The sequence below is a fragment of the Leptolyngbya sp. Heron Island J genome, assembly GCF_000482245.1.
GTDB lineage: Bacteria > Cyanobacteriota > Cyanobacteriia > Phormidesmidales > Phormidesmidaceae > Leptothoe.
This window is the reverse complement of sequence record NZ_AWNH01000080.1, coordinates 1-101,962: the sequence shown is the minus strand read 5'-3', so window position 1 is coordinate 101,962 and position 101,962 is coordinate 1. Positions and strand designations below refer to the sequence as shown.

Sequence of the window (101,962 nt, the reverse complement as noted above, 5' to 3'; positions counted from 1 at the left end):
CCAACTCCAGCAGACCAGTCGCTCGTTTGAATTGCCGTGCCCCCAGTTGACCTTTGCTCAAAAGGGCTTCTAGGTCGCTGCGGTCAGTGGCGCTTAACTCAAGATGACGTTTGTTCATTTGCGAATTGATCGGGGGTGGAGACGTTAATTCAGCCTATCGAACCCATCTACGATATGGCAATAAATTTACTTTCCAGAGTACTAAATCAAATTCATCAATGTGACTTCCCATACCAGACGCGGTTGTACATATCTGAGCAGCTGTTTACGAGCTAATTCGAGTTTTTCCATCCCGTGGGCGTGACCCTGCTGCCAGCGGTTCTGTTGTAGATAGTCCAGCAGCCAGAGTTGAGATTCGGGTTCCAGAGTTTGGACGATTTGACGGGCAAGTTCCAGGGCCGTGCGAATGTTGCGAATGGGCTGGCTGACTTGCTGCAAGAGGTCTGGTGGAATGGTTTGTAGCTGTTGCCAGCTTGCGATCGCAGCTCCCGGACTCCCCTGAGCCAGGGAGAGCACCTCGGGATAGTCCAAAATTTCTATGTGGTCCGTAGTGGTGAGTACCTGAGCCATATCCGATGGACCTAAGCGTCGAAAAGGAATGGTCTGACACCGTGAGATTAAGGTCGGCAAGAGTGTTTGCTGGTCGGGGGCGATGAGTACCAGGGTGGCCTGTCCAGGCTCTTCTAAGGTTTTCAGAAGACCATTGGCAGCGGCTTCAGCAATCAATTCAGCCGATTCAATCACGACGACTGACCGTTCAGCTTCTAGCGGAGGACGACTCAAAAATCGGGCGATGTCTCGAATTTGTTCGAGACGTACCTGGGGTAACCCACGGCGTTTAAGTCCAGCTGTCTGAGCTTCGCTCACCGTCAGCAATTTGCCCTGATGTAGATAGGTCGGTTCAACCCACAATAGGTCAGGATGATTGCGAGCTTGAATCCTGCGTTTGAGATTGTCCGATGATCCATCAGGACTATGGAGCAGAATTGTGGTGAACGCCGTTGCCACTAAGCTACGGCCAATGCCTGCTGGCCCTATAAATAAATAGCCAGGAGCAATCCGCTGTCGAATAATTGCCTGCACCAGCAATTCAACGGCCTGGGACTGACCAACAATGTGGTTAAAGTGCTGGTTGAATGACTGTTGCACTGGGGCCGAAAACAACTTAGAGGGCATACCACTGCTGCAAATAAGCGGAGACAATGGTTTGGACATGCTGAGCTACAGTTTCCGGGGCAGGACTGGCATCCACGGCAATAAACTTTTCTCCGTGGACCTTGGCTTGGGCAGTAAATCCTTTGTGGACCCGACGATGGAATTCAATTCCGGCTTGTTCAATCCGGTCAGTGTCTCCCCGAGTAGTAATCCGCTCTAATCCTGCGGTCACGTCTAATTTTAGCCAAAGAGTTAGATCGCTACTCAAGCCGCCGGTAGCTATGGTGTTGAGGGTGTCAATTAGAGATAAATCTAGCTGTCGACCATAGCCTTGGTAGGCGACGGTGGAATCGGTGTAGCGATCGCAAAGTACCAAATGGCCCGTCTCAAGCGCAGGAATTAAAATTCGTTCTACATGCTGAGCCCGGTCAGCTGCATAGAGTAGCAGCTCTGATGTACTGGTTAAACTCTCCGGGCCCTGAGACGGCTTTAGCAGGACCTGTCTGATATGCTGTCCGATGCTGGTACCACCAGGTTGACGAGTCACGATTACCCCGGTTGGATAGTTGGGCAACTCGCCATTGCTAAGCTTGTGATCCAACCACTGACGCAGATGATGAATTTGCGTGGTTTTACCACTGCCCTCAATTCCTTCAAAAACAATAAGTTTACCGCGCATCGTTTCCTCAACAGCAATACACTATCAACACTTATCCGATCACATAGCTCAGGCACTTAACCTATATTTATCCTGAAATGATTACCGTTCTCTAGAAGGGTAGTAGCAGATGCAGATCGATAAATAGATATAGCGGCATAATATTCTCAGATAAAAAATTGCAAGTTTTTGACTTATTGTTTAGTCTGAACTTACCCTTTCTGGTTGTACAAACTTTAAAAAATTTGAAATTGTACAGTAGCTCTAGAATTTTCTATGGCCCGGTATACCAATCTTTTTGTAAGCGTTCTTCCTGCCAACAACTTGCGCGAATCACTGCCAGGCGTGCTGCAGTCCTGTGGCCTTCATTTGGTTTATCAGGATGGCGACTATATGATGGCGAAAGAGCGTCCTGGCATGGTCTCCTTCAGCAAATTAGCCACGGTTGAGGTCTTGATCGGCTCTACGGACGAGACTGAGTTTGTAACTCAGAACTCAGCTTCCACCGTTAACCTGGTGGTCAAAAATGAGGAGCTGCCCCTAAAGGACAATAATCATTGCCACAGAGTTTTTCAGCAGGTGAATCAGGCAATCGAAAGCAAGGCAAGCTAGCCGATCATAAGAAAAACTAATAGAGGAAAGCGCTGGGCCGTCATAACTTCTAAACGCCGAGCAGCTCGACAGAGTAGCGGGCTAGTTTTTTGCACCGTTAGTTATATCAAGTCCAATCTGAGCTAGCTTCCAAGCTTATTAGTAAGTTCGTTAGCTTTCTTCGTCTTCAACAATCATATTGGGACTGATCAACGTAATATCAAACTCGTCAGGTGGAACGGTTGATGTGGTATCCCGCTTAAGCTGATAGTAAATTGCCCTGGCCTGAGGACCAAAAACAATCTCATCTTCGTTTTTTAGATCGTGAGCCTGGAGCTTACGACCGTTAATCATCATGCCATTAGCACTAGGCTTGCCCTTGAGATTGCCATCTACGATGCGATAGTAATAGGTTTCATCGTCTCTAGGCAGCTGCACCAGAGTGGCATGGTGTCTGGAGACAAACTGCGAAGCCAAACGAATATCACATCTTGCGTCGCGACCGACAGAATAGACGGAGCTATCCAGGACGATTTCCCGTCGTCCTTGACTATCCTCGACGATAAGAATACTACTGAGATGGGAACCTGAAGCCATGCTAACTATGAAATGATAAATCTTCGAGAAAAAATCAGGCTGTCAATAACGTTTTCACTGTCAATATTCTGTCAGTATTGAGAGCCTTCAGGATTCTCCTTTGCTCTTTGGCTTGATACGATGGAGATACCATACTGTGTAGATGACTTTTCCCTTATCCTTATAGAGGGCTAAGCCGTCCTAGCAGCAATGCATAGCTACTAATCGTCTCTATAAAGGCATAGCAGATAATATAGCATTCCCAATCAACTACTGGGACATGACAATCGTCATCTTGAAATAATTAATCACCTAGGTTGGTGCCATTTTTCACCCTAAAAAGTGCCACCTTGCCATGACAGCAAAATGACACTAAACCAATAACGGGGCCTCTTCACTCTAAGTGCTGCAATTAAGCTACAACAGCTGTACCAGCACTAACACCTGCTAACGAATTCGTCAGACGTTCGTAGGTCGCACGCATTTTCAAACCTACCAGTACCTGGAACAGACCTGTGCCATTGTTAGACCCCGGATATTCACGGTGCTTTAGCAATAGCTCAGTCATCTCACCATAGCTACGGGTAGAGATGTTGCTGAGGTGCTCTTCAACATAAATAAGCTCCTCAAGCTTCTCAAACTGACCGTCAATTTCCAGGATTGATACCTCATTACCCATATAGGTATCAGGACCGTAGGCCATGCGAATACCTGGGTAAGAACAGGTTAGCTTACGACCACAGGGGACCCAATTAATGGTGGAGCCTTCATCAAACAGGTAGGCAGGCTCAAACCCTTCCACACCTTCCTTCTGAATCATTTGCACTCGCAAAATTTTGCGCTCCTTATCATCCTTAATCAGGTTGGTGGGCAGAACCTGCAGGACGACATCAGCGTATTGCTTCTGGACATCGATATAGGCTTCAAAGTCAGGTTTGCGAGCCTGAATAGAAGCCAGGACATCTTCATAGGTATGTCCCCGCTCTGCCATGTCGCGCTGAATTTTCCAGGCGATCTTAACTTCGTCGCTAATATCTAGGTAGACACTGAAGTCAAGCAGATCACGTACGCGCTCGTCATAGAGAGGATGGAGTCCCTCAATAACAACAACGTGATTTGGTTCAATACGCTCAGGTGGGTCGATTAAACCTGTTTCGTGGTTATAAATGGGCTTATCAATAGGATTTCCTGATTTCAGAGCTTTGATTTGCTCATACATCAGGTCAAAATTATTGGCCTTAGGGTTGAGAGCCGTCACCCCAGCTAGTTTACGTTGCTTACGATCTAGACTGTGATAGTCATCCAAGCAGATGACGGTCATAAACTCTTCGCCAAAAAGATCGCTGAGACGTTTCAAAAATGTAGACTTTCCACATCCTGAATCGCCAGCAACACCAATTAAAACCACGCGGTCGGGCTGACTGGTCATGGAATCCTCTTATGAAAACAGTTAACAAAGTTTATGTGAAACCAATCAACGAGTCTATGAACCCTGACTCAGTTGGGTATCAGCAATGGGTTTTGAACGTTGCAAAAGTTAAGGTTGATCCTATCAGAATCTGTAGTCTTTTGAAAGACTGGATTAGCGCCTGTTTTTAATGAGTGTTTGGAGTCAAGATATCTAGACTAAGGAGGTGTGTTCACTGGCAATACTTGATAGCCTGGTAGAACCTAAAGCACATAAAATAGCAGGTTCGATGAGGCCTTACCGTGATGCGCATAGGTCAGTCCGTTAACCTTGTTTTAATAATTTTTTCTAAACAATATGGCTGTTTCAAAAGCAACTGTTTCTGACACAACCGATCAAGACAGTGTCCTCTGCCGCAAGATATTGGGCTCTCGCCGTTGGAGTAACTACTGGTGGGCTGCGGTGACCGCTGTTGGGGGTACTGGTTTTTTGCTAGCTGGCATCTCTAGCTACACAGGGCTCAACCTACTGCCATTTGCCGATCCGACCCAGCTGATCTTTATTCCCCAAGGGATTGTGATGTGTTTTTATGGCACGGCAGCGCTACTGCTATCCCTCTACCTTTGGCTGATCTGTATCTGGAATGTTGGTGGTGGCTACAACCGATTTGATAAGGAAGCTCAGGAGGTGGAAATCTTTCGGTGGGGTTTCCCTGGCAAAAATCGTAGGATTGATTTCAAATATCCACTGTCGTCGGTGACGGCAATCCGGGTCGAAATTCGTGAGGGATTGAATCCTAAGCGAGCACTTTATCTCAAGATTAAGGGGAAAGGGGATATTCCTATGACTCGCGTAGGTCAGCCAATATCGCTGGCAGCAGTGGAAAATCAGGGGGCTGAACTGGCTCGATTTCTGCAAGTTCCCTTAGAGGGACTGTAGCCATTGATGCCGGGTTAACGTGAATTTCCCTATTGAAAAGGGTGTTTCCCTGTGACAAGATATGGTGCCCTTAGTCAACGAAGGAATTAATCATGGTTTTCGGTTTCCGAATGCAATGGGCCATCGGTTTAGTCGTGGCATTATTCATGGTGAGCTGTACGGCTGGGGCTACTGATCCAGATCCAGCCGCTGCGCCAGCAGAATCTGCTGAATCGACAGAGGTTGCTGCTGCGCCTGCTCCCGAAGGGCTGGTCAGGCTTGAGGGGACTGCTACGATCGAGTTTTTGATAAATGGAGAGCGAATTCTAGTTAACGTTGATGGTACGCAAGCACCGATCACGGCTGGTAATTTTGTTGATCTGGTCGAGCGTGGAGTCTACGACGGGACAGTGTTTCACCGGGTAGTGCGTGAACCTCAGCCGTTTGTGGTGCAGGGGGGAGACCCGCAGAGTAAAGATCCGTCAGTGCCAGTACAGCAGCTGGGTACAGGTGGTTTCGTCGATCCTGAAACGCAAGAAAAGCGTCTGATTCCATTGGAGATCACACCTGAAGGGTCTGATCAGCCGATCTATGGTCAAACCTTTGAATCTGCTGGGGAGAGTGCTCAGCCTGCTTTGCAGCATACCCACGGTGCTGTAGCAATGGCGCGTTCTCAGTTTCCTGACTCGGCGTCCGCTCAGTTTTATTTTGCGCTAGCCGATCTACCGTTTTTGGATGGTAGCTATGCAGTCTTTGGCTATGTGGCTGAAGGCTTAGAAGTGGTAGATGCTATTCAACAGGGTGATGTGATTGAGTCGGCACAGGTCATTGAGGGTTTGGATAATCTGGTGACTGAGTAGTGCTGGAGGTTGTTGTCACCGGCATTGGTTTGTGGACAGCTCTGGGACCAACGGTCCAATCTACTTGGTCAAATTTATTGGCTGGCAAAAGTGCGATCGCACTTCGCCAGCCTTTTCGTTTGCTCCCGGCTATGCCTTTAGCCATAGCAGGCAAATATCCAGCTGACCCCGAGCCTCTGCTGCTGGCCACGGTTCGGGCCGCTGTCCTGGATGCTGGTCTGCCCCCTCCTCTCAAAGACTGTGGCATCGTCGTCGGCTCTAGCCGCAGCTACTTAAACCGCTGGGAGGCTATGGCACGAGGTGAGCAGCCCTTAGATCGTTGGATAACAGCGTTGCCCTGTGGCCTATCTACCCAGGTAGCCCAGGCTTTGGGCAGTGAGGGACCTGTGTTGGCACCGATGGCGGCCTGTGCCACGGGTCTATGGGCATTGTTTCAGGGATATATGCTGCTACAGACAGGGCAGTGTCGGCGAGTGGTGGTCGCGGCTGTAGATGCACCAATTACACCTCTGACCCTGACGGGGTTTCGCCGCATGGGAGCGATGGCCAAGCAAGGCTGCTATCCCTTTGATCGCGATCGCACCGGGTTAGTTCTGGGCGAGGGCGCAGCCGCCGTAGTCTTAGAGGTACAAGACCGAGCCTCTGGCCAATGTTCCTATGGTCAACTGTTGGGATTTGGCCTGAGCAATGACGCATACCACATCAGTTCCTCGCGCCCAGATGGGACTCTGGCGGTGGCTAACCAATGCCTGCAGCGTAGTGGCTTACACCCAGACGACATTGACTATGTTCATACCCATGGCACCGGCACCCGTCTCAACGATGCCAATGAGGCTCATATGATTGAGCAGCTTTTTCCTAAGGCAGCCGTCAGTTCCACCAAGGGAGCAACAGGACATACCCTGGGCGCAGCTGGGTTAATCGGGACTGTTTTTAGTTTGCTCAGTCTGCAGCACCAGCGCTTCCCCCCCTGTGTCGGGCTGAGTAAGCCTGAGTTTGACCTCAACTTTGTTCGGGTTGGTTCAAGCGTTAATACGGCTGTAAAGCATGTATTATGCAGCAGCTTTGGTTTTGGTGGTCAAAATGCCATTGTTGCGATCGCTCGCTAGGGGACAGATCGATTGAGGAATATACATGATCCCTCCCCTGGTTAGTAGATTAGAACGCTAAACTGGGGGAGTTGAATTGGCAGTCTTGTCAAGCCCCTGACTCATTGCTGATTACCTGTAGCTTTAACTAGTAGTCCATTCTTTTATATGAATAAGTCCATCCCCCCCTCGTCCCATCAACCCTCATTTAGCCGCCGTGCCACTCGCACTCTGGCGATTGGATGGTTTGTCCTGCAAAGTCTGGTCGCGGCTCCCCTGGTTGGCGTACAGCCAGCATCAGCTCAAGTGGAGGGAACTGAAGAGACTAAAATCACCTACGGTCAGCTGTTGGAAAAACTCGATCAGGGTGTAGTCGAGCGGGTAGAGCTGGATAACCTGCGAGGGGTTGCCAATGTGCGGCTGATAGACGACGAAGAACAAGCACCCTTGCATTCAGTAGAACTATTCGCTAATGATGTGTACAACCAGCGTCTGTTGCAAAAGCTTCGTAGCAGCGATGTTGAGTATGAAGTATTAGAGCGTTCAGACAATAGTGCGCTGACGGGGCTCGCCGTGAATGCCCTGCTGGCAATGATTGTTGTCTTTGCATTGCTGATGATTTTAAGGCGGTCAGCCAATTCAGCCAGCGGTGCAATGAACTTTGGCCGTTCCCGTGCCCGGTTTCAGATGGAAGCCAAAACAGGGGTCATGTTTGATGATGTGGCTGGGATTGAGGAAGCAAAGGAAGAGCTACAGGAAGTAGTGACTTTTCTCAAAAATCCTGAAAAATTCACCGCCATTGGAGCCCGCATCCCTAAAGGAGTGCTGCTGGTGGGGCAGCCGGGAACTGGTAAAACCCTCTTAGCTAAAGCAATTGCTGGTGAAGCCGGGGTCCCTTTCTTTAGTATTTCAGGATCTGAATTTGTTGAAATGTTTGTCGGTGTCGGTGCCTCTCGTGTACGCGACCTGTTCAAGAAAGCCAAGGAAAACTCCCCCTGTATCGTCTTTATTGATGAAATTGATGCTGTGGGCCGTCAGCGCGGAGCCGGTATCGGCGGTGGTAACGATGAGCGAGAGCAGACCCTTAACCAGTTATTGACTGAAATGGATGGCTTTGAGGGCAATAGCGGCATTATTGTAATTGCCGCTACCAACCGTCCTGATGTACTGGATGCGGCGCTCCTACGCCCCGGTCGATTTGATCGACAAATCACGGTTGATCTGCCGGGCTACAACGGTCGTCTAGGCATTCTAGATGTACATGCCCGCGATAAAAAGATTGCGGAAGATGTGAACTTGGAAGCCATTGCTCGCCGCACCCCCGGTTTTTCGGGAGCCCAACTGGCTAATTTGCTCAATGAGGCTGCCATTCTGACGGCACGTCGTCGTAAAGATGCCGTCACCATGGAAGAAATTGATGATGCCATTGATCGCTTGACCATTGGCCTCACGCTCACACCTCTGCTAGACAGTAAAAAGAAGCGACTAATTGCGTATCACGAAGTTGGGCACGCTTTGGTGAGTACAATGCTGAAGCACTCTGACCCACTGGCCAAGGTGACCATTATTCCTCGTTCTGGTGGTGTGGGTGGATTTGCCAGTTACTTACCTAAAGAAGACCGGGTAGATGATGGCCTGATTTCCTATGCTGAACTGATTGACCGGATTACGATGGCGCTAGGTGGTCGTGCGGCTGAAGAGATTGTCTTTGGTCCAGATGAGGTGACTCAAGGCGCGGCCAATGATATCCAGCAAGTGACTAATATTGCCCGTCAGATGATCACTCGCTTTGGCATGTCAGAGCTAGGTTCGTTTGCGATGGAGTCTCCCAGTAGTGCTGTATTCCTAGGACGTAGTGACCTGATGCAGCGTTCGGAATATTCCGAGGAAATGGCCGCAAAAATTGACCAGCGTGTCCGAGAAATTGCGACGACGGCCTATGACAAGGCTCGTTCAATGCTGAAAGAAAACCGCATATTGTTAGACCGGCTGGTCGATCGACTTGTGGAAAAAGAAACCATTGATGGCGAAGAGTTCCGTGGCATTGTCAGCGAGTATGTAGACATACCTGCTGTCAACTCGTAGTGCGGCTACTGTCAGCCATTTCCAGTCAGCTAACTCAGTACCCTTGTTTTATCCAAGGGCACTGTGTATTGTAATCCCAACTATGAGCCTCAAGCTCAGGTCAGGTGTTATTCGAGGGGTTCACCATCCAGGAGTTCGATACGACCAGAGGAACGCAGACACTCTAAGCGCCAACGCTGCCCTGCGACTCGACCCGGTAGAAAACCTAAAATGGTTAGATGATTTTCACCACGGTCAGTTTTAACTTTGACCAGTAAGTCACTCTTACTTTGGCTGACGATGAGTGCCTCTATTTCAAACTCACCTTCACGGTTCCAGGGAAGTTCATACTGTAGTTCGGGCTCTTGAGAACGAAGAACAGCGCGAGTGTTTTCAGCTTCTGACATTGGAGCAGTCATAGTTAGTTGGGTGATGGTCGAACAGGGGTACAGCTGTAATGTACCCAGCCACTCGCAAAGATGGCTTTAGCTAGACGATAACATCTTGACTGGTTGATAGATTGTGCTGCAGATCATAAAGGTCAAGGAGTCACAACCATAAAGTTTTAACTACCCTTTTACCGCAATGCCTGCTGGTCGTCGTACATGGCTCGCAGCACCATGGCTGGATCGACCCAGCTGCTTTCAAACTTGAGGCCCCAGTGGAGATGGGGACCGGTGGTACGTCCGGTCATACCAACACGGCCAATGGGTTGGCCTGTGCTGATGGTGCCCCCTTCTCGAATACGGATATTGCCGCCTGGATCAACCATAACCCTGCTGCCGCCTTCATAGGTGACGTAGCCTTGCATATGACAATAAATATGTTGCCATTCTCCTGACTCAATCACAACGGATGTCCCACAGGCACTATCGTCGCTAACTTCGATGACTTCGCCTTCCCACCAGTTGCGGATGTAGCTACCCAATGGTGCGGCGATGTCTAGACCATAGTGAAACTGTTCACCACCGAAGGGAGACTGACGGTAGCCAAAGGGAGAGGTATAAGCCTGGAAATTTTCTACTGGAAACGAAGCGAAGCTCCAGGGATTGGCTGCTCTGGCCAATTCCACTTCAGCGGCAGCGGCCGATCTGCGCTGGGCAGGTAGAACCAAACCTGTCAGCATCCATAGGGACAGACAACCCAAAAGCAACAATCTGGCGTAAACATAGGAGCGCCTTCGACGAGATTGTATGAGCTGGCTGAAATGACCCATAAGAGCCTGGGTAAACCCCTTAATAGGAATGGCTTTAACAGAACTCGACTTCATATATTCCGAAAACGCACAACGATTGGCTTTTGTAAGTGTTTCCAGGTCGGCACAGCAACCAGGGATAAAGCGTAAGGACCTAGAGCAGTTCCAGTAGATGGAGCTTTGATAATGTGAGGCTACGACCACATGTAATTGATCAAGCTCACTAATTTTTTTGATTCTGATTGCAGCTTTGCCCGCTAATGTACATCAATTTCTTGAAATTGCATATATATGTTTTTTTAATCGGTGAAAAAGGATTATTTTTTGGATGGTTTTATGAAAACGGTATGGGTCACTAGCTGGGCTGTGATGATTAACTGATGAGGAGATGGGATGGATGAGTGAACAATGGCAAACCTCTGATCAGTGGTATCAGCAAGGCGTCTTGTTGGATGAACAGGGACAATCTCAACGTGCGATCGCATCCTACACCAAGGCAATCGATCTTCAGTCTGATTACTATGAGGCCTGGGTCCGGCGTGGTCTGGCCCTCATGCTATTGGAACAGTTTCAGCCTGCGATCGCAAACTTTAATCAGGCCGTGGCCCTCAAAATGGATCTAGATTTAGCCTGGTACCTCAAGGCTTACTGCCATGCCCAGATGCAGGCGGATGATTTTGCCCTGCTGGCTCTACAAAAAGCTTTTGCCCTCAACCCCAACCAGTGGATTGAAATGGCCCATAAAGATCCGGCTTTTGATGGTCTTAGACAAGATCCACGCTTTCAAGAATTAGTTGTTATCCGAAATCCTGACTGATAGCGTCCGATATCTAACGAAGGGCACTCACAAGGGAATGCCCCTACAGAAGAACAATCCATTTTTAATCGGGTTTGATGAATTCGGATTTGGTATGAGTAGGTCTTGAAAACTCCTCAGGGAAAACTCACGCGCCATCCAAATTTTTCTGCTATCTATAATGGTCGCGATAGCGCAACATAGTGGGCGCGGCGCGTGATGTTTATCGGTTCCCTGACAATTATGCAGGCAACAACTTCGATTCATACGGATTTATTTTTTGTGGGGGGCGGGCACACCCACACCATTGTGTTGCGCAAAATCGGTATGAACAGCCTGCCAGCCGGGGTACGGCTGACGCTGATCACCAACCTAGTGGATACGCCCTATTCAGGCATGTTGCCTTGCCATATTTCAGGGCTTTATGACTTTGACCAGTCCCATATTGATTTGAGACCGCTAACTCGGTTTGCTAATTGCCGGTTAGTTATGGATGAGGTGGTGGACATTGATGCGGATCAACAGATGATCTATTGTCGCCATCATCCGCCGATGAGATACGATGCCCTGTCCATTGATATTGGCAGTACGCCAGGAACCGTATCAGTGCCGGGAGCGAGGGAGTATGCGATCCCGGCTAAGCCGGTGCCCAATCTATTACGGGCCTGGCATCGCTATTTAGAGAGTCTGGATCAGGCACAGTCGGCCACCATTGGCATTGTCGGTGGTGGTGTGGGTGGGGTAGAGCTAGCTCTTAATATGCAGGTGCGGCTACAACAGAGCGTGGGCAGTGCTGTCAATGTCCATGTATTTCACCGAGGAGCGCGGCTGGCAACGGGGCGGAATCCCATGACCCAACGGCAGCTGGCTAGAATTTTTCGCGATCGCAGTATCCACACCCACCTGTCAGAATCCGTCTGTGCGGTAGAGCCTGTGGCAGACGGTGCTGTTCAGGTACGCTGTGAGTCGGGCTTGAAGGTAACATGCGATCGCGTTTTTTGGGTGACCAGTGCCAGCACAGCTCCCTGGCTGACACGGACCGGTTTATCGACGGATAAAGCCGGCTTTATTTTGGTCAAAGATACGCTCCAAACCCTATCTCACCCCAATGTATTTGCCGTGGGCGATGTGGCGACCATGGTCAATCACCCCCGACCCAAGGCTGGCGTATTTGCCGTTCGGCAAGCGCCTCCCCTTTATCACAATCTGCAGCGCTATTTCTATGGTAAGGCGCTCAAGCCCTTCAAGCCCCAGAGTCAGTTTCTCAACATTATTGACCTGGGAAGGGGGGGAGCGATTGCGTCCCGTGGCTGGTGGTCGGCTGAATCAGTTTGGTTTCGACACTGGAAACATCGGATTGATGCCAGGTTTATGTCCCTGTTTGATCAATTTCCGCCCATGGATAGCGGCAGCCAAACAGCACCGGGTAGCGACACAATGATGCCCCACTGTGCTGGCTGTGGTTCAAAAGTCAGTAGTTCAGTGCTGAGTCGTGCCCTCCATCGTGCCAGAAAAGATTTTCCAGAGATGGACCACTGGCCTAACCCGGTTAAGGTCGGTCTAGAATCGCCTGATGATGCTGCCGTGATTGCCATGCCCCCAGGCAAGTTAGCTGTACAAACGGTGGATCAGTTTCGCGCGCTGGTGGATGACCCTTACGTTTTTGCTCAAATTTGTGTCAACCACTGCCTGAGCGATCTATTTGCCATGGGGGCGACTCCCCAAACCGTACTGGCTCTGGCTACGTTGCCCTATGGTACGGATGCGATCCAAACGGAGACTCTCTATCAGCTGATGACAGGCACTTACCAGGCCCTAGCTCCCTCCCAGACCTGGCTAGTGGGGGGGCACACCAGCGAAGGTCCAGAGCTGTCCTTAGGATTTGCCTGTAATGGCTGGATCGCTGCCGATACTATTCTGACTAAGAAAAATCTGCGCCCCGGTCTGGGTCTGATTTTGACCAAACCTTTGGGGACGGGGGTACTCTTTGCCGCCGATATGCAGCGAGCCGCTAAAGGACGATGGATTGCAGCGGCTGTGGCCAGTATGATGCAGTCAAATCAACAGGCGGCTCAGTGTTTACAAAACCATGGTGCAGTGGCTTGCACCGATATAACGGGCTTTGGCCTTTTGGGGCACCTCCATGAGATGTTGCCGACTGGGATGAGCATTGATCTAAACCTGGATGCTCTGCCCGTGCTGCCTGGAGTATATGCCTGTTTTGAGACAGGCTACCTAAGCTCTCTGCACAAACGCAACCAGCAGGTCGAACGTCATGTGCAGACCCCTGCCCACCATCATGCTTATCCCCTATTGTTTGACCCTCAAACCTCTGGTGGGCTGCTGGCAGCGATTCCCCAGGACCGTATAAACGACTGTTTAGAGAACTTAAAAAAACAGGGGTATGTTCATAGTCGTCACATTGGCAATGTTGTGCCCGCTGTAGAGGGGCAAGCGCCTTTTACAATCAGAGGGTGAAATCCCCAGGGGTTTCCTATGTTCTCTAATTAGCCATGTGGTGACCCAATTTCTTCCAATTTCTGATTTTTGGCAGGCCCCCGGTCCAATTTTAGATGTCCGTAGCCCGAGTGAGTTTGCCCAAGGTCATCTCCCTGAGGCCGTCAGTTTTCCTTTGTTTTCGGATGAAGAGCGCGCTCAGGTGGGGACCTGTTATAAACAACAAGGGCAGGAGACAGCCATTGAATTAGGATTGGAGCTAGTGGCTCCCAAAATGGTGGGTTTAGTTAAACAGGCCAAGGCACTGGCTCCTGAGCGTCAGGTCAGAGTTCATTGCTGGCGGGGGGGGATGCGCAGCGGCTCTGTGGGCTGGCTGCTGGCAACCAGTGGTTTAGATGTCAAGCTACTACAAGGGGGCTATAAAGCCTTTCGCCACTGGGTTAGAGCTACATTAGCCACCGCTCGGCCCATCATCATCGTGGGGGGGATGACCGGCACGGGCAAGACCGATATTCTGCATGCCCTCCGTGATTTAGGAGAGCAGGTCTTAGACTTGGAAGGGTTAGCGAATCATCGCGGCAGCAGCTATGGCGCGCTAATGCTACCGTCTCAACCGAGTACCGAGCAGTATGAAAATTTAATTGCTGAACAGTGGTCCAAATTCGACCCTCAGCGGCCTGTTTGGATTGAGGCGGAAAGTCGCCGCGTGGGGACCTGTCGGATACCGAATGAACTCATGGGACAAATGGAAGCGGCCAACACGTTAGAGGTGGTGCGCTCCGAATCGGAACGGTTAGATATTTTAGTGGATGTCTATGGTCAAGCGAATCTAGAGGAGCTGATTGCAGCGACTGAGCGCTTACGGAAGCGTCTGGGCGGATTACGCACCCAGGAGGCTGTGCAGCATATTAAAAGAGGTGAACTGAGGGCTGCTGCTGCAATTATATTGACTTATTATGATCGTACTTACCGCCATGATCTGGTTCGTCGCGGTAAACGAATTCCTAAACTCGATGTGTCTGCTATGTCAGTTTTGCAGGCAGCCCAGCGTTTACGATGTCAGGTGGGGGACTGGGGCTGGTATAGCAGTTGACCTCTAACTATCTAATTAGGGGAATGTATTGGCTGAGCATTGTTGGTTTAATGCTTGTGGACCATCGAAGTTGTGTCTGTGCTTTTCGATTTTGATTAACTATGAGCTATCTGCACTACGTCCTGCCTGCGGCTATCACCTGTTTGATAGCGCTGTACGCATTTTTGAGGGATACTGATGCCTCAAAAAAAAGTGCTCTTAACTGGGCATTTGTGATCGTCGCTAGCCTACTCTGGCCGATTACCTTGCCGTTTATTGTTTGGAAAAGGCTGTTATCGCTTTTTACACCAGATAATGTTGACCTCAAACTCAGGCGGAGCTACATAGTTTAAGGTCGGGGGTAGAATTACAAAACCTTGGTTCATCCATATGGACCTCGGCTGATTCTAGATGTTTGAGCAGAGTGGATTTTGATAGCGGTCCTTCTAAGTGGTCCCAGGGCAAAGCTTGTTCCGTTGACCAGTCGGTGTAAACATAAAATTCTAGCGGGGGCAGTTGACCCTTGAGTTCTTTAAAGGCACGTCGATAGCTGCCCAGGGAGTCACCATAGTGGCGGGTTAATTCTAGTAGCTGTCCGATGCGTCGATCGCCTCTGGAAATCAGTGTTTGAATCACTGACCAGTTGTAGCTTTCGGGTCTAAAGTCAATACCTTGCGATCGCAACTTCTTTTGTAAAAACTTCAGACGTTTTTCGGCCTGAGGATTGACCCCATACCATTGAAACGGCGTGTGGGCTTTGGGGACAAAGGTGCTGCAACCCAGGGTAAGGCGGAGTCCTTTGGCCGCTTTTTTTAGTTCCAGCATCATAGTAGCCGTAGCTTCCAGGTCCGCTTCGGTTTCCCCTGGAATGCCAGCCATGCCATAGAGTTTGACGCTGCTGAGCCCCCCTGCTTTAGCATTGACTATGGCCCGCTCAATATCAGCGGTTGCCAGCTTTTTATTAATGATTTCACGCACCCGTTCTGACCCACTTTCCACGGCAATGGTGATGGACTTAGTGCCATGGTTGACCAGGGTGTTGGCTAATTTTTCGTTGACAGTATTGGTGCGCACCGAGGCAATGCTCAACCGCACATCGTCGTAGGTGGGTTGGTTAATGTAGTCCAATAGCTCTTCAAAGCCTGGGTGCTGGGTAACCGAGGCTCCTAACAGACCTAACCGTTGGGTGACGTTTAAGCCGCGCTCAATCGCTGGCACCAGGGAATCATCCAGGCTAGCGGTGCGAAATGGCAGTGTCAGATAGCTAGCTAGACAAAACCGACACATTTCTGGGCAGCTGCGCACCACTTCCACCATGAAAATGTTTTCCCAGGCGGCTTTTTCGGTGACCACCGTCGAAGCTAGGAGGACATTGCCCCGATAGGTTTGTTTTTTAACAATGGCCGGCACACCGCTGACGGGCTCTACATGACTAATGGGGCCTGTCGGCTCGGTGTATACGGGCTGATAGAGGCTAGGGATATAAATGCCAGGCACCTGGGCTAGGGCTTTGAGTTGCTCTAAACGACTGGCGGTGCGAACCAATTGGTAGGTGTCGATAAAGCTAGGAATCAGGTCTTCTCCATCCCCAAGCAGTACGATGTCAAAAAAGTCAGCAAAGGGTTCAGGATTGGCCGTGAGTACAGGACCGCCGCCAAAAATGAGGGGATGATCCTGGGTGCGATCGCAACTGCGAATAGGAATTTGCTGCTGTTCAAGTAAATTCAGAATATTGATATAGTCCAATTCCCAAGAAACCGAAAACCCCATCAGTTCGGGCTGGGCTGGCAGGTGATCGGCTACATCCGTAAACAAGCGTCCTACCGCCAGATCTTGACGCTGGGCCAGCATTGCCCAAATCACCTGGTACCCCAAGCTGGTAATACCAACAGAATATTCGTTGGGAAAAGCAAATACTAAAGGCACCGCATCGGAGTCAGGGACAGCGGGGTCAAAGAGTATGTGCTCGGCGGCAAAGATAGAAGACGCAGTCAAAACAAGTAGCCTACAGCAGAGTGGTTCTTATTACATGATAGGAATAACCGACAGCCCATACCAACCTAGGCCAGCCGATCAAACAAAATGACGGCAGGTGAGCTAGCTCATCATGGGGGTATGCAATACAAAATCCCCCCGAATGTATTATCCGGGGGGGATGGATGTTTAAGGACCAGTAGCTTTATGCTGGCCAGTTAGCCGCAACGACCTCAGCCAAGTCAACAACGCGCTGGCTATAGCCCCACTCGTTGTCATACCAGGCAACAACCTTCACCATGTCACCATCCATAACCAAAGTCAGACTGGAGTCAACGATAGAAGACTCATCGGTCTTACGATAGTCGATGGAAACCAGAGGCTCTTCCGTGTAGCCTAAGATGCCCTTCATATGCCCAGCCGCAGCTGCTTTCATGGCCTCGTTAACTTCTTCTTTGATTGTTTTCTTCTCAACCTGAACAACCAGGTCAACAACAGAAACGTTAGGTGTGGGTACGCGCATAGCAATACCGTTCAGTTTGCCCTTCATCTCAGGAATAACCAAGGCTACAGCCTTAGCCGCTCCAGTGGATGTAGGCACAATATTGATGGCTGCTGCCCGCGCCCGGCGCAAGTCACGGTGACTTGCATCTAGAATACGCTGGTCGCCAGTGTAGCTGTGAGTAGTGGTCATTGTGCCTTTAATGATGCCGAAAGCGTCATTAACGACCTTCACTACTGGAGCCAGGCAGTTAGTGGTGCAGCTGGCGTTGCTAACAATGGGGTTCTTACCATGAACATACTGGTCAGCATTAACGCCAACGACGTATGTATCAACGTTCCCACCCTTACCAGGTGCTGTGATTAGCACCTGCTTTGCACCTGCTTCCAGGTGACGGCGTGCGCCTTCTTCACTAACAAAGACACCTGTAGATTCAATTACAAGATCAATATCCCAAGCACCCCAAGGCAAATTGTTGGGGTTACGATCAGAACAGCACTTGATGGTCTTCTCGCCGACGGTAATGGTGTCATCGGTAAAGCTAACATCTGCATCTAAGCGTCCTAGCAAGGAGTCATACTTCAGCAGATGACAAGCTGTTTTAGGATCTGAAGTATTGTTGATTGCAACAATATCAAACCCTGAATTTTCTCTGGTCAACCAACAGCGTAGGAAGTTGCGCCCAATGCGCCCAAAACCGTTGATAGCTACTCTAATCACTGCGCTTACCCTCTGTCGTACAACTGCGTCAAATTAGCGTTTGCATTAGCAAAACCAATGATATCCCATTGTCTGAACGGCCCAGGATCATAGATGTTACAGTCAAGCCTGTTTAAGTCTGTAGGATCAATTGACTCCCGAGCCTGACCAATGGATTATCGTTCTGTGTTGGGATTAAGTATAATTGCTCACGGTATTGGCTTACAAGTCAGTCTCGCGAATCTACGTGAAGTTCTGACAAAGTCAGTAGCAATTCTGCCTGGGCAAGACTAGCTCTGGGTTTAAGAGGAGGTGCGCAATAAATTACGCAAAATCGCGAACGCTGGTAGGTGAGTGTGTAGCCATCCTATAGATTCCTGGTATCATACGCCTGAAATGTCCGTGTGTGGTGTGTGAGGTGAGTTTTATGCCAATGGCAGTCGATTTTGGTGGCAGGCCATTTCACTTTATTGGTGTGGGGGGGATTGGTATGTCTGCCCTGGCCCATGTGTTGGCGCAGCGACAGCTACCGGTATCGGGGTCTGACTCTCGTTTAACGCACATTACGCGTCGTCTGCAAAAGCAGGGGGTGCGTATTTTTTGGAGTCAGGAAGCCGAGAATATTGCCCAGGCGACTCAGCAGCTGACTACGGGTGAAGTCAAGCTGCCTCAAGTAGTGTGCTCTACGGCGATTGGCCCCAGCAATCCTGAATATAAGGCGGCGTTGGATGCTGGTTGTCCTATGTTTCATCGCTCTGATATTTTGGCGGCCTTGATGAATCAAACCCAGGGGATTGCGATCGCAGGCACCCATGGTAAAACCACCACCAGCAGTATGGTAGGCTATCTGCTCCTCAAGGCTGGTATTGATCCGTCTATTGTTATCGGTGGTGAAGTGGCGACTTGGCAGGGAAATGCCTACGTCGGTACCAGCGATTACATGGTGGCTGAGGCTGATGAGTCGGATGGCTCGCTGGTAAAGCTGTCAGCGGCGATGGGTATCATCACCAATATTGAGTTAGACCATCCGGACCATTACAGCACCCTGGATGAGGTTGTTGGTATTTTTAAGCACTTTGCTCAGCAGTGTGATGTGGTGATTGGCAGCGCTGATTGCGAGACGGTGCTGAGCCAAATTCAACCTACGATTACCTACAGTCTGCGACCGGAGTCAGGGGCGGATTACATTGCCACCGATATTTGTGAGACAGCTCAGGGGACAACGGCAGAGATTTGGGAACGGGGCCAGCGCATTGGAGAATTACATCTGGCCATTCTGGGACGTCATAATTTGAGTAATGCTCTAGCGGCGATTGCGGTGGCTCGACGGTTGGGGGTAGAGTTTGATGCGATCGCGTCAATTATGGCTACCTTCAAAGGCGCTAAGCGTCGGTTTGACCATCGGGGTTTTCATAACAACATTTTGTTTGTTGATGACTACGCCCACCACCCCAGCGAGATTAAAGTGACCCTGGCAGCAGCCAAGGTAAAAAGCACCGAGATTTTGGAAGGGGTTAATCAACGCCGTGTAGTAGCCGTGTTTCAACCCCATCGCTACAGTCGGATTACTACCCTACTACAGGAATTTTCAACGGCTTTTACCAATGCCGATCATGTCGTTGTCACCGATGTTTATAGTGCCGGCGAGAAAAATACATCGGGAATTACGGGAGAAGATGTCACCAGCGCCATTGGTGAACACCACACTCAGGTCAGCTATGCGGCCACACTGGACGACGTAAAAGCCCGACTAGCCACAGTGTTACAGCCGGGTGATCTGGTGATTTTTCTCACTGCTGGCAACTTAAACCAGGTGATTCCAGAGGTGATGACCTACCAAGCCGAACAAGCCGAACATGCTGCTCTGACAAGTGTTTAGGACAGTTAAGCGGCCATGTTATGCCAAGATAAAAATTTCGGCTAGCAACAATCCTTCCTAATCCGAATTTTTAGCCATGGCCATTGAAAAGCAATTAACGAGTACAGGTTGTGTCGCTCAGGCTCAGTATCCGCTAGCAACCCTGACCACCTTCAAGGTAGGTGGCCCGGCTGAATGGTTTGCGGCCCCCCGCAGCGTCAGTGAGCTGCAGGCTTGTGTCCAGTGGGCAAATGCTGAAGGGTTGCCGATTACCCGTCTGGGGGCAGGCTCTAATTTGTTAATTAGCGATCGCGGTTTGCCAGGTCTGGTGATCTGTACGCGTTATCTACGACAAACCGAGTTTGATCAAGCGGGGCAAGTCACTGCTGCCGCCGGTATGCCCATGGCCACACTGGCTTGGAAAGTAGCCAAGCGAGGATGGAGAGGATTGGTATGGACTGTCGGCATTCCAGGCACCGTTGGTGGGGCCGTCGTTATGAATGCTGGAGCCCATGGCAGCGATACCCAAGAAATTTTAGTCAGCACCGATGTCCTTAACCCTGACGGCACTCTAGAAACCCTCACCCCTGACCAGCTGCAGTTCCAGTATCGAACCTCTATCCTGCAGGCTGACCCTCGCATTGTCACCCAAGCCACCTTTCAGCTACAACCTGGTCACGACCCCCAGGTGGTACGGGCCGAGACCTCAGCGGATTTAGAACAGCGTCGTACTACCCAGCCCTATCACTTACCCAGCTGCGGCAGTGTATTTCGCAATCCCCAGCCCAAGAGCGCTGGCTGGCTGATTGAAAACTCAGGTTTGAAGGGCTTCAAGCTGGGGCAGGCCCAAGTAGCTGAACGCCACGCCAACTTTATTCTCAACTGTGGTGGCGCAACCGCTAGCGATATCTTTAATCTAATTCGCCATATTCAGGCCATTGTGGACGACAAATGGTCGTTACAGCTGAGGCCCGAGGTGCAGATTTTAGGAGATTTTCAGACAGTTTAACTCTAAGACTAGGATAGCCTGCTCCATAAATTATTTCTAGCCGATAGAAACTTTCACTCCAGACTCTGAATTTGTGGCCTAACTTAATCAATATCCTACTTCCCACTGTCCATTCCCCACTGCCTTTAGCTGCTCTAACTCCAGTCTGAACCCATCACTGTTCCCGCTAAAGATTGCAATTCCCGCCAAGGCGACGTATAGTTTGACAGTTAATTTAGTAAAATCACGCCGCCGATTATGAGCAAAGGGCAAGGTTTTGGCTTCGGTCTTGGAAAAATGAAAGAGCTGAGCGAAGCCTTTAAAAAGGCTCAGCAAGTTCAAGAAGGCGCTAAAAAGCTCCAGGAAGAACTGGAACTAATGGAAATTGAAGGCCAATCGGGCGGTGGCTTGGTTAAGGTTATCCTCAGTGGCAATCAAGAACCCAAACGGGTTTCTATTTCTCCTGAAGCCATGAACGAAGGAGCAGAGGTGCTTTCTGACCTGGTGTCAGCTGCCATGCGCGATGCCTATATTAAATCAACCGAAACCATGCGGGAACGGATGGAAGAACTGACCGGTGGTTTACAGCTGCCTGGCCTCTAAAACCGTCGCCATAGATAATTTCCTAGCGGCTAGCGTCTCCATCGCTAGTCGTTTTTACATGTCTAGTTTTATTTGTTCATTGAGCGTTTGTCATGACAACCCGACTGTTATTTGTGTGTCTGGGCAATATTTGCCGCTCCCCATCGGCGGAAAATATCATGAACTATCTATTGGAGCAGCGGCGTCTGCAATCGCAGATAACCTGCGACTCTGCCGGCACATCCAGCTATCACATCGGTAGCCCCCCCGACGGTCGCATGAGAGCTGCCGCCCAAAAGCGGGGAATTCGACTGATAGGTAGCGCTCGTCAGTTCACAGCGGCAGACTTTGATCAGTTTGATCTAGTGTTGGCCATGGACAACAGCAACTATCGCAATATTTTGGCACTTGATCCCGCTGGAAAATACGCACACAAGGTCAAGCGTATGTGTGACTACTGCCAGGAGTATCCCGATCGCGAAGTGCCAGATCCTTACTATGGTGGTGCCGACGGGTTTGACTATGTGATTGATTTATTGATGGATGCCTGTAGTGGTTTGCTACAGGAACTTGAGGTATAGGGGAATCAATGCGTTGTGAGTGGCGGTCGATCTGCTAACCCAACTCAAGTTTTATGAAAGAGTATGCTCAAAGCGTTAAGTCCCTATGGCTGAAAGACAAAGTCATAGCCCTTGTAAAGACCCTGCTCATACTTAACGACAAACCAGGTTTCTGGGTCGAATGCTAGAGGGTATGCTTCACGTTGATTGGCTTCATGGGCTTTGGAGAGGACGCAATAGGGTGGCGCAATGGTCTCATGCACGTTTGCCTGGGATGAATTTTGAGCAATCGATAAAAATTGGGTGAGCTGAGCGCGGGACAGCCGCTGGTCAGCATTGGCCATGGTCTGGCAGGTCTGATTTGTACTGGTACGGCTCAGCTGCCACGGTTGTGCAGACTGTGACTGAGTAGACCGAGTAGAAATCGGCATCGATAGTTGAGACCAGAGGTCTTGGGGAACTAGGGCTAAGGCCGCTAAAGCCAGGCTGCCAAGCAGCCAGGTCTGGGGCTGTGTGCGCTGCCGCCGTCTGGCACGGGGTTTAACATGATAGGTGGGCCTGGGAGCGGGACGCTTGGGTGATGCATAGGGACGAGACTGGTTCATAGGACAAACGTTCTAGAGGCTGTGAGTCAATAATAGTACACTTGAACTAAATCCACTTGAGTTTGCAGCTAGCAATCAAAAAAGTTTTTATCATTTAGTCAGCGAATTGTAGCGAGCCCCAGCAGTGCCTGGCTGTCAGTGGCTCGGGGGGAGGCAGCTGTGAATCGAACAGTGGTGTGGTTTCGCCGTGACCTACGCATATATGACCATGAGCCGCTTTATCGAGCTGCCCGACGTGGTGCAGTGGTGCCGGTGTTTGTGTTTGATCCCTCGCTATTGCAGCATCCAGAAACCGGAGCCGCTCGGGTGAGTTTTATGGTGGACTGTTTGCGACATCTTCAGCAGGATTTGCGGCGTTTAGGCGGATGTTTAATTCTGCGGAGCGGTGACCCGGTAGAGGTATTACCTCGCCTAGTTAAAGAAACTCAAGCAGAGGGGATTTACAGCTACACAGACTGTGAGCGCATTTATGGGCGAGTGCGCGATGCCCGACTCAATCAGGCGTTAGCTGCCCAACAGATAAAAATTCGCTGGTTTGAGCCTCCTGCCAGCCGTGCTGAGTTGATGGACTATCCTCAATATCGCCAGTGGTGGTATCAGGAGATGGCGACTCCTGTCGTGCCTGCTCCAGCTCAGGTAACTGTGCCATCTGAGGTGATCAGTGAGCCGTTACCGGGTTTAGAGCAGTTAGGTCATTGTTTAGATGGCAAACCGATTCCCCAAGGGAGTACTCGGTTTGCCCGACAGCTGCTACAGCAGTTTTTAGTAGAAAAAGCTGCTCGATACTATTGGCAGCTGTCCTATCCCAGTGCTGAAATTACGACGGGGCTCAGCCCCCACATTAAATTTGGGGCGATTTCTGTGCGTGAATGTGTACAGACGATTCAGCGAGCCGATGACCGGGGCGATCGCCGGATTCAACGTAGCTATCATCAGCTGATCTCCCGGCTACGGTGGGGGAATGGGTTTACTCAGCGGTTTCGTTATTTACCGCAGTTGGAGCTGCGATCGCTTTACAGCATTTTCGACAGCGACGGCTGGGCTTTTGATGAAAACCTGTATCAAGCCTGGCAACAGGGCCAGACCGGGTTCCCTATTGTGGACGCCGCTGCTCGCTGTCTGCAGGCCACTGGGGGCTATCTGTCCCTAAATTTTCGGACTCGAGCCATCTATGCCAGCTTTCTCAGCAACCTGTTGGGGATGGACTGGCGCTATGGAGCGCTGCATTTTATGCGCCACCTGATCGATGGGGACTGTCCCATTGATCACTATCAGTGGGCAATGCAGTCGGGTGTGACCCACTGTGTTGATAAGACCTGGACAAGGATTTATAACCCTCAGCAGGTCGCGGTCGATCGCTGTGATCCAGAGGGATTGTTTATTAAACGCTGGGTACCAGAATTGGCCCACCTGGCCCCGGAACAACTGGGAGCTCCACCGCCAACTCAAGGCTATCCGCCACCAATGTTGGATTATCGCCAGAGGCGATCGCAACGCGTACAACAATTAGAACAACAGCGGAATGCGTTCTTAAATACCGACAACATTGTGACTTATCTGAGCCCCATGCCTGAGAGCATCTTACCGTTTGGGGCCGAACGCTATGTCAGTGAGGTCAGCTGGGCCAAAATCAAGGCTCCCCAGCTATTCCCAACCGCCTTAGACTTAGATAGTTTGGATGCCCAACAATGTCGTGAGCTGCGTACATGGTTTGTGGCTCACGTTAATATTACTCCGCCCAAAATTCGACGACGAAATTCTAAGTTTTCATCGGATTTACAGCAATTGAGCCTGCTTTAGCAGCAGCTAGGAGATGCATGTAGCTGCGAGTGCCAGAAAAGTAGCGTATGCTGGATAACTTAACAACTCAATGGTTGCAACCAGTTGCAAACCTAAGCCGTGGTTAGTTCTCGTTCGATTGCAGTCGTAAAAAAGCGATTACAAATCTTTTTTATTGTCTGCCTGTTGTTGGGCATTGGTTTGCGCTGCACAAATGCTGCCCACAAAGTTTACTGGCATGATGAGGTATACACGACAATTCGTGTGTTAGGGCATTCTGGCAAAACTATTGAAACGCAACTTCTCAACGAGCCCATAGTCTCTGCTGCTGATTTGCAATCACTGCAGCAATTCCCAGAATCCAGACGCTGGGGCGATACCTGGTCGGCGCTTGTCAGTCATCCTGAACATCCACCGCTGTTTTATGTATTAGAGCGATTATGGGTCGGTATTTGGGGGCCTTCAATCACTTCATTTCGAGCATTGGCGATAGTGTTTGGGCTAGGGCTACTGCCGTTAACCTATTGGACCTGCCAACAACTCTGGCAAGATCATTGGTCAGGTCTGATTGGCACCTGTTTAATGGCACTATCTCCCATTCAGCTACTCTACGCCCAAGAAGCCCGAGAATATAGCCTATGGGCCTGTCTAATTTTGTTGGCCAATGGCTGTTTGCTCAAAGCGCTCCGATCGTCTAATCATCGATACTCCAGCAGTGCTGTCGTAGTACGTTCTCCTAAAACTGTGGCGTTACAACAGTGGGGACTTTACAGCATCAGCATGTCTCTGATGCTGTACACCACATTGCTGAGTGTTTTTGTGGTTGCCGCCCACAGTCTGTATGTCTTGATTAGTGGTTCGCGACAACATTGGCAGCGGTTTGCGATCGCCCTAGGGGGAGCATTTGTTACCTTTATACCCTGGCTGGTTATTATTCTAAACAACAGAGCTAAATTAGAGTCTGTAACAGAGTGGACCTCATTTCGGCAACCCCTGGGACAGCTGGTTAAATTTTGGGGGCTGCATTTGAGTTCAACGGTGGTTGATTTGGGCTTACCGTTGGAGCATCCATACACCTATGGGGTGCCGCTGATGGTGTTGATCCTGGTGTTGATCGCACTGTGGCAGTTACTGTTGGTGACACCACCAACGACCCTGGCCTTTTGTGTCACCATGCTAATGATACCTGCTTTAGGGCTTATCCTTCCCGATTTGATCAACGGTGGTCAGTTATCAGTGAGCACCCGTTATTTTATGCCGTCGTTGTTAACGGTGACCTTAATCTTAGCGGGGTGGTTGCGGCAGCTGATGCTGTCAGACCGTGGTTTCTACCGGCTCTGGGGCCAAGGTATTTGGGCCACTTTGTTGGTGGTAGGTTTAGTCTCTGGCACCCTGAGTGCGGCTTCATTTACCTGGTGGAACAAAAATATTGACTATCACAACAACACCATGGGGAGTTTGATTCGACAAACAAAAGAGCCGCTAGTTATTGCTGAACTGGGGGCGACGGGGCTGGGAAATATGATTTCGTTAAGCTATGCGGTCCCTACTGATACGACCTTTGTGTTGTTTAAGCCTGGACAATTACCTGAGATACCGACAGGCTATAGCGACTATTTTGTTCCCTATGCTAATGGAGAGTTATTAGCTGCGATCGCAGCCAAAACCGGCAGATCTCCTGTTTTGGCTGCAGGAGATTACCCCCTCTGGCGACTAGAATAATCATCTCTCTCAAAAAAACATAAACAACATAGATACCCCTGTTATAAAGCTCAAGGAAATTCTCCTCAAGTGTTTTGAACTCCTCGATTGAGGATTTGTGGGATCTAGAGTAGTGCAAAAAATAACCTCAAGCAATCCTGGTTCAAAACAACAATTTTTGATTTACATGCACTCAGCTTGATAAAGAGGGTGCGAACATTCTACTAACTTTTGGTAAAACGTTCTGTTTGTTGTAGTCAATCAGACTAATTTGAATAAAGACGCGGTCACAGCGGTTTTTTTGGGTGTTTTCAGTATTCAAAGCAGGTTGTTTTATGCCTCACTAGTGCAGATTACAACAAGGTTGCGTCTTAGATTATTCCGCTTAATCGTCCCATCGAGTTGGCAGACATACTGCTCTACACATCAACGATTATTCAACTATGATAAGTAGCTCTCATCGCCCCCAGACAGCAACAGTAAATCGATTAGTTGATGTTTGGGCTGCACGCTATCGTCCTGATTTTTCTATACTCGCCTCCAGTGCAAGATCTTTGATTATTGATGAGATATATCAGCTATTGCAAACGCCAGCTGCCAGGGGGATATCTGCGACATTAAACAGCCAGCAGATCGTTGAAGCTTGTAAGTTAGCAGCAATTAGGTCAAAAGATTTTTATGTTCATTTTGACGATTTTGATCTCCAGGAAATTACGAGCCTAGCCCAGGTAACCAGTCGTATTTACTTACAGCTTTTGGAGTTTTATCAGACACATACAACCGTTTTCGCCATTTCAGAATGGGAACTAGAGCATTTGCCTTTGGAGCGTTTGGGACAGCTCTATAAGGTGCCTAATATCAGTGAGTTGGCCAGTGTTTTAGCACCGTCTATAGATGAGTTACAAGCCAAAAGCGCTGGCTCAAACGATGAGAAATCCCTTGGGTTTATGACCACCCAAATCAACTTAACCAATGCGTTATTACTAAAAAGTTTAGACCCATTAGAGCGAGCGTTATTGGGCGCTTATTTCAAGTTCCTCGAAGATCATATGGCCATGCCATGGCAGAGAATGTGTGGGGCTGCGTTGCACCACAGAAACGGTACGCCAATATTTGGCATAGTCGAGCGGATGGTGCCCATGATGGCGGAAATTTCATTGGCAACCTATACCCAATGGAGTCATGATTTTCCTTACCACCATACCCGTCGTGGTCGACTCGAACATCCAGAGGTCAAGCATTCGTCTTTGCGAGACTTTGATATGTTCCAAGTCTATCTATGGCTCAGTTTTTTGCAGGGGCATACCAGGGTGATCAAAGAAGAACTCGTCGTTTTATGCCGTGTGGTTTACGCTCATATCGGTATTCCCTGGGAAATGACTCTCAGGGGGGCTCAGCTGCTGACCGATAAGGTACTGAGCTGTTTAGAGCCCCACGAGCTTAATTTGGTTGCCCCCTGTGTCGAGAATATGATGCTGGTGTTCAACCATAGCAACCAAGTTATGGAGAAATTATCCCTTGGCAACGGTCATGGCTTTAATCCGGACGTCCCCTGTCAAGACTCGGGGTCGGAAAAGGGTTTTGACTAAAATCCATAGGGACTGGAGTTCTCCAGGGGTATTCCAGCGTTTCCACTGTCCAGGGCGACAGTACAGCAGCTCCACTAATCTGCGGCTTTGTGACAAAGTAACATTCTGAAACTGTACAGTGACACAGGGAAATTCGCCGTCATTACCGATCCGGGTCAGTATGCCCTGCAGGCTGAATAGATCTTCGCTAATGGAAAGTTGGATGGGACGAGTTTCACCAGGAGCTAATTGAGGTAACCCCCGCTGGGTGAGAGTGATGGTCGCACCGATTTCTGAAATGGCCGTTGTTGTGCCCCACCAGATCCGACCGTCGGCATTATCACCAATTTGCAATCGCACTACCCGGCGTAGATCAAACCAATCATAGGGGTTGGGGCGGGGCACATCTAGCAGCACCAGCAATGCGGCTCCTAGCATCATCAGGTTGTACAGGCTCCAGATCCAACCAATGCCCAGACCGCGCAGGTGAGCGGCGGTTTCTGGGGTGACTTCTAATGCCCAGTTGCCTCTTGCTAAACATTCTCCCAAATTTAACCAGATGCTACAGGCGGTGAGCACAAACATCAACATCAACGGCCAGGCTAAACTCCAGTTAAACCGGAATCCCTGACTCGATGTGCCCTTGGGGGTGACCTTAAAACCAGTGCCAAAAGGCGATAGCATTGCCTGGACCACAGTGACTGCTAGGGGAAAGGCCAGCACCAGGGAGTAAACATCTGAGAGAATTGCGGATCGAGAATGGTGATTTAGCCAGGAAAAAACCGTAATTTGAACAAAGTAGTATGGCAAAAAGAAATAGATGATTTCCTCGGGGGTAGAGCGAATAGGAATCACCCCAAACGAGTAGAATAGCGGCGAAATCAAAAATATGATACGCGATATGCTGGTAAACCAGTGCAAAATGCCTTCTAAATGCCCCAAACGCTGAATCAACTTCAGTCCTGGAATTGTTAGCGGATTAGTTTCAATAAAAAAGGACTGTAGCGTGCCTCTCGCCCAGCGCAGTCGCTGGATGGCATGGGCTGTAATATTTTCAGCTGCCAAACCCGCACTTAATTTTTCGTCTAGATATATGATTTTGTGGCCCTTGGAAGCAAGCCGCACCGCTGTAAAGTAGTCTTCACTCAGAGAATCAGTGACAAATCCGCCGGCCCCTTCTAGGGCACTGCGACGGGCAACAAACGAGGTACCCGAGCAGACAACACTGCCGACGCCGTCTCGCATGGGCTGAATTTGTCGATAGAAGACTTCTTCTTCGGGGGTGAGAACATCTTCTAGACCCAGGTTACGGGCAATTGGGTCTGGATTGTAAAAACTCTGGGGGGTTTGTACCAGGGCAACGGTGGGGTCCTGGAAAAAACCGACGGTACGCAGGAGAAAGTTACGGGTGGGTACAAAGTCAGCGTCAAAGGAGACAATGAGTTCGCTGTTGGTGTTTGCGATCGCATTGTTCAAATTTCCCGCCTTAGCATGGTCATTAGTAGACCTCGTGACATACTCACAACCCAGAGTCTCCGCCAATTTTTTAATATCAGGCCGTCGGGTATCATCCAGCAAATACACCGTTTTACTGGGATAATCCATTGCCTGGCAGCCGATGATGGTACGCCGCAAAATAAACTCCGGCTCATCATAGGTGGGAATAAATACCGCCACCGAGGGCAAAAATGTCTGATCCATCACCGCCAACTGCATCTGATCGGCCTGGGCATGACGATCTCGCACCCGCAGTAGCAAGACCAGCTGAATAATACTCACCAGTAGCCCTAGCATCTCCATCACAAACAGCGAGGTACTAGCCAGGCCGTTGAGGGGATCATCAAAATTGAGAGTGGATAACGTACGCCAGGTCACATATCGGCCCACCAAAATGAGCAACACTGCCACCACCAGAGCCCGAGACCAGGGTTTTGGTTGAGGAGAGATGCGGGTAATGGCTACTGCAAACAGAAACAGAGCCACCGTTGGAAAAATCAAGTAGTGGCCTGCTACCATAGGCGCTTCTAGCCACATGGGTGGCGATTGCTGCAGCAGGTTGAGCTGGGCGAAAATTCTGCCGATTTGTCCTTCGCCGGTAAACCAGGCCAGGGCCAGGGCGAATGCGATCGCAACGATGGCTATCATCACCCCCGTAGCACTCGAAATAGAAAGCGGTCGCTGCAGTGGAGACTTACCGCTCCGAACCATCGATTCTTCCATGAGTTGACACGTATTGCTGTAATTAGGTCTATATAACGCTACGAATAAGGTACGAATATGGACTTATTCCAGATTCAATTTATACGTATCGGTCCTACACCGACTGTTTAATAGGTTGCATACCGAACTGAAAATTTGCTGAGATATCTGTGAATTGTCACCATTAAACTTTTCAGCTGATCATCAGCCAGTATTTTTATTTTCATCATGCAGCGATTTTATACTGCGTTTACAGTGGTCCTGTCGCAGATATTTACCCCAACGCGAGAAGAACGATGACCATCAACGATTGGCTTAGACTCATGCATCCGATACTGGCGGTAAGTGTGGTATTCCCGCTTATTGGTATGGTGACCTACTTTGCTAACCAAACTCGGCAGCGACGGTTAACGGTGCAAGCCAAAGAAAAATCAAAGATTCCACCGATTGTGGGTAAAGAGCATGTCAACTTAGGCAAGTGGCTAACGGGATCTGTAGTCGGATTGACCTTAGTAGGTGTTGGCCATCCAATTATCAAAAACATCGTCAAAAAAGCCGCCACCGATAGCCCGGTGCCCCAAGGTACGGTGATATTTATCGCCATCATGTTTTTGTTTACCATTGCCTCAGTAGTATGTTTGTATCGGGCAACGGCACCACAAAAGCTATGGCGGGGTGTGTTTGCCGCCCTTTCAACGGCGGGGCTATGGATTTTAGGGAGTCAGGATGGCGTCTTTCGTCGCACCTATGAATGGCAGGTATCGCACTATTACTACGGCATGGTAGCAGCAACGTTGATGATTATTTCACTGGCTATTTTGCCCGAGATTTATAAATCAAAGACCTGGCGCAAGGTGCACATTGCCTTGAACTGCATTGCACTCTTGTTGTTTATTGGCCAAGGAATTACAGGCACACGGGATCTGTTAGAAATTCCATTAAGCTGGCAAGAGCCCTTTGTGTTTGGCTGTGATTTTGTCAATAAAACCTGTGGTGGCTAGGGGATTCTGCTTGTGTTTCTGCTTGTGTGAAGCTATGTACCTGTCTTTTTAAAGTTATGGTTTGCTCAGCCTGTGACTTTAGAAATCCCTGGACAAAGCTCTGTTAAAACCCTTGTGCGCTCAAGTAAAAGCGAAAAACAGGGCAATCAATCTGTGCTTGGAAAGTTGGTAAAAAGACTAACGCTTGCCGTGGGTGTTAATACTAACCAACTGTTTTAGGCCTCTAGGTTGTTTGTCCTGTTATTTTCGCGCTTTAGTTGTCACCGATTACCCTGGTGCTAACTCTCGCATCGTCTGCCTAGCCAGCGTCGGTCGAATCTGTCTTTGCGGTTTCATAGGCTCAATCCATATCCTCTGCGATCGCTTGACGAGCATTGTCGAGCTCGCGTCGAGCTAAAATTGTCGCCCAGGGTTCTGTCGGCTCGATCACACGTCATCCCCCTGGGCGTTTTTTCAAACAGCTTTAGATTTATGGGATGGATCGATTAAGTTGGCCATAATGGCCCAAGGGATCATCGGCACCATGGGTAGCAAACAAATAAGCCACTGGTTCCAGGTGAGAGGAGCAGTCTCAAATAGCGTATTCATCACGGACCACTGACTAAATACAATTTGCAATACAACAGCACCTGCAATCCCTAACAGCAAGATAGGTGCATTGGTAATCGATGTACACCGGCGACGCGCAAAGCTGAGCAGACTAATTCCTAACTGGCTAATACTTAGTAAATAAACAATGCGAGCGGCGACTAGCGATTGGATTGCCATTGTACGGGCGATCGCAACATCGCCAGTGGTGAATTTTGCCCATTCAAACATACCGAAGATTAAGATCCAGTTAAACAGCGAAACCAGCAAAATACGGTGCAATAATTTTCGGGTAATGAGAGGCTCTTTCGGGTGACGCGGAGGCTGTTGCATACTCCCATTTGACTTGGGCTCAAACGCCAGAGGCACCGTCATGGTCAGAGAGTTGATCATGTTTAGCCAAAGCACCTGGAGTGAGAGAATCGGCAGATCCCTGGCCAATAGAGCACTGATCAAGATAGTCATGGATTCTCCGCCATTGACGGGCAAGAGAAAGGCAATAGCCTTGCGTAAATTTTGATAAACGGTGCGACCTTCTTCGACTGCGGCTTCAATGGAGGCAAAGTTGTCATCTGTTAGCAACATATCTGCGGCTTCTCTGGCTACCTCAGTGCCACCTTTGCCCATGGCAATACCAATGTCGGCTTGCTTGAGGGCTGGGGCATCATTGACCCCATCGCCGGTCATGGCAACAATTTCACCTTTGGTCTGGAGTGCTTCTACCAATCGTAGTTTCTGGGCTGGGGCAACCCTGGCAAATACATCTCCAGCGCTCACGGCTTGAGACAATTCAAAATCGTCCATGGTGGCTAGCTTCTGCCCTTCAAATGCCAGGACAGCGGCTGTCTTTTGAATACCCATGCGCTGGGCAATGGCCTGAGCTGTTGCAATATGGTCGCCGGTAATCATCTTGATTTGAATACCAGCCGTCTGACAGCTATGTACAGCGGCGATCGCTTCAGGACGAGGGGGATCGATCATACCCTGCAATCCTAAAAAGACTAGATCAGTTTCAATGTGATCATGGTCGATGGCATGCTGATGAGGCTCTACACGTTTCTGGGCAAAAGCTAGTACTCGTAATGCTTGGGCTGTCATCAAGTTCACTGCTTGATCAATCTCTTCTCGCTCTAGAGGAATGATCTGCCCAGAGAAATCTACCATATGGGTACACCGACTCAAAAGAGCCTCAACTGAGCCTTTAACATAAATGACGCGAGACTCAGCATCATGTAGGCTGGCCATATACTGATACTCGGATTCAAATGGGATTGAATCTAAACGAGGATTGGTGGCTGCCAGACCAGCCTGGCTCAAGTCGGCCTTAGCCGCTGAAGTAATCAAGGCTCCTTCTGTTGGATCTCCGATGACAACCCAATGTTCTCCGGTGTGTTTGAGCTGACTATCATTACATAAGACGCCGGCGGTTAAACAAGTCTCTATTGCCTGGGGTAATCCATCTTCAAAAGGCGTTTGCTTGTTGTTGTGACCAGCTTTAGTAATCTCACCTTTGGGGCTATATCCGCCACCACTGACTTGATAATGTTGTCTGCCTGCATAGATTGCCTGCACGGTCATTTGGTTTTCTGTTAGCGTGCCGGTCTTGTCGGAGCAAACGATCGTGGCGCTGCCTAGGGATTCAACGGCTGGCAGTTTACGGATGATGGCATGTCGCTGGGCCATGCGATTAACGCCAATGGCCAGGGTGATGGTGACAACGGCTGGTAATCCTTCGGGAATTGCACTGACTGCTAATGCAACAGCGGCTTCAAACATGTAGACCCAGGTTTCTCCCTGGGCTAAACCAATGGTGAAGGTGAGGGTAGCCAGGGTCAGAATGCCGTAGAGTAAAATGCGGCTGAATCGAGCAAACTTGCGGGTCAGTGGGGTGCTGAGGTTAGTTCGCTCCTCCATGGACTGGGATATTTTGCCAACTTCTGTAGCGTTTGCGATCGCAACAATCACCCCCCGGCCCTGCCCAAAGGTGACAAAACTACCCGCATAGGCCATATTAGTCCGTTCCGCTAATACCGTATCCGTTGCCAACGACTGAGTAGATTTTTCAACAGGTACAGATTCTCCAGTTAAGGCAGACTCATCAATCTGCAAATTACGCGTTTGCACCAGCCGGACGTCTGCAGGCACCTTATCCCCAGAAGTCAGTAATACGATATCTCCTGGCACCAAATCTCGTGAAGGCACTTGCAATAGCTGTCCATCGCGCAGAACCGTAGTTTCAGTAACCACAGCTTGGGCTAACGAGGCAATTGCCCCTTCCGCTTTAGCTTCTTGCACATAGCCAATGACAGCATTGAGAACAGTCACTCCCCAGATGACAGCGGCATTGGTCAATGAGCCGAGAGACGCCTTAACAGCACCTGCAATCAACAGAATATAGAGAAGTGGCTGGTGAAACTGCAATAAAAACTTAAGCCAGGCCGGTTGCCCAGGCTTTACAATCAGCTCGTTCCAACCATAGGTTTCGTAACGTGTGGCAATGTCTTCTGCCGTTAATCCCTTTTCTATATTGCTATGGAAAAAGTCAATTGTTTGTTGACTAGAGAGATGGTGAAATGCGTGCGATTGTGATTGGGTTGACATGTTTACTCCTGCAGCAGCAGCAGCAGAGAGTATTTCTACCGCTGCAAACTAATGCTAACAAACGTAAAATCTCATGATAATAAAAGAAATGCATCGTGATGATAGAAATGCCTATAGTTCTTCGGGAAAACGTAAGGTTGCAGCTCTTATTGGCGTTAGTTAAATTTAAGTAAACAATAGCCAGGGCTGGTTTAAAGGATAAAGCAATCGATTAGAAACGCTATACAGTCACATCCTTAAAAGAAAATTATATTTGGATCAGCAACGCTAAAAACATTTATGCGCTCACCCCGTTCATCCCTGTCTGATTCACATATTGAAGAAACGTATCAACGAACCCGACGGCATCTATTAGGTGGGGCGATCGCACTTGGTTGTGTAGTGATCACAGGCATTTTCTGGTACAGAGTGATTGAAGGATGGACCTGGTTAGATGCAGCCTACATGTCTGTCATCACCCTAGCAACAGTGGGGTTTGCCGAAGTTCAGCCCTTGGGTGCCAGAGGGCGATTATTTACCATTATCTTGATTTTAATGGGCGTTGTTGTCATCGCCTATATCTTAAATTGTTTTACAGAAGCTCTAATTCAAGGACACTTACAGTCCGGTATTCGCTTAAGACAGCGCCGTAAGCTTATGCAATCCTTAACAAGCCATTACATCATCTGTGGATTTGGCCGCACCGGACGGCAAGTTGCCACCGAGTTTTCAATTGAGACAATCCCATTTATTGTAGTGGACTCCCATGAGGCTTCGATTCAAGCTGCTCAGCAGATGGGATTTATCACCTTTCAAGGAGATGCCACCCTGGATCATGTTCTCTTGCAAGTAGGCATTGAACGAGCCTGTGGTTTAGTCGCGGCGCTGCCCTCTGATGCCGAGAATTTATATACAGTTCTCTCCGCCAAAACCCTTGCTCCGAATGTTCGAGCCATTGCTCGGGCCAGTACTGAAGAAGCTGTTCAAAAACTGCAGCGAGGTGGTGCAGACGTGGTTGTTTCTCCCTACATTACGGGGGGGAAGCGCATGGCTGCCGCCGCTTTACGTCCTCAAGTTGTCGACTTTTTAGATGGTATTCTCACGGGCGCAGATCGCACTGTCTATATAGAAGAATTTCTGATTTCTCCAGAACATTGTCCCCAAATTGGTAAAACTCTTGGAGAAACTAAGTTAAGAATGAAATCAGGGGCCTTAATTCTGGCCATTCGTCGAGCCGATAATTCCCTAATTGTCGGCCCGAATGCTGATACTGTCCTCTGTTCTGGGGATCTGGTGATCGCCCTCGGCTCGTCCGATGAGCTATATCGACTAAACCAAATTCTTGGCCCAATTCGTCGACAATACTAGCCGTTGCTGATTCAGAGGATAACCTGATCAAGCCGCGAACTCATCCATGCTCTTGAGACTTTATCTGAGATTTCCTACTTCGCGTTTGAGCATTGCCCCTGCCGTAAAAATGCCCACTATTGCCAACAAAGCCATGGGATAAAACACATAGAGATAGGTCCCTAACCAATCTCGAATTTGTCCAGTGGCCACTGTGCCAAGCAGTGCACCTACACCATAGGCTGTGAAGACAATGCCATAATTTTGAGCATACCGATTAGGGTCAAAAAACTGTAGCGTTATGGTCGGAGCCATAGCTAACCAGCCACCTAAACAAAACCAAAATATACAGAAGGCAATCAGGTAGGTGAGAACCTGGCCTTGTTGAGCCCCTAACATTAACAAACAGGCAATCATTGATAAGGTGTAGGAGCCAATGGCTACATAGTGGGGTTTAATGCGATCGCACAGCCAACCAAACAGAGGCCGACTGAATCCATTAAAGAGTGCAAATAGCGCCACACTGCTGGCCGCCAACTCTGGCTTAATCTTGATAATCTCCTCTCCGACCGGGCCAGAAATACCGATAGCACTTAAACCAATCAAAGTACCAATGCAATAGCAGATCCATAGACCATAAAACGATTGACTTTTAAGTAAACGAGACGGATAGCGGCGTCTGTCAATGGATCCTGAAGCTAGCTGATAGTGACGTGGTTGCCAGCCCTGAGGTGGCAACTTGAGCAAAGCGGCAATGCCTAGAATAATCACCATAAAGATAATACCCAGGAGCCGTAGCGTCGGTCTTACCGTGTAGGTATCAATGAAGTAATTCGCTAGAGGTGCTGTGATTAGAGGAGAGAGCCCAAAGCCCACAATCGTTGCGCCCACCGCTAATCCCTTTCTGTCTGGGAACCACTGAGCAGCCACCACCATGGGTACCCCATAGGTAATACCAACGCCAGTACCCGCAATCACGCCATAGGTAAATGTTAAAACTCCAACATGTGTGGCAAAGCTGGAAAGAATATAGCCACAGCCCACTATAATCCCCCCAATTATTGTTACTAATCGAACGCCAAACCGAGGGATATAGGCACCTGTAACTAGCACAAAAACAGCATAGAAAATAAGCACAAAGGTGTATGGTAACAAGCTGGCTGTTGCACTAATATTTAGCTCATTTTCTAGAGGTGTTCTAAAAATACTCCAGGAGTAAACACTACCGGAACACAGCAAAATCACCATGCCCAAAGGGATAAATAACCACCTTCCTTGCTCTGCGGGTAAGCCCAGCACGGTTAGCCTCGACGTATTATCAGCAATCTCCATGGCTATTTCTGTCGTCCTCACTGAATGCTTCTGAATTATGGACGTGTTCAACCTACAGAACTGTATTTTGACTAGCGTTCACCGAATCAATAGAATATCTTCCTATTTTGTTAAGGGTGCGATCGCAGAACTTTATGTAGCATCTACCATGACCCTGCACTGCCCGACCTGTGTTAACGAACTGTGGCTCTAATTGCCTCGGCATCAATGGCAGGGATTAAATATAGACGCAGCAGGTCTCCGACCGTACCAGCCACCAAAGAAACCTTGCGCAAGAACTTCCACACCTTAGGAGCTGCACTTTCGGCAATGGTTTTCATTTTTAGATTGCGGGCAGCGCAGCGATCGAGGCGCTTAAAGAATTCGGGATGATCAACATCGAGAATTACCGGGAAAGCACGAGCTGAAGTGTTATTCGTCTCGCGAATGACGTCGGTGTCAAACTGGGTGGCGTCGAGACCAAGCATTTCGTAAAATTTGGTGCGCTCGTGGACGGTGAGGCTATGGGTGGCAAAAACAGAGAGCAGGAAAAAGCGGCTCCAGAGGCGAGACTGCCAGGTTTTCCACATGTTGGGCTGCGATCGCAACAATGCTTTAAAAATATCTCCGTGGCGATTCTCGTCCTGACACCAGCTTTCAAAGTAGTTAAACAACGGATAAAAGCGATTTTCGGGATGCTGTTCCAAATGACGATGGATCAAAATATAGCGCCAGTAGCCAATTTTCTCTGATAGGTACACGGCATAGATAACCCACTCCACCGGGAAAAACGTATAATCTCGTTTTTTAGTAAGCTTACCAAGATCTAATGAGATATTAAAATCTGCCATGGCCTTATTGAGAAAACCGGCATGGCGAGCTTCATCGCGGGCCATCAACGAAAACATTTCTGCCAGTATTGGGCTGCGTCCCTTGAGCTTACGCGACAACTCCTTAAATAACAAAAAACCTGAGAATTCTGAAACACATGAGCGTTCTAGATAGTCGATAAACGCTTGTCGCTCTTCCCCCTGAATGTGGTCCCATGTCTGCTTAAAAGCATCATTACGAACAAAATGATGGCGATTGTAATCAGCCCTCATCTCGGACAACATTGCCTGTAAATCCACTTCCCCTTCAGAAAGATCTAAATTAGCCGCTTTTTCAAAGTCTGTCGTGTAAAAACGAGGCGTCAGTAAATTCTCTTCAACCTGCGATTTTTGACTGGCGGCAACCTTAGCTGAGGACGATGTGGTGCTGACCATAGCGTTTTGATGTCTCCAATGTCTGTTTATAGCTTTGTGGGCATTATAAAGAGAAAAGCAAACCAGATACTAGAGTATTGGTGCCCCAATGCTAAAACTTAATCTACTGCTATTGTTGCGGTCAGAGTAAACTTAATTAAGCATTGCTTGTAGCCATCAATGGTGAAATAGACGCACACCTTAAGCTGATATTTACTTGTTTTATGAGTTCGGATGGGTCAAATGGTTTTGCCAAAATGCTGTTGATTCCTAATCGTTCACTTTGTTGTCGATCACTGGTTCGCACGCGGGGAACAAGAAAAATCATCGGGGTTTGCCGTAGCACGGGAACTGATCTCAAAACAAACAACTGGTACTCTTGAATGACATCAGTATCTAATAACAACAGATCGGGCTGGTAAACTGTAGCAATACCAATTGCTTGGGTAATTGTAGAGACAGTTGAAATGTGGGCGTTGGCGATTAATTCAAGACTCAACCGTAGAATCACTTCCATATCTTCAACTGGAGTAATCACTAGAATATGTCTGGTGGTTTGAAATAGAGATTTAGCCATAGGGGGGCTCCTTTGAATAGAGGTATACACTGGCCCTGCTGATAAATGCAATAGAGCCAGTGTTTTTTTGTCATTGTGGAGCAGGCTGAATCTTTTTAGTTATGGCTTAGTTGCCAGCAACTTCAGTCTGTAGTTGAGGGGTGTGAGGACTGCTAAATTGCAGGTGAGCATCAGGCTGTTGACAGGCGACCATTGTTTTGACATGTTCCATCTCGTCATCACGAATGGCAACAAAAACATCATAGAGATTGTTGATCTCGGGTCGACGTTGGGCCGGTGGCTGAGCTGTTTGAAACTCATCAAACATGTAGAGATCGCCATCTCGGTAATAATCAATGGCAACTTGAGGGGCAGGTAGGGTTTTGAGATGAGTTTCTTCCTGGATCAAAAACTTGTCATAGCTTGCATAGGCATGCTGTTCAACTAGCTCCATAAAGTTATAAGCAGCATTAGGTGCTACTAAATAGAGCCCGATCACAATCCAGTAGTAAAGCAAGGCTGTATGACGAGCCAAAAATCGATCGATCCAGCGTCCATCACCTCCTAGCTCTTCCATGATTAACAGGTGATGCAACTCATTCCAAGATTCAGCAAAATGAACTTTCAGCCAATCTATTTTACGCCACCATCCAAGCGTTTCGTAGAGGTGTAAGACCGATAAATAGGAGAAGTAAGGAACACGAGCAACTGTTTCAAGAACATAAAATCGTGGATAAGGGCGGTTTCGATAGACAACATTAATGACAAAGACCAGTATGCCAACCAATAGTCTAATCATGCTAAAGCTCTCTTTCTTGGTGCTCCTTATATCCTCACTTGTCTCTCAAAAATGGCAAGACCGTTTCTTTAGGGTCTCTTAGGGGAGTAATAGGAAAAATTAGAGTTTCTTTCAGTAAAAAAATGATTACTAGGTGATTTGGGCTTTCACCTTAAAGAAAAATTAAACTTCAATCCATTTAAGAATGTCTTAATTTTTGTCGCAAACTGATCAGACAAAATAAGAGGTAAGTAGATACAGGTAGGCCTATTTTTTCGGACAATATGCTCGACACCCATAGTTGTTTTCAGTCCCAATGTCCGATTCAGTTCATCCTTGATATGTTAGGTGGCAAATGGTCATTATTGATCTTACGCCAGCTTTGGGATCAAGATTGTCGCACCCATGAGCTGTTAACTGCTTTACCTGGAATCAGTAGCAAAACCCTAACGGCCAAACTGCGAAGCTTAGAGGAGCATGGGATTATCGCTCGACGGGCTTACCCAGAAATCCCGCCTCGTGTGGAATATTCTGTCACTCCAAAAGGTAAAGAGCTGAAGCCTGTATTTATGGCCCTCTATCAGGTTGGTCAGCAGTGGTTGCATCGAGACGACTGTGTCTGTCCCATTACCGAAAATGCTGAACCTACGGTTGCCGCTACCACAGTACCGGTTAAGGAATTAAGTAATTGTCGACGCAGCAACGACATACTGTACAGTCCATCATCCATGGATGTTATCTAAAAAGACGACTAAAAAAAACTCGTGCTGGAGCAAATGCTCCAGCCGAGTATTGGCTTTAGAAGAGATAAGAGAACGTTAAGTAGGAATTATGTGGTTGAATCCTGGTTGGTTTTCCGGGTGTTGATACCCAGTAGACCATAGAGAGCGCAGGAACCAAATACTCCACTGAGTAAAGCCACACTGCCAACAATATCTAACACCATTCCTAAGGTTGAACCGGCATAAACCGTCAACCCAAAATAAAGGGACCCAATTGCTACAAGTAATCGCAGCAGGCGATCAACAGTACCAACATTATTAAACATGGAACGTAACCTCCAAAATCTAGTATTAACTACGGCTCATCTGTTCTGTCAGGCTTAAGCTACAACCGGCGTTGCAGCTGGCAAACGATCCATTACAGCCTGCATCTTCTGACTGGCTTCTAAGGCGATCTCTTTAGCTTGAGGACTGTGAATCATCAAAAACATAATTAATGGATCGACTGCTGAGACTTCTACTCGTCCATCGTCGTGCTCTTGAACGACAACGTTACAGGGATAAAGCGCTCCAGCTTTGTCGTCAGTTTGCAACATGCGATAGGCAATTAGCGGATGACAGGCTCCGAGAATCTTATAGTTGCGGAAATCGGTGTCTAGCTTTTTCTTAAAAGCGGTCTGCACATCGATTTCGGTCAAGATTCCCAGTCCTTCGGCTTGAAGCGCTTCAGTCACCTGAGCTATGGCTTCATCAAAGGAAGCCTGAATTGTCTTACTAAAGTGATACATAGCGAATGTGAGTTTGTCTAAATTGCTGAGAAATGTATCGGACTGGCGTGATGCCTTAATCTCTAAAATCATCATATAACTAAATAGTGATTTAATCAACCACTTTTTTTATCCTTTGATTAGAATCTCTCAGGGTCATTGACAGAATGCGATGGTTTTTAATATCTGAATAGCTAAAAGATAATAAAAATGATGTGCTAAGAAATCAGAATTTATTAATGTCTAGATTTTTGCCCACTCTGTGAGCAGCCCCTCAGGGGGTGAGGACTGGGGTAAGGGCTATCCGAACATCAGCAAAGTCAAAACTGTTGGCTCCCCATTCCTAAGCCCTCTTAGATCCAAAGATGGAAGGGTGAGACAGAGACATGAAGAGGATATCTGCACTGGTCAAGTTTTAAGCTGACCTAAATTGTTATAGCTAATTCTTCATCGGCTATATGCGGTAAGCTATGTTTAAGCGAAAACCAGAGGTTTTTACAGAAAAACTCAACTGCTCAACGTCAACAAAGATTAATTGATTGCTGACGGCTCAGATAGCCAGGTTAGTAAAAGGAGACATTAATTATGGCAAATGTTGTTGTCATTGGGGCTGGTTTAGCGGGGTTGCCAACAGCCTATGAGCTACGCCACTGGTTACCTAAGCGTCACACGGTAACGCTGATTTCTAATGAGTCTAAGTTCACGTTTATTCCAGGGCTTATTCAGGTGGCGCTAAACCTGAAATCGTTAGACCATATTCAGTTAGATCTGTCGCGACTGGCCCAGCGACATCAGCTCAATTGGGTGCATGGTCGGGTGACTAACTTGACCCCTGATAGGAAACAGCTTGTGATTGAGGAGAGTCTGGTTATCGAATATGACTACCTTGCGATCGCAACCGGTGCCGCTCTTGCCTTTGACCAAATTTCAGGCTCAGGCCCCAACGGCTACACCCAGTCTGTTTGTACTCCTCACCATGCCCTGGCGGCCCGACAGGCCTGGCTCGACTTTCTGAAAAATCCGGGACCTCTAGTTGTTGGTGCAGCTCCGGGTGTGGGGTGCTTTGGCCCTGCCTATGAGTTTGTTCTCATGGCCGAGCACGAACTCCGCCGCCTTGGTTTACGTCAGCAGGTACCCATTACCTACATCACGCCGGAACCCTATGTAGGACATTTAGGTGTTTCTAATATTCAGCATTCTCAAAAACTAACCACTGCTCTGATGCAGGAACGAGAGATTAAGGTGATTGAGAATGCTGAAATCACCGCTGTAAACCAACAAACGATTACTCTGGCCGATGGCCGCACCTTGCCCTTCGCGTATTCCATGATCCTACCCACCTTTCGCGGTGTTGACTTTGTGCGAGCAGTGCCCGGTTTAGCGGATGACCAGGGATTTATTCCTGTATTGCCAAACCAACGCCACCCTCAGTTTTCAACAATTTATGCAGCAGGTGTCAGCACTCAACTCGAACAGCCTGATCAAACTCCTATTCCCATCACATCACCCAAAAGTGGTCAAATGGCAGAAACCATGGCTGCTGCAGTAGCCCACAACATTGCTGTTGAACTAGGAGCAATGCGTGCCCCGTTGCAGGTGCCAACGCTGGATGCCCTTTGTTTTGCAGAATTTGGTCAGACGGGTATTGCCTACATTGCCGCCCCAGTTCTCCCCGACCCTGAAACCGGCAAACGTAAGCGTTCCTATGCAGTGCGAGGGCCATGGGTTGTCTGGGTTAAGACCGCATTCGAACACTATTTTATGCTCAAAATGCGATCGGGTCTGGGGATGCCATGGTTTGAAAAACTGGGTCTGCGTGCCCTATTTGGTCTCAAAATGTTAAAAGCAGACACGTCGTCTGTGGTGGGATCTAGGGCTACAGGCGTTGACGGTTGAATACTCGAAAGGTGAGTGAGCCAGCAATAAAAGCAGCCAGGAAGATAACAGGGTTCCATGCATTTAATGTCAGTGCAACAATGGCAGGTCCTGGACAGTAGCCTGCAATGCCCCAACCGATGCCAAAGATGGCGGTCCCTAGCACTAAAGATAGGTCAATGTCCCTGCGAGTTGGCAATCTAAATTGAGTGGCGACAAGTGGGTGGGGCCATCGCAAAACAAATCGAAATGTAATTACGGTGACGCTCACGGCTCCACCCAGGACAAATAAAAGTGTCGGGTCCCAATTACCGGCGATGTCTAAAAATCCTAACACCCGCTCTCGGTCAATCATTTGCGATAACCCTAACCCCAGGCCAAATAGCCAACCCGCTAAGATCGCAATCAAATTCTGTCTCAAAGCTAATGTTTGTTGTAGTGAGAGTCTGTTCATGTCTTTTATCCAGCAATGCCATGACGGGTAATCCAGACAGTCACCATCGCTGTAGTCAGAAAGGTAAGGACTGCCACTAGCGATCGCAATGACAATCGACCCAACCCACACACCCCATGACCACTGGTGCAGCCATTGCCTAAACGAGTGCCAAATCCCACCAAAAACCCACCCAATATCATCGAGCCAGGCGCTAGTATCGGTCGAGGCGTCACCTCGGCTGCAAGACCATGCTCATAGACGAGCCCACCCAGCAGCATGCCAGCGATAAACAACCATCGCCAAATCTCATCACCCTGGATCGCACCATTAACAATGCCGCTAATGCCTGCTATGCGACCGTTAAATGCCAGCAGCAACGTTGCACTCAGACCAATTAACAGACCTCCCAAAAACCCCGTTACCCAGGTTGATTCCATCATGGTAGCAGCAATATCTCAGAAAATTATATAATTAATTAGTAATATAATGCCATGACATTTCCCGAGTTGTGCAAACATTCACCATTGAAATTTCACCATTGTCACCATTGGTATATTGGCTACCTAAATGCTGAAAAGGCCTGATTCCAAGACGATCAGGGCGAAAGTGCTGCAAAAGCTTTATAATACTTTATGGTAATATAGTTAACGGTCCATCACCTGTTCTCATCCCTCACAGTTCCTGCCAAGCGAATTGCACCTATGCCTGCTACTAAGAAATCTAAGAAGAAAACGTTCAGAACTTCAACGGCTACCGTCGAGTCGTCTGACAGCGGTATCACGTCTCTTTCACCAGCGGCCCTGGGATTGATGGCTGAGTTTTTTAAGGTTTTATCTGAGGTGAGTCGCCTACAGATTGTCTGTGCCTTAAAATCAGGGGCAAAAAATGTCACAGAGATCATTGAGATTACTGGGTTGGGGCAGGCTAATGTTTCAAAACACTTAAAGATGCTGACCCAGGCTGGTGTGGTCAGCCGTCGTCAGGAGGGTGTATGCGTCTATTATCAAATTGCTAACCCATTTCTATTTGAACTTTGCGATCTGGTTTGTAATGCGTTATCGATTCAGATCGAACAGCAGTCGCAACAGTTTCAGCAGTTAGGGGTCATGCGTCAGCCCCGCTAGGTGCGATCTTGGTATCAACTGTTTCGATGGCAGGCTATTGCTAGCGGCTAAGGACAAAACACTTGTAAGGCCCTGCATTAGGCTGCGTTCTTCATAAGTTCCTCAGATTTTTGCCCTACCCTAAGAGCAATAGTGGGGCATCTCCTGTGGAGCAGCTGTGGAGGGACGCTCATGACAACTCGATTTTGCGATCGCACCGATGCCGGGCAACAACTGGCACAGCAGCTAAACGTCTATGCTAACCGTGCCGATGTTTTAGTGCTGGCCTTGCCACGTGGTGGGGTACCGGTTGCCTATGAGATTGCTTGCGCCCTGAATCTAGCTTTGGATATCTGTCTGGTTAGAAAGTTGGGAGAGCCTGGTAACCGGGAGAGTGCCGTCGGAGCTATTGCGGCCAACGGTGTGCGCGTACTCAATCACTATGCTCTGCGCTATTCAGGGATTACTCAACAGGAACTTCAAAAGATTACAGAAGGCGAGCGTCAGGAATTAAAACGACGCCAACAGGTCTATCGTGGTAATCGTCCTCCAGTGAATGTCTATGATCGGATTGTCATCTTAGTAGACGATGGACTGGCTACTGGGGCAACTATGCGAGCAGCGGTGATGTGGGTGCGATCGCAACAGCCAAGACAACTAATTATTGCTGTTCCTATTGCTGCTATGGGCGCTTATAAACAACTTAAAACCCAGGTTGATCGCATCGTGTGTCTATCCATTCCCCGTAACATGTATGCCATTGGTCTTTGGTATGAAAATTTTAACCAAGTCACCGATGAGCAAGTTTGTACGCTACTAGAGCAAGCAACAGGTGTCAGTCATTTAACTAGCCAATCCTAGAAGTACAGCGTCTCCTAGTTTATGTGAATGGCAGGTCTACAGCCGGTATGTGCCATCCATGGATCGTGTCTGATACCAATGTTTTTAGCAAGAGCGAACTGGGAGTCTGCCCCACTGCCAGACTCCTGATGTCATACTTCAAAAAGTGGTCGTTCTAAGTTTGTGACGTTGAAGTATCCGCACTATCTGTCGCATCTATAGTTTCTTCTGCGCGGCTGAGCATAGTTTCCTTTATGTGCCGGGCTTCTTGTCGTTGTTGTGTAACATGTTCACGCTCTTCAGCAGTGACTGAAGAGTCTTCGTGTAAACTGTCTGCAGCCCGATTAAGTACTTTCTCATCTAGCTGTTCTGTATGCTGACGAGCCTGGGTAGCAGCTGTTCTGGCATCTTGTTCAATAGTCATCTGGGTTCCTTATGTGCGACTAGCATTAATGCTAACGGTTAGCATACTCGAATACTTTGAGGATGTTATGAGGTTTGGTATCTTTTAAAGAAAAATAAACCTACACAACAGTGATTACTTAGCAGGTATTTGACGATGTAACAACCACTGTTCAAACAGCAGTATAGATGCCAACAAGGCTACTTTGAGCGCTAAGGGAGAGGCCCCTATGGCAATCATTAAACAGGCTGTGGCCACCAGACCCGCCGAGATCACCTCAGTTTGATTGTGGGCGGTTAAGAAAACTCGGAGTGCAATTAAAAATAGGGCTGTTACGATAATTAATGTTGTCCACATGCTGAGCTGTCTCCTAAGAAAGGTTTACTCAAGATCATCATGTTTAACGAAGAAACCAGGATCAAAACTAAGACCTTTAGATAGGCTGTAGGGAGTAGAGAAAGCTCCTTAGTTCTTCTCTATAAGTATAGACGAATATCTTGAAGAACTTATGGGAATGTTTTTTTGTCAGCGAATGTCGGTTGTTATGACGCTCCTCATAAAGTCTTCAATCTTTTTGTCTAAGATTTACAGCAAGGTAATGGTGACGCATTTTTAATGTTCGGTGCTGTGGGAGTGATGAGCTCAGGAAAATTCCGTGCTTACTGGCGGTTAGTATGATTTCGGACGTAACGTCAAGTTCAGCAGCAATGACATCGCCTGCGGTCTTTCACATAGAGCAGGTGAGTAAAGTCTATGTGATGGGTGAAGTAAAGGTTCACGCCTTGGGGTCAGTTGATTTAGACCTGTATGAGGGCGAGTTTGTGGTGCTACTGGGACCATCGGGTAGCGGTAAGTCCACACTGCTAAATATTTTAGGTGGGTTAGATGTGCCCTCTGGCGGCCAGGTCTATTTTCGTAATCAGGCAATGAACAAAGCCAATGAACAGGCGCTGACCCGGTTTCGCCGTCAGTCGGTGGGGTTTGTGTTTCAGTTTTACAACCTCATTCCAAGCTTAACGGCACGGGAGAATGTTGCCCTGGTGACTGATATTGCCCGTCAGCCGATGAAGCCGGAAGAGGCACTGGCACTGGTGGGTTTGGCAGCCCGGCTTGATCATTTTCCGGCGCAGCTGTCAGGGGGGGAACAACAACGAGTTGCGATCGCCCGCGCTATTGCCAAACGCCCCGAAGTTCTCCTCTGTGATGAACCCACTGGTGCCCTTGACTTTGAGACTGGTAAACGAGTGTTAGAGACCTTGGAACAGGTGAATCAAGAGTTTGGTACGACAACCGCTGTAATTACCCACAATGCTGGGATTGCGGCCATGGCCGATCGAGTCGTGCATATGCGTAGCGGGAACATTGCCCATATTCAACGCAATCAGCGAAAAGCATCCCCAGCAGAGTTGGAGTGGTAAAGGGTATGAGCTTGAAAGCCCTCGACCGTAAACTCTTACGCGATCTACTCCGCATGCGGGGGCAGGTGCTGGCAATTGTCCTGATTGTTGCCTGTGGCATCGCTACCCTGGTCACCATGATGAGTACCCACGGGTCGCTGCAGCTGACCCAAACTACCTATTATGACCAGTACCGGTTTGCAGATGTGTTTGTACAGCTGAAACGGGCACCAAAAAGCTTGGGTTCTCGATTTGAGCAGATTCCTGGTGTAGGTGCCGTTCAGACTCGAGTTGTGAAGGATGTCACCCTGTCAGTGGAAGGATTAGAGGAACCGGCTACTGGACGGCTGATTTCTATTCCGGAACGGCAACACCCTATGCTCAACGACCTATTTATTCGTCAGGGGCGCTATCCGGAACAAGGAGATGAGGTGCTAGCGAGCGAGGTCTTTGCCAAGGCGAATCACTTAGAGCTGAATGATACGGTGGGGGCAATTCTCAATGGCCGTTGGCAAACCCTGCGAATTGTGGGCCTTGCCCTATCGCCCGAGTATATCTATGAGATTCGTGGTACCGAAATTGTCCCCGACAACAAACGCTTTGGCATTCTTTGGATGCCACAACAAGCCCTGGCTACGGCGTTTGATATGGAAGGTGCATTTAATGACGTGAGTCTCCGGTTGATGCCAGGGGCCAGCGAGGCGGCGGTGATCTTTCAGCTTGATCAGTTGCTAGAAACCTATGGTGGATTAGGGGCTTTTGGTCGAGAGGATCAAATTTCCCACACGTTTATTTCTGATGAGATTCGTCAGCTGTCGGCCCATGCCATCTTTGTGCCCTCTATTTTCCTTGGAATTGCTGCTTTTTTACTCAATCTGTTGTTAAGTCGTTTGATCAGTACCCAGCGAGATCAGATTGCTGTGATGAAAGCCTTTGGGTACGACAATCTGACAGTGGGGCTACACTACTTAAAGTTAGTACTGGGCATTGTATTGCTAGGTATGGCATTGGGCAGCGGTCTGGGCTGGTGGATGGGACGAGGCATGACTCGTATATATGCAGATTTTTATCACTTCCCAGTGCTGCAGTATGAGGTGCCACCAGTGGTGTTGCTGACGGCGTTGTTGGTAAGTTTTGGGGCCGCTATTCTGGGAGCGGTGTTGTCGGTTCGACGAGCGGTGATCCTGCCCCCGGCTGAAGCTATGCGACCGGAACCGCCCTCCACCTATCGACCCACGGTGGTGGAAAAATTGGGGCTGCAGCGATGGTTTTCTGCCCCTAGTCGGATTATTCTGCGCAATCTGGAGCGCCGGCCGGTGCAAGGATTGTTGTCAGTGGTGGGAATTGGTGTTGCGATCGCAATCCTGATTCTGGGGCGTTTCTTTACCGATGCAATGGATGCCCTGGTTGACATTCAGTTTCGCACCATTCAACGAGAAGACATTACCCTGGTGTTTAACAATCCCCTATCAAGCCGGGCTCAGTTTGAGCTATATCATCTACCTGGAGTTTTACACGCTGAGCCATTTCGAACAGTACCGGCCCGACTGCGTTTTGGCCATTACCAAAAACTCAGCGGTATCAATGGAGTGGAACCGGGTGGCGAACTGCGTCGCCTGCTGGATCGTGAGCAGCGTCCCGTTACATTGCCACCCGAGGGCATTGTATTATCCACTAAACTAGCGGAGACCCTCCAGGCTCATCTAGGCGATCAGCTGACTGTAGAGGTGCTAGAAGGAGGACGACCCACACGTACTGTTCACGTCACGGGCATCTTTGATGAGTTGGTGGGTATTTCTGCTTATATGGACCTCCACGCCCTAAATCGGCTCATGCGAGAAGGGTTTACCCTCTCCGGTGCCTATCTGCAGGTGGACGAGCAAGCACAACAACAGCTCTATGCCCAGTTAAAAGAAACCCCTGCCGTGGCCAGCGTTGCCATGCGTCAAACTACCATTGACCAGTTCAACAAAATTTTAACCCAGAGTATGGCTGGGTTTACGGTGGTCTTAGTCGGGTTTGCCTCAGTGATTGCCTTTGGGGTGGTGTATAACGCGGCCCGGATTGCTCTATCAGAGCGAGAGCGAGAACTCGCTACCCTACGTATCATTGGCTTTACCAAAGGTGAAATCGCATTTATTCTTCTGGGAGAACAGGCTGTACTGTTAACCCTGGCGATTCCGGTCGGGTTTTCGCTAGGCTTTGGCTTGGCAGCACTGATGACGGAGATGTATGACTGGGAATTATTTCGTTTTCCTTTAGTGATTACTCCGACAACCTATGCTTTTGCTTTTGTGGTCATCATGGCGGCGGCACTGGCCTCAGGCCTGTTGATTCGGCGACAGCTAGGTCGGTTAGATTTAATTGCTGTTTTGAAGACGCGAGAGTGAGGGAAGAAAAGAAAAAGAGAAAGAGAGAAGAACGAGGAAGCAGCGGATCAGGGGACCAGGGACAGAGGAAGTGGGAGGCTATGGCATGACTCAGATTCAAAAACAGACGGTAAGAGACTTTTTTCGGCGGCCTCGGGAGACATTAGGGGCCGTGACTCAACGGCGTGTGCGTGTGCCTCGCTGGCTACCTTATGGTCTGGCGGGGACAAGTCTTGCAGTTTTGGTCGGTCTGGCTTTTCGGCCTGCGCCAATTCCGGTGGATATCGGGACAGTGACGACGGCACCGCTCCAGGTAACTATTGATGCTGAGGGAGAAACTCGGGTAGAGGATCGATATGTAGTCTCAGCTCCGGTGGATGGTCGGCTGCAGCGGATTGATCTGGAGGCGGGGGATATGGTGGAGGCTAATGGGATGGTCGCGCAGATTGATCCACTGCCCCTGGATTCTCGGGTACGGACAGCTCAAGCACGATTGCAGGAGCTACAGGCGGAGCTGGTGGGGGTAGATACTCAGCGTCCTAAAACGGAAGCGTTAGCTCAGGCAGCAGCTCGATTGCAGGTCGCTGAGGAAGACCAGCAGGCGAGAGCCGCTGAAGTGGAGGAGACTCGGGTGGCGCTAGCTCAGGCGCGTCGCGATCGCAACCGGGCGCAGGAACTCGAAGCCCAGGGTGCTATTTCTCGCCAGTCAAGAGAGGCGGCTGAACTAGAAGAAAATCGTCTGATTCAAGAGTTGGCAGCGGATGACAAACGGTTGGGTAGTGCGATCGCTAATGTCACAGCCGCCCAGGAAGCATTAGCCCTGTTACGTCAGGAACAGCGCGACCCCGACTATTTAGAAGACGCCTACCGAGCCCAAATTGCCGGTGTAGAAGCCGAGCTAGCTAATCTGGTGGATGAGGCCCGTCGCACCGCTATCTCAGCTCCGATTAATGGGACCGTACTGCGGATTCCCGATAAGAGTGCTCGGTTTGTCCAGGCAGGCGACCCGTTGATTGAATTAGGTAATCCAGGAGAATTAGAACTGGTAATTGATGTCCTCTCTACAGATGCTGTCAAGATTAGACCTGGTGACTCGATTATTGTTGACCAATGGGGGGGGGCAGAGCCGTTAATGGCGACAGTGAGCTACATCGAACCGGCAGCGTTTACCGAGGTTTCTGCCCTTGGCGTAGACGAACAGCGAGTGAATGTGATTGCTACCCTAGCAGAGCCTGCGACCAGTGCTTTAGGCGATCAGTATCGCATTGAAGCCCAGATTGTCATTTGGGCTGATGAGAATGTTCTACAGGTACCGGTCAGTGCCCTTTATCGCTGTGGTGAGAGCTGGTGTGTGTTTGTCGTAGAAGCCAATCGAGCACAGCCCCGTGAGATTAGTATTGACCATCGCAGTACGATGGCAGCTGAGGTAACAGAGGGACTAAGCGATGGTGAACAGGTGGTGCTACACCCTAGCGAAGAGCTAGAAGCTGACCGTCAGGTAAAGGTACGCTAGTGAGCCTGAATGTAAGATTTGATATTACATCCCTGTATGAAGATGTAGAATTTGCATTTGCTCCAGAAAAGTAGATTCTGTGTCAACTCGTTAATAAATCTCTTTGAGTTATTCAAGTCGTCGTCAGGCATGGTACTGATAATCGATTGGCTAGTGTCAAATTCCTCCAGCTCAATCTCTATGGCGGCACCTTCGGCCAGATTTTTTTTATATCACACCTCAGTTGAGCGAGTGATATGTCTATATCGCAGATCTCCATACAATCCTCATAACTTTTGTCTAGCCTGGTCATGTTGCGTCGGTTCGCTGTTATGACAACAACGGTTATTCATGCCATTGGTGGTCTCGGATTATTTCTACTGGGCATGATTGTCATGACAGATGGGCTGCGGGTTCTGGCTGGAAATGCCATGCGCCGGGCGCTGATGCGGTTTACTGGTAATGCTGGCTCGGGAGTCCTGACAGGAGCGATCGCAACCGCTATTTTACAATCATCCAGTGCCACCACTGTCGCAACAGTAGGGTTTGTCAGTGCCGGTTTAATTAGTTTTTCAGGGGCACTGGGGATTATTTTTGGCGCAAATATTGGCTCCACGTTTACGGGTTGGGTAGTGGCTATTTTAGGCTTTAAGCTAAAGCTGGGTACAGCGGTGCTGCCGCTCCTGTTTATTGGCGCTAGTTTAAAGCTGTTTACTAAGGGCCGCTGGGCTAGTTTTGGCTATGCGATCGCAGGGTTTGGTTTGATTTTTGTCGGCATCACCTCAATGCAGGATGCCATGGGCACTCTGGACGGGCTGATCACCCCTGAACAACTGCCCATGGATACGCTCATAGGTCGCCTACAGCTAGTGGCATTGGGCATACTTGCAACAATTATCACCCAAGCGTCTAGTGTCGGTGTAGCCGCTACCCTAACTGCGTTATATGCGGGTGCTATCAATTTTGAACAGGCCGCCGCCTTAGTGATTGGGATGGATGTGGGCACCACGATAACAGCCATCATCGCCACCCTGGGTGGTTCAGTCAATGCTCGTCGTACCGGTCTTTCCCACGTTGTCTACAATATATGGACCGCCGGTCTGGCCCTGACCTTAATTACCCCTTATACCACTGTCTGGCAGCGGCTAGCACCAGGGCAGCTGATTCAAAATGCAGAAATTGCGCTGGTGGCCTTTCACACCTGTTTTAACCTGGTTGGTGTGACTACAATCTTGCCCTTTACCCAACAGTTTGCTCGGTTAATTATGCGGTTGGTACCTGGCAAAGACCGCGCCTATACTGACACACTGAGCGATGGTCTATTGGAACAACCCGATCTGGCCTTAAACGCTGCCCAGTCCGCAATTCAAACTGAACTATTGCTGCTTTTACGGCATGTGTCTGCCATTTTAGGTGACCCCCATGGTCAGCGGGGAGATTTGATTGAACTGCAAACGGCGTTGGATGAAACCCATGCATATCTGGACCAGATTCATCTTAAAACTGGTGCAGGCCCCAATTGGGACCGGCTGGTGAGTATGATGCATGCTCTAGACCATCTGCAACGTATTCATGAACGCTGTGAAGAGGATGAAGATCGGGCTAAAACTGCCCAGGCAACTCTGGAACTAATGGCAGAAAAGAATCTTCTCATTGACAGTATTCAGAAGATTATGATGTTGGTACAAGCAGGCCGCTGGCAGGCTGCTGCTGACCAGGCACGAACAACCTCAAGCCAAATTCACCATAAGGTTGAGCCCTACCGTGCGACAACAATTACTCAAGCGGCAGTGGGGCAAATTGATGTACTCACCAGTACAGAACGTCTCGAAGCCATTCGCTGGCTCCGTCGAGTTAGTAAACATATCCGACGCATCACCGACCACATGAGTCAGGCTGTGCTGGCTGTGGGGCAGTGAGCAAACAGGTCCATCATAAGTTCCTCACGATTCGGCGATAGCCTAAATGTGGGGCTGCTTGTGCTGTTGTCTTATGTGAACCATCGGGAGTTTATTATGGAAGACTTTGACTATGTCATTTTAGGTGCAGGGCTGGGTGGATTGTCAGCAGCGGCTTGTCTGACTCGTCAGGGAAATCGTGTCGCTGTTTTAGAACAGCATTATTTGCCAGGCGGGTGCTGCCATACGTTTGCCTACGGAGACTATTCCTTCTGTGCCGATGTTCATTACATCTATCAGTGTGGTCAGGGTCAGACGGTTGATCAGTTTCTCAACTACATTGAGAGAGATGTGCCGTTTAACTCGTTAGATCCAGACTGTATTGATCGGGTAATTACCCCTGAAGTGGATTTTCGGATTCCCTCAGGCTGGGAGACATTTCGTGAACGTCTCCTGACTACATTTCCGGATGAAGCCACTGCTATTAATCGCTATTGTGACGAGATTAAACAGCTGCACCGAGAGATGGTAGACCTGGGGCAAGAGGTACATTGGTATGACATAAAATGGTCTGACTGGCTGAAATTGCCTAAATATTGGCATCTATTCTCAAAACGGTTATACACGCTGCAAGATCTTTATGATCAAATTGGCCTGTCTCCTAAGCTACAGGCATTGTTTGCTGGACAGAGTGGCGACTATGCACTCCCCCCTAAGGATATTGCTTTAATCACCCATGCCAGCTTGGTGTCAGACTATGCAGACGGGGCTTACTATCCTCAACACCATTTTAAGCATTTGGTAGACACCATCGTTGAAGCAATTACGGCAGGCGGTGGTTTGGTGCAGTTTTCCACGCCCGTCGATCATATTGAAGTTTGCGATCGCACCGTTCAGTTTATCAATGCCGGTGGCATCTCTTATCGTGCCAAAAAAGCCTATATCAGCGATCTAGACCCAAAAAAAACCGTTGCACTGATGCACGAGAAGACTGCTGTCAGCCCGCAAGAACGCCATCGTCTAACAGATTACGAATACTCGATGAGTGCGTTTAATATTTATCTCGGTCTCGATAGCCGCTTTGACCCTGCCCGCTATGGCATCGGCAGCTGGAACATTTGGTACTACCCAACCGGCAACCTGAATCAAGAATACCAACAACAGTATCAGGGGAACTTAGACCATCCCTGGATTTTCTTGTCTTGCCCCACGTTAAAATCCACGGCACCTGGCATGGCTCCAAACGGTCATCACGTACTTGAAATTGCTACCGTTTGTCCCTATGAGCCGTTTCACCAGCTTTATGAACAGGATCGGCAAGCGTACAAAGCAAAAAAACGAGCCGTGTATCAATCAGTAATGACCAGCGTTCGAGATCTGATTCCAGATATTGATGCCTACACTCGGATGAAACTGTATGGCACCCCAACCACCAGTGAGTACTACCTGGGGCAACCACAGGGCAATATCTACGGTGCTAATCTGATTCCTAGACAGGTTGGCCTGGGGCGGATTGGATATCGTACAGAGTTACCCAATCTGTTTTTGGTGGGGGCGAGTGCAGGCTATCCCAGCGTGCCTGGCGTCATTGGCAATGGGATGAATGTGGTGGAGCTCATCACTGGCCAATCGGTATATAGAAGACCAATGTCCGTATTGCAGACGGCGTTAAGTTCATAGGCGTCTGGGCTTAAATGGGCTGGAAGAAAATTCATGATCGGGCTTGTTTATCGCACACCTAGAGGCGTTGCTGCGATGCGATCTCACGCCCGATCAACTGATCCCTCACAAATCAGCTGATATGTAAGCAAAGCTAGTAGTCTGTCAGGACTTATTTTTGGGTAGAGAGCCGATGAAGAGCCAAGGGTAAAGAGTGGCTCCTCATCACTGTCCACTCTTCACTCTGTCAACACATCACCCAAATTTCTAAACTTGACGAGCTAATAGAATACATCTATCCTATTACTCCTTTACATCTTCAATCCAAAAGGGAGCACTAGCTCTGGAAAAGTAAAGTTGAATCACAAAATTCTCTAAAAATGTCGATACATTAAGTTTTTGGTACCCTCAGAGGGTACTACTCATTTGTAGTTAGTCCGATTTTTCATTGGCTAGACGTTGCTTTGTGAGAATATTTTTCATATGCTTCTTGACCGTATTCGGCATAATATTTAATTTCTCTGCAATTTGCTTATAGGTATAGTGGGATTTATGTAATAACCAGACGTCCGTTTCCCGTGGCGTTAATCCATAGCAACGGGCTTCTTTAAGAACAATTTCTTGAATGCGTTGATTAGCGTCTTCCATCACGAACAGCAAACAATCACTATCAGACGATCGTACGCGAATCCAGCGGGTCTGAATATCCAAGAAAGCATACGTGTTTGTTGAAATTTTCGTAGTTACAGACCAATTTTGATGGGGAAAATGATGGCAGATAGTAGACTGGAACTGAAATAAGTGATAAATCTCTCTGGGTAAACAAGGATAGTCTGCTTGAGCACCATTCATTTCTTCAAGTACAGTTTGACCTGGTTTATTAACATATACTATATCCCCTGTATCAGACAAAACCAGGACACCTTGCATGTAGTCATTAAATAAGTCAAATAAAAACTGAGCATCTCTCTCTACGAAGAAAAAACTATCTTTACTGGTAGTATGCTTTATCTGGACGATATTTTTTTCAGGTTTCATTGCATCTCTTAATGCCGCAGAACAAGGCAGTCCAGTCATTTCATATATCTCCCAAGGCCGAACTTAAAACTCTCAATTGCTGTTTTATTTGCTGATTTTGCTATAAACACAGACTGCGCGAGCCGTGTCAGCTTGTGTTTGCAGCAAATGAGGAAAGATAAACGTATATGCGTCACTTTTCTGGTGACGTCATCAGGATGGGCAAGTGCTGTATGCAACCAATCAAAATGTATGCTGCTAACCTTACCTGCTTATAACCATAATGGTTTAATTCCAAGATTCAAAGTCTGGAAAAAGCAGTTTTCAAATCAGAAACGAGAGGTATAATTACCTATTGCTTTTTGTAAAGGGTACCCTTTTAGGGGAATTTTCGAAGCTGGATAAGTTTGTCATGATTCAAGGTGTCAACAAGGTTAGAGACCCATATCGGTTTTCACTCAATGCCTGTTGAATCACCGTTTAGTCAGAGGAAATTCCTATGGCAAGCCTACCTGAAGTTGAAAAGACAGTATCAACGTTACCCTCTGAAAGTGAATTACCCGCACCTCCAGAGGCAGCGTCTGCTCCAAATGCCCTATATCCCCCCCAAGGCCCTCTTTATTCCGATACTGAAACATATACCAAGCAGATTCTAGGAAAGACTTCCTTTGAACTGTATTGTTTGCTTGTTTATGGCACTAGAGGATATCCCCCCTATCCCTGGCAAGTAGGTCCTAATCAATCTCCTTTCATTGTCGATGATGATGCAGAGAACATGGTTGTAGGGCTGTGCATGCAGTTTGACCACAGTCCCTTGACGCGACTGCTGTTGTGTCTAGGAGTCACTCTTTGTGCAAAATTCCATTTCGAAGGACTGGGTGGCTGTTCCGCTGAGAAAGATCTAAAAGTGTGCATTAAGTCCCGAGAAGGTCAGCATCGTTACTGGATTGGCGATGTGATCACACCCGAAGAGATTGGTCTAACACCTGGCTACTATCTGGTTGCAGCCACCGTTGAAGTAGGACCGCTAACCCATAAATGTGGTCAATATATCTTTGGCTATGGCTACATTGGTGAGCGGCGACTTCAAGTTGCAAAACAACCCAACTTCTAGCCACTACTATCACACTCTGAACATTGTATTAACGTTCAAATCGTTAATACAATCACTCAAACTCCCAGATATCATCGGGAGTTTGAGTCCCTATCGTGATGTGTGACGAGACTCCTGCCAAGGCAATAATACGTAAGTTACCCAAAACCTATAAGGGGGCATCAACATGAGTGGGCCACCAACTGATAATACAAAAGATCGCGACAGCCAATCCCACGATCAGCTAACAGATATTGCCGATATAGGTCGTGCTAGACAGCAGTGGCTAAACGATTTAGGAATTTATACCTTCTCAGAATTGGCTGAGTCGTCCGCCGAAGATCTGGCCACTCAGCTGCAGGCAGCAGAACATTCAATTAAGCTTGCGATGATTCAACAATGGATTGAGCAAGCCAGAAGGTTGGCACAGGACCAAGACAACAGCCGTCAGGAGCAGAACCGTGATCCATTTACCGATTTAGAGGGGATTAATACAGCTAGCCAACAGTGGCTTTACTCATTGGAGATATGCACCTTTGCAGATTTAGCTGAATCTTCTGCAGAAGAGGTTGAAGCTCGGCTACGGGAAGCAGGGCATACAGTCACAGTTAATGAAATCCAGGACTGGATTGATCAATCTAAAGAACTTGTACCTGAACCAGCTGAGGTACATGCTCCTGATATTGCTGAACAAGAGACTGAAGAGGAGACTGAAGAGGACAGCAACGCCCTTGATAGCGCATCTCCACTAACGGACAGTTTAGGCTCAACAAGTTCAACCGATGAGCCAGCGCTCCATTCCTCAGAAGTGTCGCCTCCAGAAATCTCTCAAGACACTGATTGGCATAGCCTGATCTCTTTTGTCGTCACTTACCAAACCCGACAAGTGGCTAGCCAACCTGAAGCACGTATTCAGGTGCAGCAGACTGAGACCGATATACAGCAGACTTGGCCGCTTGGGGATATCGAACGGCTACCTGCGTGGATATTGGCTCGTATTGACGATACCGCTCTTCCAGGATCTGCTCCAGAAACCACAGTAACGGAGCAAGAGGTTGAACAAGAGGTTGATATGCCAACCCCCGTTCAAATAGAACAGGTACGCTTCTTACAACCCCCTCACATTGAATATGGGGCTCAAGCTGGGCAACCAACTAAAATGATCGGCCCTATTCAAAGCAGTCGCCCCTTTTTATCAGAAGTTAGTTTAAGCTTCAATGTTGAGGCGTTGGAGGACCTGGAGGAGTCGCTGCATTTGCAGTTGCAAGCATTTATCGCCAATCGGATAACGGGTGATAACTTTTCCATAACCAGTTCCCACACTGTTTTATGCAAAGACGTACAGTCTACTGTCAAAGTTGACTTGCCAGAAACCGTGTTAGAAATGGGAATTTATCGGTTTCAGCTGATTGTTAATTTTGCTGATACTGTGGGCACCTCAGATTTATTTGAAATACCTGCTCTGCAAGTTATATAACCTATGGCAATTCCAGTCATCCAACTGGAAACAGTTTCACAGCTGGCGTATCCCCATTTCTAGATTTTCCATAATTGTCTAAGGCCATGAATACATTTGACTGGCACGAATTTCTAAGACGGTGGAGTCGAGAAATCTTAGCTTCTATGGAAGATCGAATTAATCAGTTACCCACAGAAGTTATTGAATCTGGATGGTTAGGTTATCCGGGTGCCACTGAAGAACTCATTGTGCAAACTGAAGTTCGATTACAAACCACACTGCCACCATCCTATCGAAACTTCTTAAAAGTCTCTAATGGTTGGAGACAGACTACACCTTTTATATATCGCATGTGGTCGATAGAAGAAGTTGAGTGGTTTTCAATTAGAAATCCTACCTGGCTTGAGCAATTTATTTTAGAAAACAATGAGATACAACAGGCACAGTCCCATAACAATAATGGACTGTCTTGCCCCCAGGAAATATCGGATCGTGACTATTTCGTTTATGGAGAACGCCAGGACTGCAGTAAATTACGAATCGAATATTTAAGAAACACCCTGGAAATCAGTGATAGGGGAGAATCATCTATATATCTCTTAAATCCTCAGGTCGTTACCGGAAATGGCGAATGGGAAGCTTGGTTTTTTGGAGATTGGCTGCCTGGAGCCGATCGTTATCGCTCCTTTCGGGAGATGATGCAAGCTGAATACAAAATTTTTCTTGAACTTACCAATACCTGATGTTTTATGGTCCGCCACATCACTAGGATGGAGCCCCCCTTTTTATAAAACCCTGTAAATTAATCTTCTGCGAAGCTTATTATGAAAAGGTTGATTAACACTGACACTTCTGTCAAGCCCCCGAATCACAAGAGTTGTGGAGCAGAAGATTCTTCAATAAAAGATTTAGACAAATCTTTTATTGAAGAAGACATTATTTCAGAATTAGTTAGCGGTATTCTTGTACTAACGGACCAAAAAAAGATAGTTTATTCAAATCTATATGGTAGACGCGTCTTGAAACAACTCAATTCAGTTGTGGATGAGTCTGTCCAGGTGCCCCAAGAGATTTGTCAGATTTGTCAGTCGTTAATGGAGGTTCGTAATCTGTTTCCCAATCAGTGTTGGCTAACTCAGTTCGATATTTTCATTGAGAACCTGGCGATCCTGCATATTCGTGCTAGGTGGCTAACAGTAGACAAACTAGATCAACCCTATCTGCTGTTGCTCATAGAAGATCGACAAACCACAATCAATAAAATTGTCTCTCAAGAGGCAGAACAATATGGTTTAACGCCTCGGGAACGAGAGGTTTGGTTACTGCATAGACGAGGTCGCACCTACAAACAAATTGCACTTGAGCTGGAGATTACCCCCAATACGGTGAAAAAACACATGAAAAGCATCCATTCAAAACGTAAAAAGGTAATGTTTTCAAGCAGTGTAGGCTAACCCCTGATAGTAACAACCGTGGACCTTGCGACTTAGATCTTACGGTGCTCATGCAGCCATAGCTCGCCCAGTTAAGCAACAGGTCCACGGCCATAAAAGGCTTTGTAACAGTATCAATAAAACACGTACTAATTTAGCCAGCTTTACTCAATGGCATAGCTCAACACTAAGGGTTCCAGATTGAGCATCTCTGGAGCGCAAAAATTTACTTCTAAAAAGGCGACAATATCTTTTGGCTGAGGATTACCTCGATTGCGACCGGTCACACCTGCCGCAATCATGATGCCGCAGCGGCCACGACTTTTAATTTGTTGTTGATGCCATTTTTCTAGAGCTTCGCGATGATAGCGATCGCTACTGTCATATTCATGGAATAGATGTAAACTGCGATCGCCAGCTTGCCAAATACCCAGTTGAAATGTGAGCTGGTTAAATGGATCGTGACCAGGATTAAAGCACATTGCTTGAATCCCACCTATGGATTCAATTTGCTCAAATAGCACCATGGCTTTAGGGCGCGATGTCTGAATAATAACCACAGGCCAGGAAGTGGTGTTTGCGTTGGCTGGCTCTGTGGCAGTCGCCTGATAGCGGGTCGTGGTTTTCCGTAGCTCTGTTAACCGCTCAGGAGAAAGCTTAGTCAGCAAAATCAGTGAACCATCAGGCACCAGGTCATCGTGTAGTATGGGCTCATTCTCTATATCGTTACCCATGTCCAAAATCTGTTCTGTCTCCGCCATCAGGCTGGCAGAAATCTCTGGCAACGACTTAATCTTGACCGTACATTGTTTAGGAGAGTCTCCTTCTATGGGGTTAGGGATTCGCAGAGTTTTTTGTAGGGGTTGTAGTACGTCAAGTGGATCAGGGGCTTTTTGAAAAAAGCGGTTTAGAGCCTCTAAGGTGATAATCAAAATAGCCGCTTCGGTTTCATCCAGTTCATGACGCATGCCTTCGAGGGGATGAATACTGCCAACTTCATAATTGTCAGGCTCTGTTTGCCGTGGTCGTTCGACAACATAGTTGAGAAAAAAGCAGTCCTGGGTTAAGAAGACTTGCTGCAGCATTTGGGGTGACATGCCAGTGGATAAATCGGTTGTTGTGCGATCGCAATTCAGCACCTGTTCACGAAAATGCAATAACGATTCCAGACTGCGATAAAACAGCAGACCATAATCCACATCGGCCATGCCCAAAATAGACACATAGAGCGTGTCCGTATCCCAACGATTGAGCTCAACCGCTAACAGCTCCTGCTCACTGAGACGATACCAGGGAGCTTGATGCCAGAGTGCCAGGGCTTTTTCGCGCAGACAATCATCGTAGGCTGCCGGTACCGACGATGACGGCACACTGATTTGAGAAAGCAAATGATCAAAAATCTCATCTACCCAGGGCAGCGTCGCGCCATACACCACATCAATATCCAGCTCCTGCAGCACACCCCTCAAAAAAAACTGCAGCTCACGATCATTGACTACCACACGCTGGGGGCGACTGGGTTCGGCAGGCCCCTGGGGATGCTCAATCGCCTGGAGCAAACTCCGCGCCACAGCTTCATACCCGCTATTAGCCGCAACCATATCAACACTGCGTACGTATCCCTGATGGCCATCCACCCACAAAATACAATCGCGGTCGTCATGTTCCACGTCAGGCATGGAACAACGCCCACCTTCCCAAACGCTATTTGTTTGAGGCAGTTTCTGAATACGACGGCGGGTAAATGGACTCAGAGGGGGCATAAAAGATGGGGATATGAACAGACTCTATTGTGGAAAAGAATCAAACCATTGGCTACGACCCGATAGATTTGTTCAACTATTGCCGATCATGGATTGCAGAATCGAGCCTCAACACCGGACTTAGTCAATACCAACCATTAAAGCTAAAAACATTCTCCAACAATGCCTGAGCTAAAATAGACTAAAGCATTGAATTCAAACGTCAGTAACGTAGTAAACCAGACGACCCATGACCCAAGCTACCCAATCGCAACAGGGCATCCTGATGACTGAATCAGCCCTGAATCATGTCCTTGCTCTTAAAGAGAAGCAAGGTGACGAGCTGTGTCTACGAGTAGGGGTACGCCAAGGTGGCTGCTCTGGCATGTCTTACATGATGGATTTTGATACCTTAAGCAACATTGGCGAACATGACGAGGTGTTCGACTATGAAGGTTTCAAAGTGATCTGTGACAAAAAGAGCATGCTCTACCTCTACGGACTTATGCTCGATTACAGTGATGCTCTAATTGGCGGAGGATTCCAGTTTACTAACCCCAACGCGGATCAAACCTGTGGCTGCGGCAAGTCTTTTAGTGCTTAAGACCGCTAAAGCCGCGTCCAGATGATTTATTAAACCCTGGGCTCTAGTTGAAAATCGCCTTCCTGGGTGTGGACACGGTTTAGAATGGGAAGGTTTTTGACAAAGACTTTCCCTATGAGCCAAACCATTGAAGAACAGTTTGAAGACGGTTTAAACCGTTACCAGGCTGGCGAAAGTGCAGAAGCTTTGATCCCCTTTTTCAAGGAGCTGAGTGCACAGGCACCTAAAAATAGTGCCATCTATACCTGTTTGTCATGGCTCTATCTATTGGTAGGGAAACCGAATGCTGCGTATAAGGCAGCTCAGAAAGCCATTAAGATTACACCGCAGGACCCACAGGCTCACATCAATATAGCGATCGCAATTCTTGAGAGTGGCCGTAAAGGAGTGCGCGAGCACATTGAGTTAGCGACTCAACTGGTGATGTCTGTAGAAGAAGTTCAGGAAGATATTCGCCAGAACTTTGAAGAAGGATTAACAAGAAAACCCGATTGGGACAGTCTCAAAAAAGTAGAAAACTGGATCTTTAACAGTTAAAACACTTGCACTGAAACGGTTTTGCATATCCCCATCACTCGAACAGATGAGATTAATAGCTTTACAAAAGTTGATTAACTTTTGTCTTTTGTCCTTACTTAGTCGTTAGTTAGGCCATCTTTTCGCATCAGGCATGAGCAGCCGTTCTTTAGCTTTATATAAGGATTGCGGGGCAATGATCCCCGCTTTTTTTTTGACTGTTTTTCTTGGTCAGATAACTTAACGCTCGGAATAAAAAGGAACTGATAAGCTTAAGAAAAGATTCCAATAAGTTTTTCTTTTTATTGGAACTCACCCCGTTGCAAGGAGCCTTTTAAAAATGGATAAGCATGCTGTAGAAGTTAAACCTGATACTAGAAACCACAAGGGATTTTTTGTTCAGGATGGCCCCTACGAATTAATGGGGATTGAAAAGTCTGGATGGGCTTTAATTTGTATCGATGAGTCAGTTTGTCACTACGTTGATCCTGATAATTTGAAAGCATCTCAAGGATTGGATGTGGATGCTGTGTAGGGGTTCAACCCTACACCCCTGTACTTAGCAGTCGGTAAAACTCAACTTCTACAGTATGGCTAGTCTGCCAAGGCTAGTCATATTTTTATTGATAATCTAGGTATGAACCAAGGTTTTGATTATCGTTCTAGAGCTTGATAATGTGTTGAGGGCTATCCTGAAACATCAAAAACTACTGACGTTCTATTGCTTGCATGAAAGACCGTTTAATTAACTGGTTAAACACTGCATTAACCCTAAATCTTTTCTTTGTTCTATTTAGTTTTGTTTGGTTTGCTTCGGCTTTAGTGGGGCGAGCAGCCAATATTAATCTGGGGTTTGATCTGTGGTACAGCCTTTGGGAGCCATTATTTATGCCCGCCATTGGCATCTTGATGGCAGGGGCGATTATTAGCGGCATTATTGGCTGGGTATCCAATCGTTTTTTTGCCAAGGGATAACCCTGTAGGGACGTTCCATGGAACGTCCCTACAAAATTATTAATACACCCTGGCGTGCCAGCGCATGAGCACTTTGGCTAACTTAGGTGAGTCATGGCGAATGGTGCCTTTTTCGGTTTCGTTCATCACATTGGCAATGACAATCCGGCGGCCAGAAGCAATGACGGCATCTCGGTCAAACACCACTCGTTCTGCGCCTTCTTTGCGATAGCGTTCTAGGGCTGCAGCTGAGGGTGAGCGTTTTTGTACCAGAACCGCATCAAAAAGCCGACGACCACAGGCGCGATCGATGGCACGGATATGTTCGGATACGCTGTAGCCGTCCGTTTCACCCGGCTCCGTCATAATATTGCAGACATAAATGCGAGGCACCGGGGTAGCGGCGATCGCATCGGCAATGTCGGGCACCAACAAATTCGGCACGATGCTGGTGTAAAGGCTGCCGGGACCAATGATGATGTAGTCGGCCTCTTTAATCGCATTAATAGCTTTTGGTAAAGCAGGCGGTGCCGCAGGTGTACAGCCAATATTGATAATCCGACCGCGAGCCTTAGTAATATTGGATTCGCCTTCAATCCGGCGACCATCGCTGAGTTCGGCCCACAGTTTGACATCGCTCAGGGTGGAGGGCAGCACCTCACCCCGCACGGCCAGCACTTGAGAACTGGCGGCAATGGCCTTTTCCCAGTCGCCGGTCACTTCGTTCATGGCGGCCAAAAATAAATTGCCAAAGCTGTGACCGCTCAGCCCACTACCGCTACTAAATCGATATTGAAATAATTCAGTGACTAGCTTTTCTTGATCGGCTAAAGCCGCCAGACAGTTACGAATATCCCCCGGCGGCAGTCCCCCCATTTCTCGACGCAACCGCCCCGATGAACCGCCATCATCTGCCACGGTAACAATGGCGGTAATGTTGGCACTGTAGCGTTTTAACCCCCGCAACATGGTCGAGAGGCCGGTGCCACCACCGACTACCACAATCCTAGGACCGCGATTGAGTTTGCGGTGGTTTGCGATCGCATCCCAAAGACTATTTTCAGGACTGCCTGGTAGCAATACCTCCGTAATTGAACCCAGGGTGCGACTCTGGCCCCAAATAATCAAAGATAGCCCAAATATGATGGCCAGGGGACCGCTAATGTAGCGAGGAATAATCTGGGTGATTGTCCGTAATACTGTAGATACAAATCGGACTGTCAGAAAGACCGGTGTCAGCCGCAGCCAAATCATGGCCCCCAGCCCCACCAGGAGCACGCCAACGGTACTCAAAAACAGCCAGCGCTTGACTAACAAGCCAGGTAGAAGCCAGCGTACCCAGCGATTATGCACTGGACTCAAGTCCCGAGTTTCACGCCAAACAAAGCGAATATTACGCTTTAGAAACTTCCTGATTGCACCGATCCATAAGAGCATAGTCTGTCTCTCACGCCCTTTTCATAGCCATGGGGTATGTGCCCTAGTTAATTTAGGACAGTTTTCAAGGTCTTAGGCTACCTTAAATACCTCACATCAAAAAAAAATATCTTCTCTGCAAAGTAAGGTGAAGGTAAATATTGGGAGATACCGGGGAGTCGATATGCGATCGCACCTGCCAGAGTATGTGAGTCGCAAATCAACAAGCAGTACAGATTAACTATAATTGGACTCATCACCCTGGATACTGTAGGCACATTAAGAATTTATTAGTTCAGTTAGCTGGGGAATCATGCCACGACGAAAACGAGATATTCCAGCAGACATCGCAGCGATGGTAACACCTGAGCACCTGGCGATACTTGAAGAAGCCCTCGAACATTTCGATGGCAGCTATCGCAGTTTGATGGATCATCTGAAGGCATGGAAGACCTGAGTGACCCTGGGCAGGTGGCCCATGATTCGTTTATCACAGCCCAAAAGCTAAATAGCTGGTTGCTGTGGGATTAGTGCGTATGAAATCTATTGCCAGTCATCATTCTGTCATTGCAGAGTTAAACCAGCTGGGTAATTACGATTACCTCGAAGCGGAGGGGTTGATATATCTGTGCTTGGAGCATGGTTTGCTTGAGTGGTCTAATCCGAAGTTTCTTAGGTTTTTGGATAAGATGATTACGGGGCTGATGTTTAGGGCTCAGCATGAGTGCCGGCAGCTGCGGGGGCTGATGTATGCTCGCTATGTGGTGGATCATATGCCGGTGGTGGGGGTTGATGATGGCGTATTGTTGAGATCGTAGCTGAGGAGCCTCAGGCTAAGTTGGTGCGTGGCTAGTGGCGGGGGGCTGCGTGTGTGATCGTCGCCAAGGGTATGGCCGATGTCTGGGTTCTGGCTTTATCAAGAGCGTATTGTTAATGGTCGTTTATCGATAGAGATGAGGAGACGGCAGCTTAAGCTGGAGCGCCAGCGTAGGGCTTCATAATCGCGTGGGTTGGGTGAGCGATCAGCGTCATCCAACATTTTGGAATTATTATTGGGTAATATCTATTCTACATAGGCTGGCAATGCCTTTAAATCAATGGGTAAAGAAAAATAGATGGGCAATTGTTGTTTCCGTTTCCATCGGAACTATGCTCTTCTTTTACTTGCTAATAATAGCCATCAGGGCAAATAACTGGGCTAGCTGGACAGGACTTGGGGGAAAGGAGTCGGTTTCCATAACCGTCAACAACAGAGACGCCAACGGAAACATTATCTCAACTGCAACAACGACCCGTGAACCTGGTAAAACACTCTGGGACTGGCTAGGTTTAATATTAGTTCCATTGACATTAGTGATTCTAGGTTACTGGCTACAGCAGAGGGATAAAAAGCGTGCTGAGATAGCGGCTAAAGCACAACAAAAGATTTCAGCTGACGAGACTAGAGAAGAAGTTCTACAAACTTATATTGACCGACTATCATCGCTTTTAGTTGACAAAAATCTTATCGCCTTAGCCGTTAAAGTCCATAGCCAGAATAGAGAATCTCAGCTATTTAGTCTCTCGACCTCACCGCCAACAACTGAGCAGCAGGAACTACTGAATGCATCTGTTGACATCATTCGAGCTAGAACATTATCTGTTTTGCGGAGGCTAAAGAATGATACAGAGCGCAAAAGTAGTGTCATCCGTTTCTTGATCGATACTGAAGCGATTAGTAAAGCAAAGCTTAACCTTCAGAGTTTTAATCTCAGTGGTATTAACCTTAAGGGAGTGGTCCTAAAAAACACAAATCTTCGCTTTGTTGACCTCAGTAACGCTAATCTTACTGGTACTACCCTTGACAGTGCAATCTTTAGCAAAGCTATTCTTAGCAATGCCAGTCTCCATCAATCCAGTCTTACTAATGCTTACCTTGACCTGGCTAAGCTCAATGGTACTCTCTTACGTGGTGCTATTCTTCCAAAAGCAGACCTTCTCCATGCCGATCTTAGCAATGCTGATCTTAGTGGTGCCAGCCTCCAAAAGGCATGTCTTATAGGTGCCAATTTCAGTAATGCTAATCTCTGCGAAGCGAATCTCAGGGGTGCCACATTCAGCAATGCAAACTTTAGTAGAGTCAATCTCATGGCTGCAAACTTTAGTGGTGCTAATCTCCGCGATGCTGATCTGAGAGATACTGATCTTTCAAGCGTTGATCTTAGCAGTGCTAAGCTTTGCCGTACAAAACTTCCAGATAATATAAGAGACTTGCAACGCAATAAGCTTCCGATTGTTTGGCTACTCCTTAGAGGATACAATTGCATGACTGGAATTCTATTTCTACGCCAGTCGCTGAATCTAGATCCCAATCGTGATTGTCAAGAGCTAGGTATTGATGCGTAGATTGACGATGCACTAACCATTCCTATAATTGTGTGGATCGGTTGCTAACGGTGCAAATAATCAATCAAATCACAGGAAATATCCTTGAATACCAAACGTCCTTTCGACTAATACACACGTATGTTGAACATGGGGCTGTTCCGACACTACGTGCTCTAAAAAACCTTGGAATTCAGACTTAATGAGGGAAAAGGGATCCACTTCAAAATATCTATTGATATCCTCTTGTAGCTTTTCCTCTGACATTCGAGAGCTCCCATCATCATGCCAGCGATTAGGAACAGTCTTGAAATGCACAGACTCATTTCTAATTGAGTTTTGCTTAAGGGCAATCTGGCACTGACGCTCAGTCAACTTAACATCCAAAAGTGGAAGAAGAGTATTAACTTTAGCGATGAAGCTAACACCTTTGATCGCTTCAGTAATCTTACGATGACTAAAGTTTCTCAGTCGCATACAAACCCGAGTTGTAACGTTGATTTGGCGTTCTACGAATGCACTGACAAGAATCATTGCAGAGAAGGAATCCCCGGAGTTCAAACAAGTTTCTATAGACGACAGATCTTCATTAAAGGTATGACCATAAAACTCCATAGGATCTTCTGGACTCGCTCCAAATTCAAGAAGAATTTGAGTTAGAGCTTCTAGACTTACATCTTGATATAGATCTAATTCATTAGCATTATGTTTACGTACTAGTGATAATACAAACGCAGAAAGTGTACGGGAAACAAGAAGATCTTTAAGATCTTTGTCTAGCTGATCTACTAACTGGCCTTCATTCATGGTGCTTATAAAAATCCAACAGTTTATTAGATCTACACTATCCATATATCCACCCCATATAAGCTGGATATATGAACAATTCTCAGCATACCCATAGGAGGAAAGTTTCCATATAACTTCCAAAACTCGCAGTAATAGATTAGTTGCTATGGCCGCAGCCAATCAACAACTGAGAGAACCCTGAAATCCGTTATTATAAAAGAGCCATAGCCTTAGCAACACAGTTTATCTTAGCTTCTCAGAGCCAACGCCAACATTAGGCTTTCAGGTAACTGTCACACTCTCAAACAGTGCATTTTTAGTCCAAAAATGAGACTAGCTGTCACAGCCGAGGGTATCAACTTAAGCCGCAAAAGTATTTGCGTATGAGGGATTCGGCTGCTGTGTTTTAGATGACCTCCGGGGCATCGGTAAATCACCGATATGTTCGAGAATCCACTCAAATACGTCCGGGAAAGGGTGACCAAACAGTCGCTGAGCGGCGGTGGTCCCATCCGGTCGTTTAAGATCAAAATTATGAATAATAGTGAGCCCCTTGAGAGATTGCTCAGAAAATCCCCGACTGGCATGGTGGAGCTTGGATAGATAGCCATTACGTCCCTCCACCGCTGAGGAGGTGCGCTGATATTTGGCACAGAAGTCTCGACACCAGAGCACCCAACACTCCAGTTCGTTGGCGTCCAGTTGCAAGGTTATCGATTGCTCTAAGAGCCTGTCAAAAGTGCTGCTAGCCGCTTGCTGATAGCGATGTTTGAGAGCGGGTTGTCGGGTTTTATCGGCTTGCTGTGTCCAATAGACCCATGGCAATAGGGCCATGAGCACCCAGTCACGGATAGCCGGGTCTGGCGTTTGAGTTTGCAGGGTTAAGGTCACCCATTGTCGCCAAGCATCAATCCCTTGAGCCCAGGAGGTGATGTGTTCTTCAAAGGTGTCAATGGCCTTTTGCGCCTTCTGCCCACCATAGGATTGGGCAAGATCCCACAGGTTCTGCAACGGGGGAGCCAGGTGAGTCAACAATGCGTTTCCTGTTTGCCATTGTTGGTTATCCAGGGTGAAGGGATGGATGATTTGGCTAATTTGCTCAAGCATCTCGTGGTAGGTTTGTTGGTCTTGTTGTAGGCGTTGTTGAGCAACGGCGTTGCTCTCAATCAGCGACTGCAATGATTGAGGAGGAGGACTCACATCACTGCGTTTGCTCAGTTCTTTCTGAAGTGTGTTGTGTTGTTTTTGCAGCGTCGCATACTGACTGCTCAGCGCACGACCAATCGGACATCCCAACGCACGCAACGCATGGAACAAGTCGGCGACACTCACACACCCGATACCCGATACGGCTAACTTCACCAGAGCTCGAGCCCCGTCACTGACCAGGTAATGACAGTGCCATTGGCTGTTATCCCACCACTGTTGCACCTGTCTCATCCAGGTCTCATAGGTGCGATTCTCACATTCGGTTTCGATAAAAATAAATCCACTGGCAAGCTCCAGCAGCACCAACACCGGTAAGCCAAAGAAGGTTTCATCGGCTCCGACACAAATACCTTGGCCCGCTGACGGTTGACAGTGCTCCGCTTGGGCAGTGGCCTAATCGAGTAGGGTTTGATTCACACGGTGCTTGAGTTGGCGGAGGGCACTGGCCGAGCTAGCCACATGGGTGTCCAGGTGAATGGCTCGGATGAACTCGGAGAGACTCTCAGCGCCGACCCCTTGCTTGATGCCGAAGTAGTAGATGAGGCCGAACACCAGCCGCACCAGCCACTGATACCCCACCTCGGTTTCCCAAAAACTCGATTCTGGGTACTGATTGCGCCGGGTGATTGCCTGACGATGCCGATAGACACTGCTTGGGCTCAGGCCCGTCGCTTCTGCGATGGTCTTGAGCGTTTGGCGAACATTCGTTTTGATGCAATTGGCGACTTTTTGGCTGCGTTCTCGTATAGTGAGTGGCATCGTACCCATTGTTTGAATTGATCAGGGCTACGATACCCGGCTCTCGGCCTCGCCGCAGAGCTTTTTTAGCATGTGCTTATTGATACATCATTCCTGGTACTTTTTCATTTCGCCTTCTGTGGCTACCCTTTGACTGTAGTCATACGAATACCAAAAGTAGCAACAGTCGGCATACCTAGAGCCCCAGGTTTTTTAGGTCGTCTGGTTTTCCCGCGAGTATCCCCTTTAGAATTCTTCTTATCCCAAGAAAGTACCAGCGTTTTACACTCAGTTAAATCACACCCTTCTTCAATCCACCGGACTAATTTACCCGCTCTCCCTTCTACTAACTCATTACCTACTTGCCCACCCCGCACATGCAGCTGGCCCAGGACCTTAGCGCATTCACCCCACTGCAGCCGATAGTAACGACGCCCATGACTAGGGTAAACAAATAACCAAACAATTCTGAACTTCCAGCTAGCGAGGCCTGAGAACGGACAACATGACTATGCTTCTTCATCGCTGCTTTTATCTGTAAGAAGCATAATCTCCCCCTGAATCCGTTTCAGGTTAGTTAGGCGATTCTGGCAAGCCGCTAGCTCTGTATGTAATTCCCCCAGCAAATCTTCCGTTTCTTGGATTAGCTGGGAGAGGATTCCCCCAAGCCTGTCAGGGAGTCGGGTTGCCGGGCCATCTGCTCCAGATATTCCGTTAGCGAAACCTGCGCCTTGGCTGCCTTTTCCTTCAATAGCTTGACGCCTGTTGGGGTCATGCGCAGCGGTAATTGCTCCGACTTCGTTTCCCCCCACTTTCGATGTCCTGCTCTCTTGGCCACTTGGTTGACTCATCGTTCTACAGGACTAAGCTTATCAAATTCACTATACAAATTATGCTATGCATTTTTCATAATTAACGCTATACAAATTATGCTATGCAAATTAATATTGAATGTATAGCGCTAGCTGCTTTCGATATAGGGCATAAAAAATGAGGTGCATCAGAAGGTATAAATTCACGACATACCGGTCTGATGACTTCAAGAAATCTAGTTCATATAGCCATCCGCCTGATGAGATCCCCTGGGAAGGATCGAAACCCTATTAATCAGGGTCGCGGGGTTACCCGCATGGAGCAAAGTCTTAATGACAAGATGGTCGGCAAACGACTTAGTGTTATACCGGACGCTCCAAAAAGTCTTGCTTTGAGAGGCAATGTGACCGAACTTTCGGTTTAAGGAAATCAGGAACTAGACTTTATGACCAAAATAGTCGGATGCGACTGCGGTAAAGACAGTCTGCAAGTTTGTGTTGTCAACGAATTACCGAGCAATTTCAAAAGCTTTGCCCGTAGCTACAAGCCCAAAAAAGTAAAAATCAGTAGCGATGCTATCGATTACCTTTTAGAACTCAATGCCGATGCCTATGTGCTAGAGCCTACCGGTTCATATGGATATATCTGGATTGACCAGCTCAAAAAGAATAACAAGGAGGTTCGCCTAGTCGCTCCGAGACGAGTAACCGCCTATAGAATCGCCAAAGGTGTTGCCAATAAACAAGATCGTCCCGATGCAGCCGCAATCGCCTGCTATGCCCTAGAAAATTTCAACGACCCAACCGCATTTGTCAGCCTAGACAAAATCGAGCTCAGACAGTCCTATCTAGCATTAAAAATACCGTCCAAAATCGTAGTCCCATCCACAACCGCCTATGCCAGCGGCTAGCCTACGAGTGCCCAGAGCTAGTAAAAACGGTAGAAGGAAGCAAGCGAGAATGGCTAGCCCCCAAGGCCCCCGCTACAATACGCGCAATATCAGGGGAGCAGGTCACCGGAACATGGGCCGCCCAGCGAGAAGAGAAGATCAAAAATACATTAGGTAGAGGAATATCACCACACACCAGGTTCCTAGCCAAGCAACTATGCAACTGCTACGAAGAGGAATACAGAATCGAGCAACAGTTAGACACACTTATCTACCGTAACGAGTTAAGCACCTACAACAAAATTTTTGACGAGTTCGCAATACCAGCAAAAACCAGGGCCGCTTTACTATCAGCCATCTATCCATTCGAATCATTCCTAGATAAAAATCACAAAGAAATCATCGAATACGTTTCCGGAAAAAAAGGACAGCCATCCCGCAGAAACCGCAGCGAAAGCGCATTTAAACTCAGCCTAGGCATGGGCTTAGTATTCAAAGAGTCCGGTAAAAAGAAAGGCTGGGTCAAAGGCGGCCCAGGACATACAAGAGCCAGTCTATGGGGGTACGTCTCCACCATCGTGATCATCAGAAGCGGATCAAAACGAGCAAAAAACGCCACCGATGATATTGATCAAGCTATTAACACCCTGGGCACCGCGAACACACCCCACTGGCTAAACGGAGAGCTAATCAATGCGATCGCACGAATTACCGATAGCCCGAAGGAAGTAGTAGCACTAAGGCTTCATTACCAATTCGCACGCCCTGGAGAAATAGACTTTAAAAGAAGAATGGCCACAGCTTCAAGATTTATCAGAAGGCTATACAAAAAGCTGGCCAACGAAATAGCCCCGTAACATGAGCTGACCAGCGGGTAATGTCCTGCGCAATAAGTCAGCTCATGTGGGCTATGGTATGCATTGTAAAATGCTGAAAGCTAAAATCGTAAGAAATCTTGTCATAAGCTGTTACCAGCTTGTTAGCGAGTTATAGCAACTGCCGCCATGTCTGTCTCAGAATCAAATGGGATTGTTCCCGAATCCCCCTGTGAAAGTGACTCTCCTATTCTTGAACTCAAGGGAATTTCCAAACAATTTGGGAGTAACCAGGTACTTGATAATGTCGATTTGACTATCAAACCTGGCGAAGCAGTCGCCTTGATTGGACCGTCGGGCACTGGAAAATCGACGATTTTGCGCATCATTGCTGGTTTACTAGCGGCTGACCAGGGGGATATCTTTGTCGCTGGCCAACAACGCCAGGGACTGATTGAAGATGCGAAAGATCCGGTCAATATTGGCATGGTATTTCAGCAAGCCGCCCTCTTTGATTCATTAACGGTGCAAGAAAATGTTGGGTTTTCGCTCTATCAAAACTCAAACCTGTCGGACTCTGAGATTGGTCAGTTAACCCGCGAAGCACTGGAAATGGTAGGACTCCCTAATATTTGCGATCGCTACCCCGCTGAACTCTCTGGCGGTATGCGTAAGCGTGTCAGTTTTGCTAGAGCCGTCATTACCAATCCCCGTGAGTCCCAAGACAAACCCACCGTTTTGCTTTATGACGAACCCACCGCTGGATTAGATCCCATTGCATCAACTGTAATTGAAGATTTGATCCGGAATATCCATGGCAATCGAGGCTGTAGCACCTACGTTATTGTCACTCACCAGGACAGCACCATCCGCCGTACCGCCGATCGGGTAGTCATGCTGCACAAAGGCACAATTCAATGGATGGGCCCGGTCGATCAGATTGACCACACCCCTAACCCCTATATGCGACAGTTTTTTAGTGCCGCCATTGAGGGTCCCATTGGTATCACCAATTGAGCCCCCCGCCTCTAAAATTCTCCTCAAGCAAAACCACACGTCCAGGTGGACGAGGTTTAGAGTCCCCCGTATAATTTCACCCAGGGTGTACGACTGGCTGTACCGTCTACCGTTAATCCATAGGAAACCATGCGTGCAAGAACCATCCGTGAAGGCTCTGTTGGATTGCTGATTCTAGCAGGATTACTCCTGTTTGGAGGATTGGTAATGTGGCTGCGTGGTATGGCCTTTGGCCAACGGAGCTACCGATTTTCTGCAGATTTTGAAAGTGCTAATGGTATCCAGGAAGGGTCCGTTGTTAGCTATCGCGGTGTGCCAGTGGGGCACATTCTCAATATTTCGCCAGATTCTAATACGGTATTGGTAGAGATTGAAATCCATCAATCAGGCTTACGGATTCCAGCTGATTCAGTGGTCAAAACCAGCCAGTCTGGCTTGATTGGTGAAACAACGATATCCATTGAACCGCCAGTAACCGCGATGCTCGATGAAGCGTCAGTTCCAGGCCCCAACGATAGAAACTGTGACAGTGATAGCATCCTGTGCAATGGCGATCGCATTGATGGTGTAACCGGTGTTAACTACGAAGATCTCCTAGAGTCCTCCCAGCAAATTTCCGAGGCCCTTTCTAGAACCTTGGATGACCCTGAAACCCTTGCCAACATTAGGGAAATTCTGGCAAATACCCGAGCAATTTCAGGCAACGTCGTCAGTCTGACCGATGAGGTGACGCTGATGACACAGGATTTGCGTGATGAAATTCGACCGCTGTCCGCATCGGCTCGCCAAACCCTGGAATCGGTTTCTGGGGCAGCCAGCCAGCTGGAAGCCACCACCATCCGTACATCTGAGCAATTAGATACGACCCTGACCCAGGTGAATACTATTTTGACGAGTAACCAGGATAATCTCGCGGTTACCCTGGACAATATCAGTGCTAGTACAGGTCAGCTACGGCTGGCCATGGATACTCTAGCGCCAGTGATTCAAGAAGGATCCCTGGTTGACAACATAGAGCTGCTGGCAAATAATGCTGCGATCGCATCCCAGGATCTGCGGGACATTTCCTCTACACTCAATACCGGCGAAAATCTGGTGCTACTGCAGCAAACCATCGAATCGGCTCGCGATGTATTTCAAAGCGCTCAAAAAATTATGGCTGATGTGGACACCCTAACCGGTGATCCATCCTTGCGCAGTACCGTCCGGGACTTACTCAACAGCTTGTCTGCTTTGATTTCCTTTACAGGCGATCTAGAAGATCAAACCGCTGTCGCCGAGCAGATTGATCAACAGCTGCAGACAGTGACGGAGCTGGATGAACAATTGCTAGAACTGGACGAGTCACTGCAGCCGATCATGGCACTGGATGAATCAACGATGCCCGAAGCCACAGAGCTACCGGAGACCCAACCAGTGCTCAGATATGATGGCGAGCGCTATGTTATCGATCTGGCCGATCGCTCAGCAGTTCCGGCTACCGACCAATAGGCTACAGCCGCACATTCTGCAGATCCTGGCGGGGGTTATAACTCCGTAGCTCGCGCAGCTGCTGGTATAAAGCCCGCTCTTTATCAGTCACTGTTTTGGGTGCTTTGATCATAACCTTGACTAGCTGATCGGTACGGTTTCCCTTTGGTTTAGGCCAGCCCTTACCTCGTAATCGCAGCGTTTGTCCCGAGCGGATACCGGCTGGAATATTGACAGTAACGCTACCGTCAGGGGTCGGAACATCAATCTTGGCCCCCAGTACCGCCTCATCGGGAGAGATTGAGACCTCACAGATCAAATTGTGGTCACTATCAAATTGGAAAAATGAATGGGGTTGAATCTCTACTGTTAGATAAATATCGCCCCGTTGTTGGGTATAAGGATTCATCTGACCCTTGCCCCGCAAACGGATTTTACTACCGGGCTTAACGCCAGCTGGAATTTTGACTGTCAGCGCATCACCACCAATGCGAAATTTCTTTTGGGCACCGTTAAAGGCATCGGCCATCGCCAGGGTAATACTGGCCTCTTGGTCAAACTGAGCGCTGTTGTTAGCACTGGCGGTATCAAAGCCAAACCCAGGGCCAGCACCGGTAGTGGACTGACGATAGCTAGTCCGGGCTCCACCGGGGAAGCCCCCCCCCAAGCCACCTAATAGTTCATTGAGCAGTTCGTTAAAGCTGCCGTAGTTACTAAAGTCAAACCCACCAAAGTCGCCAGGGGCTGCGCTAGTACGACCGCCCTGCTGCCAGTAACGGCCAAACTGGTCGTATTTACGGCGCTTTTCGGGGTCCGATAAAATTTCGTTGGCTTCGTTGATTTCTTTAAACTTGGCTTCTGCAACCTTGTCACCCGGATTGACATCCGGGTGATACTTGCGAGCCAGTTTACGGAAGGCTCGTTTAATATCCTCAGTACTAGCAGATTTACTGACCCCGAGAATTTGGTAATAATCTTTGAAGTCAGTTGCTGCCATAACCAAGCTCCTCGTTGCGATCGCAAAATCCTGTCACAGTATTATCTTGAGTGTCACTGATCGTTAGCAGCATGTCATCCGACAACTCCTGATCGATAGCATTCGATGTGGATCAGTTTGCCCTAAAATCAGCAACAGCCTCTCATTTCTTAGCCTAGCAAAGCTTGTGAGGTAAAGAGGTTCGGTATTCCGCCGTTCCAGTCCCACCCTGGCTCAAGATTAGAATCTGGCATCTGCGACCTGATTATCCCCTAGCTTTAGTGGCTGTTTCTTAGAGGCGCTGAATCAGATAGTTAATTCTTCAAACCGCTCCCCAACTATCCGGGGGCCAAAAGCGCACAGTAGCATGACCAATCACGTTTTTTATGGGTAAAAAGCCCCAGATATGGCTGTCGTTACTATCGTTGCGATTGTCGCCCATCACAAACAGCGTATTGTCTGGCACCGTCACCGACTTCATTTCATAGTTAGGCAACGCCAGAATGTATGGCTCTGTCAGGGGCTGATTATTTAAATACACCCGACCGTCATGCACAGTTAAAGTATCGCCAGGTAGACCCATAACGCGTTTAATAAATGCCTGATCGGGTCGATAGCCTACTGCCTGGAGCTGCGGTGGTGGCTCAAACACCACAATGTCACCGCGCTGGGGGGGATGAAAGCGATAGGAGAGTTTTTCCACCAGCAGCCGATCGCCAATGTGCAGGGTAGGGTCCATCGAATTGGATGGAATAAACCGGGGTTCTGCAATAAATAGCCGAATGACCACAGCGATAGCCACGGCGATGGCCATTAGCTTGGCATTAGACCTCACCAAATGTTGAATTGAGGTGCCAGTAGCCGTCTCAGCGGTGGATTTTTGATTGGTCATGCCGGGCCTAGTAACGTGCCTAGCAATTCTACCGTTTTAGACCGATGGCCGCATTTGAACTCAAAATCCCCTATTTTTGTGCCACATAATCTGCCCGCGTCCCCCTGGCATCCATTGCGGCTCCCAGACTATTTAAGGCATGGACATAGGCCGCCGTGCGCACTGATGTGTTCTGAGTTTGGGCAATTGTCCAAATGGTGTTAGCAGCGGCAACCATCTGTTGCTTTAGCCGCTGGTTGACTTCTTCAAGCGACCAGTAAAGACCGCTACGGTTTTGCACCCATTCAAAGTAGCTAACGGTGACACCGCCGGCATTGACCAAGATATCGGGAAATACCGTAATTCCCTTGGCTTCTAAAATGTCATCGGCATCGGCACTAATCGGTCCATTGGCCACTTCAAAGATGTACCGTGCTCGAATGGCATCGGCATTGGCGGCGGTGATCTGATTTTCTAAGGCAGCTGGGATCAAAATATCGACATCCAGCTTGAGTAGCTCCTCGTTGGTAATAATCTCGTGTTCGACCAAACTACAGACGCTACCGTCACAGTAGACGGCTTTAACCGACCGGGTATCGGCCTTAAATTGTTGAATGCTGGGAATGTCTAATCCGCTGGGGGTATAAATGCCCCCACGAGAATCACTGACCGCAACAATGGTGTAGCCAGCGTCAAACAGATGTCTCGCTACCACACTGCCAGCGTTACCAAATCCTTGAATAGCAACTGTTTTTGAGGGCAATCCCTGGTTAGTTTGCAGCTGAGCCATGATTGCTTCTAGCACATAAAATGCGCCGGTGCCGGTGGCTGTTGCTCGGCCTAAACTGCCACCCAGGGCCACGGGTTTGCCGGTGATCACCGCCGGAGTGCGCTGCTGCCGGATAATGCTGTATTGATCCATCATCCAACCCATAATCATGGGGTTGGTGTAGACGTCAGGGGCCGGAATATCGGTGTCGGGGCCAATAAAGTTGGCGATCGCATCAATATAGCCCCGGCTTAAGCGTTCTAGCTCTGCCTTGGACAGTTCCTTAGGGTTTAGCGTGATCCCCCCTTTGGCCCCACCAAATGGAATATTGAGAGCGGCGCACTTGAACGTCATCCAAAACGCCAGAGACTGGACCTCATCCAGATTGACCTGGGGATGAAATCGAATCCCCCCTTTAGTGGGACCACGGGTATCGTCAAAATGAACGCGATATCCTTCAAAAACTCGCAGGGACCCATCGTCCATACGTACTGGGATCGACACCTTTAAGCTAGCCTTTGGTGCCTTTAACCGTTCCGTCGCATCCTCAGAAATTGTGATGTATTTGAGAGCACGATCGAGACGACGACTAGCGTCAGTTAGCAGTGAGTTAGTCATAGCCCCCATGGTACGGGACTAACGTGACGGTAAATTCCTAAAGCCAGGGCAACGCAACTAACCGCAATAAATATTAACTAGTGATTGTTCACTGATGGCTATAAGTGTTGCTGCGGGAACTTAGTAAGAGTGTTGCTAAACTCTCTTGAGGTTTCTGGATCTCCTGAGTAATTTTTCCGTCAGCTTGGTGAAGTTTTAAAAGAGCCTGTATCTGATTCCTCAAGACATCACCAGTCGTAGTCTGCCCATCTGTAGCCGTAGCGGCATAGATAGTTGCGATCGCAGCAGTCATGGCAACAGCTGTAATGCCTCGATTAATTGTCTCCTTGACCTTTCCGAATCCCTGCATGGTACTGACTCTATACTTATCTCAACCTACTGAATTCCACAGGCAGACTCAGAACAATCCCATAGAATTTGCAGACAACTTAAGTAAACTTCGCCTTTTACAAGACTGGTGTGAGTCCCATCACCAAAACTTGATATAACTATCACCCTGAGGCATACGGAATGGGGCATAGAGGGGGTCAACTCCAAAGCTGGCTAAAATCGCAGGTAGTGTAATAAGGCTGTGATCACCTGTGGGGGCAACTGTAACCGGTGTTTGAGGTCTAACCAGTCTTGATAGGGACCAAACCGTTCTCGGTAGTAAACCAAACGCTTAGCCAGTGACGGTTCAATAGTGGGAATTAACGCTAATTCTCTGGCACTAGCCCGATTGACATTCAGCTGTCTGGGAGTGATCTCGCTGTCTGGGTCGTAATAATAAAATTTCACCACATCACCAAACGCCCTGAAGCTGTGCGCACTGATCCCAGTCGCGGCTGCCACATCCTCCCAGCAGGTGAGAGGACTGCCCGCACGACTCAGCTCTACCAGAGTTCTAGCCTGATGAATGGAAATACCTGGCAACCTCAACCAGTCATCAACGGTGGCCCGATTAGCATCTATACAGACCCCTAGTTTGATGCCCAGCTTGACCTCTTCAACGGATCGAAAGCGATAGTAATGGTCCTTTGCCAGCTTTTTTTTCAGAGGATTTAACTCACCTTCAAGGGCATCCAAGCTATGCAGCACCTGTCTGACTAACAACCGTCGCCATGCTTGCCAACTGTTTCGCTCTCTACCCATGGCACCAATCTACTGTTGTTCTAAAAGGAAGCCGGTGCTCATATTAAGGAATTTGCTCCAGTAAACTGCGCCGTTTCTGCTCAAACTCATGGTCTGATAGCAGTCCTTCTTGCCGCAAATGCTCAATTTCGCGGAGGCTGTTGGCCACATTTTCCACCGTCTGGTCGAGCGGCGAGTTGTTAGCTGGCAGGGACAAGGCTGCCATAGTTAACCAAAGTCTTTCACACATCGGCCCCACCAAATACCAAATCCCCTCAGCCGCACAGGCAATCCGTGGCACTGGTGTCAGGCCCAACAGCATATAAACTATTCCCCAACCGTAATCACCTAAATAAAACTTGTGTATACCTGCAAACGGTATTGGTGTTGGCTGTACTGCCCCTACAAGGGCCAGGAGGCCGACAAGTTTCCTGTTTTTTTGGTGATTAGCTTGAGTGGCCTCCATAAACTGTCCTAAACCCCAGTAATGAGATACGCCATCCCTGATCCGATCAATCCGCAATATAGCGAATGCCCCGTCCATGAATGAAACCGTTAAGATTTGATATGTATCTATATAACATGATGGATTCAGGACGCTGAATCTTCAGCGATGTTTCAGTTGTAGCGTCTAGAATTTACTAAGAGTAGATACATATTGATTGATTAGTCTTGGCCAATAGCCAATGTGCTTTTTGTAAATTTAATCTGTATAGACTCCTGAGAGTGGGGCCCGAGGTTAGAAATCAAACATGAAACCCTAGGTATCCGAGTATGACATTTCATTCAACTAGCCCGTTTAGGGGGCTCGTCACCGGAATCTAGTGATCTCATCCTGTTTATGAATTGTACGTGACCCAATTCCAAGCCTGTCATTGCATGACCAACGCCAAGTCATTTCACGATGAATGGATTACAGCGGCTGAGAAAGATCCCTATGCCGCCCTGGGACTTTCTCTTAATGCTGAGGATCGCCGTATTCTCAAGCGCTATCATCAAATAGCAAAGCTCCTTCATCCAGATGTTCAAGCTGGCAGCAATTCTTCGATTAACCAGATGGCTGACCAGTTAATTGCTAAGGTCATTAACCCTGCCTATCAGCGGCTCAAGCAAGAAAAAAGTCGTTCAGAAACCTTAGCCAATATGCGGTTCCGGGTTAGGCAGCTAGATCGGCAGGGCAAGCTGGCCCCTTCATTTGAAAGTGCTCAGCAGCTTTTGCGCATTCCTGAGGCTGAGGTTGAAGTCTTTTACGAAAATACCGTCAATCAGCTGGCGATTAGACAATTGGAATCAGTCAGCGAATTTGGCACAGTGTTGTCTGGTCTGAAGCAGCTAAATTTAGCCTTTCTCCACCGCACCATCAGCAAACCAATCCGACCTAAGCGCACCGGTCTAGTTGCTGTTGACTCCGATCTTGCTACCGAAGAGCCACAATCAGAAGACCCCAAACCGACAGAACCTCCCGTCATTAACTATGCCGAAAAGTACGGTATTCGGGCGCGGACATACTTGAATCAGCGTAATTATGATTTAGCGATTCAAGAACTAAGAGAGGCGCTTAAAATTGTCCCCAACGGCATTGAGCTGCACTCTATGCTTGGGCAGGCCTATCTGATGAAGAAATCCTACGGTATGGCCCGTGCCCATCTCAAACGAGTACTAGAATTGAATCCCAATCATTCAGTGGCTCTAAAATATAGTCAGGTGTTAGAAAAGCGCGTAGCTGAGAAACGCAAAGCAGCTAGCCAAGAGGTACAAGCAGCTCCTCAGTCTGAACCAAAACAACAATCTTGGATTAACAAACTGTTAGGACGCTAGCCACAGGTAGGGATATCTCACCTTTGCGTACACTCAAACAAGCTTTTACTCTGAAAGAGTAGTCGGCTTGAACGCCTACTGATAGCGTGCCGCCAACGAAAGTAAGACCCTGGGAGTAGATGTATGAGCTTTTTTGATTCAGAGATCGTGCAGCAAGAAGCCACGAAGCTCTTTCAGGATTATCAGGCCCTCATGCAGCTCGGTAGCAGCTATGGCAAATTTGACCGTGATGGCAAAAAGCTATACATCGAACAGATGGAAAGCATCATGGAACGATATCGCGTTTTTATGAAGCGCTTTGAGCTATCCGAAGACTTTACTGCTCAGCTAACTATGGAGCAGCTCAAAACTCATCTGGGCCAATTTGGGATGACCCCTCAAAAAATGTTTGACCAGATGCAGATGACCTTAGACCGCATGAAGTCTGAAATTAGAGAGTAAAAGAGTCGGTGGGCAACCCCACCGACATGGGGTGCTAAGGACGAATAAACTCCGACGGGCGACGGAAATTCTGCACTGGTTCATTACGCAGTGCCTGCGCCATATAATCACGCCAGAGGGGAGCCGCGTAGCTGCCTCCGGTGGCCCCCCGTCCCATGGGACTGTTATCATCATTACCCACCCAGACGGCAACTGCTAGCTGCGGTACATAGCCCACAAACCACACATCTCGTTGAGAGTCAGTGGTGCCAGTTTTGCCAGCTGCCGGTCGGCCAATCCGAGCATTGGTAGCTGTACCGCGCTCAAGCACGCCTCGGAGGACATCGTTGAGAGCAGCTGTGGCCCACGGATCAAGCACCAGTTGGGGTTTAGGTGTATTGTCGAGCAGCACATTGCCATCACTGTCGGTAACCTGGGCAATCAGGGTGGGGTCAGAGTGCCAGCCGTTGTTGGCAAAGGTGGCATAGGCTCCAGCCATTTCCATTGGTGTCAGGCCTACCGAGCCGAGCGGTAGAGAAATAATGGGGTCCATCGGGCTTTCAATACCTAAGGTGCGAGCTACTTCGATCACCCGAGAAATCCCCACTGACTGGCCAATCTTAACGGCTGGGATATTCCGTGACAGCTCTAAAGCGCGGCGGATCGGCATGTTGCCCATAAACGAGCCACCATAGTTTTTGGGTGAATAGTAACCAGACCCGTCAGGATAGGTCACAGGAGTATCGCCGATGATGCTGTCAGGGGTGTATCGACCTGAGGCAAAGGCGGCGTAATAAACAAAGGGTTTAAAGGCTGAACCGGGCTGACGCCGAGACTGCACAGCCCGATTAAACTGGCTGCTCTCATGGTCTACGCCGCCCACAATGGCTTTGACAAAGTGGGTGCGTGGGTCGATGGCAACGAGCGCAATCTGATCTGCGATCGCACCGCTACCAAACCGATTCCTATGGGCTGATTGAACAGTTTGCTTAGCCAGGTTCTGCAGTTTGATATCGATTGTCGTCTGTACGCGCATTCCTCCCTTCAGTACCGCCTCTTGGCCAAACTGCTCCAGCAGTTCTTGAATAACTGCCTCGGTCACATAGGGCGCTTTACTAGAAATAAAAGATGTCACCCGACCCAACCGCAGCGGTTGCTGTTTAGCCGCTTCAGCTTCGGCTGGCGTAATCCAACGCAGCTTTGCCATCCGGTCCAACACCAAAGACTGTTCCCGCTTCGCGGATTGATAGTCAACAAACGGGCTCAAATCTTCAGGTGCTTTAATCAACCCTGCCATCATTGAGGCTTCGGCCAGGGTCAGGTCTCTAGATGACTTATTAAAATAGCTTTGGGATGCCGTTTCCACACCGTAGGTATTGTGGCCCCAATACACCTGATTGAGGTACATTTCGAGAATTTCATCTTTCTCGAAAATCTGCTCTAGCCGCAGAGCTAGAACAATTTCTGCCACCTTCCGGCTGATCGCCTGCTGCGGACTCAAAAACAGATTTTTAATCAGCTGCATGGTGATAGTTGAACCACCTTGCACCGTATTCCCCGCTTGAAAATTGGCTAAAAATGCTCGACCAATACCAATGGGGTTGATGCCAGCATGACCGTAAAAATCGCTATCTTCAACTGCCAATACAGCTCGCTTAAGATGGGGCGAAATCTCATTGAGGTCTACGACTTCCCGGTTAGCTTCATCGTGCAGGCTGTCGAGCAGGGTGCCATCAATGTCATAGATATAGCTAGTTTCAGTGGGGATATAATTTCGCAGTGCCCGCACATCTGGCAAATTACGAAAGCTAATTGCCAAACCCACTAACCCACCGGCTGCCACAGCACTACCGAGCATCGTCACCGTTAATAGTGTGGCCCCACTGATTTGCAGCACATCTTGAATGTGCTTCATCAGCTTAGGCCCGCCGCTTAACTGCAGAGGTATTCGGGTTTGACGGATAGTATTAAATGCCACAGATACGCTATATCCTTACGGAAATACACGGCAGGCCATAAATTATAAGGGTCACTGCCATTAAAAAAGGAGCGAAATCACATCCAAGTTAAGATATTAAACTTTGTCTGCAAAAAAACTATGGATGAAACTGCTGAAAGTGATTTCAGACTGCCCTGATTGTCATGCAAACGTTCACCTGAACCATCTATATACAAAGGCATTCCTCTGCAGATGTTTCAGCTGATCCATTCGACCAGTAAAATGATTTGCGGCAAGCGCATCGAGCTGATGGTGTACCTACAATCTGAAGAACCTTGGGTGGATAGGTCGCATCAAAGCTCGGTACATATCCTGGACTAGGACTGAGCCACCTCATACCTATGAGGATAATTACTCGCCACTATAGTGGATCTCCGCCTAATGTCTAGGAAAATTTGCAAATCCAGGCCGTGAGTTCACTGCGCATCTCTTAGTTATATCAACAGTTATCTCAACCCACCATGACCGAGGCCACTAATTTTGTAATGCCTGCTGTCCCTGACGAATTTCAAAGTATTTATCGTGGCGTCAGTGAAGTTTTTCCCCATCAGCCTGAGTCGAACGACCCCGACGAAAGTCTACTGGCCAGACTCCAGCAGACCGATCGTCCCCTACGCGTTAAATTAGGCATTGACCCAACGGGGGCAGAAATCCATGTGGGCCATAGTATTCCGGTGAGAAAGCTGCGGGCATTCCAGGATTCTGGTCATACAGCTATTTTGTTAATTGGCGACTTTACCGCTCGGATTGGCGACCCCACGGGCAAATCGGAGGTGCGCAAACAGCTGACGGAGGCTGAGGTCAAAGCGAATGCTGAAACCTATATCGAACAGGTGCGGCCCATTTTGGACTTTGATACCCCCGGTCGCTTAGAAATTCGATATAACTCAGAGTGGCTTTCAGAGCTGGATCTCAGCAAAATCATCAACCTGCTGGGTACCATGACCGTTGGCCAAATGCTGGCTAAAGAAGGGTTTGCCAAGCGCTATGAACAGGGAAATCCGGTTTATCTGCATGAATTTCTATATCCGCTGCTCCAAGGGTATGACTCGGTAGCACTGCAGGCGGATGTGGAGCTAGGGGGAACTGACCAAAAGTTTAATATTGCTGTCGGTCGAGACATGCTGCGTCATTTTGGCCACAGACCCCAGTTTGGGCTGTTGATGCCGCTGTTGTTAGGGACCGACGGTAGTCAAAAAATGTCTAAATCCCTAGGCAACTATGTCGGGCTGCAGGAAGATCCACTGTCAATGTATTCCAAGCTAGAGAAAGTACCAGATGCATTGATTGCGGAGTATTTTGAGCTGCTGACAAAACGACCGTTGGATCATCTGCCAGACAATCCTCGGGAAGCTCAAAAACAGCTGGCTCTGGATATTACGGCTCAATTTCATGGCGAGGCAGCGGCTCAGCAGGCCCAGAAAGATGCCATTAACCTGGTGCAGGGTGGAGCGGGCAAAGCCGAAGCGGTGCCCGAGTTTTCCCTGACAGCGGTCAATTTTCCAGCCAAGGTTTTCTATTTGCTGGGGGCTACACCGCTGTGTAGCAGCAGCAGCGATGCCCGGCGTCAGATTAAGGGAGGTGCGGTCAAACTAGATGGGGAAAAAGTGAGCGACCCTAACCTGGAGTTTGGCGGCCCTGACGAGTTGGCGGGTAAAGTTTTGCAGGTGGGCAAGAAAAAATTTGTGAGGCTGGTGCCATGATGGCGACAAATTCAGTTGCGGATCGGATTATTGTGCCGTTGGATGTACCTAGTATGGAGGATGCGATCGCACTCCTCGACCGGTTGCCCGACGTCACCTTTTGGAAAGTCGGTCTAGAACTATTTGTCAGTGCTGGCCCCGCCATTTTGGAGCAACTCAAACAGCGCCAAAAGCGGATCTTTCTCGACCTCAAATTCCACGATATCCCCAACACCATGGCCGGAGCCTGTCGTGCTGCCGGTCGCTATGGCGTCGATTTAGTCACCGTTCATGCCCCGGCGGGTAAAGTAGCTTTGCAAGCGGCCCAGGCGGCCGCTCTGGAGGGGGCAGCTGAGACCGGCTGTCCGCCGCCCAATCTAATTGCCGTTACCTTGCTGACCAGCATTAACCCTCGGACCCTGGCGATGGAACTGAAAGTATCCCTGGAGCTAACGGACTATGCCTTACAAATGGCACTATTGGCCCAGGAAAGCAGTCTGAGTGGGATTGTCTGCTCGCCCCAAGAGGCTGCAGACCTGCGTCGGGTCTGCGGCGATCAGTTTTTGCTGGTGTGCCCTGGGGTGAGGCCGACTGGCGTGGCTAAAGGCGATCAGCAGCGAGCGATGACTCCCGCTCAAGCGATCGCAGCTGGGGCTAGCTATTTGGTTGTTGGTCGACCGATTACTCAGGCGGCCGATCCGGCGATCTCATTTCGGCAGATTTGTGATGAAATTGCGGGGAGTAGAAAGTGATGTTTTGGCGATCGCAACTGCTTTAGGAATGGCTTTTTTTACTCCAAACTTGAGTTCCCAAAAACTGGTGAGCGGTGTGCTGAGTCTATTGAGCATTGTCCTGGGCAGTTCTCCTAGTCTGGCTCAGTTACCAGAACTACCAACCCCCACCCCGTCTGCTTCTACCGCAGCCCCCAAAACGCCCACATCCCCAGAACAGGAACAAACCGAAACCACGTTTATTCGCCCCCAGACCAGCTGCCCTACCGACTTAGATAGTCTCTCTAAACTGCTAATCCGAGATATTCCCAGCTACACAAACCGCATTTTGCAAAGCAGCGTTGCCGACATTCCTACCGCTTATCGGCCAGCCTATGTCATTGCAGCCAGCCAGCCAGATCAGGTGCCTCTGGAGATTAGAGATCGGGTGTATACAACACTGCCTGACAGCAGCGAGCAGCTGCGACAGCTCTTTTTCACCACGTTAGAACGACAATATTCAGGTTTAGAAGCCACCGCTATTAACCATTTCCATTGGCTGTTTCTGGCACCTGATGATATGGGCTGGCGCATGGTATTTATGTTTTCTGCCATTGCAGCGGGTGATGACGCCCAAATTCCACCCCGCGACAGCAGTCAGGGCAGCGTCGGTCAAGCAGTCCAGCAATGGTTGAGAGATTGTCGTGCCGAGGCCATTTTTCCTGAGTAGCCGATTGTGGGCCCGGCTTGTAGGGGCGTTCCATGGAACGCCCCTACAAGCCGGGGAAAATTTATTCCACCGATTCATCTAGCTTTTTACGGATGGCCTGAATGTCCTGCCACATCAGCCATTTAGGCTTACCCTTTTCACGCGATGGATTGCGAAGTAAATAGGCTGGGTGGAAAATTGGCATGCAATGGCGGCCTTCCCATTCCATCCACTGACCTCGGACTTTAGTAATGCCTCTGGTTTCACCCAGCAGTCCTTTGAGAGCTGTTCCGCCTGTTAGCAAAATAATTTTGGGGTCTACCAGTCGTACCTGTTCTTTTAAATAGGGCACGCAGGCGGCGGCTTCCTTGGCCGTAGGTGTGCGGTTATTAGGTGGCCGACATTTCACGACGTTGCAAATGTAAACATCGTTTTTGGTATCTAACCGCACCGAGGCCAAAATTTTGTCTAGTAGCTGACCGGACTTACCGACAAAGGGCAATCCCTGCTCGTCCTCTTGCTGGCCTGGACCTTCACCAATAATCATGATGGCAGCATTGGGGTTGCCACGGCTAATAACTACATTGATCCGACCACTGGCTAAACCACAGCGCTGACACTGATTGCAATGCTGGGCTAGCTGGTCTAGATCCTGGTAGGTACCAGCAGGAATTGGAATGCTGGCGCTGGTGGGTATTTGCTCCCAGGTTTCGGGGGTTAAGGTTGCGGCTGGCTGATCACCAAACAGACCAATTTGCTCCGTCATGAAATCGTCGAGTAGCAAAGGACACAAAGACCTAGTTTAAAGGGAAACCATGGAGGTGGAATCTCTCATTGGATTTACTTAAGCTACAAAAGCCGACGATAGTGTTCAATCATGCGGGATGCGATCGCATCCCACCCATAATTCTCCTTAGCAAAACCTCGGCCATTCTCCCCCCGCTGCCGTCGTTCCGCATCATCCGCCAGCGCCTCAGCCAAGGCCTGGGTCAGTTTTCTCTGCTCACACCCCGTTACCCATCCACTCTGACTCCCCTGAATATCCTGCCAGATATGGACCTGGTCTGAAATCACCACAGGTTTACCCGCCATCATCGCTTCAGCCACAGCGATACCAAAGTTTTCATAGTAAGACGGCAGCACAAACAAATCCGCCGCCTGCAAAATTTGCAGCTTGAGTTCGCCGGAGACAAATCCCGTTATCGTGGTGCAATCTGCGAGCACAGAATCCTTGATCTGCTGACCAATGGCCTCAACATAGGCCTGGTCCTGGGGATTACCGCCACTCAGAATCAAGTGAAACGAATGGTTCGACTGTCGCAGGGATTCCAGTGCCGGTAGCAGTAAATCCAGCCCTTTTTTAGGGTCGAGCCGCGACATAAACAACACAATTGGCACGTCAGCCGGAATGCCATAACGCTGTCGAATTAGCTGCTGCGCCTCGGCATCATTGCAGGTAATCTCTGGTAGCGTCACTCCTAAAGGCAGCACCATATCCTGAGTTTTGACGCCAAACCGCTCTGATACCCTGGCCTCTTGCTCACTGGTAAAATGTAGTGCCGCTGCACCCTGAATATTAGGCCGCTCCAACAGGGCGGCATAGAGCTGCTTAAACTGTTTTTTCTTAGCTAAATCCGCCGGGTCTAGGGTACCCAGGGGGCGCAAAATATAGGGAAGCTGCTGCCAACGAGCTACCGTTGCCGCCGCACTACTCACTGGCGAAAATAATGCGTGAATATGGGCAATGTCGTAGTCGGCACCATAGCGATTTAGCCACTGCAACAGCTGGAGTGAAAACTTGTAGCGTCGAAACGGAGAGCAGCGAAAGTAAACCGTTCGATAGCCGTCTGTCTCCACAGGCTGATTTAGTGGCACATCTAATGGAGCCTGCCCTTCATCCCCGTTGGCGTCTGTGGTCAGTACGGTGACGTTGGCACCCTGACGCGCTAAGGCCTGGCTCAAGCCACGGACCATCTGACTAGGTCCGCCATACACCAAGGAGATGGATGGCACAATTTGCAAAATATTTAAGGCCTTAGCCATGGGCACCGCGCCAACTAACGATTGATTCGACTATAAACCTTCTGGCCCAGGGGTAAAACTAATAGCCAGGTTAATAGTGACGGGGAAGCATCGGGTACGGCGATGGGGGTGGGGGATGTAGAGGCCAGCAGGATCGGGGGTGCCTCCTGGGGGATTGCATCTGCGGCGGCGATCGCAGGTAAGCTCTCATCTGCCTCGGCATCCGTTAAGAAGCGGCTAGTGCGAGCGACCTCAATTTGCTCAGATGTCAGGGTTGATAAGCCGTCACCATCTGGAAAAATATCGTCAATTGATTCGGGTACGGTGCGATCAAGACCGCTACTCATCAAATTTTCGGCAGGCCCGGCTCCGAAGGTGGAATGGCGCAAACCCAGATTATGCCCCAATTCATGGGCAATCACATCGATTCGACCAAGGCCGTTGTTGAAATCTAAAATGTCATCGCTGATCAATATCCCGTTTAAGCCAATCCAGGCGTTGCCATACTGTATGAGGCCTGTGGTCGTCTCAATCACATCCACAAACCAAAGGTTAATCGGACCGCTATCTTCTGTAGAGTCAGGATGACGGCCAAAATCACCTGGATTTCCAGAAAACGATAAATCTAAAAATTCATCCTCATCGGTGGTCAAGTAGGTGCTGTCGTTGAGCTGATTAAGGGGTAAGAACTCGACATCAATATTGGCCTGGCTCCAAATTTTGTCGGTAATGGCTTCAAAAAACTCAACCTGGGCGCAAATAAAGCCAGTATCATCACAGACTTGAATCGGCTGCACTTCCAGCACGAGCATATCTGACTGACGCAGGGAAACAGGGGTGGCAGGGGATGAACTATCGTCGCTAGCGGCATTACCACCACAGGCCGCCACCATAACAGTGATGCCTGCCAGTACTGGTAACCGAGTTATTAATGCCTTACTGACCCGTGTTGATGATATGCTCACTGGCTGAAACCGATGCATTCTACTGGTGAGCTAAGGATTTAACCAGCTCAACCTAGATTTTATCGGAACATCAAAAAAAACATGCGAGTGATAGCTTATGAAGCTTCTTGAACTGTCAACTTGGAGGTTGGTGCCGCGATGAGGTGCTTGTATGCGTACGCAGGTTGAGGTCTAGGGGATTGCCCAAATTGCCCAGAGATCAAGTCCCAGGTTGAGGCTGTAGATGGTTGGATGGGGTAACGGGGGCATGATTTTAGGGCGCGAGCCTAAGCGGCTAATAACTCCTGGTAAAACGCTAAAAGTTCCGTTGCTAGGGCTTTGTTTGTGTAACGCTGTAGGGCTCTGGCATAGCCTTTTTTGGCAAGTGTCTGATGGATATCGGGCTGTTGGATTAGTTGGCTTAATCGATCGGCCAGGGCCTGGTGATCGCCTTCTGGAAAAACTAAGCCACTGTCATCAATCACGTAGGGAATCTCACCAGAATCGGAGCCAATCACCGGAACCTGGCAGGCCATGGCTTCAATTAATACATGGCCAAACTGTTCTTTCCACCCGACAGACGTCAGGGTTTTAAACTCGTAGGTGGTTTCAGAGGGTAGCACCAGACTGTCCATGAGATTGATGTAGTCAGGCACAGCATCATGGGGCACGCTCTCGATCCAGCGAATCCGCTGGGCAATTCCCAGGGTTTGAGCCTGGTTCTGGAGGTCTTGCTTTAAGGGGCCACGCCCCAATAACACCAGGGTCCAGGGCAAATTGGTCAGCGTTGCCAGGGCTTTGAGCAGTGTCACTAATCCCTTTTCTGGGACAAACCGCCCGACAAATCCCACAACAAACCTATCGTCAGAAATGTCCAACTGCTGACGTAGCTGAGGTTGTTCCTTGGGGCAAAACAGAGTCTCGTCTACGCCTAACTGCGGCATTACGCGCACCGGCCCCTGGTAGCCATGGTCTTTTAAAATATTGGCCCCGTCCTGGTTGCCCACCACCAGGCCATCTGTATGGCGTAGGTTGTAGGCTTCCAACCAAGAGAGTGGAAATTTCACCTCATAGGGTAAATTCCACCAGGTAAAAAAGAGATTTTTTGCTTTGTTGCCCAATAGTCGATTTAACGTGATTAACTCGGCATAGCCCAAGGATTTTGAGCCCTGTTCCACCTGAATAATATCGGGTTTAAATGTCTTCAGTAGTTCTATAAGGCCCCAACCAAAACTGAGCAACCCTTGATTGTTCTGGCTCAAGTTGGCGATGGGCACTACTCGAAAAGAGTCTTCTTGACGGGGCTGAGGTTCAACAATGCGGTTTTGCACTCCCCCTGGATTCCATCGCTTTGGTACCACTACGGTGACGTCGTGCCCCATGTGGGCCAGGGTGCGCAGCTTCTCGCAGTTAAGATCAACAATATAGCTGTGGCTGGCAACTAAAACTTTCATGGATTAATTAGGGAATGAGAGTAGTGCAGGCTCACAGGTGGTTAGTTGGCAACAGTTTCTGGCTTGGTCATGGCAGCAGGCATGGCTTGGCTCGGTAAGCTAAAGCGTCTGCCTTTGCTGGTAAAGGTGGTGATCAGAGTCCAGCAGGCTTGTAAAAAGCCTAGGGTGTAAAATCCAAACCGACTGACAATTTTGATGGGAGACCCGCTTTTGTTGCAGGGGGGATTGCCCAGGACGTGACAGTCAAATAAACGTCCTGAGAGTCTGAGTAGCTGCCAGGGAGTGAGGTTCTTTAGCGCCATTAAAAAATGGTTGTGATAAAACGTCAGCTGATATTTAAGGGACCGGGTACTAATATCGTGGCAGCCACCGGTTTCTTCACCCAGGTGGATTAAATTAGCCTCTGGGTCATACCAAATTTTTAACCCCGTGCGGCGAAAGCGGAGACAAAAATCTGATTCTTCGCGAACAGCGCTGCCCTGAAAGCGTTCATCAAATCGGAGATCGTGGTGGGCAAACACATCCCGCCGGAAGGACATGTTGCAGCCTCGGGCGGTGAGTACCTGCTGGGGTTTGACCGTATGCACCAGGTCGATATGGTACCAGGCAATGCCGGGGTCCATCGCTTCTGGTGGCAGGGTTTCGATTCGTTTGGCGGACTTGGTCTCGGCTAGCTTCATCCGGTCAAAGACGCGTCCGGCGACGGCCCCAATGTCTGGACGGGTTTGATAATTTTGCGCGTGGGCAGCCAGGAATCCTGGGGGCAGTTCCACATCATCGTCCAAAAATAGAATGATGTCTCCATGGGAGCGTTCAACTGCATAGTTACGGGCGGCGGGTAGGCTGGCCCAGTCTACGGTATACAGGGTGACTTGGGTATGGGTGGTGACGCTGTTGAGAAACTCTGTGGTGGCGGGTTCATGGCGCTGAGTTTGATCAACAATGATCACTTCAAAGGCTGGATAGGTTTGTTCTAGAACATTTTTAACGGTGCTACAGAGCACGGCTTCTCGGCCATAGGTGGGGATCACAACCGATATAAATGGTTCTGAAACGTTAGTCATAGGAAATAAAAGTAGTAATTGGCATAGTAGATAGTGTGTTGACAAGCGTCTCCTGGCTGTACCCTTCAGACCCTATCTGCAGCTGATTATGGATAGCTTAAGCAGACTGCGGTTGTTCTGGGGATGTGGGTTCTAGGGTGGATTGTTGACGCGATCGCAACCGTTTTTGCCTTTTCTTCTTCGGATTCGCCAGTTCCCGCTCCTGTTTATCCAGGGTAGGAATCTTTAGCGCAATCCCCGCCGCCAACCAATAGTAAACAGAGACCGGGTCCACATCCAGCGGATAGTAATAGGGAAAGAAACTAATAAACAGCACAAACACCCACATTGACGCCGCATATCCCCGCAGGTTTTTATCCCTCGTTTTTCGATAGGCCTTAAATGTAGCGATCGTCAGTGCGGTATATAAGACCAGCACAAATAGCAACCCTAAGGGACCCAGCTCATAGAGCAGCTTTGGATGGTAAGTCTCAACGAGGCGCACTCTACCAAACAGCCGTGCTCCGTTAGTTGCCCGCGCCACACCATTGCCCAGAATGCCGTTCTGAGCATCCAGGACCTCCGTAAACTGCTGCACTACAAACTCCTGGGGCGGCGAAGCATTCCATCTAGCCTCAAAGCTATCAATACGCTCCTGCAGCAGCGCTGGATTACGGATAGTCAGCCCTACCAGAATCAGCCCTAAAACAACACCAACGGGGACAAAGCGTTTCAGGTTGGCCACCTGTCCTGTCAGGATACTTAATCCACCGACCACAATCGGTACAAGCATTAACGCAATCCGCTGGCCAGAAACCACCGCCATCACAAAGATAACCACCAGCGAAACAATGCCCACCAATCGCCAGAACGGTGAGCGATCGTTAAAAGCGGTACCAAAGCTAAAAAAGGCACTAGAAATCAAAAACCAGCCCCACTGCCAGGGGGCAACAAAAGTCCCTGGCAACCGAATTTGACCCTGGGAGGGACTATACAGCAGCGATCCCCCCACAAAACAGCGGGATTGGAGCGATGCTTTAAACAAATCGACCCCCTGGGCTCCCGTACCCTCAGTACCCGCGCAGACTCCCGTTTTGAGCATCAAATATTGGGCAAAGCCCAGGGCACAGGCCACAATTACCAACACCGCCTGAATCCGCAGCAAAAAGTAAAGGTCTTCTGAGGTGCGCATCAGGTAGTAGATACAGGTAATGACCGGCAGATACCCCAATAAAATTTTGATTCCCAAAATACCCATCAGGAAAGGTTGTTCACCCCCACCCGCCTGGAGCTGCTGGGGTAAGTTGATGAGCAAAAGATTTAAGATGACGATGGCTAGCACCAGCACCAAAGGCACCTTTAACGCCTCTGGCAGTAAAATTGGCTGACGTTTTCGACGACACATCTGGATCACGCCAATCAAGGCTGGGATGTAGAAGGCATCTTTAGCCAGCTGCAATAAAGCATTGCCCCCCAGCATGTAAGTGACGGTACCGGAAAATGGAATATAGATAATAAATGCGTAGAGAGCGTAGCGCTGGTACTTAAACGACAGGCTAAGACAGAGCAAACTGGCCGTCGCCGCCACCCCCAGAGTGGGTTCTACGATCAGACCCAATAAAAGCCCCACCAGCCCAGAGGCGATAAAGGCCAGAACCGTAAACTGGATCAGCTTAGCCCGTGCTTTTGCAGCTTCTCGTTCCTTGGCCCGTTGTTCCTTACGTGTGAGTACTGGTTCTGTTGGTTGATCCAGGACGACCGCTGCTGAGCGAGAACGTTTTCTAGATTTGCGAGGAGTGATAGTGGATGAGCGTTTTTGGGAGCGTTTCTTAAGCTTTGTAGGGACCATGGGCGACGAAAAAAGGCAGTGGGCAATAGACAGTGGGCGGTGTGGTCAAAGCATCGGTCGATGATGGCAGCACAAACACCAACTCGCCCCTTAACTCTAGAGCTTTAATCTTGGAACACGGCTAATCAGGGTCACTAGTCTCAATTTACCCAAACCTGGTGCGATTGATAGATAAATCGCACTGGAATTGAATCAACCTTACAAGAACTTTTTATACAAGCAAGTTTACGTAAGGTTGGCAAAACTCCCCTTTCCTATCTACCTAAGCGATTTGGAATATCATGACACCCGCCTGGAATAGTAGCGCGAGTTTTGCTGCCACCCCACTGGCACAGGTAGCAGCGTTGGGCTTCAGACAGCCGCTGCATGTTGGAAAAATCTGCACCTTCGATCACTGCGCCGGTAAACTCACCAGTTTCGTAATTGGGGACATCGTTGCGGGTGCGGGGTGTGGCAGTTTCTGGAGGGCCATAGAAAAACCGGGCACCCATGACATCGGTCCCCGATAAATCGGCATCGCACAAAACTGCGCGGGCCAAGTCTGTACGCACTAGATTGCACTGGGATAGATTCGACCGAATCAGGTTGACATCGCTCAGGTCGACCCAGCGCAGGTCGCTACCCGATAGGTCCCCTGCTGCCAGCATGACACCAAGGTCAATGACGCGGGTACCCTTGAGTCGGTCCTCGGCATAGCCGCCTGCCCCATCCAGAATGGGACGCCCCAGTCGCTGATCGCGGGCCAGGGGGGTGAGCAGCTTAGAGCGGGACAAAAACCGTAATACTTTCGCTTTCCCGGCTCCATCGATGCTGCCTAAAATAGCAGCGGTGCGGGCTTCAGCAATAATCCGTTCCTGGGGCCAGTCTTCTAACAGGCCTTCATCGTCCAACACCAGTTCGGAAATGCCCTGAAAGTAAGCATCAATAGTTTGCTGCTGGGTGATTAAATTTTGCTGCGTCGTCAGATCGCGAGAAATAATAAACTGCCGCCAGGCAACATATAGGGCCAAAACTGCGATAAAAATTTGGCCTAACGCTCCAAGAAAATCCCCCAGGGCACCGATGGCATCCCAGCGTAATGTTGCTCCCCACCGCAGGATTTGGGCATTAATGCCGCTCACCTGCATCAGACCGTAGATCCCTAGGAGCAGCCCAGGGATGGCAATAATCAGTGACCGTTGCTCGGGGGATAGATCATTGACGACGGCCCGCAGGGTAGGCATAGCCAGCCGAATGGAAATGGCCAGGGCAATTAAGGAGCCAAAGAAAATTAACCAAAAGCTATCTAACACTAAACCGACAGCGGTGATTAGTGTGGATGCGATCGCAATCAATAATGGTACAGACACCTTCATTTGACTATTGACCAGGTCCACAGCCAGTTCTTCAATCTGGGGGTCAGCATGGGGCTCAGAAGCAAAATCAGGATCTGGGTTGTAATCAACCGTAAACCGCTCTTTTGCAACAGGCGGTGTCGGTGGTGCCAATGCCGCTGAAAGTTCCTCAGCATCACGATTAAATGGCTTTTGGGCACTCATAATCAGGTTGCGTTTTCTCTAGGCCAGCGAGTCCAAATCGGGGTTGAGAGGGCAATAGTCATCTACGCTATTACGCAGTTGAGTTTAGCCCGAAAGGAACGTCTACCATTAAACTATCTTCAGAGTTTTAATGGTTTCTCGGGTTTTCTGCGCAATGGTGACGGTCCTAATTTTGTTAGCCGCAGTTGGTATTCTGATTTGGGGGTTTATCCGAGCCCGGCCCGATGGCAAGCTGGGAATTTTTGCCTGGCTACAGTCGGTGGTGTTGATGGTGCCCTGGTTGGCCTTTTTTGGTTTATTCACCTTTGGTATTTATCTCAACCTGGCCTGGGTGCTAACCCTGGTTGTGATTTCCACTGGGGCCTATATCTATTTAGGACGTCAGCTGAGGGCATTGGCGAATGCGGCCCCGCCGCCTAAAGAGACGCTAGCAGAACCGCTGGAAGCATCATCGGAGCCAGAGGTAGTTCCTAGCTCAGATGCTGAAATCAGCGTCATTGAGGTGAAACCAGAAAGTGCGGTAGACGCCCCACCGGCCCGACCCCCGGCTATTCCACCAGAAGATCTGGCCGAGATTGAAGAGATTTTTGGTGTTGATACCTTCTTTAAAACCGAAACGGTGCCCTATGCGGCAGGCGTGTTCTTTAAGGGCAATCTGCGGGGAGAACCCGATGCCACGGTTAAGACATTGGTGGCGCAGCTGGAAAATCGCTTTGACGATCGCTATCGACTGTTTTTAATCAATGGTCCCGATGAGCGGCCTGCCATTATTGTGCTGCCCAGCAGCTCCGATCCAAAAGCCGCTGATATTCGCCAGCAGCTTTTGGCAGTGGCCCTTGCGATCGCAACATTTATCACCAGTTTAGAAACCGGAGCCCTGCTCAAAGACTTCACCCTATTTGAACAACCCGATCGTTGGCCACAAGTTTTACCCACCGCCCTGGCCGTTTTAGCCATTCTGGTGGTGCATGAAATCGGCCATCGCTGGCAGGCTAGGCGTTATACCATCAAACTCAGTCCCCCCTTTGCCCTACCCGCCTGGCAGCTAGGCTCCTTTGGAGCCCTCACCCGGTTTGAATCCCTGCTACCCAATCGCACCGTCCTATTTGACATTGCCTTTGCGGGTCCGGCAGCCGGTGGATTGCTTTCCCTGGTCATGCTGGTAGTGGGGCTGGTCCTATCCCATCCCGGCAGCCCCTACCAGCTACCAGTAGAGTTCTTCCAGGAGTCAGTTTTAGTGGGTACTCTGGCCCGCACCGTCCTGGGCGATGCCCTGCAAACCAACGACCTAATCGACGTTGATCCGCTGGTGTTGATGGGCTGGCTCGGTCTAGTAATTACTGCCCTCAACGTCATGCCTGCTGGTCGCATTGACGGCGGTCGAATCGTCCAAGCCATCTACGGTCGCAAAATTGCCGGACGCGCCACTGCCGTTACCCTGATTCTCCTCATCATTGTTGCCCTGGCGAACCCTCTGGCCCTTTACTGGGGAGCCCTGATCTTATTTTTACAGCGCGGCGAAGAACGCCCCTGTATTGACGACATTAGCGAACCGGACGATGCCCGTGCGGCTTTGGCGTTACTGATCCTCTTTCTCATGCTGGCCACATTGTTGCCCCTGAGCCCGGCCTTAGCCGGACGTCTTGGTATTGGCTAACCCAGCTACATTACAAGCCGCGTAGTCAATCTGGATGGCAAATGAGTACAGCTTAGACTCACCGGCAGAGTGATACGCAGCGTAGTTCGCCTCGCGAAGCGTGGCCAACACTTTTTCATCCAGCACATCATAGCCAGAACTGTTCAACAGTTCTGGGTCACCGCTCAACATGCCATCAGGACCAACCTCCACCATCACACTGACGGAATCTCCAGGTGCCTCATCCAAACACTCCTGTAAAGGAACAGTCACTGGAGATAATGCCCGCTCTAAATCACGCAAACGACTGGGCAAACCACCCTGCTGTGATATCTCCCCTAGTCGGCTCAGGGCCACCGTATCACCAACTCGTGTTCCGTCAAAATTACTATAGCTATCAAGGCTGGCCAGACGCTGATCGAGCGTCGGCTCAGATGTTGCCTCATCCTCACCATTACCCAGATCGGTCTGGTGATTTTCTATACCTGAATTATCTTCCCACTCACTATCATCCAATGGCTCGGGTTCCGGCTCAAGCTCATCTAATATTTCTGGGTCAGCAATAACAATGTCCTCAACGGCTTCTTCCACAGTTGGCGGCTCTACCGGGAGCGGCTCGGCTGGCTCCGGCACGGGGGACTGCAGCGAGTCAGGAGCTGTCGCCAGCTTTGGCAAGGTTACCACCTGAATCACCTCTGGCTCAGACGGTTCTGGCGGCTCGTTTTTTTCTTCAACCAGGTTTGGCATAGGTAGTGCCAGCACTAGACCATGTAAACCAATCGAGACCATCACCAGGGATGTTACCCAGCTATTTAATTTCGACACGCGAAATTTGGTCATGGTAGGAGGGACGAGGAAAGAGGAGAGAAGAATTAAGCGGGATGACAAAGAACGGAGATTGACTGCTTAATGATCATTCCTTGCAGAATTTGGCAGTGGACCCTAGCCTGGTCAATTTTTTAATTGGAGCTGGGACAAGAGTATGCCCTTTCCAGGGTAAATTAGCCAACATTGAGTCGCATTGATATCGGTCACTCAGATAGTGTTTTCTGGGCGACTACTTGCTAAACCAGACATCAGCAGGAACTCTCCATGGCCCGAGCCAAAACCGGCAAAACTAAAACCGGCACATTAGTAGCCTTGGGACTATTGTTTTCCCTGGGCGTGGTGCTATTTGTACAGTTGACCAACCGACAAATAGTGCCGCTGCAACCCACGTCCATGCCCCCCCAAGTTACCCTACTCACCGATCCATTTTTACAGTCACCAACTGATTCATCCGTACGAGTGGTCTGGTTTACTGAATTTGCAGGTCGCGAGCATCAAGTGATTTATGGTCCCGGCGATCAGATAGCGATTGCCAATACGACCCAACTTAGTCGCACCCGTGAAGATGCCAAATCTAAAACCACGGAACCCTACGAAAATGTTACAAACCGACCGATCTGGCGACATGAAGCAGAAATTACAGGATTACAGCCTGGCTTCAGAGTCCCCTATAACGTTATTAGTACTACAGAGGATGGTACTACGGTGCAAAGCGATCGCTTCTCCCTGAATGCATCTCCCCCGGCAGGTCAGCCCCTGAAGATCCTGCTCACTTCCGATCATCAGATGATGCCGATGACCGCGGCCAATTTACAAAAAGTAGAAGAAACCATCGGTCAGGTTGATGGTGTTTTTCTGGCAGGCGATTTAGTCAATATTCCAGACCGGGCATCGGAGTGGTTTGACGATGCTCGCGGTGGAGCCTTTTTTCCTTGTTTGCAAGGCCGGGGCAACTACACCCTGGTAAAGAATGATACTAGTACCGTGTATAAAGGAGGGCAGCTGATCCAAAATGCCCCCCTGTTCCCAGCCATCGGCAACCATGAAGTCATGGGTCGCAACAGCATCATGGTGGACCTGAATGACCAGTTTAATGATCCGGTTCCCTGGAGTGCCGCCAAACAACTCTATGACCAGCACCCTAATGTGTTTAACCCCACCAATAGCGATGACGTAGAACAACGCTGGCTCAAAAACAACTCGTTTAATATCGATACCTATAACGAGATTTTTTCACTACCGAAAGTCTCCCGTGGTGATGGCCAAACCCAGCGCTACTATGCCACCACCTTGGGGGATGTACGACTGGTGTCTCTATATGTCACCCAGATTTGGCGCATGTTTACCGTCGATGATGAAATCCGGGGACGTTATCAAGAACGGGCGGCTGACCTCGATAAACCACAAAACTGGGGCCATGGCCATATGATTTTTGAGAGCATTGAGCCCGATAGTCCTCAGTATGAATGGTTGCAAACAGAACTCGCCAGCGACGAATTTCAGCAGGCCAGGTACAAAGTTGTTATGCTACACCATCCGGCCCATACCCTGGGTGACAATGTAGTACCTGCGTTTACCACTCCGGTGCCGGTCTATGATCATGATGATGATGGAAATCTCACCGGGATTCGCTACGAATATCCTCAAGATGAAGACCACATTATCAAATATCTGTTGCCGCTGTTAGAAGACGCTGGCACCGATCTGATGTTTTATGGTCACTCTCATGTTTGGAACCGGTTTGCTAGCGATCGCGGTTTGCATTTTTTAGAATCATCTAATGTGGGCAATACCTATGGAGCCTATACCGCTGCCAACCCCCGGCAAGTAGTCCCTAACGATAGCCGCTTTCAAGAAACCTATATCGCCGCTGGCGACCCCAATGGGTTAACCCCGATTATACCCACACTCAAACCCCTTAAAGATGATGCGGGTCAGCCAATGCCCTACGTTTCTAGTAATGATCTAACCGTTTTTAGCATTCTCGATACTAGTTCAGGTACCGTCACCAGCTATTACTTTGATACCCGTGAACCTGACTCAGATGTCATGCCGTTTGATGTGTTTAGTATTGGTCGATAGAGGGGGAAAACAACTATGAAAATACCGTTTGATGCTGTTGCTACCCAGCGCCGTGTCGACAATTTCTGGAAGCTTGGTGCTAGCTTTGGGATGGAACGTAATGCCTACCACAACTATTTAAATGAGATTGTTAGCGATCGCTATGCCCTGATCAAAGGATTACAGATTTTACGGGATGAACTCCAGTTTGCGGCTGCCAGCCCCACCGATATAAAAGCCTGCGGTGCCGACATGAAGCTACCCAGCGTAGTCACGACGTTGGCCTATACCAACTGTGGCGATCGCATCCACCAGGGTGAAGCCACCAAACGCTATCGCGATGTCGTCGCCTCCCGATTTGCCACCCTATCCGAAATTGGCGAACTGAAGCTAGAAGCCTTTTTCCCAGCGGGTGGGGGCACGGACAATGGTGCCACCCTGGCCCATGTGACCGTAGCCCATGAGCTAGACGAACAGCTAAAGCAGCGGATATATGCTGGCAATCCCCAGTCCATCTCGCTAGTGGCCATTGACCTGAAGACCCATGTTGGTCGATTGCGGGATGGGGACAAACAAGTGTACGGTAAAACCCGAGAGTCTCCCTGGCGTGAGCCACGGGCAGCCTGCGGGGCGATTGTAGGAGCCCTGACCCAGTACAATCCCCAGAACCTGATCCATCGCCGCATTCGCGACGATTTACGAGAGCGCAACTTTCAGTATCTATCCAGCAATCGTATCTTTACCGATGATGGGGTGGATATTACTATGGCGGTCGCCGCTGCGATTGTGGCCATTCGGGGAATTCGCAATACGGCGATGGCCTTGCCCCAGGAACTAGATGAGCGGGGCGTAGCGCATTTGACCGCCAGTGTGACGGTGAATCGGCCTTCGCGGGATGACCTGGTGATTTATCTAGCGCGGGCAACGGTATTTAATGGCAAGGTCCGGATTCAGGGGCTGGGCACGGATGCAGACAAGTTTAGCGGCGAGCTGGTGGAGTATGCCAAAGAGCGACGGCTGCAGCTGCGTTATGGCGATTGGGATTGCGAGAATCTGCCAGTGGAAGAGATTGATTATAAGGTGCGGGGTGCGGGGGTGTAGGAGTTGTCTTTGTGTGTACACGTGCTAATCGAATTTGGCAGACAGTGTCTGTCAAATTGAGTACGCTATTAATCCTAGGAACACCCTGCACTTGGCACTTGACTATTGCTAATGCGAACTAGAATAAAGGCATAAGGTGCTCTAATATCGGTGCATAATGCCTGCTAAAGATCTCTATCATGATGCTGTTCGATTTGCGCTAATCAAAGATGGTTGGGTTATTTTGGCAGAGGATTACAGCCTAGAGTACGGTGGCGATCGTCTGTATGTTGATATTGCTGCGGAGAAACCAATAGTTGCTGAAAAACAAGGCAACAAGATCCTCGTTGAAGTCAAGAGCTTCTTAGGGCGCTCATTTTTTAATGATCTTGAAAGAGCGGTTGGTCAATAGACTTAATCGGAAATAATGATATTCGCTAGAATAGCGGATATTATCGCTACCCAGGTTAGGTCCGATGAAAATGCAGTACGAGACCCTTAAAAATAAGCCTCGTACCCTCCGCAGTTTGACTGGATTGAATCCATCTGAGTTTGAGGGATTATTGCCGAGTTTCGGTATTGCTTGGGACCAGTTTGTATCAGAAACGTTCGAGCGAACCGGTCGCAAGCGAGCCTATGGAGCCGGTCGCAAAGCCCATCTAAAGCTGCTAGAAGATAAGTTACTGTTCATCCTGGTATACTTCCGAATCTACCCCACGCAAGAAGTCCAGGGTTATCTATTCGGCATGAGTCAAGCGCAAGCTAATGAATGGGTGCATCGCCTCACGAGGCTCCTTAATGAGGCATTAGGGAAAGAGCAACAGTTACCCGAAAGACGCCCTGCCAACTTGGAAACCGTCCTGTCATCCTGTCCAAGCTTAGAGTTCATGATTGATGGGACCGACCGTGCGATTAATCGTCCCAAGGATAAAGACAAACAGAAGGATTTTTACAGCGGCAAGCAGAAAACCCATAGTGTCAAAAATCTTGTGATCAATGAGCGCAAAGGTAAAGTGGTTTACTTGAGTAGGACCTATGTCGGCAAGAAGCATGATAAGAAGATAGCCGATGAAGAAGACTACCATTTCCCAGAGGGGAGCACGCTGCTTCAAGACACGGGATTTCAAGGATATCAGCCCGAGGGAGTGACCATTGTGCAACCGAAGAAGAAACCCCGTAATGGAGAGTTAACTGAGGTCGAGAAAGTCATTAATCGGGGCATATCGAGTCTTCGAGTAGAAGTGGAGCATCATATTGGCGGGATCAAA

94 protein-coding genes are annotated in these 101,962 nt (G+C 48.8%); 51 read left to right on the top strand and 43 right to left on the bottom strand.

What is annotated here, in order from left to right; genetic code table 11:
- Nucleotides 1-201 precede the first annotated feature (201 nt).
- Both N836_RS62650 and tmk read right to left on the bottom strand, forming a co-directional pair.
- A complete protein-coding gene (locus N836_RS62650; protein ID WP_023075029.1) occupies nt 202-1,176 on the bottom strand; it encodes a DNA polymerase III subunit delta' in 975 nt (324 codons plus the stop codon).
- On the bottom strand, nt 1,166-1,834 hold the full coding sequence (tmk, locus tag N836_RS62645) for a dTMP kinase (protein WP_023075028.1): 669 nt from the start codon (nt 1,832-1,834) through the stop codon (nt 1,166-1,168). The genes N836_RS62650 and tmk overlap by 11 nt, the downstream gene beginning before the upstream one ends.
- Nucleotides 1,835-2,089: 255 nt before the next feature.
- Between tmk and N836_RS62640 the strand changes: the two genes are divergently transcribed.
- Nucleotides 2,090-2,425, top strand: a complete 336-nt coding sequence (locus N836_RS62640) for a hypothetical protein (protein WP_023075027.1) — start codon at nt 2,090-2,092, stop codon at nt 2,423-2,425.
- A gap of 150 nt (nt 2,426-2,575) precedes the next feature.
- On the opposite strand, the gene N836_RS62635 is transcribed toward N836_RS62640, so the two are convergent.
- Nucleotides 2,576-3,001: an FHA domain-containing protein gene (locus N836_RS62635; protein ID WP_023075026.1), complete on the bottom strand. Its 426-nt coding sequence runs from the start codon at nt 2,999-3,001 to the stop codon at nt 2,576-2,578.
- Nucleotides 3,002-3,392: 391 nt separating this feature from the next.
- Nucleotides 3,393-4,409 (bottom strand): phosphoribulokinase, encoded by a 1,017-nt coding sequence (locus tag N836_RS62630; protein ID WP_023075025.1) that lies wholly within the window; start codon nt 4,407-4,409, stop codon nt 3,393-3,395.
- Between the two features lie 336 nt (nt 4,410-4,745).
- Here N836_RS62630 and N836_RS62625 point away from each other — a divergent pair, with 336 nt between their 5' ends.
- The 4 genes from N836_RS62625 (at nt 4,746) to ftsH (ending at nt 9,339) form a co-directional block, all read left to right on the top strand.
- On the top strand, nt 4,746-5,327 hold the full coding sequence (locus tag N836_RS62625; RefSeq protein WP_023075024.1) for a photosystem I assembly protein Ycf4: 582 nt from the start codon (nt 4,746-4,748) through the stop codon (nt 5,325-5,327).
- A 92-nt stretch (nt 5,328-5,419) separates the two neighbouring features.
- Nucleotides 5,420-6,166, top strand: a complete 747-nt coding sequence (locus tag N836_RS62620) for a peptidylprolyl isomerase (RefSeq protein ID WP_031293661.1) — start codon at nt 5,420-5,422, stop codon at nt 6,164-6,166.
- Nucleotides 6,166-7,275, top strand: a complete 1,110-nt coding sequence (locus N836_RS62615; protein WP_023075022.1) for a beta-ketoacyl-ACP synthase — start codon at nt 6,166-6,168, stop codon at nt 7,273-7,275. The genes N836_RS62620 and N836_RS62615 overlap by 1 nt, the downstream gene beginning before the upstream one ends.
- A 147-nt stretch (nt 7,276-7,422) precedes the next feature.
- Nucleotides 7,423-9,339, top strand: a complete 1,917-nt coding sequence (gene ftsH, locus N836_RS62610; RefSeq protein WP_023075021.1) for an ATP-dependent zinc metalloprotease FtsH — start codon at nt 7,423-7,425, stop codon at nt 9,337-9,339.
- Between the two features lie 107 nt (nt 9,340-9,446).
- Here ftsH and N836_RS62605 read toward each other — a convergent pair whose 3' ends face one another.
- The gene (locus tag N836_RS62605; protein ID WP_023075020.1) at nt 9,447-9,737 is read right to left on the bottom strand and encodes a hypothetical protein; all 291 of its coding nucleotides are present in this window, start codon (nt 9,735-9,737) and stop codon (nt 9,447-9,449) included.
- Nucleotides 9,738-9,895: 158 nt separating this feature from the next.
- Nucleotides 9,896-10,588 (bottom strand): M23 family metallopeptidase, encoded by a 693-nt coding sequence (locus N836_RS62600; protein WP_023075019.1) that lies wholly within the window; start codon nt 10,586-10,588, stop codon nt 9,896-9,898.
- Between the two features lie 322 nt (nt 10,589-10,910).
- Between N836_RS62600 and N836_RS62595 the strand changes: the two genes are divergently transcribed.
- The 3 genes from N836_RS62595 to mnmH all read left to right on the top strand — a co-directional run bounded on the left by N836_RS62595 (nt 10,911) and on the right by mnmH (nt 14,859).
- Nucleotides 10,911-11,330, top strand: a complete 420-nt coding sequence (locus N836_RS62595) for a tetratricopeptide repeat protein (protein ID WP_023075018.1) — start codon at nt 10,911-10,913, stop codon at nt 11,328-11,330.
- A 222-nt stretch (nt 11,331-11,552) separates the two neighbouring features.
- Nucleotides 11,553-13,787 carry a selenide, water dikinase SelD gene (gene selD, locus N836_RS62590; RefSeq protein ID WP_031293657.1) on the top strand — a complete coding sequence of 745 codons (2,235 nt, stop codon included), beginning with the start codon at nt 11,553-11,555 and terminating at the stop codon, nt 13,785-13,787.
- 40 nt (nt 13,788-13,827) lie between these two features.
- Nucleotides 13,828-14,859, top strand: a complete 1,032-nt coding sequence (mnmH, locus tag N836_RS62585) for a tRNA 2-selenouridine(34) synthase MnmH (protein WP_031293655.1) — start codon at nt 13,828-13,830, stop codon at nt 14,857-14,859.
- A gap of 309 nt (nt 14,860-15,168) precedes the next feature.
- Here the strand turns inward: mnmH and N836_RS62580 are convergent, their stop codons facing one another.
- Together N836_RS62580 and N836_RS62575 are read right to left on the bottom strand one after the other, a co-directional pair.
- Nucleotides 15,169-16,833, bottom strand: a complete 1,665-nt coding sequence (locus N836_RS62580; RefSeq protein WP_023075015.1) for a B12-binding domain-containing radical SAM protein — start codon at nt 16,831-16,833, stop codon at nt 15,169-15,171.
- Nucleotides 16,834-17,017: 184 nt separating this feature from the next.
- Nucleotides 17,018-18,034 carry a type I glyceraldehyde-3-phosphate dehydrogenase gene (locus N836_RS62575; RefSeq protein WP_023075014.1) on the bottom strand — a complete coding sequence of 339 codons (1,017 nt, stop codon included), beginning with the start codon at nt 18,032-18,034 and terminating at the stop codon, nt 17,018-17,020.
- A 406-nt stretch (nt 18,035-18,440) separates the two neighbouring features.
- Here N836_RS62575 and murC point away from each other — a divergent pair, with 406 nt between their 5' ends.
- The 4 genes from murC (at nt 18,441) to N836_RS62555 (ending at nt 22,022) form a co-directional block, all read left to right on the top strand.
- Nucleotides 18,441-19,892: a UDP-N-acetylmuramate--L-alanine ligase gene (gene murC / locus N836_RS62570; protein ID WP_031293652.1), complete on the top strand. Its 1,452-nt coding sequence runs from the start codon at nt 18,441-18,443 to the stop codon at nt 19,890-19,892.
- Nucleotides 19,893-19,968: 76 nt separating this feature from the next.
- A complete protein-coding gene (gene murB / locus N836_RS62565) occupies nt 19,969-20,880 on the top strand; it encodes a UDP-N-acetylmuramate dehydrogenase (protein WP_023075012.1) in 912 nt (303 codons plus the stop codon).
- Nucleotides 20,881-21,117: 237 nt separating this feature from the next.
- Entirely contained in the window at nt 21,118-21,462 is a 345-nt protein-coding gene (locus N836_RS62560) for a YbaB/EbfC family nucleoid-associated protein (RefSeq protein ID WP_023075011.1), read from the top strand.
- 92 nt (nt 21,463-21,554) lie between these two features.
- The gene (locus tag N836_RS62555) at nt 21,555-22,022 is read left to right on the top strand and encodes a low molecular weight protein-tyrosine-phosphatase (protein ID WP_023075010.1); all 468 of its coding nucleotides are present in this window, start codon (nt 21,555-21,557) and stop codon (nt 22,020-22,022) included.
- 83 nt (nt 22,023-22,105) lie between these two features.
- On the opposite strand, the gene N836_RS73715 is transcribed toward N836_RS62555, so the two are convergent.
- Entirely contained in the window at nt 22,106-22,606 is a 501-nt protein-coding gene (locus tag N836_RS73715) for a hypothetical protein (RefSeq protein ID WP_023075009.1), read from the bottom strand.
- Between the two features lie 159 nt (nt 22,607-22,765).
- Here N836_RS73715 and N836_RS62550 point away from each other — a divergent pair, with 159 nt between their 5' ends.
- From N836_RS62550 to N836_RS62540, 3 genes are all read left to right on the top strand, one after another.
- Nucleotides 22,766-24,406: an FAD-binding domain-containing protein gene (locus N836_RS62550; protein WP_031293647.1), complete on the top strand. Its 1,641-nt coding sequence runs from the start codon at nt 22,766-22,768 to the stop codon at nt 24,404-24,406.
- Between the two features lie 99 nt (nt 24,407-24,505).
- Nucleotides 24,506-26,107, top strand: coding sequence for a glycosyltransferase family 39 protein (locus N836_RS62545; RefSeq protein WP_023075007.1), 1,602 nt, complete (start codon nt 24,506-24,508; stop codon nt 26,105-26,107).
- A gap of 422 nt (nt 26,108-26,529) precedes the next feature.
- A complete protein-coding gene (locus N836_RS62540) occupies nt 26,530-27,675 on the top strand; it encodes a hypothetical protein (protein ID WP_023075006.1) in 1,146 nt (381 codons plus the stop codon).
- Here the strand turns inward: N836_RS62540 and N836_RS62535 are convergent.
- Nucleotides 27,598-29,862: a glycosyltransferase family 2 protein gene (locus tag N836_RS62535; RefSeq protein ID WP_036054182.1), complete on the bottom strand. Its 2,265-nt coding sequence runs from the start codon at nt 29,860-29,862 to the stop codon at nt 27,598-27,600. The genes N836_RS62540 and N836_RS62535 overlap by 78 nt on opposite strands.
- Before the next feature lie 287 nt (nt 29,863-30,149).
- Between N836_RS62535 and N836_RS62530 the strand changes: the two genes are divergently transcribed.
- Nucleotides 30,150-30,854, top strand: a complete 705-nt coding sequence (locus N836_RS62530; RefSeq protein WP_023075004.1) for a DUF4079 domain-containing protein — start codon at nt 30,150-30,152, stop codon at nt 30,852-30,854.
- A 453-nt stretch (nt 30,855-31,307) separates the two neighbouring features.
- On the opposite strand, the gene N836_RS62525 is transcribed toward N836_RS62530, so the two are convergent.
- Nucleotides 31,308-34,043 (bottom strand): cation-transporting P-type ATPase, encoded by a 2,736-nt coding sequence (locus N836_RS62525; protein WP_023075003.1) that lies wholly within the window; start codon nt 34,041-34,043, stop codon nt 31,308-31,310.
- Between the two features lie 279 nt (nt 34,044-34,322).
- On the opposite strand from N836_RS62525, the gene N836_RS62520 reads away from it, so the two are divergent.
- On the top strand, nt 34,323-35,390 hold the full coding sequence (locus N836_RS62520; protein ID WP_023075002.1) for a potassium channel family protein: 1,068 nt from the start codon (nt 34,323-34,325) through the stop codon (nt 35,388-35,390).
- A gap of 60 nt (nt 35,391-35,450) precedes the next feature.
- Here N836_RS62520 and N836_RS62515 read toward each other — a convergent pair whose 3' ends face one another.
- The 4 genes from N836_RS62515 to N836_RS62500 form a co-directional block, all read right to left on the bottom strand.
- Nucleotides 35,451-36,701, bottom strand: a complete 1,251-nt coding sequence (locus N836_RS62515) for an L-lactate MFS transporter (RefSeq protein WP_023075001.1) — start codon at nt 36,699-36,701, stop codon at nt 35,451-35,453.
- A 173-nt stretch (nt 36,702-36,874) separates the two neighbouring features.
- Nucleotides 36,875-37,945, bottom strand: a complete 1,071-nt coding sequence (gene acsF / locus N836_RS62510) for a magnesium-protoporphyrin IX monomethyl ester (oxidative) cyclase (protein ID WP_023075000.1) — start codon at nt 37,943-37,945, stop codon at nt 36,875-36,877.
- A 136-nt stretch (nt 37,946-38,081) separates the two neighbouring features.
- Nucleotides 38,082-38,501, bottom strand: coding sequence for a response regulator (locus N836_RS62505; RefSeq protein WP_023074999.1), 420 nt, complete (start codon nt 38,499-38,501; stop codon nt 38,082-38,084).
- A 106-nt stretch (nt 38,502-38,607) separates the two neighbouring features.
- Nucleotides 38,608-39,279 (bottom strand): alternative oxidase, encoded by a 672-nt coding sequence (locus N836_RS62500; RefSeq protein WP_023074998.1) that lies wholly within the window; start codon nt 39,277-39,279, stop codon nt 38,608-38,610.
- Between the two features lie 263 nt (nt 39,280-39,542).
- Here N836_RS62500 and N836_RS62495 point away from each other — a divergent pair, with 263 nt between their 5' ends.
- Entirely contained in the window at nt 39,543-40,001 is a 459-nt protein-coding gene (locus N836_RS62495) for a winged helix-turn-helix transcriptional regulator (RefSeq protein WP_023074997.1), read from the top strand.
- 86 nt (nt 40,002-40,087) lie between these two features.
- Here the strand turns inward: N836_RS62495 and N836_RS62490 are convergent, their stop codons facing one another.
- Nucleotides 40,088-40,306, bottom strand: a complete 219-nt coding sequence (locus N836_RS62490; protein ID WP_023074996.1) for a YgaP family membrane protein — start codon at nt 40,304-40,306, stop codon at nt 40,088-40,090.
- A 54-nt stretch (nt 40,307-40,360) separates the two neighbouring features.
- Complete coding sequence (locus N836_RS62485) at nt 40,361-40,843, bottom strand: DUF302 domain-containing protein (protein WP_023074995.1); 483 nt, start codon at nt 40,841-40,843, stop codon at nt 40,361-40,363.
- 489 nt (nt 40,844-41,332) lie between these two features.
- On the opposite strand from N836_RS62485, the gene N836_RS62480 reads away from it, so the two are divergent.
- Nucleotides 41,333-42,643 carry an NAD(P)/FAD-dependent oxidoreductase gene (locus tag N836_RS62480; RefSeq protein WP_023074994.1) on the top strand — a complete coding sequence of 437 codons (1,311 nt, stop codon included), beginning with the start codon at nt 41,333-41,335 and terminating at the stop codon, nt 42,641-42,643.
- On the opposite strand, the gene N836_RS62475 is transcribed toward N836_RS62480, so the two are convergent.
- On the bottom strand, nt 42,624-43,076 hold the full coding sequence (locus N836_RS62475; RefSeq protein WP_023074993.1) for a DUF6691 family protein: 453 nt from the start codon (nt 43,074-43,076) through the stop codon (nt 42,624-42,626). The two genes, N836_RS62480 and N836_RS62475, sit on opposite strands and share 20 nt — an antisense overlap.
- Before the next feature lie 5 nt (nt 43,077-43,081).
- Complete coding sequence (locus tag N836_RS62470; RefSeq protein ID WP_031293639.1) at nt 43,082-43,498, bottom strand: YeeE/YedE family protein; 417 nt, start codon at nt 43,496-43,498, stop codon at nt 43,082-43,084.
- A gap of 261 nt (nt 43,499-43,759) precedes the next feature.
- On the opposite strand from N836_RS62470, the gene N836_RS62465 reads away from it, so the two are divergent.
- Nucleotides 43,760-44,182: an ArsR/SmtB family transcription factor gene (locus tag N836_RS62465; protein ID WP_200867458.1), complete on the top strand. Its 423-nt coding sequence runs from the start codon at nt 43,760-43,762 to the stop codon at nt 44,180-44,182.
- Between the two features lie 171 nt (nt 44,183-44,353).
- The gene (locus N836_RS62460) at nt 44,354-45,022 is read left to right on the top strand and encodes a phosphoribosyltransferase (protein ID WP_023074990.1); all 669 of its coding nucleotides are present in this window, start codon (nt 44,354-44,356) and stop codon (nt 45,020-45,022) included.
- 154 nt (nt 45,023-45,176) lie between these two features.
- Here N836_RS62460 and N836_RS62455 read toward each other — a convergent pair whose 3' ends face one another.
- Both N836_RS62455 and N836_RS62450 read right to left on the bottom strand, forming a co-directional pair.
- On the bottom strand, nt 45,177-45,425 hold the full coding sequence (locus N836_RS62455; protein ID WP_023074989.1) for a hypothetical protein: 249 nt from the start codon (nt 45,423-45,425) through the stop codon (nt 45,177-45,179).
- A 114-nt stretch (nt 45,426-45,539) separates the two neighbouring features.
- Nucleotides 45,540-45,761, bottom strand: coding sequence for a hypothetical protein (locus N836_RS62450; protein WP_023074988.1), 222 nt, complete (start codon nt 45,759-45,761; stop codon nt 45,540-45,542).
- 350 nt (nt 45,762-46,111) lie between these two features.
- Between N836_RS62450 and N836_RS62445 the strand changes: the two genes are divergently transcribed.
- From N836_RS62445 to N836_RS62425, 5 genes are all read left to right on the top strand, one after another.
- The gene (locus tag N836_RS62445) at nt 46,112-46,822 is read left to right on the top strand and encodes an ABC transporter ATP-binding protein (protein ID WP_023074987.1); all 711 of its coding nucleotides are present in this window, start codon (nt 46,112-46,114) and stop codon (nt 46,820-46,822) included.
- A 5-nt stretch (nt 46,823-46,827) separates the two neighbouring features.
- Nucleotides 46,828-49,191, top strand: a complete 2,364-nt coding sequence (locus N836_RS62440; RefSeq protein ID WP_023074986.1) for an ABC transporter permease — start codon at nt 46,828-46,830, stop codon at nt 49,189-49,191.
- Nucleotides 49,192-49,276: 85 nt separating this feature from the next.
- Nucleotides 49,277-50,683 (top strand): efflux RND transporter periplasmic adaptor subunit, encoded by a 1,407-nt coding sequence (locus N836_RS62435; protein WP_023074985.1) that lies wholly within the window; start codon nt 49,277-49,279, stop codon nt 50,681-50,683.
- A gap of 311 nt (nt 50,684-50,994) precedes the next feature.
- Entirely contained in the window at nt 50,995-52,581 is a 1,587-nt protein-coding gene (locus tag N836_RS62430) for a Na/Pi cotransporter family protein (protein ID WP_023074984.1), read from the top strand.
- A 96-nt stretch (nt 52,582-52,677) separates the two neighbouring features.
- Nucleotides 52,678-54,240 carry a phytoene desaturase family protein gene (locus tag N836_RS62425; RefSeq protein WP_023074983.1) on the top strand — a complete coding sequence of 521 codons (1,563 nt, stop codon included), beginning with the start codon at nt 52,678-52,680 and terminating at the stop codon, nt 54,238-54,240.
- 411 nt (nt 54,241-54,651) lie between these two features.
- On the opposite strand, the gene N836_RS62420 is transcribed toward N836_RS62425, so the two are convergent.
- The gene (locus N836_RS62420) at nt 54,652-55,296 is read right to left on the bottom strand and encodes a helix-turn-helix transcriptional regulator (protein WP_081716944.1); all 645 of its coding nucleotides are present in this window, start codon (nt 55,294-55,296) and stop codon (nt 54,652-54,654) included.
- 439 nt (nt 55,297-55,735) lie between these two features.
- Here N836_RS62420 and N836_RS62415 point away from each other — a divergent pair, with 439 nt between their 5' ends.
- From N836_RS62415 to N836_RS62400, 4 genes are all read left to right on the top strand, one after another.
- Entirely contained in the window at nt 55,736-56,350 is a 615-nt protein-coding gene (locus tag N836_RS62415) for a hypothetical protein (RefSeq protein ID WP_023074981.1), read from the top strand.
- Between the two features lie 166 nt (nt 56,351-56,516).
- Entirely contained in the window at nt 56,517-57,806 is a 1,290-nt protein-coding gene (locus N836_RS62410) for a DUF4332 domain-containing protein (protein WP_023074980.1), read from the top strand.
- Nucleotides 57,807-57,892: 86 nt separating this feature from the next.
- Nucleotides 57,893-58,531, top strand: a complete 639-nt coding sequence (locus N836_RS62405) for an SMI1/KNR4 family protein (protein ID WP_031293629.1) — start codon at nt 57,893-57,895, stop codon at nt 58,529-58,531.
- 276 nt (nt 58,532-58,807) lie between these two features.
- Nucleotides 58,808-59,242, top strand: coding sequence for a helix-turn-helix transcriptional regulator (locus N836_RS62400; RefSeq protein ID WP_161635017.1), 435 nt, complete (start codon nt 58,808-58,810; stop codon nt 59,240-59,242).
- Nucleotides 59,243-59,385: 143 nt separating this feature from the next.
- Here the strand turns inward: N836_RS62400 and N836_RS62395 are convergent, their stop codons facing one another.
- Nucleotides 59,386-60,984 carry a DUF6930 domain-containing protein gene (locus N836_RS62395; protein ID WP_023074977.1) on the bottom strand — a complete coding sequence of 533 codons (1,599 nt, stop codon included), beginning with the start codon at nt 60,982-60,984 and terminating at the stop codon, nt 59,386-59,388.
- A gap of 229 nt (nt 60,985-61,213) precedes the next feature.
- Between N836_RS62395 and N836_RS62390 the strand changes: the two genes are divergently transcribed.
- The 4 genes from N836_RS62390 (at nt 61,214) to N836_RS62375 (ending at nt 63,058) form a co-directional block, all read left to right on the top strand.
- Nucleotides 61,214-61,567 carry an iron-sulfur cluster assembly accessory protein gene (locus tag N836_RS62390; RefSeq protein ID WP_023074976.1) on the top strand — a complete coding sequence of 118 codons (354 nt, stop codon included), beginning with the start codon at nt 61,214-61,216 and terminating at the stop codon, nt 61,565-61,567.
- A gap of 114 nt (nt 61,568-61,681) precedes the next feature.
- The gene (locus N836_RS62385; protein ID WP_023074975.1) at nt 61,682-62,104 is read left to right on the top strand and encodes a tetratricopeptide repeat protein; all 423 of its coding nucleotides are present in this window, start codon (nt 61,682-61,684) and stop codon (nt 62,102-62,104) included.
- 319 nt (nt 62,105-62,423) lie between these two features.
- Complete coding sequence (locus N836_RS62380; protein ID WP_023074974.1) at nt 62,424-62,618, top strand: hypothetical protein; 195 nt, start codon at nt 62,424-62,426, stop codon at nt 62,616-62,618.
- A 194-nt stretch (nt 62,619-62,812) separates the two neighbouring features.
- The gene (locus N836_RS62375) at nt 62,813-63,058 is read left to right on the top strand and encodes a hypothetical protein (RefSeq protein WP_023074973.1); all 246 of its coding nucleotides are present in this window, start codon (nt 62,813-62,815) and stop codon (nt 63,056-63,058) included.
- A gap of 39 nt (nt 63,059-63,097) precedes the next feature.
- Here N836_RS62375 and N836_RS62370 read toward each other — a convergent pair whose 3' ends face one another.
- Nucleotides 63,098-64,474, bottom strand: coding sequence for a gluconeogenesis factor YvcK family protein (locus N836_RS62370; protein WP_023074972.1), 1,377 nt, complete (start codon nt 64,472-64,474; stop codon nt 63,098-63,100).
- A 292-nt stretch (nt 64,475-64,766) separates the two neighbouring features.
- On the opposite strand from N836_RS62370, the gene N836_RS76705 reads away from it, so the two are divergent.
- The 3 genes from N836_RS76705 to N836_RS73710 all read left to right on the top strand — a co-directional run bounded on the left by N836_RS76705 (nt 64,767) and on the right by N836_RS73710 (nt 66,838).
- Nucleotides 64,767-64,910 carry a hypothetical protein gene (locus N836_RS76705; protein ID WP_161635016.1) on the top strand — a complete coding sequence of 48 codons (144 nt, stop codon included), beginning with the start codon at nt 64,767-64,769 and terminating at the stop codon, nt 64,908-64,910.
- 79 nt (nt 64,911-64,989) lie between these two features.
- The gene (locus N836_RS62365) at nt 64,990-65,271 is read left to right on the top strand and encodes a hypothetical protein (protein WP_023074971.1); all 282 of its coding nucleotides are present in this window, start codon (nt 64,990-64,992) and stop codon (nt 65,269-65,271) included.
- 265 nt (nt 65,272-65,536) lie between these two features.
- Nucleotides 65,537-66,838 (top strand): pentapeptide repeat-containing protein, encoded by a 1,302-nt coding sequence (locus N836_RS73710; RefSeq protein WP_023074970.1) that lies wholly within the window; start codon nt 65,537-65,539, stop codon nt 66,836-66,838.
- 69 nt (nt 66,839-66,907) lie between these two features.
- Here the strand turns inward: N836_RS73710 and N836_RS62360 are convergent, their stop codons facing one another.
- From N836_RS62360 to N836_RS62350, 4 genes are all read right to left on the bottom strand, one after another.
- Entirely contained in the window at nt 66,908-67,624 is a 717-nt protein-coding gene (locus N836_RS62360) for a hypothetical protein (protein ID WP_152532235.1), read from the bottom strand.
- A 342-nt stretch (nt 67,625-67,966) separates the two neighbouring features.
- Complete coding sequence (locus N836_RS62355; RefSeq protein WP_235071144.1) at nt 67,967-69,118, bottom strand: DUF6399 domain-containing protein; 1,152 nt, start codon at nt 69,116-69,118, stop codon at nt 67,967-67,969.
- 90 nt (nt 69,119-69,208) lie between these two features.
- Nucleotides 69,209-69,574 carry a hypothetical protein gene (locus N836_RS77660; protein ID WP_235071143.1) on the bottom strand — a complete coding sequence of 122 codons (366 nt, stop codon included), beginning with the start codon at nt 69,572-69,574 and terminating at the stop codon, nt 69,209-69,211.
- 488 nt (nt 69,575-70,062) lie between these two features.
- On the bottom strand, nt 70,063-70,404 hold the full coding sequence (locus tag N836_RS62350; RefSeq protein ID WP_023074965.1) for a hypothetical protein: 342 nt from the start codon (nt 70,402-70,404) through the stop codon (nt 70,063-70,065).
- Nucleotides 70,405-70,811: 407 nt separating this feature from the next.
- On the opposite strand from N836_RS62350, the gene N836_RS62340 reads away from it, so the two are divergent.
- The 4 genes from N836_RS62340 to N836_RS62325 all read left to right on the top strand — a co-directional run bounded on the left by N836_RS62340 (nt 70,812) and on the right by N836_RS62325 (nt 74,578).
- A complete protein-coding gene (locus tag N836_RS62340) occupies nt 70,812-71,276 on the top strand; it encodes an IS110 family transposase (protein WP_023074963.1) in 465 nt (154 codons plus the stop codon).
- A 458-nt stretch (nt 71,277-71,734) separates the two neighbouring features.
- The gene (locus N836_RS62335; RefSeq protein WP_023074962.1) at nt 71,735-72,112 is read left to right on the top strand and encodes a hypothetical protein; all 378 of its coding nucleotides are present in this window, start codon (nt 71,735-71,737) and stop codon (nt 72,110-72,112) included.
- A 147-nt stretch (nt 72,113-72,259) separates the two neighbouring features.
- Nucleotides 72,260-73,087, top strand: a complete 828-nt coding sequence (locus N836_RS62330) for an ABC transporter ATP-binding protein (protein ID WP_023074961.1) — start codon at nt 72,260-72,262, stop codon at nt 73,085-73,087.
- A 129-nt stretch (nt 73,088-73,216) separates the two neighbouring features.
- A complete protein-coding gene (locus N836_RS62325; protein WP_023074960.1) occupies nt 73,217-74,578 on the top strand; it encodes an MlaD family protein in 1,362 nt (453 codons plus the stop codon).
- A 1-nt stretch (nt 74,579) separates the two neighbouring features.
- Here the strand turns inward: N836_RS62325 and N836_RS62320 are convergent, their stop codons facing one another.
- The 6 genes from N836_RS62320 to N836_RS62295 all read right to left on the bottom strand — a co-directional run bounded on the left by N836_RS62320 (nt 74,580) and on the right by N836_RS62295 (nt 79,445).
- Nucleotides 74,580-75,554, bottom strand: coding sequence for a DnaJ C-terminal domain-containing protein (locus tag N836_RS62320; protein WP_023074959.1), 975 nt, complete (start codon nt 75,552-75,554; stop codon nt 74,580-74,582).
- A gap of 301 nt (nt 75,555-75,855) precedes the next feature.
- Nucleotides 75,856-76,425 (bottom strand): signal peptidase I, encoded by a 570-nt coding sequence (lepB, locus tag N836_RS62315; protein WP_023074958.1) that lies wholly within the window; start codon nt 76,423-76,425, stop codon nt 75,856-75,858.
- 70 nt (nt 76,426-76,495) lie between these two features.
- A complete protein-coding gene (locus N836_RS62310) occupies nt 76,496-77,791 on the bottom strand; it encodes a Glu/Leu/Phe/Val family dehydrogenase (protein WP_031293620.1) in 1,296 nt (431 codons plus the stop codon).
- 88 nt (nt 77,792-77,879) lie between these two features.
- Nucleotides 77,880-78,140 (bottom strand): hypothetical protein, encoded by a 261-nt coding sequence (locus tag N836_RS62305; protein WP_023074956.1) that lies wholly within the window; start codon nt 78,138-78,140, stop codon nt 77,880-77,882.
- 194 nt (nt 78,141-78,334) lie between these two features.
- Entirely contained in the window at nt 78,335-78,922 is a 588-nt protein-coding gene (locus N836_RS62300) for a helix-hairpin-helix domain-containing protein (RefSeq protein ID WP_023074955.1), read from the bottom strand.
- Between the two features lie 43 nt (nt 78,923-78,965).
- Complete coding sequence (locus N836_RS62295) at nt 78,966-79,445, bottom strand: TM2 domain-containing protein (RefSeq protein ID WP_023074954.1); 480 nt, start codon at nt 79,443-79,445, stop codon at nt 78,966-78,968.
- Nucleotides 79,446-79,753: 308 nt separating this feature from the next.
- Here N836_RS62295 and N836_RS62290 point away from each other — a divergent pair, with 308 nt between their 5' ends.
- Both N836_RS62290 and N836_RS62285 read left to right on the top strand, forming a co-directional pair.
- Nucleotides 79,754-80,719 (top strand): J domain-containing protein, encoded by a 966-nt coding sequence (locus N836_RS62290; protein WP_161635015.1) that lies wholly within the window; start codon nt 79,754-79,756, stop codon nt 80,717-80,719.
- Nucleotides 80,720-80,842: 123 nt separating this feature from the next.
- Entirely contained in the window at nt 80,843-81,160 is a 318-nt protein-coding gene (locus N836_RS62285) for a DUF1825 family protein (RefSeq protein ID WP_023074952.1), read from the top strand.
- Between the two features lie 34 nt (nt 81,161-81,194).
- On the opposite strand, the gene N836_RS62280 is transcribed toward N836_RS62285, so the two are convergent.
- Complete coding sequence (locus N836_RS62280; RefSeq protein WP_031293615.1) at nt 81,195-83,117, bottom strand: transglycosylase domain-containing protein; 1,923 nt, start codon at nt 83,115-83,117, stop codon at nt 81,195-81,197.
- Nucleotides 83,118-83,599: 482 nt separating this feature from the next.
- Between N836_RS62280 and tyrS the strand changes: the two genes are divergently transcribed.
- The 3 genes from tyrS to N836_RS0138975 are packed head-to-tail and all read left to right on the top strand — an operon-like array spanning nt 83,600 to nt 86,260.
- Entirely contained in the window at nt 83,600-84,841 is a 1,242-nt protein-coding gene (tyrS, locus tag N836_RS62275; RefSeq protein ID WP_023074950.1) for a tyrosine--tRNA ligase, read from the top strand.
- Nucleotides 84,838-85,572, top strand: a complete 735-nt coding sequence (gene pyrF, locus N836_RS62270) for an orotidine-5'-phosphate decarboxylase (protein ID WP_023074949.1) — start codon at nt 84,838-84,840, stop codon at nt 85,570-85,572. The genes tyrS and pyrF overlap by 4 nt, the downstream gene beginning before the upstream one ends.
- The gene (locus N836_RS0138975) at nt 85,547-86,260 is read left to right on the top strand and encodes a hypothetical protein (protein ID WP_023074948.1); all 714 of its coding nucleotides are present in this window, start codon (nt 85,547-85,549) and stop codon (nt 86,258-86,260) included. The genes pyrF and N836_RS0138975 overlap by 26 nt, the downstream gene beginning before the upstream one ends.
- 61 nt (nt 86,261-86,321) lie before the next feature.
- Here N836_RS0138975 and N836_RS62265 read toward each other — a convergent pair whose 3' ends face one another.
- The 7 genes from N836_RS62265 to N836_RS62235 all read right to left on the bottom strand — a co-directional run bounded on the left by N836_RS62265 (nt 86,322) and on the right by N836_RS62235 (nt 95,089).
- Nucleotides 86,322-87,005: a uracil-DNA glycosylase gene (locus N836_RS62265; RefSeq protein ID WP_023074947.1), complete on the bottom strand. Its 684-nt coding sequence runs from the start codon at nt 87,003-87,005 to the stop codon at nt 86,322-86,324.
- Nucleotides 87,006-87,088: 83 nt separating this feature from the next.
- On the bottom strand, nt 87,089-88,282 hold the full coding sequence (gene hpsP, locus N836_RS62260; protein ID WP_023074946.1) for a hormogonium polysaccharide biosynthesis glycosyltransferase HpsP: 1,194 nt from the start codon (nt 88,280-88,282) through the stop codon (nt 87,089-87,091).
- Between the two features lie 14 nt (nt 88,283-88,296).
- Nucleotides 88,297-89,226, bottom strand: a complete 930-nt coding sequence (locus N836_RS62255; protein ID WP_152532234.1) for a hypothetical protein — start codon at nt 89,224-89,226, stop codon at nt 88,297-88,299.
- Nucleotides 89,227-89,492: 266 nt separating this feature from the next.
- Nucleotides 89,493-90,659, bottom strand: coding sequence for a hormogonium polysaccharide biosynthesis glycosyltransferase HpsO (hpsO, locus tag N836_RS62250; RefSeq protein WP_023074944.1), 1,167 nt, complete (start codon nt 90,657-90,659; stop codon nt 89,493-89,495).
- Nucleotides 90,660-90,700: 41 nt separating this feature from the next.
- Nucleotides 90,701-91,723: a hormogonium polysaccharide biosynthesis glycosyltransferase HpsN gene (gene hpsN / locus N836_RS62245; RefSeq protein ID WP_023074943.1), complete on the bottom strand. Its 1,023-nt coding sequence runs from the start codon at nt 91,721-91,723 to the stop codon at nt 90,701-90,703.
- Between the two features lie 97 nt (nt 91,724-91,820).
- Nucleotides 91,821-93,551, bottom strand: coding sequence for a hormogonium polysaccharide biosynthesis protein HpsL (gene hpsL / locus N836_RS62240; RefSeq protein ID WP_023074942.1), 1,731 nt, complete (start codon nt 93,549-93,551; stop codon nt 91,821-91,823).
- A 254-nt stretch (nt 93,552-93,805) separates the two neighbouring features.
- Nucleotides 93,806-95,089 carry a pentapeptide repeat-containing protein gene (locus N836_RS62235; protein WP_023074941.1) on the bottom strand — a complete coding sequence of 428 codons (1,284 nt, stop codon included), beginning with the start codon at nt 95,087-95,089 and terminating at the stop codon, nt 93,806-93,808.
- Nucleotides 95,090-95,219: 130 nt separating this feature from the next.
- On the opposite strand from N836_RS62235, the gene N836_RS62230 reads away from it, so the two are divergent.
- Nucleotides 95,220-96,746 (top strand): site-2 protease family protein, encoded by a 1,527-nt coding sequence (locus N836_RS62230; protein ID WP_235071142.1) that lies wholly within the window; start codon nt 95,220-95,222, stop codon nt 96,744-96,746.
- On the opposite strand, the gene N836_RS62225 is transcribed toward N836_RS62230, so the two are convergent.
- Nucleotides 96,720-97,565, bottom strand: coding sequence for a hypothetical protein (locus N836_RS62225; RefSeq protein ID WP_031293607.1), 846 nt, complete (start codon nt 97,563-97,565; stop codon nt 96,720-96,722). The genes N836_RS62230 and N836_RS62225 overlap by 27 nt on opposite strands.
- 252 nt (nt 97,566-97,817) lie before the next feature.
- Here N836_RS62225 and N836_RS62220 point away from each other — a divergent pair, with 252 nt between their 5' ends.
- The 4 genes from N836_RS62220 to N836_RS62205 all read left to right on the top strand — a co-directional run.
- The gene (locus N836_RS62220) at nt 97,818-99,635 is read left to right on the top strand and encodes a purple acid phosphatase family protein (RefSeq protein WP_023074938.1); all 1,818 of its coding nucleotides are present in this window, start codon (nt 97,818-97,820) and stop codon (nt 99,633-99,635) included.
- A gap of 15 nt (nt 99,636-99,650) precedes the next feature.
- The gene (locus N836_RS62215; protein WP_023074937.1) at nt 99,651-100,715 is read left to right on the top strand and encodes a hypothetical protein; all 1,065 of its coding nucleotides are present in this window, start codon (nt 99,651-99,653) and stop codon (nt 100,713-100,715) included.
- 157 nt (nt 100,716-100,872) lie between these two features.
- Complete coding sequence (locus N836_RS62210) at nt 100,873-101,106, top strand: element excision factor XisH family protein (protein WP_023074936.1); 234 nt, start codon at nt 100,873-100,875, stop codon at nt 101,104-101,106.
- 64 nt (nt 101,107-101,170) lie between these two features.
- Nucleotides 101,171-101,962 (top strand): transposase family protein (locus N836_RS62205; RefSeq protein WP_023073280.1); only part of this gene is annotated, 792 nt, incomplete at its 3' end.

What these genes read in the sequence shown, in the direction of transcription:
- N836_RS62650 (WP_023075029.1), bottom strand. Translation starts at nt 1,176, where the DNA reads ATGCCCTCTAAGTTGTTTTCGGCCCCAGTGCAACAGTCATTCAACCAG.
- tmk (WP_023075028.1), bottom strand. Translation starts at nt 1,834, where the DNA reads ATGCGCGGTAAACTTATTGTTTTTGAAGGAATTGAGGGCAGTGGTAAA.
- N836_RS62640 (WP_023075027.1), top strand. Translation starts at nt 2,090, where the DNA reads ATGGCCCGGTATACCAATCTTTTTGTAAGCGTTCTTCCTGCCAACAAC.
- N836_RS62635 (WP_023075026.1), bottom strand. Translation starts at nt 3,001, where the DNA reads ATGGCTTCAGGTTCCCATCTCAGTAGTATTCTTATCGTCGAGGATAGT.
- N836_RS62630 (WP_023075025.1), bottom strand. Translation starts at nt 4,409, where the DNA reads ATGACCAGTCAGCCCGACCGCGTGGTTTTAATTGGTGTTGCTGGCGAT.
- N836_RS62625 (WP_023075024.1), top strand. Translation starts at nt 4,746, where the DNA reads ATGGCTGTTTCAAAAGCAACTGTTTCTGACACAACCGATCAAGACAGT.
- N836_RS62620 (WP_031293661.1), top strand. Translation starts at nt 5,420, where the DNA reads ATGGTTTTCGGTTTCCGAATGCAATGGGCCATCGGTTTAGTCGTGGCA.
- ftsH (WP_023075021.1), top strand. Translation starts at nt 7,423, where the DNA reads ATGAATAAGTCCATCCCCCCCTCGTCCCATCAACCCTCATTTAGCCGC.
- N836_RS62605 (WP_023075020.1), bottom strand. Translation starts at nt 9,737, where the DNA reads ATGACTGCTCCAATGTCAGAAGCTGAAAACACTCGCGCTGTTCTTCGT.
- N836_RS62600 (WP_023075019.1), bottom strand. Translation starts at nt 10,588, where the DNA reads ATGAAGTCGAGTTCTGTTAAAGCCATTCCTATTAAGGGGTTTACCCAG.
- N836_RS62595 (WP_023075018.1), top strand. Translation starts at nt 10,911, where the DNA reads ATGAGTGAACAATGGCAAACCTCTGATCAGTGGTATCAGCAAGGCGTC.
- selD (WP_031293657.1), top strand. Translation starts at nt 11,553, where the DNA reads ATGCAGGCAACAACTTCGATTCATACGGATTTATTTTTTGTGGGGGGC.
- murC (WP_031293652.1), top strand. Translation starts at nt 18,441, where the DNA reads ATGCCAATGGCAGTCGATTTTGGTGGCAGGCCATTTCACTTTATTGGT.
- murB (WP_023075012.1), top strand. Translation starts at nt 19,969, where the DNA reads ATGGCCATTGAAAAGCAATTAACGAGTACAGGTTGTGTCGCTCAGGCT.
- N836_RS62560 (WP_023075011.1), top strand. Translation starts at nt 21,118, where the DNA reads ATGAGCAAAGGGCAAGGTTTTGGCTTCGGTCTTGGAAAAATGAAAGAG.
- N836_RS62555 (WP_023075010.1), top strand. Translation starts at nt 21,555, where the DNA reads ATGACAACCCGACTGTTATTTGTGTGTCTGGGCAATATTTGCCGCTCC.
- N836_RS73715 (WP_023075009.1), bottom strand. Translation starts at nt 22,606, where the DNA reads ATGAACCAGTCTCGTCCCTATGCATCACCCAAGCGTCCCGCTCCCAGG.
- N836_RS62540 (WP_023075006.1), top strand. Translation starts at nt 26,530, where the DNA reads ATGATAAGTAGCTCTCATCGCCCCCAGACAGCAACAGTAAATCGATTA.
- N836_RS62535 (WP_036054182.1), bottom strand. Translation starts at nt 29,862, where the DNA reads ATGGTTCGGAGCGGTAAGTCTCCACTGCAGCGACCGCTTTCTATTTCG.
- N836_RS62530 (WP_023075004.1), top strand. Translation starts at nt 30,150, where the DNA reads ATGACCATCAACGATTGGCTTAGACTCATGCATCCGATACTGGCGGTA.
- N836_RS62525 (WP_023075003.1), bottom strand. Translation starts at nt 34,043, where the DNA reads ATGTCAACCCAATCACAATCGCACGCATTTCACCATCTCTCTAGTCAA.
- N836_RS62520 (WP_023075002.1), top strand. Translation starts at nt 34,323, where the DNA reads ATGCGCTCACCCCGTTCATCCCTGTCTGATTCACATATTGAAGAAACG.
- N836_RS62515 (WP_023075001.1), bottom strand. Translation starts at nt 36,701, where the DNA reads ATGGAGATTGCTGATAATACGTCGAGGCTAACCGTGCTGGGCTTACCC.
- acsF (WP_023075000.1), bottom strand. Translation starts at nt 37,945, where the DNA reads ATGGTCAGCACCACATCGTCCTCAGCTAAGGTTGCCGCCAGTCAAAAA.
- N836_RS62505 (WP_023074999.1), bottom strand. Translation starts at nt 38,501, where the DNA reads ATGGCTAAATCTCTATTTCAAACCACCAGACATATTCTAGTGATTACT.
- N836_RS62500 (WP_023074998.1), bottom strand. Translation starts at nt 39,279, where the DNA reads ATGATTAGACTATTGGTTGGCATACTGGTCTTTGTCATTAATGTTGTC.
- N836_RS62495 (WP_023074997.1), top strand. Translation starts at nt 39,543, where the DNA reads ATGCTCGACACCCATAGTTGTTTTCAGTCCCAATGTCCGATTCAGTTC.
- N836_RS62490 (WP_023074996.1), bottom strand. Translation starts at nt 40,306, where the DNA reads ATGTTTAATAATGTTGGTACTGTTGATCGCCTGCTGCGATTACTTGTA.
- N836_RS62485 (WP_023074995.1), bottom strand. Translation starts at nt 40,843, where the DNA reads ATGATGATTTTAGAGATTAAGGCATCACGCCAGTCCGATACATTTCTC.
- N836_RS62480 (WP_023074994.1), top strand. Translation starts at nt 41,333, where the DNA reads ATGGCAAATGTTGTTGTCATTGGGGCTGGTTTAGCGGGGTTGCCAACA.
- N836_RS62475 (WP_023074993.1), bottom strand. Translation starts at nt 43,076, where the DNA reads ATGAACAGACTCTCACTACAACAAACATTAGCTTTGAGACAGAATTTG.
- N836_RS62470 (WP_031293639.1), bottom strand. Translation starts at nt 43,498, where the DNA reads ATGATGGAATCAACCTGGGTAACGGGGTTTTTGGGAGGTCTGTTAATT.
- N836_RS62465 (WP_200867458.1), top strand. Translation starts at nt 43,760, where the DNA reads ATGCCTGCTACTAAGAAATCTAAGAAGAAAACGTTCAGAACTTCAACG.
- N836_RS62460 (WP_023074990.1), top strand. Translation starts at nt 44,354, where the DNA reads ATGACAACTCGATTTTGCGATCGCACCGATGCCGGGCAACAACTGGCA.
- N836_RS62455 (WP_023074989.1), bottom strand. Translation starts at nt 45,425, where the DNA reads ATGACTATTGAACAAGATGCCAGAACAGCTGCTACCCAGGCTCGTCAG.
- N836_RS62450 (WP_023074988.1), bottom strand. Translation starts at nt 45,761, where the DNA reads ATGTGGACAACATTAATTATCGTAACAGCCCTATTTTTAATTGCACTC.
- N836_RS62445 (WP_023074987.1), top strand. Translation starts at nt 46,112, where the DNA reads ATGACATCGCCTGCGGTCTTTCACATAGAGCAGGTGAGTAAAGTCTAT.
- N836_RS62440 (WP_023074986.1), top strand. Translation starts at nt 46,828, where the DNA reads ATGAGCTTGAAAGCCCTCGACCGTAAACTCTTACGCGATCTACTCCGC.
- N836_RS62435 (WP_023074985.1), top strand. Translation starts at nt 49,277, where the DNA reads ATGACTCAGATTCAAAAACAGACGGTAAGAGACTTTTTTCGGCGGCCT.
- N836_RS62430 (WP_023074984.1), top strand. Translation starts at nt 50,995, where the DNA reads ATGACAACAACGGTTATTCATGCCATTGGTGGTCTCGGATTATTTCTA.
- N836_RS62425 (WP_023074983.1), top strand. Translation starts at nt 52,678, where the DNA reads ATGGAAGACTTTGACTATGTCATTTTAGGTGCAGGGCTGGGTGGATTG.
- N836_RS62420 (WP_081716944.1), bottom strand. Translation starts at nt 55,296, where the DNA reads ATGACTGGACTGCCTTGTTCTGCGGCATTAAGAGATGCAATGAAACCT.
- N836_RS62415 (WP_023074981.1), top strand. Translation starts at nt 55,736, where the DNA reads ATGGCAAGCCTACCTGAAGTTGAAAAGACAGTATCAACGTTACCCTCT.
- N836_RS62410 (WP_023074980.1), top strand. Translation starts at nt 56,517, where the DNA reads ATGAGTGGGCCACCAACTGATAATACAAAAGATCGCGACAGCCAATCC.
- N836_RS62405 (WP_031293629.1), top strand. Translation starts at nt 57,893, where the DNA reads ATGAATACATTTGACTGGCACGAATTTCTAAGACGGTGGAGTCGAGAA.
- N836_RS62395 (WP_023074977.1), bottom strand. Translation starts at nt 60,984, where the DNA reads ATGCCCCCTCTGAGTCCATTTACCCGCCGTCGTATTCAGAAACTGCCT.
- N836_RS62390 (WP_023074976.1), top strand. Translation starts at nt 61,214, where the DNA reads ATGACCCAAGCTACCCAATCGCAACAGGGCATCCTGATGACTGAATCA.
- N836_RS62385 (WP_023074975.1), top strand. Translation starts at nt 61,682, where the DNA reads ATGAGCCAAACCATTGAAGAACAGTTTGAAGACGGTTTAAACCGTTAC.
- N836_RS62380 (WP_023074974.1), top strand. Translation starts at nt 62,424, where the DNA reads ATGGATAAGCATGCTGTAGAAGTTAAACCTGATACTAGAAACCACAAG.
- N836_RS62375 (WP_023074973.1), top strand. Translation starts at nt 62,813, where the DNA reads ATGAAAGACCGTTTAATTAACTGGTTAAACACTGCATTAACCCTAAAT.
- N836_RS62370 (WP_023074972.1), bottom strand. Translation starts at nt 64,474, where the DNA reads ATGCTCTTATGGATCGGTGCAATCAGGAAGTTTCTAAAGCGTAATATT.
- N836_RS76705 (WP_161635016.1), top strand. Translation starts at nt 64,767, where the DNA reads ATGCCACGACGAAAACGAGATATTCCAGCAGACATCGCAGCGATGGTA.
- N836_RS62365 (WP_023074971.1), top strand. Translation starts at nt 64,990, where the DNA reads ATGAAATCTATTGCCAGTCATCATTCTGTCATTGCAGAGTTAAACCAG.
- N836_RS73710 (WP_023074970.1), top strand. Translation starts at nt 65,537, where the DNA reads ATGCCTTTAAATCAATGGGTAAAGAAAAATAGATGGGCAATTGTTGTT.
- N836_RS62360 (WP_152532235.1), bottom strand. Translation starts at nt 67,624, where the DNA reads ATGAATGAAGGCCAGTTAGTAGATCAGCTAGACAAAGATCTTAAAGAT.
- N836_RS77660 (WP_235071143.1), bottom strand. Translation starts at nt 69,574, where the DNA reads ATGCCACTCACTATACGAGAACGCAGCCAAAAAGTCGCCAATTGCATC.
- N836_RS62350 (WP_023074965.1), bottom strand. Translation starts at nt 70,404, where the DNA reads ATGAGTCAACCAAGTGGCCAAGAGAGCAGGACATCGAAAGTGGGGGGA.
- N836_RS62340 (WP_023074963.1), top strand. Translation starts at nt 70,812, where the DNA reads ATGACCAAAATAGTCGGATGCGACTGCGGTAAAGACAGTCTGCAAGTT.
- N836_RS62335 (WP_023074962.1), top strand. Translation starts at nt 71,735, where the DNA reads ATGGGCTTAGTATTCAAAGAGTCCGGTAAAAAGAAAGGCTGGGTCAAA.
- N836_RS62330 (WP_023074961.1), top strand. Translation starts at nt 72,260, where the DNA reads ATGTCTGTCTCAGAATCAAATGGGATTGTTCCCGAATCCCCCTGTGAA.
- N836_RS62325 (WP_023074960.1), top strand. Translation starts at nt 73,217, where the DNA reads ATGCGTGCAAGAACCATCCGTGAAGGCTCTGTTGGATTGCTGATTCTA.
- N836_RS62320 (WP_023074959.1), bottom strand. Translation starts at nt 75,554, where the DNA reads ATGGCAGCAACTGACTTCAAAGATTATTACCAAATTCTCGGGGTCAGT.
- lepB (WP_023074958.1), bottom strand. Translation starts at nt 76,425, where the DNA reads ATGACCAATCAAAAATCCACCGCTGAGACGGCTACTGGCACCTCAATT.
- N836_RS62310 (WP_031293620.1), bottom strand. Translation starts at nt 77,791, where the DNA reads ATGACTAACTCACTGCTAACTGACGCTAGTCGTCGTCTCGATCGTGCT.
- N836_RS62305 (WP_023074956.1), bottom strand. Translation starts at nt 78,140, where the DNA reads ATGCAGGGATTCGGAAAGGTCAAGGAGACAATTAATCGAGGCATTACA.
- N836_RS62300 (WP_023074955.1), bottom strand. Translation starts at nt 78,922, where the DNA reads ATGGGTAGAGAGCGAAACAGTTGGCAAGCATGGCGACGGTTGTTAGTC.
- N836_RS62295 (WP_023074954.1), bottom strand. Translation starts at nt 79,445, where the DNA reads ATGGACGGGGCATTCGCTATATTGCGGATTGATCGGATCAGGGATGGC.
- N836_RS62285 (WP_023074952.1), top strand. Translation starts at nt 80,843, where the DNA reads ATGAGCTTTTTTGATTCAGAGATCGTGCAGCAAGAAGCCACGAAGCTC.
- tyrS (WP_023074950.1), top strand. Translation starts at nt 83,600, where the DNA reads ATGACCGAGGCCACTAATTTTGTAATGCCTGCTGTCCCTGACGAATTT.
- pyrF (WP_023074949.1), top strand. Translation starts at nt 84,838, where the DNA reads ATGATGGCGACAAATTCAGTTGCGGATCGGATTATTGTGCCGTTGGAT.
- N836_RS0138975 (WP_023074948.1), top strand. Translation starts at nt 85,547, where the DNA reads ATGAAATTGCGGGGAGTAGAAAGTGATGTTTTGGCGATCGCAACTGCT.
- N836_RS62265 (WP_023074947.1), bottom strand. Translation starts at nt 87,005, where the DNA reads ATGACGGAGCAAATTGGTCTGTTTGGTGATCAGCCAGCCGCAACCTTA.
- hpsP (WP_023074946.1), bottom strand. Translation starts at nt 88,282, where the DNA reads ATGGCTAAGGCCTTAAATATTTTGCAAATTGTGCCATCCATCTCCTTG.
- hpsO (WP_023074944.1), bottom strand. Translation starts at nt 90,659, where the DNA reads ATGAAAGTTTTAGTTGCCAGCCACAGCTATATTGTTGATCTTAACTGC.
- hpsN (WP_023074943.1), bottom strand. Translation starts at nt 91,723, where the DNA reads ATGACTAACGTTTCAGAACCATTTATATCGGTTGTGATCCCCACCTAT.
- hpsL (WP_023074942.1), bottom strand. Translation starts at nt 93,551, where the DNA reads ATGGTCCCTACAAAGCTTAAGAAACGCTCCCAAAAACGCTCATCCACT.
- N836_RS62235 (WP_023074941.1), bottom strand. Translation starts at nt 95,089, where the DNA reads ATGAGTGCCCAAAAGCCATTTAATCGTGATGCTGAGGAACTTTCAGCG.
- N836_RS62230 (WP_235071142.1), top strand. Translation starts at nt 95,220, where the DNA reads ATGGTTTCTCGGGTTTTCTGCGCAATGGTGACGGTCCTAATTTTGTTA.
- N836_RS62225 (WP_031293607.1), bottom strand. Translation starts at nt 97,565, where the DNA reads ATGACCAAATTTCGCGTGTCGAAATTAAATAGCTGGGTAACATCCCTG.
- N836_RS62220 (WP_023074938.1), top strand. Translation starts at nt 97,818, where the DNA reads ATGGCCCGAGCCAAAACCGGCAAAACTAAAACCGGCACATTAGTAGCC.
- N836_RS62215 (WP_023074937.1), top strand. Translation starts at nt 99,651, where the DNA reads ATGAAAATACCGTTTGATGCTGTTGCTACCCAGCGCCGTGTCGACAAT.
- N836_RS62210 (WP_023074936.1), top strand. Translation starts at nt 100,873, where the DNA reads ATGCCTGCTAAAGATCTCTATCATGATGCTGTTCGATTTGCGCTAATC.